This is a genomic window from Afipia sp. GW823-FHT06G09 (assembly GCF_058794875.1).
This window is the reverse complement of record NZ_JBXAHF010000002.1, coordinates 508,179-620,537: the sequence shown is the minus strand read 5'-3', so window position 1 is coordinate 620,537 and position 112,359 is coordinate 508,179. Positions and strand designations below refer to the sequence as shown.

The 112,359-nt window shown below is 62.9% G+C and carries 110 protein-coding genes and 1 pseudogene (2 of these 111 running past the window's edge); 40 read left to right on the top strand and 71 right to left on the bottom strand.

Translation table 11 applies throughout. The annotated features are described in order from the left end of the window. Positions 1-501, bottom strand: the 5' portion of a protein-coding gene (leuD, locus tag AC1Q67_RS10535; RefSeq protein ID WP_024575611.1) for a 3-isopropylmalate dehydratase small subunit. The gene continues 105 nt to the left of window position 1, outside the view; 501 of the gene's 606 nt are visible here — the first part of the coding sequence; its start codon is at positions 499-501; its stop codon lies off the left edge, out of view. Positions 502-587: 86 nt separating this feature from the next. Here leuD and AC1Q67_RS10530 point away from each other — a divergent pair, with 86 nt between their 5' ends. Next, a complete protein-coding gene (locus tag AC1Q67_RS10530) occupies positions 588-842 on the top strand; it encodes a hypothetical protein (protein WP_492234169.1) in 255 nt (84 codons plus the stop codon). On the opposite strand, the gene AC1Q67_RS10525 is transcribed toward AC1Q67_RS10530, so the two are convergent. After that, positions 835-1,233 carry a metallopeptidase family protein gene (locus AC1Q67_RS10525; RefSeq protein ID WP_492234170.1) on the bottom strand — a complete coding sequence of 133 codons (399 nt, stop codon included), beginning with the start codon at positions 1,231-1,233 and terminating at the stop codon, positions 835-837. The two genes, AC1Q67_RS10530 and AC1Q67_RS10525, sit on opposite strands and share 8 nt — an antisense overlap. Positions 1,234-1,379: 146 nt before the next feature. On the opposite strand from AC1Q67_RS10525, the gene AC1Q67_RS10520 reads away from it, so the two are divergent. Further along, positions 1,380-1,691 carry a hypothetical protein gene (locus AC1Q67_RS10520; RefSeq protein WP_492234171.1) on the top strand — a complete coding sequence of 104 codons (312 nt, stop codon included), beginning with the start codon at positions 1,380-1,382 and terminating at the stop codon, positions 1,689-1,691. Here the strand turns inward: AC1Q67_RS10520 and AC1Q67_RS10515 are convergent. After that, on the bottom strand, positions 1,676-1,912 hold the full coding sequence (locus tag AC1Q67_RS10515; protein ID WP_492234172.1) for a hypothetical protein: 237 nt from the start codon (positions 1,910-1,912) through the stop codon (positions 1,676-1,678). The genes AC1Q67_RS10520 and AC1Q67_RS10515 overlap by 16 nt on opposite strands. A 183-nt stretch (positions 1,913-2,095) precedes the next feature. Between AC1Q67_RS10515 and AC1Q67_RS10510 the strand changes: the two genes are divergently transcribed. Together AC1Q67_RS10510 and AC1Q67_RS10505 are read left to right on the top strand one after the other, a co-directional pair. After that, positions 2,096-2,368: a hypothetical protein gene (locus AC1Q67_RS10510; RefSeq protein WP_492234173.1), complete on the top strand. Its 273-nt coding sequence runs from the start codon at positions 2,096-2,098 to the stop codon at positions 2,366-2,368. 180 nt (positions 2,369-2,548) lie between these two features. Then, positions 2,549-2,983 (top strand): hypothetical protein, encoded by a 435-nt coding sequence (locus AC1Q67_RS10505; RefSeq protein WP_492234174.1) that lies wholly within the window; start codon positions 2,549-2,551, stop codon positions 2,981-2,983. 79 nt (positions 2,984-3,062) lie between these two features. On the opposite strand, the gene leuC is transcribed toward AC1Q67_RS10505, so the two are convergent. After that, positions 3,063-4,475 (bottom strand): 3-isopropylmalate dehydratase large subunit, encoded by a 1,413-nt coding sequence (gene leuC / locus AC1Q67_RS10500; RefSeq protein ID WP_492234175.1) that lies wholly within the window; start codon positions 4,473-4,475, stop codon positions 3,063-3,065. Between the two features lie 138 nt (positions 4,476-4,613). On the opposite strand from leuC, the gene AC1Q67_RS10495 reads away from it, so the two are divergent. After that, complete coding sequence (locus AC1Q67_RS10495; protein ID WP_024575618.1) at positions 4,614-5,027, top strand: VOC family protein; 414 nt, start codon at positions 4,614-4,616, stop codon at positions 5,025-5,027. Positions 5,028-5,102: 75 nt separating this feature from the next. Here the strand turns inward: AC1Q67_RS10495 and rplS are convergent, their stop codons facing one another. The 5 genes from rplS to ffh form a co-directional block, all read right to left on the bottom strand. Next, entirely contained in the window at positions 5,103-5,501 is a 399-nt protein-coding gene (gene rplS, locus AC1Q67_RS10490) for a 50S ribosomal protein L19 (protein ID WP_024575619.1), read from the bottom strand. Between the two features lie 102 nt (positions 5,502-5,603). Next, positions 5,604-6,344: a tRNA (guanosine(37)-N1)-methyltransferase TrmD gene (gene trmD, locus AC1Q67_RS10485; RefSeq protein WP_492234176.1), complete on the bottom strand. Its 741-nt coding sequence runs from the start codon at positions 6,342-6,344 to the stop codon at positions 5,604-5,606. 16 nt (positions 6,345-6,360) lie between these two features. Further along, entirely contained in the window at positions 6,361-6,894 is a 534-nt protein-coding gene (gene rimM, locus AC1Q67_RS10480; RefSeq protein WP_492234177.1) for a ribosome maturation factor RimM, read from the bottom strand. 170 nt (positions 6,895-7,064) lie between these two features. Beyond that, entirely contained in the window at positions 7,065-7,397 is a 333-nt protein-coding gene (gene rpsP, locus AC1Q67_RS10475; RefSeq protein WP_006023486.1) for a 30S ribosomal protein S16, read from the bottom strand. Between the two features lie 45 nt (positions 7,398-7,442). Further along, positions 7,443-8,957, bottom strand: a complete 1,515-nt coding sequence (gene ffh, locus AC1Q67_RS10470; RefSeq protein WP_492234178.1) for a signal recognition particle protein — start codon at positions 8,955-8,957, stop codon at positions 7,443-7,445. A 280-nt stretch (positions 8,958-9,237) separates the two neighbouring features. On the opposite strand from ffh, the gene AC1Q67_RS10465 reads away from it, so the two are divergent. Beyond that, on the top strand, positions 9,238-10,296 hold the full coding sequence (locus AC1Q67_RS10465; protein ID WP_492234179.1) for an MBL fold metallo-hydrolase: 1,059 nt from the start codon (positions 9,238-9,240) through the stop codon (positions 10,294-10,296). A gap of 140 nt (positions 10,297-10,436) precedes the next feature. On the opposite strand, the gene AC1Q67_RS10460 is transcribed toward AC1Q67_RS10465, so the two are convergent. Both AC1Q67_RS10460 and AC1Q67_RS10455 read right to left on the bottom strand, forming a co-directional pair. Next, positions 10,437-11,138, bottom strand: a complete 702-nt coding sequence (locus AC1Q67_RS10460) for an SIMPL domain-containing protein (RefSeq protein WP_024575624.1) — start codon at positions 11,136-11,138, stop codon at positions 10,437-10,439. Positions 11,139-11,172: 34 nt separating this feature from the next. Continuing rightward, positions 11,173-11,991, bottom strand: coding sequence for a GyrI-like domain-containing protein (locus AC1Q67_RS10455; protein WP_492234180.1), 819 nt, complete (start codon positions 11,989-11,991; stop codon positions 11,173-11,175). Between the two features lie 164 nt (positions 11,992-12,155). Between AC1Q67_RS10455 and dapF the strand changes: the two genes are divergently transcribed. The 11 genes from dapF to AC1Q67_RS10400 all read left to right on the top strand — a co-directional run bounded on the left by dapF (position 12,156) and on the right by AC1Q67_RS10400 (position 22,348). After that, entirely contained in the window at positions 12,156-13,028 is an 873-nt protein-coding gene (gene dapF, locus AC1Q67_RS10450; RefSeq protein WP_492234181.1) for a diaminopimelate epimerase, read from the top strand. A gap of 1 nt (position 13,029) precedes the next feature. Continuing rightward, complete coding sequence (gene mtaB, locus AC1Q67_RS10445) at positions 13,030-14,289, top strand: tRNA (N(6)-L-threonylcarbamoyladenosine(37)-C(2))-methylthiotransferase MtaB (RefSeq protein ID WP_492234182.1); 1,260 nt, start codon at positions 13,030-13,032, stop codon at positions 14,287-14,289. A gap of 155 nt (positions 14,290-14,444) precedes the next feature. Beyond that, on the top strand, positions 14,445-15,425 hold the full coding sequence (gene sppA, locus AC1Q67_RS10440) for a signal peptide peptidase SppA (protein WP_492234183.1): 981 nt from the start codon (positions 14,445-14,447) through the stop codon (positions 15,423-15,425). Positions 15,426-15,596: 171 nt separating this feature from the next. Then, entirely contained in the window at positions 15,597-15,905 is a 309-nt protein-coding gene (locus tag AC1Q67_RS10435) for an integration host factor subunit beta (RefSeq protein WP_024575629.1), read from the top strand. A 117-nt stretch (positions 15,906-16,022) separates the two neighbouring features. Then, the gene (locus AC1Q67_RS10430) at positions 16,023-16,433 is read left to right on the top strand and encodes a LapA family protein (protein WP_492234184.1); all 411 of its coding nucleotides are present in this window, start codon (positions 16,023-16,025) and stop codon (positions 16,431-16,433) included. A gap of 68 nt (positions 16,434-16,501) precedes the next feature. Beyond that, positions 16,502-17,182, top strand: a complete 681-nt coding sequence (locus AC1Q67_RS10425; RefSeq protein WP_492234185.1) for a phosphoribosylanthranilate isomerase — start codon at positions 16,502-16,504, stop codon at positions 17,180-17,182. Further along, a complete protein-coding gene (trpB, locus tag AC1Q67_RS10420) occupies positions 17,179-18,396 on the top strand; it encodes a tryptophan synthase subunit beta (protein ID WP_492234186.1) in 1,218 nt (405 codons plus the stop codon). Before AC1Q67_RS10425 ends, trpB begins: the two co-directional genes overlap by 4 nt. Continuing rightward, positions 18,393-19,229 (top strand): tryptophan synthase subunit alpha, encoded by an 837-nt coding sequence (gene trpA / locus AC1Q67_RS10415; RefSeq protein ID WP_492234187.1) that lies wholly within the window; start codon positions 18,393-18,395, stop codon positions 19,227-19,229. The genes trpB and trpA overlap by 4 nt, the downstream gene beginning before the upstream one ends. 91 nt (positions 19,230-19,320) lie before the next feature. Then, the gene (accD, locus tag AC1Q67_RS10410; RefSeq protein ID WP_492234188.1) at positions 19,321-20,238 is read left to right on the top strand and encodes an acetyl-CoA carboxylase, carboxyltransferase subunit beta; all 918 of its coding nucleotides are present in this window, start codon (positions 19,321-19,323) and stop codon (positions 20,236-20,238) included. Between the two features lie 98 nt (positions 20,239-20,336). Further along, a complete protein-coding gene (locus tag AC1Q67_RS10405) occupies positions 20,337-21,581 on the top strand; it encodes a bifunctional folylpolyglutamate synthase/dihydrofolate synthase (protein ID WP_492235669.1) in 1,245 nt (414 codons plus the stop codon). Positions 21,582-21,595: 14 nt separating this feature from the next. Continuing rightward, positions 21,596-22,348, top strand: coding sequence for a metallophosphoesterase family protein (locus AC1Q67_RS10400; protein ID WP_492235670.1), 753 nt, complete (start codon positions 21,596-21,598; stop codon positions 22,346-22,348). Between the two features lie 51 nt (positions 22,349-22,399). On the opposite strand, the gene trxA is transcribed toward AC1Q67_RS10400, so the two are convergent. The 11 genes from trxA to ubiE form a co-directional block, all read right to left on the bottom strand. After that, the gene (gene trxA, locus AC1Q67_RS10395) at positions 22,400-22,720 is read right to left on the bottom strand and encodes a thioredoxin (RefSeq protein WP_002714060.1); all 321 of its coding nucleotides are present in this window, start codon (positions 22,718-22,720) and stop codon (positions 22,400-22,402) included. Positions 22,721-22,929: 209 nt separating this feature from the next. Continuing rightward, entirely contained in the window at positions 22,930-26,445 is a 3,516-nt protein-coding gene (addA, locus tag AC1Q67_RS10390) for a double-strand break repair helicase AddA (protein WP_492234189.1), read from the bottom strand. Further along, positions 26,442-29,579 carry a double-strand break repair protein AddB gene (gene addB / locus AC1Q67_RS10385; RefSeq protein ID WP_492234190.1) on the bottom strand — a complete coding sequence of 1,046 codons (3,138 nt, stop codon included), beginning with the start codon at positions 29,577-29,579 and terminating at the stop codon, positions 26,442-26,444. Before addB ends, addA begins: the two co-directional genes overlap by 4 nt. Positions 29,580-29,648: 69 nt before the next feature. After that, entirely contained in the window at positions 29,649-30,371 is a 723-nt protein-coding gene (locus AC1Q67_RS10380) for a nucleotidyltransferase family protein (RefSeq protein ID WP_492234191.1), read from the bottom strand. A 170-nt stretch (positions 30,372-30,541) separates the two neighbouring features. Beyond that, positions 30,542-30,865 carry a hypothetical protein gene (locus tag AC1Q67_RS10375; protein WP_006023506.1) on the bottom strand — a complete coding sequence of 108 codons (324 nt, stop codon included), beginning with the start codon at positions 30,863-30,865 and terminating at the stop codon, positions 30,542-30,544. 138 nt (positions 30,866-31,003) lie between these two features. Continuing rightward, entirely contained in the window at positions 31,004-32,527 is a 1,524-nt protein-coding gene (gene tsaE / locus AC1Q67_RS10370) for a tRNA (adenosine(37)-N6)-threonylcarbamoyltransferase complex ATPase subunit type 1 TsaE (protein ID WP_492234192.1), read from the bottom strand. After that, positions 32,524-35,052 carry a PAS domain-containing sensor histidine kinase gene (locus tag AC1Q67_RS10365; RefSeq protein ID WP_492234193.1) on the bottom strand — a complete coding sequence of 843 codons (2,529 nt, stop codon included), beginning with the start codon at positions 35,050-35,052 and terminating at the stop codon, positions 32,524-32,526. Before AC1Q67_RS10365 ends, tsaE begins: the two co-directional genes overlap by 4 nt. 152 nt (positions 35,053-35,204) lie before the next feature. Continuing rightward, positions 35,205-35,663, bottom strand: coding sequence for a dUTP diphosphatase (gene dut, locus AC1Q67_RS10360; RefSeq protein WP_492234194.1), 459 nt, complete (start codon positions 35,661-35,663; stop codon positions 35,205-35,207). Further along, positions 35,660-37,081: a bifunctional phosphopantothenoylcysteine decarboxylase/phosphopantothenate--cysteine ligase CoaBC gene (gene coaBC, locus AC1Q67_RS10355; protein ID WP_492234195.1), complete on the bottom strand. Its 1,422-nt coding sequence runs from the start codon at positions 37,079-37,081 to the stop codon at positions 35,660-35,662. Before coaBC ends, dut begins: the two co-directional genes overlap by 4 nt. Before the next feature lie 76 nt (positions 37,082-37,157). Then, entirely contained in the window at positions 37,158-38,726 is a 1,569-nt protein-coding gene (gene ubiB / locus AC1Q67_RS10350; RefSeq protein ID WP_492234196.1) for a 2-polyprenylphenol 6-hydroxylase, read from the bottom strand. After that, on the bottom strand, positions 38,723-39,484 hold the full coding sequence (gene ubiE / locus AC1Q67_RS10345; RefSeq protein ID WP_492234197.1) for a bifunctional demethylmenaquinone methyltransferase/2-methoxy-6-polyprenyl-1,4-benzoquinol methylase UbiE: 762 nt from the start codon (positions 39,482-39,484) through the stop codon (positions 38,723-38,725). The genes ubiB and ubiE overlap by 4 nt, the downstream gene beginning before the upstream one ends. A gap of 138 nt (positions 39,485-39,622) precedes the next feature. Here ubiE and AC1Q67_RS10340 point away from each other — a divergent pair, with 138 nt between their 5' ends. Beyond that, a complete protein-coding gene (locus tag AC1Q67_RS10340; RefSeq protein WP_492234198.1) occupies positions 39,623-40,003 on the top strand; it encodes a glyoxalase superfamily protein in 381 nt (126 codons plus the stop codon). 9 nt (positions 40,004-40,012) lie between these two features. Continuing rightward, positions 40,013-40,894 carry a bifunctional DNA-formamidopyrimidine glycosylase/DNA-(apurinic or apyrimidinic site) lyase gene (mutM, locus tag AC1Q67_RS10335; RefSeq protein WP_492234199.1) on the top strand — a complete coding sequence of 294 codons (882 nt, stop codon included), beginning with the start codon at positions 40,013-40,015 and terminating at the stop codon, positions 40,892-40,894. A gap of 161 nt (positions 40,895-41,055) precedes the next feature. Here the strand turns inward: mutM and AC1Q67_RS10330 are convergent, their stop codons facing one another. Further along, a complete protein-coding gene (locus tag AC1Q67_RS10330) occupies positions 41,056-42,441 on the bottom strand; it encodes a peptidoglycan-binding domain-containing protein (RefSeq protein ID WP_492234200.1) in 1,386 nt (461 codons plus the stop codon). A 175-nt stretch (positions 42,442-42,616) separates the two neighbouring features. Here AC1Q67_RS10330 and AC1Q67_RS10325 point away from each other — a divergent pair, with 175 nt between their 5' ends. Then, positions 42,617-43,417, top strand: a complete 801-nt coding sequence (locus tag AC1Q67_RS10325; protein WP_492234201.1) for a HesA/MoeB/ThiF family protein — start codon at positions 42,617-42,619, stop codon at positions 43,415-43,417. A gap of 105 nt (positions 43,418-43,522) precedes the next feature. Here the strand turns inward: AC1Q67_RS10325 and AC1Q67_RS10320 are convergent, their stop codons facing one another. Beyond that, positions 43,523-44,527 carry a 2-hydroxyacid dehydrogenase gene (locus AC1Q67_RS10320; RefSeq protein ID WP_024575650.1) on the bottom strand — a complete coding sequence of 335 codons (1,005 nt, stop codon included), beginning with the start codon at positions 44,525-44,527 and terminating at the stop codon, positions 43,523-43,525. Positions 44,528-44,857: 330 nt separating this feature from the next. Here AC1Q67_RS10320 and AC1Q67_RS10315 point away from each other — a divergent pair, with 330 nt between their 5' ends. Then, positions 44,858-45,391: an SH3 domain-containing protein gene (locus tag AC1Q67_RS10315; protein ID WP_024575651.1), complete on the top strand. Its 534-nt coding sequence runs from the start codon at positions 44,858-44,860 to the stop codon at positions 45,389-45,391. A gap of 63 nt (positions 45,392-45,454) precedes the next feature. Here the strand turns inward: AC1Q67_RS10315 and irrA are convergent, their stop codons facing one another. Beyond that, on the bottom strand, positions 45,455-45,937 hold the full coding sequence (gene irrA / locus AC1Q67_RS10310) for an iron response transcriptional regulator IrrA (protein ID WP_024575652.1): 483 nt from the start codon (positions 45,935-45,937) through the stop codon (positions 45,455-45,457). Positions 45,938-46,170: 233 nt separating this feature from the next. Between irrA and fabA the strand changes: the two genes are divergently transcribed. The 3 genes from fabA to fabV all read left to right on the top strand — a co-directional run bounded on the left by fabA (position 46,171) and on the right by fabV (position 49,280). After that, a complete protein-coding gene (gene fabA / locus AC1Q67_RS10305) occupies positions 46,171-46,701 on the top strand; it encodes a 3-hydroxyacyl-[acyl-carrier-protein] dehydratase FabA (protein ID WP_024575653.1) in 531 nt (176 codons plus the stop codon). 111 nt (positions 46,702-46,812) lie between these two features. Further along, positions 46,813-48,036 (top strand): beta-ketoacyl-ACP synthase I, encoded by a 1,224-nt coding sequence (gene fabB, locus AC1Q67_RS10300; RefSeq protein ID WP_492234202.1) that lies wholly within the window; start codon positions 46,813-46,815, stop codon positions 48,034-48,036. A gap of 71 nt (positions 48,037-48,107) precedes the next feature. Then, positions 48,108-49,280 (top strand): enoyl-ACP reductase FabV, encoded by a 1,173-nt coding sequence (fabV, locus tag AC1Q67_RS10295; RefSeq protein ID WP_492234203.1) that lies wholly within the window; start codon positions 48,108-48,110, stop codon positions 49,278-49,280. Between the two features lie 22 nt (positions 49,281-49,302). On the opposite strand, the gene AC1Q67_RS10290 is transcribed toward fabV, so the two are convergent. The 11 genes from AC1Q67_RS10290 to rimP all read right to left on the bottom strand — a co-directional run bounded on the left by AC1Q67_RS10290 (position 49,303) and on the right by rimP (position 63,701). Further along, entirely contained in the window at positions 49,303-49,899 is a 597-nt protein-coding gene (locus AC1Q67_RS10290; protein WP_024575656.1) for a glutathione S-transferase family protein, read from the bottom strand. Between the two features lie 130 nt (positions 49,900-50,029). Then, positions 50,030-52,237 (bottom strand): catalase/peroxidase HPI, encoded by a 2,208-nt coding sequence (katG, locus tag AC1Q67_RS10285; RefSeq protein ID WP_492234204.1) that lies wholly within the window; start codon positions 52,235-52,237, stop codon positions 50,030-50,032. A gap of 331 nt (positions 52,238-52,568) precedes the next feature. Next, a complete protein-coding gene (locus AC1Q67_RS10280; RefSeq protein ID WP_492234205.1) occupies positions 52,569-53,324 on the bottom strand; it encodes a superoxide dismutase in 756 nt (251 codons plus the stop codon). Between the two features lie 160 nt (positions 53,325-53,484). Then, on the bottom strand, positions 53,485-55,629 hold the full coding sequence (pnp, locus tag AC1Q67_RS10275; RefSeq protein WP_492234206.1) for a polyribonucleotide nucleotidyltransferase: 2,145 nt from the start codon (positions 55,627-55,629) through the stop codon (positions 53,485-53,487). Between the two features lie 298 nt (positions 55,630-55,927). Beyond that, on the bottom strand, positions 55,928-56,197 hold the full coding sequence (rpsO, locus tag AC1Q67_RS10270; protein WP_024575660.1) for a 30S ribosomal protein S15: 270 nt from the start codon (positions 56,195-56,197) through the stop codon (positions 55,928-55,930). Positions 56,198-56,199: 2 nt separating this feature from the next. Beyond that, entirely contained in the window at positions 56,200-57,300 is a 1,101-nt protein-coding gene (gene truB / locus AC1Q67_RS10265; RefSeq protein ID WP_492234207.1) for a tRNA pseudouridine(55) synthase TruB, read from the bottom strand. Then, the gene (gene rbfA / locus AC1Q67_RS10260) at positions 57,300-57,722 is read right to left on the bottom strand and encodes a 30S ribosome-binding factor RbfA (protein ID WP_024575662.1); all 423 of its coding nucleotides are present in this window, start codon (positions 57,720-57,722) and stop codon (positions 57,300-57,302) included. Before rbfA ends, truB begins: the two co-directional genes overlap by 1 nt. Before the next feature lie 169 nt (positions 57,723-57,891). Further along, complete coding sequence (gene infB / locus AC1Q67_RS10255) at positions 57,892-60,492, bottom strand: translation initiation factor IF-2 (RefSeq protein WP_492234208.1); 2,601 nt, start codon at positions 60,490-60,492, stop codon at positions 57,892-57,894. Between the two features lie 53 nt (positions 60,493-60,545). Further along, complete coding sequence (locus AC1Q67_RS10250) at positions 60,546-61,229, bottom strand: RNA-binding protein (RefSeq protein WP_492234209.1); 684 nt, start codon at positions 61,227-61,229, stop codon at positions 60,546-60,548. A 72-nt stretch (positions 61,230-61,301) separates the two neighbouring features. Beyond that, entirely contained in the window at positions 61,302-62,906 is a 1,605-nt protein-coding gene (gene nusA / locus AC1Q67_RS10245; protein ID WP_492234210.1) for a transcription termination factor NusA, read from the bottom strand. Positions 62,907-62,909: 3 nt separating this feature from the next. Continuing rightward, complete coding sequence (gene rimP / locus AC1Q67_RS10240; protein WP_492234211.1) at positions 62,910-63,701, bottom strand: ribosome maturation factor RimP; 792 nt, start codon at positions 63,699-63,701, stop codon at positions 62,910-62,912. 411 nt (positions 63,702-64,112) lie between these two features. On the opposite strand from rimP, the gene AC1Q67_RS10235 reads away from it, so the two are divergent. Further along, complete coding sequence (locus tag AC1Q67_RS10235) at positions 64,113-65,204, top strand: DUF2336 domain-containing protein (RefSeq protein ID WP_024575667.1); 1,092 nt, start codon at positions 64,113-64,115, stop codon at positions 65,202-65,204. Here the strand turns inward: AC1Q67_RS10235 and AC1Q67_RS10230 are convergent. Both AC1Q67_RS10230 and AC1Q67_RS10225 read right to left on the bottom strand, forming a co-directional pair. Next, on the bottom strand, positions 65,201-65,929 hold the full coding sequence (locus AC1Q67_RS10230) for a tRNA (guanine(46)-N(7))-methyltransferase TrmB (protein ID WP_492234212.1): 729 nt from the start codon (positions 65,927-65,929) through the stop codon (positions 65,201-65,203). The genes AC1Q67_RS10235 and AC1Q67_RS10230 overlap by 4 nt on opposite strands. 112 nt (positions 65,930-66,041) lie before the next feature. After that, a complete protein-coding gene (locus tag AC1Q67_RS10225; protein WP_024575669.1) occupies positions 66,042-66,458 on the bottom strand; it encodes a helix-turn-helix domain-containing protein in 417 nt (138 codons plus the stop codon). Here AC1Q67_RS10225 and AC1Q67_RS10220 point away from each other — a divergent pair. Further along, complete coding sequence (locus tag AC1Q67_RS10220; RefSeq protein ID WP_275450905.1) at positions 66,448-66,573, top strand: hypothetical protein; 126 nt, start codon at positions 66,448-66,450, stop codon at positions 66,571-66,573. The two genes, AC1Q67_RS10225 and AC1Q67_RS10220, sit on opposite strands and share 11 nt — an antisense overlap. 115 nt (positions 66,574-66,688) lie before the next feature. On the opposite strand, the gene lnt is transcribed toward AC1Q67_RS10220, so the two are convergent. From lnt to murJ, 13 genes are all read right to left on the bottom strand, one after another. Further along, the gene (lnt, locus tag AC1Q67_RS10215; RefSeq protein ID WP_492234213.1) at positions 66,689-68,290 is read right to left on the bottom strand and encodes an apolipoprotein N-acyltransferase; all 1,602 of its coding nucleotides are present in this window, start codon (positions 68,288-68,290) and stop codon (positions 66,689-66,691) included. After that, a complete protein-coding gene (locus AC1Q67_RS10210; protein ID WP_024575671.1) occupies positions 68,287-69,420 on the bottom strand; it encodes a hemolysin family protein in 1,134 nt (377 codons plus the stop codon). The genes lnt and AC1Q67_RS10210 overlap by 4 nt, the downstream gene beginning before the upstream one ends. Then, a complete protein-coding gene (ybeY, locus tag AC1Q67_RS10205; RefSeq protein WP_492234214.1) occupies positions 69,421-69,924 on the bottom strand; it encodes an rRNA maturation RNase YbeY in 504 nt (167 codons plus the stop codon). A 44-nt stretch (positions 69,925-69,968) separates the two neighbouring features. Further along, entirely contained in the window at positions 69,969-71,024 is a 1,056-nt protein-coding gene (locus AC1Q67_RS10200) for a PhoH family protein (RefSeq protein WP_024575673.1), read from the bottom strand. A gap of 4 nt (positions 71,025-71,028) precedes the next feature. Beyond that, on the bottom strand, positions 71,029-72,432 hold the full coding sequence (gene miaB, locus AC1Q67_RS10195) for a tRNA (N6-isopentenyl adenosine(37)-C2)-methylthiotransferase MiaB (RefSeq protein ID WP_492234215.1): 1,404 nt from the start codon (positions 72,430-72,432) through the stop codon (positions 71,029-71,031). Between the two features lie 161 nt (positions 72,433-72,593). After that, positions 72,594-73,292: an HAD family hydrolase gene (locus tag AC1Q67_RS10190; RefSeq protein ID WP_492234216.1), complete on the bottom strand. Its 699-nt coding sequence runs from the start codon at positions 73,290-73,292 to the stop codon at positions 72,594-72,596. Further along, on the bottom strand, positions 73,289-73,753 hold the full coding sequence (locus AC1Q67_RS10185) for a Fur family transcriptional regulator (RefSeq protein WP_006023544.1): 465 nt from the start codon (positions 73,751-73,753) through the stop codon (positions 73,289-73,291). Before AC1Q67_RS10185 ends, AC1Q67_RS10190 begins: the two co-directional genes overlap by 4 nt. A 48-nt stretch (positions 73,754-73,801) precedes the next feature. Further along, positions 73,802-74,308 carry a ribosomal protein S18-alanine N-acetyltransferase gene (gene rimI / locus AC1Q67_RS10180; RefSeq protein ID WP_492234217.1) on the bottom strand — a complete coding sequence of 169 codons (507 nt, stop codon included), beginning with the start codon at positions 74,306-74,308 and terminating at the stop codon, positions 73,802-73,804. 2 nt (positions 74,309-74,310) lie between these two features. After that, positions 74,311-75,000, bottom strand: coding sequence for a tRNA (adenosine(37)-N6)-threonylcarbamoyltransferase complex dimerization subunit type 1 TsaB (tsaB, locus tag AC1Q67_RS10175; RefSeq protein ID WP_492234218.1), 690 nt, complete (start codon positions 74,998-75,000; stop codon positions 74,311-74,313). 107 nt (positions 75,001-75,107) lie between these two features. Continuing rightward, complete coding sequence (locus AC1Q67_RS10170) at positions 75,108-75,674, bottom strand: NifU family protein (RefSeq protein WP_024575679.1); 567 nt, start codon at positions 75,672-75,674, stop codon at positions 75,108-75,110. Between the two features lie 164 nt (positions 75,675-75,838). Continuing rightward, a complete protein-coding gene (locus tag AC1Q67_RS10165) occupies positions 75,839-76,333 on the bottom strand; it encodes a universal stress protein (protein ID WP_024575680.1) in 495 nt (164 codons plus the stop codon). 215 nt (positions 76,334-76,548) lie between these two features. Further along, the gene (trpS, locus tag AC1Q67_RS10160; RefSeq protein WP_024575681.1) at positions 76,549-77,586 is read right to left on the bottom strand and encodes a tryptophan--tRNA ligase; all 1,038 of its coding nucleotides are present in this window, start codon (positions 77,584-77,586) and stop codon (positions 76,549-76,551) included. A 65-nt stretch (positions 77,587-77,651) separates the two neighbouring features. Beyond that, positions 77,652-79,208, bottom strand: coding sequence for a murein biosynthesis integral membrane protein MurJ (gene murJ / locus AC1Q67_RS10155; protein WP_492234219.1), 1,557 nt, complete (start codon positions 79,206-79,208; stop codon positions 77,652-77,654). A 150-nt stretch (positions 79,209-79,358) separates the two neighbouring features. On the opposite strand from murJ, the gene AC1Q67_RS10150 reads away from it, so the two are divergent. Beyond that, complete coding sequence (locus tag AC1Q67_RS10150) at positions 79,359-80,360, top strand: adenosine kinase (RefSeq protein WP_492234220.1); 1,002 nt, start codon at positions 79,359-79,361, stop codon at positions 80,358-80,360. Positions 80,361-80,392: 32 nt separating this feature from the next. Here the strand turns inward: AC1Q67_RS10150 and AC1Q67_RS10145 are convergent, their stop codons facing one another. After that, complete coding sequence (locus AC1Q67_RS10145; RefSeq protein WP_492234221.1) at positions 80,393-80,554, bottom strand: hypothetical protein; 162 nt, start codon at positions 80,552-80,554, stop codon at positions 80,393-80,395. On the opposite strand from AC1Q67_RS10145, the gene AC1Q67_RS10140 reads away from it, so the two are divergent. Then, positions 80,553-80,882, top strand: coding sequence for a hypothetical protein (locus tag AC1Q67_RS10140; protein ID WP_492234222.1), 330 nt, complete (start codon positions 80,553-80,555; stop codon positions 80,880-80,882). The genes AC1Q67_RS10145 and AC1Q67_RS10140 overlap by 2 nt on opposite strands. Positions 80,883-80,885: 3 nt before the next feature. Here the strand turns inward: AC1Q67_RS10140 and AC1Q67_RS10135 are convergent, their stop codons facing one another. Together AC1Q67_RS10135 and AC1Q67_RS10130 are read right to left on the bottom strand one after the other, a co-directional pair. Next, the gene (locus AC1Q67_RS10135; RefSeq protein ID WP_492234223.1) at positions 80,886-83,096 is read right to left on the bottom strand and encodes an SLC26A/SulP transporter family protein; all 2,211 of its coding nucleotides are present in this window, start codon (positions 83,094-83,096) and stop codon (positions 80,886-80,888) included. Between the two features lie 186 nt (positions 83,097-83,282). Next, on the bottom strand, positions 83,283-84,074 hold the full coding sequence (locus tag AC1Q67_RS10130) for an enoyl-CoA hydratase/isomerase (RefSeq protein ID WP_024575686.1): 792 nt from the start codon (positions 84,072-84,074) through the stop codon (positions 83,283-83,285). A gap of 251 nt (positions 84,075-84,325) precedes the next feature. On the opposite strand from AC1Q67_RS10130, the gene AC1Q67_RS10125 reads away from it, so the two are divergent. Beyond that, the gene (locus AC1Q67_RS10125) at positions 84,326-85,105 is read left to right on the top strand and encodes an SDR family NAD(P)-dependent oxidoreductase (RefSeq protein ID WP_492234224.1); all 780 of its coding nucleotides are present in this window, start codon (positions 84,326-84,328) and stop codon (positions 85,103-85,105) included. Positions 85,106-85,108: 3 nt separating this feature from the next. Here the strand turns inward: AC1Q67_RS10125 and AC1Q67_RS10120 are convergent, their stop codons facing one another. The 3 genes from AC1Q67_RS10120 to AC1Q67_RS10110 all read right to left on the bottom strand — a co-directional run bounded on the left by AC1Q67_RS10120 (position 85,109) and on the right by AC1Q67_RS10110 (position 89,033). Beyond that, positions 85,109-86,026, bottom strand: a complete 918-nt coding sequence (locus AC1Q67_RS10120) for a pirin family protein (protein WP_024575689.1) — start codon at positions 86,024-86,026, stop codon at positions 85,109-85,111. Positions 86,027-86,161: 135 nt separating this feature from the next. Beyond that, the gene (locus AC1Q67_RS10115) at positions 86,162-87,538 is read right to left on the bottom strand and encodes a malonyl-CoA decarboxylase (RefSeq protein WP_492234225.1); all 1,377 of its coding nucleotides are present in this window, start codon (positions 87,536-87,538) and stop codon (positions 86,162-86,164) included. A 127-nt stretch (positions 87,539-87,665) separates the two neighbouring features. Beyond that, a complete protein-coding gene (locus AC1Q67_RS10110) occupies positions 87,666-89,033 on the bottom strand; it encodes an MmgE/PrpD family protein (RefSeq protein WP_024575691.1) in 1,368 nt (455 codons plus the stop codon). 160 nt (positions 89,034-89,193) lie between these two features. On the opposite strand from AC1Q67_RS10110, the gene AC1Q67_RS10105 reads away from it, so the two are divergent. After that, positions 89,194-89,949, top strand: a complete 756-nt coding sequence (locus tag AC1Q67_RS10105) for a bestrophin-like domain (protein WP_492234226.1) — start codon at positions 89,194-89,196, stop codon at positions 89,947-89,949. Positions 89,950-89,979: 30 nt separating this feature from the next. Here the strand turns inward: AC1Q67_RS10105 and AC1Q67_RS10100 are convergent, their stop codons facing one another. The 10 genes and pseudogenes from AC1Q67_RS10100 to rpsT form a co-directional block, all read right to left on the bottom strand. Next, a complete protein-coding gene (locus tag AC1Q67_RS10100) occupies positions 89,980-90,153 on the bottom strand; it encodes a hypothetical protein (protein ID WP_192817758.1) in 174 nt (57 codons plus the stop codon). A gap of 110 nt (positions 90,154-90,263) precedes the next feature. Continuing rightward, positions 90,264-90,746, bottom strand: a complete 483-nt coding sequence (locus AC1Q67_RS10095; protein ID WP_492234227.1) for a DUF2867 domain-containing protein — start codon at positions 90,744-90,746, stop codon at positions 90,264-90,266. Then, entirely contained in the window at positions 90,727-92,151 is a 1,425-nt protein-coding gene (locus tag AC1Q67_RS10090; RefSeq protein WP_492234228.1) for an MATE family efflux transporter, read from the bottom strand. The genes AC1Q67_RS10095 and AC1Q67_RS10090 overlap by 20 nt, the downstream gene beginning before the upstream one ends. Before the next feature lie 127 nt (positions 92,152-92,278). Continuing rightward, complete coding sequence (locus AC1Q67_RS10085; protein ID WP_492234229.1) at positions 92,279-93,028, bottom strand: LEM-3-like GIY-YIG domain-containing protein; 750 nt, start codon at positions 93,026-93,028, stop codon at positions 92,279-92,281. A gap of 8 nt (positions 93,029-93,036) precedes the next feature. Beyond that, on the bottom strand, positions 93,037-95,481 hold the full coding sequence (gene gyrB / locus AC1Q67_RS10080; protein WP_024575695.1) for a DNA topoisomerase (ATP-hydrolyzing) subunit B: 2,445 nt from the start codon (positions 95,479-95,481) through the stop codon (positions 93,037-93,039). A gap of 245 nt (positions 95,482-95,726) precedes the next feature. Continuing rightward, on the bottom strand, positions 95,727-96,872 hold the full coding sequence (gene recF / locus AC1Q67_RS10075) for a DNA replication/repair protein RecF (protein ID WP_492235671.1): 1,146 nt from the start codon (positions 96,870-96,872) through the stop codon (positions 95,727-95,729). 81 nt (positions 96,873-96,953) lie between these two features. Further along, positions 96,954-97,240 (bottom strand): annotated as a pseudogene (locus AC1Q67_RS10070) (GIY-YIG nuclease family protein). 121 nt (positions 97,241-97,361) lie between these two features. Then, positions 97,362-98,480 (bottom strand): DNA polymerase III subunit beta, encoded by a 1,119-nt coding sequence (gene dnaN / locus AC1Q67_RS10065; RefSeq protein WP_492234230.1) that lies wholly within the window; start codon positions 98,478-98,480, stop codon positions 97,362-97,364. Between the two features lie 226 nt (positions 98,481-98,706). After that, the gene (gene dnaA / locus AC1Q67_RS10060) at positions 98,707-100,143 is read right to left on the bottom strand and encodes a chromosomal replication initiator protein DnaA (RefSeq protein ID WP_024575698.1); all 1,437 of its coding nucleotides are present in this window, start codon (positions 100,141-100,143) and stop codon (positions 98,707-98,709) included. Between the two features lie 1,230 nt (positions 100,144-101,373). Next, a complete protein-coding gene (gene rpsT / locus AC1Q67_RS10055; protein WP_006023567.1) occupies positions 101,374-101,640 on the bottom strand; it encodes a 30S ribosomal protein S20 in 267 nt (88 codons plus the stop codon). 310 nt (positions 101,641-101,950) lie between these two features. On the opposite strand from rpsT, the gene AC1Q67_RS10050 reads away from it, so the two are divergent. The 3 genes from AC1Q67_RS10050 to AC1Q67_RS10040 all read left to right on the top strand — a co-directional run bounded on the left by AC1Q67_RS10050 (position 101,951) and on the right by AC1Q67_RS10040 (position 103,790). Then, entirely contained in the window at positions 101,951-102,268 is a 318-nt protein-coding gene (locus AC1Q67_RS10050; RefSeq protein ID WP_024575699.1) for a hypothetical protein, read from the top strand. A gap of 167 nt (positions 102,269-102,435) precedes the next feature. Beyond that, the gene (gene msrA, locus AC1Q67_RS10045) at positions 102,436-103,089 is read left to right on the top strand and encodes a peptide-methionine (S)-S-oxide reductase MsrA (protein WP_492234231.1); all 654 of its coding nucleotides are present in this window, start codon (positions 102,436-102,438) and stop codon (positions 103,087-103,089) included. 134 nt (positions 103,090-103,223) lie between these two features. Further along, a complete protein-coding gene (locus tag AC1Q67_RS10040) occupies positions 103,224-103,790 on the top strand; it encodes a polysaccharide biosynthesis/export family protein (RefSeq protein WP_024575701.1) in 567 nt (188 codons plus the stop codon). A 133-nt stretch (positions 103,791-103,923) separates the two neighbouring features. On the opposite strand, the gene AC1Q67_RS10035 is transcribed toward AC1Q67_RS10040, so the two are convergent. Then, on the bottom strand, positions 103,924-104,256 hold the full coding sequence (locus AC1Q67_RS10035) for a hypothetical protein (RefSeq protein ID WP_024575702.1): 333 nt from the start codon (positions 104,254-104,256) through the stop codon (positions 103,924-103,926). A 75-nt stretch (positions 104,257-104,331) separates the two neighbouring features. Here AC1Q67_RS10035 and AC1Q67_RS10030 point away from each other — a divergent pair, with 75 nt between their 5' ends. The 6 genes from AC1Q67_RS10030 (at position 104,332) to AC1Q67_RS10005 (ending at position 110,515) form a co-directional block, all read left to right on the top strand. Further along, complete coding sequence (locus AC1Q67_RS10030; protein WP_492235672.1) at positions 104,332-105,684, top strand: acyclic terpene utilization AtuA family protein; 1,353 nt, start codon at positions 104,332-104,334, stop codon at positions 105,682-105,684. 4 nt (positions 105,685-105,688) lie between these two features. Beyond that, positions 105,689-106,033 carry an AtuA-related protein gene (locus AC1Q67_RS10025; protein WP_024575704.1) on the top strand — a complete coding sequence of 115 codons (345 nt, stop codon included), beginning with the start codon at positions 105,689-105,691 and terminating at the stop codon, positions 106,031-106,033. 223 nt (positions 106,034-106,256) lie between these two features. Continuing rightward, entirely contained in the window at positions 106,257-107,174 is a 918-nt protein-coding gene (locus AC1Q67_RS10020; RefSeq protein ID WP_024575705.1) for a DMT family transporter, read from the top strand. Positions 107,175-107,375: 201 nt separating this feature from the next. Further along, on the top strand, positions 107,376-107,867 hold the full coding sequence (locus AC1Q67_RS10015; RefSeq protein ID WP_024575706.1) for a (2Fe-2S)-binding protein: 492 nt from the start codon (positions 107,376-107,378) through the stop codon (positions 107,865-107,867). After that, the gene (locus tag AC1Q67_RS10010; protein WP_492234232.1) at positions 107,864-110,149 is read left to right on the top strand and encodes a xanthine dehydrogenase family protein molybdopterin-binding subunit; all 2,286 of its coding nucleotides are present in this window, start codon (positions 107,864-107,866) and stop codon (positions 110,147-110,149) included. The genes AC1Q67_RS10015 and AC1Q67_RS10010 overlap by 4 nt, the downstream gene beginning before the upstream one ends. 132 nt (positions 110,150-110,281) lie before the next feature. Beyond that, positions 110,282-110,515 carry a hypothetical protein gene (locus AC1Q67_RS10005; RefSeq protein ID WP_024575708.1) on the top strand — a complete coding sequence of 78 codons (234 nt, stop codon included), beginning with the start codon at positions 110,282-110,284 and terminating at the stop codon, positions 110,513-110,515. 2 nt (positions 110,516-110,517) lie between these two features. Here the strand turns inward: AC1Q67_RS10005 and AC1Q67_RS10000 are convergent, their stop codons facing one another. From AC1Q67_RS10000 to AC1Q67_RS09990, 3 genes are all read right to left on the bottom strand, one after another. Then, on the bottom strand, positions 110,518-111,351 hold the full coding sequence (locus tag AC1Q67_RS10000) for an SDR family NAD(P)-dependent oxidoreductase (RefSeq protein ID WP_492234233.1): 834 nt from the start codon (positions 111,349-111,351) through the stop codon (positions 110,518-110,520). Positions 111,352-111,374: 23 nt separating this feature from the next. Next, positions 111,375-111,593 (bottom strand): hypothetical protein, encoded by a 219-nt coding sequence (locus AC1Q67_RS09995; RefSeq protein WP_024575710.1) that lies wholly within the window; start codon positions 111,591-111,593, stop codon positions 111,375-111,377. A gap of 72 nt (positions 111,594-111,665) precedes the next feature. Continuing rightward, entirely contained in the window at positions 111,666-112,151 is a 486-nt protein-coding gene (locus tag AC1Q67_RS09990; protein WP_492234234.1) for an anthrone oxygenase family protein, read from the bottom strand. 179 nt (positions 112,152-112,330) lie between these two features. Between AC1Q67_RS09990 and AC1Q67_RS09985 the strand changes: the two genes are divergently transcribed. Beyond that, on the top strand, positions 112,331-112,359 hold the 5' portion of the coding sequence (locus AC1Q67_RS09985; RefSeq protein ID WP_492234235.1) for a DUF3551 domain-containing protein. It continues 226 nt past the right edge of the window; only the first 29 of its 255 coding nucleotides appear in the window; its start codon is at positions 112,331-112,333; its stop codon lies off the right edge, out of view.

Here is a 112,359-nt window from a genome sequence, read left to right as displayed (position 1 = left end):
CTTGCGGAACGGATCGATCTCGAACTTGATCGTGCCGCCGTCGGGGCCGCGGATTTCCTGCTTCTCAAGATCGACCGTCAGCGTCGCATTGGAGCCGCGGTCGGCGTCGTCGAACAGCTTGTCGAGTTCGTCCTGCGAGACGCGGATCGGCAGAATGCCGTTCTTGAAGCAGTTGTTGTAGAAAATGTCGCCGAACGAGGTCGAGATGATGCAGCGGATGCCAAAATCGCCGAGCGCCCATGGCGCGTGCTCGCGGCTCGATCCGCAACCGAAGTTGTCTCCGGCCACGAGAATCTTGGCCTTGCGGTAGGACGGCTTGTTGAGCACGAAATCCGGGTTCTCGCTGCCGTCGTCCTTGTAGCGCTGCTCGGAAAACAGTCCCTTGCCGAGGCCGGTGCGCTTGATGGTCTTGAGATACTGCTTGGGAATGATCATGTCGGTATCGACATTGATGATCTTCAGCGGCGCGGCGACGCCCTCGAGGGTCGTAAACTTGTCCATGATGTTCCCGTAAACCGGCTACAGTTTGAGGTGTTCTAAATATATCATCAACGCCGTCAAGGCTATGCGCTGAGGGAGGACACATCATGAACGCCATGCGCCGATTGCTGTCCGCAGGGCTGGTTTTGGCCGTCGGCGCGGCCGTTCTGGCGATGCCGACCGCGGTCCGCGCCGAAATGTGGTGCATCCGCGATTTCGGCGCTGACCGGCCGGTGTGCGTGTTCGCCACGGCGCGGGACTGCACGTCGGCTGCTGTGATCCGGGGCGGCATCTGCGAACGCGAACGCTTGGGAAGTGCCGCCGCGGCTCAAGACCGGAAGCCTGCCTCGCACGTCAGGTAACGGTTGCCTCGATCGCTTCCATGTCGTCATCCGACAGTCCGAAATGGTGACCGATTTCGTGCACCAGAACATGCGTCACGACATGACCCAGGGTCTCGTCGTGCTCGGCCCAGTAATCGAGGATCGGACGGCGATAGAGCCAGATCATGTTCGGCATCGGAGCGATGTCGCCGCTTGACTGGAATGGCAGGCCGACGCCTTGGAACAGGCCGAGCAGATCGAATTCGCTCTCGGCCTTCATCTCCTCAAGAACGTCCTCCGACGGGAAGTCGTCGATCTGGATGATCAATCCCTCGCAGAGATCGCGAAAGTGTTTCGGCAACCGCGCGAAGGCGTCATGCGCGATGATTTCGATTTCGGCGAGGGTGGGGGATTTCGCGGTCGGCCACATCGATCCTGTTTAGAGAGCTTGGCTGCCGGGGCCAAGGGTTTCAGAGGGCGCAGAAACCTCCGATTTGCGTCTTTCATGGTGTTGACGTGTGCGCCTCAATCGGAGACGTTGCCGCTCATTGAACCGGGAATACGGGACGGCACTTCATGACGCGGGCAGGGACTTCGGCCATTTTGACCGGCCTCTTCGCAGGCCTGATTGTTCTGGCATTGCCCGGTGCGGTGCAGGCTCAATCTCAGTCGACGTCTGCTGCCGCTCACCATGGACTGACCGCCGAAGAATTTTCTGCGCAGAGCCGTGAGGTCATTCGCCGCACGCCGCGCCGTGTCCGGATTTATCGCGGCTCGAGCTATCCCGGCCCGAACTCCAAGCGCGTCTGCAATGCGCACTACGAGCAGGAATACCGTCCGAGCGGAACGGTCATCGTGCCGCGCATGAACTGCTACTGGAGCGGCTGACGTCCAGCAGGCGGCCAATTTCTCCTGAACGAGCCGATCACGCCAGCGGCGATGGTGATTGCGCATAATCCATAAACGACAATTGCCATCGCCATCTGAGTGAACGGGCTCGCCGTGCCGGGCAGTGTCCCCGGTCCCTGCGAGGCGTAAGCGTGACCGGCGGACAGCAGTGCGGCGGCACCCTGAGCGCACAGCACCCGCATCGACAAGACGTGCGACATGACGTCCTCCCTGCAAACGATTCCGTGAAAGATACGTGCTCGCCCGCTTTCGGGTTCAGGCGTTCATCAATGCGGCGCAGACATTCAGCACGCATTCACGTCACTCTTCCTAGCGTGATGCAAACGAACTTCGGACAGAAACACGCGCCGGAATTCGTTCAAGCTCACGAGGAGAGAGTGTTCATGAAGATGAATGTCAGAACGATTTTTGGTCTCGCAGCCGTCGCCGGGCTGCTCGCGGTTGCAGTACCCACGGGCGGCGCGCAGGCGTTGTCGCTGATGAATCCGGCTGCGAGTTCGTCCGCGAAACAGGCATCCGAGCCCATGGCAACGCAGGTTCACTGGCGCCGTCATCACCATCACCGCTGGCATCGCCACCATGGCTGGCGTCGCCATCACGGCTGGCATCATCAACAAGTTAAGCTTCGATCAACGATGCGGATCGACCAGAATTGATCAAATCCGCACGTCATGATCTTGCTGCAAACTCGACGTCATCCTTATTTTAGGCAGGGCCACCCGCTATGGCCCTGTCTGGTTCGCAGGGCCAACGCAGGCCATTGACGGACGGATGAACGTAAATCGGTGATGCGCGTTATCTTTAACGTGTCGAGCAACGATTGGAGGAGAACTGCAATGAGAAAGCTTGTGGGAGCCGCGGCGGTTGCTGCCGCTCTTTCAATTGCCGGCTGGATGTCGCTCGCGCCTGCGAGCGCCGCATCACCGGCCACGACGGCGTCGCGTGACGCGCGTCCGGCGGAAGCCCAGCCGACCGATGTCAGTGCGCGTCGCCGCTATTACCGGCGCTACGGTTACTACGGCCCGCGCTATTACAGGCCGTATTATCGGCCCTACTATCGCCCTTACTACCGACCGTATTACGGGTATGGCTATGGTTATCGTCCGTACTATCGCCCCTATTATTATCGGCCGGCCTATTACCGACCTTACGGTTACGGTTACGGCTACGGCTACGGCTACGGCTACGGCTATCCCTATGGTGGTTATGGTTACGGCTATGGCGGTCCCCGTTTCTATGGACCGGGCCTCAGCATCGGCTTCGGCTGGTAAGTCTGGCGCGAGCAAAACAAAACAGGCGCTCTTTCGAGCGCCTGTTTTTATTTGATCGGTCGATGTCGATGCGAATGGTTCAGGCCGAATGCCATTCGCGGATATCGACGAAGTGTCCGGCGATCGCTGCGGCTGCGGCCATCGCGGGCGACACCAGATGGGTGCGGCCCTTGAAGCCCTGACGGCCCTCGAAGTTGCGGTTCGACGTCGACGCGCAGCGTTCTTCCGGCGCCAGCTTGTCGGGATTCATCGCAAGGCACATCGAGCAGCCCGGCTCGCGCCACTCGAAGCCGGCCTTGATGAAGATCTTGTCGAGCCCTTCGGCTTCCGCCTGCTCTTTCACAAGGCCCGAACCCGGCACGATCATCGCGTTCACATTGCCATTGACGTGGTGACCGGCGACGACCTTCGCTGCCGCGCGCAGATCCTCGATGCGTCCGTTGGTGCATGAGCCGATGAAGATGCGATCAAGCTTGATGTCGGTGATCTTGGTGCCCGCCTTGAGGCCCATGTAAGCCAGCGCGCGCTCCTTCGACAGGCGCTTCGCCTCGTCTTCGATCTTCGCAGGATCAGGTACGGAGCCGGTGATGGAAATCACGTCCTCGGGCGAAGTGCCCCAGGTCACGATCGGCGGCAGCTTCGCGGCATCGAGACGAATCTCGTGATCGAAATGCGCACCCTCGTCGGTGCGCAGCGTGTTCCAGTAACGCAATCCGGCGTCCCATGCCGCGCCGGTCGGTGCCATCGGACGGCCCTTGAGGAATTCATAGGCCTTTTCATCCGGCGCAATGAGGCCGGCGCGGGCGCCGCCTTCGATCGACATGTTGCAGACCGTCATGCGGCCTTCCATCGATAGCGAACGGATCGCTTCGCCGGCGTATTCCAGCACGTAGCCTGTGCCGCCCGCGGTGCCGATCTCGCCGATGATGGCAAGGATGATATCCTTCGCGGTCACGCCGTCCGGCAATTTGCCGTCGACGGTGGCGCGCATGTTCTTGGCCTTCTTCTGGATCAGCGTCTGGGTGGCGAGCACATGCTCGACTTCCGACGTGCCGATGCCGTGCGCCAGCGCGCCGAACGCGCCGTGCGTCGAGGTGTGGCTGTCGCCGCAGACGATCGTCGTGCCGGGCAGCGTGAAGCCCTGCTCGGGACCGATCACGTGCACGATGCCCTGACGCTTGTCGTACTCGTTGAAATACTCCACGCCGAATTCGCGCGCGTTTTCGGCGAGCGTCGCGATCTGCTCGGCGCTTTCCGGATCGGGATTGGGCTTCGAGCGGTCGGTGGTCGGAACGTTGTGATCCACCACGGCCAGCGTCTTCTTCGGGGCGCGAACCTTACGGCCCGAGGTGCGCAATCCTTCAAAGGCCTGCGGCGAGGTGACTTCATGGACAAGATGGCGGTCGATGTAGAGCAGACAGGTGCCGTCGGGCTGCTCATCAACCAGATGGTCGTTCCAGATCTTGTCGTAGAGAGTGGTCGCTTTGGCCATGTTCGTCGTCCGATTTTACTGCCCGGATGGGTATTTAGGGGCCTTTGGGGCCGCCGGTAACATAGGCGGCCTTTTTACTCGCTTAACCTTCGAGGGGAAAGTATCCTGACCACATAATAGCTTACGCAGGATGGCACAATGTCTTCACGCCCGCCGGTTGCACCGTATCTGACTGTTTCACCTGCGGCCGGAGCGATCGCTTTTTACACCGCCGCCTTCGACGCCAAGCAGAAGGCGCTGATGCCGGCGATGGACGGCCTGCGCATCCTGCATTGCGAACTCGAAATCAACGGCGGCGCGCTGTTTCTGTCCGACGCGTTTCCCGAATTCGGCACTGCACGGATGCCGCTGCCGGGCGAGCCGGTGACCATGTCGGTCAGTCTCGAATTCGCAACCGCCGACGAAGTCGACGAAGTCTTCACGCGCGCCACCAAGCTCGGCGCGAAAGGCGAGGTGACACCGACCTATTCGTTCTGGGGCACGCGAACCGCGATCCTGCGCGATCCGTTCGGCCACCGCTGGATCATGAACGGTCCGCTGACGCAGAAGTAGGCGCGAGCGACCTGCCGAAAACAAAAAAGCGCGGTGAGGCACCGCGCTTTTCTTAAATCATCGAGTGTTGCGCGATTACTCGCCCGAAGCAGCCTTCAGCGATTCTTTTTCGCGGTTGTCCTGCTTCTCGACGATGCGCGCCGACTTGCCGCGCAGACCGCGCAGGTAATACAGCTTGGCGCGACGCACCTTGCCGCGGCGCACGAGCTTGATCGAGTCGATCATCGGCGAGTAGATCGGGAACACGCGCTCCACGCCTTCGCCGTAGGAAATCTTGCGGACGGTGAAGCTCTCATGGATGCCACCGCCGTTGCGGCCGATGCAGACGCCTTCATAGGCCTGCACGCGCGAACGCTCGCCTTCGACAACCTTGACGTTGACGACGACCGTGTCGCCCGGTCCGAAATCCGGAATCGTCTTTCCTGCGGAAAGCTTTTCCAGCTGCTCTTTGTCGAGCTCTTGAATGAGGTCCATCACAAAACTCCATCGGCGGCGCGCCCGGAAGGGGCTGCGCGGAAATTCGTATCCAGCATCTGCACGGATTGGCCGGTGCTATACGCCAAAGCCGTCCGGTTGTCACCCTTTTGTCGTGTCTTTTCGTATGCCGGGCGCGATGTTTTGAGTGGCCGTTTGAACGGTCTTGGCCGCCCAGAGGTCCGGGCGCCGGGCGCGGGTCAGGGCTTCGGCTTCCGCCCGCCGCCAGGCTTCGATCCGGGCATGGTCGCCCGAGACCAGCACATCCGGGATGGTTTGGCCCTCGAACTCCTGCGGGCGGGTGTATTGGGGGTACTCCAGTAGTCCATCCGAGAAACTCTCGTCCATTCCGGAGCTTAGCTTCCCCATGACGCCCGGCAGAAGCCGCACGCAGGCGTCTATCAGGGCCAGGGCTGCGATTTCGCCGCCCGAGAGCACGTAGTCCCCCAGGGAGATTTCCTCGAGCCCACGGGCCTCGATGACCCGCTGATCGATGCCTTCGAACCGCCCGCAGACGATCAAGGGGCCGGGGCTGGAGGCGAGTTCCATGACCCTTTTCTGGGTCAGAGGTATCCCGCGGGGGCTCATCAAGAGGCGCGGGCGCTCCGGGGCGATCTGTGCGGCGTCAATCGCAGTGGCCAGCACATCGGCGCGCAGCACCATGCCGGGCCCGCCCCCGGCCGGGGTATCATCTACGCTGCGATGCTTGTCTGTGGCGGCGTCGCGAATGTCGCGGGCCTCCAGTGCCCAGACGCCCGACGCAAGCGCCTTCCCCGCAAGGCTGACGCCGAGCGGGCCGGGAAACATCTCCGGAAACAGCGTGAGCACAGTGGCGCGCCACATGGTCGGGTATCTCGGTTCAGATGTCCGCGTCGGACGGAGAATCGCCTTCAATCTCTTGCGGCATCACGATCACCACATGGCCGCCGGCGAGATCCACCGTCGGCACCACTTCGTTGCTGAACGGCAGCAGCAATGTCGGCCCCTGCGGCGGCGCGATTTCGATGATGTCGCCTGCGCCAAAATTATGGATCGCGAGCACCTTACCGATCGCGGTGCCTGCCGGATCGAGCGCGCGCAGTCCGATCAGGTCGGCGTGATAGTATTCGCCTTCGTCCGTCTCGGGCAGCTTGTCGCGGGAAATATAAAGCTCAAGGCCATTGATGCGCTCGGCATCTTCGCGGGTCGTGATGCCCTTGAGCACCGCAACCAGATGATCCTTGGCAATCCGGGCGCGCACCACTTCAAACTGACGCAGGCCGTCTTTGGTCGAGAGCGGCCCGTAATCGATCACCGCCATCGGATCTTCGGTGAACGGCCACAGCCGCACCTCGCCGCGCACACCGTGCGCGGCGCCGATTCTCGCAACGCAGATTTGCGCTGCTTTTGTCATGCTAGTGTCCCGCATCCGAAGTTCGCCTCATGTGCGGCACCTTCCCCAGCGAACTTCGGATGCGAAAGGACACTAGCCAAATATAATTACAGTGTGGCTTTGGTTTACAAGTCCGCAAACGAAACGCGCTGCGCGAACGATGCGGACTTGTAAACTGCCACACTGTTTGCTTATGCCTTGGCGGCGGCTTCAGCGTTGGCCTTGCGCTCCTTGCGCGGGACGGCCTTCTCGGGGTTCTTGCGCGGCTCACGCTTCTTCACGCCGGCGGCGTCGAGGAAGCGCATCACGCGGTCTGACGGCTGCGCGCCCTTGGCAAGCCAGGCCTTGACCTTGTCCATGTCGAGCTTGAGGCGGGTCTCGTTGTCCTTCGGCAGCAGCGGGTTGAAGTGGCCGAGACGCTCGATGAAGCGGCCATCGCGCGGAAAGCGCGAGTCGGCGACGACGACGTGATAGACCGGACGCTTCTTGGTGCCTGCGCGGGCGAGGCGGATAACGACTGACATTTAGTTCTCCGTTGGTGTGTTTGAATGTTGTGAAAAATGTTTCGGCTATTTCTTCTTGCCGATCCCCGGAAATCCGCCGAGGCCCGGCAGTGTCGGTTTTCCAAGACCCGGCAGGCCCGGAAACTCTTTCGGCAGCGTCGGTGCGCCTTGCGGAATTCCTCCGGGCATCTTCGCTGCCAATTCCTTCATCGCGTCGGCTGACGGCATGCCGCCTCCGCCGAAGCCCATCGCCTGCGCCATGCCCGCGAGCGGGCCGCGCTTGCCCTGACCCATGGCCTTCATCATGTCGGCCATGTTCCGGTGCATCTTGAGCAGCTTGTTGACTTCCTCGACCTTGAGGCCCGCGCCGGCGGCAATGCGCTTCTTGCGGCTGGCTTTGAGGATCTCGGGATTTTTGCGCTCCTCGCGCGTCATGGAGTCGATCACCGCCATCTGGCGCTTCACGACCTTGTCGTCGAGGTTCGCGGCCGCGATCTGGTTCTTCATCTTGGCGATGCCGGGCATCATGCCCATCAGGCCGCCGAGACCGCCCATGGTCTGCATCTGCTGCAACTGATCGCGCAGGTCGGCAAGGTCGAACTTGCCCTTGCGCATCTTCTCGGCGACACGCGCGGCCTTCTCGGCGTCGATATGCGCCGCGGCTTTTTCAACGAGCGAGACGACGTCGCCCATGCCGAGAATGCGGCCCGCGATACGCGAGGGATGGAAATCTTCCAGCGCATCGGTTTTTTCGCCGGTACCGATCAGCTTGATCGGCTTGCCGGTGACGGCGCGCATGGAGAGCGCGGCGCCGCCGCGTCCGTCACCGTCCACGCGTGTCAGCACGATGCCGGTGAGGCCGACACGCTGATCGAACGCACGCGCGAGATTGACGGCGTCTTGGCCGGTCAGCGAGTCCGCGACCAGCAGCACTTCATGCGGCTTAGCGGCGGTTTTCACCTCCGCGGCTTCCGTCATCATCTCTTCGTCGAGGGTGGTGCGGCCCGCGGTATCGAGCAGCACGATGTCGTAGCCGCCGAGCTTGCCAGCCTGCAGCGCGCGCTGCGCGATCTGCACCGGCTTCTGACCAGTGACGATAGGAAGGGTTTCGACCGAGAGGTCGCGGCCCAGAACTGCAAGCTGTTCCTGCGCGGCCGGACGATAGACGTCGAGCGACGCCATCAGAACTTTTTTCTTGTCGCGCTGGGTCAGGCGGCGCGCCAGTTTCGCGGTGGTGGTGGTTTTGCCGGAGCCTTGCAGGCCGACCATCATGATGGCGACAGGCGCAGGCGCATTGAGATCGATCTGCTGGCCGTCGGAGCCGAGGGTCGCGACCAGTTCGTCGTGGACGATCTTCACGACCATCTGGCCGGGGGTGACCGACTTCACCACGGTGGCGCCGATCGCCTGCTCGCGCACCTTGTCGGTGAACGAGCGCACCACGTCGAGCGCGACGTCGGCCTCAAGCAGCGCGCGGCGCACTTCGCGCATGGCGGCGTCGACATCGGCCTCCGACAGCGCACCGCGCCGTGTCAGCCGATCGAGAATGCCTCCAAGCTTTTCCGACAAATTGTCGAACATCGCCGAACCGTATCCCGTTGCTCATGTCCCGTTGGGGACGTGAAATTCCAAACACGTTTACGCCCGAGGGCGCACAGCGCTGTCGGGCGTTGGCCTCCGGCATCCGGTGCCGGGCGGCGGGTCGAAAAGAACGTCTTTTCGAGAATTGCGGCGTTTAAACCGCTCAAAGCCCGAAAAGTCAAGAAAAGACCGGAAAATGCTGATTCTGGGGCATGTTGCGGATGGTCTGTGGGGAACCTAAGTGTTGCCCACACCGGCCATTTCAGGCCAATCGAGGCCCATGACCATTTCCCGCCGCCGCTTTTTTGGCCTGTTCGCAGGTGCCGCCCTCGCCGTGGGTCTGCCGTCCGTCTGGATATCCCGCATGAAAACCTATGCCGGCCCCCCGTCCGATCATTTCGACGGCACCTATTTTTTTGACCCCGATGGTTCTCCGCCGAAGAAGCTCTGGGAGGTTCTGCGCTGGCAGATCACCAAGCAGGCGGCAAAATGGCCCGAACGCGCGCCTTCGCCCTATGCCGACACGCCGCCGCAGCAGGTGACGGGCAACAAGGTGCGGTTCTCCTATGTCGGCCACGCAAGCTGGCTGATCCAGACCGCGGGCCTCAACATCCTGGTCGATCCGGTATGGTCGGAGCGCGCGTCGCCTGTGAGCTTCGCGGGACCGAAGCGCGTCAACGATCCCGGTATCGATTTCGACAAGCTGCCGACCATTGATGTGGTGCTGGTCTCGCACGGGCACTACGATCATCTCGATGCGCGAACCCTGTCGCGGCTTGCCGCGAAATTCTCACCGCGCGTCGTCACCCCGCTCGGCAACGATGTGACGATGGCGTCGAACGACCCGGCGATTCGTGCCGAAGCGTTTGACTGGAACGAGCGCGTCGAGATCGGCAACGGTGTCGCGGTCACCCTGGTGGCGACGCGTCACTGGACCGCGCGCGGGCTGTTCGATCGCAACAAGGCGCTGTGGGCGAGCTTTGTGCTGGAGACGCCGGCCGGAAAACTCTATCTCGTCGCCGATTCCGGCTATGGCACCGGCGCGCATTTCCGGCGTGTCCGCGACGCGCATGGCCCATTGCGCGCTGCGATCCTGCCGATCGGCGCCTATGAGCCGCGCTGGTTCATGCGCGAGATGCACATGAATCCTGAAGATGCAGTGAAGGCGCTGGCGGATTGCGGGGCCGAGATGGCGCTGGCGCATCATCACGGCACGTTTCAGCTGACCGACGAGGCAATCGACGCGCCGGTCAATGATCTTGCGACGGCGCTCGATACAGCAGGTGTTGCGCGCGACAGGTTTGTCGCGCTCAAGCCCGGTCAGGTGTTCGAGATATGAAGCCGGCCACTTCGCACATCTGTCATTGCCGGGCTTGACCCGGCAATCGATCTTTCAAGATTCGTTTTCAGATGGATGCCCGGGTCAAGCCCGGGCATGACAATCGTTGTCGGGGTGCGCTTCGCATTCATGCCCAGGAATTACTGCGCCTTTTGCTTGAGCTCGTAAGACACGCTCACCGAGACACGCAGCGTTTCCTGGCCCTGTGCCACCGGCGCGGATGCGGCCATGTCGGCGGCCATCTTGCGATACGGCACCGGGCCCGGCGCGGTTTCTTCAGAGATGCTGATCGGTGCGCCGAGCGAGATGTTCGCGGCCTTCGCATAGATCTCCGCCTTGCGCCGTGCATCGGCGACGGCCTCGGAGCGTGCGTCGTCCAGCAGCTTCGAGGCTTTCGACACCATGAAGCTGATGCCGCTGATCTCGTTGGCGCCGGAGCCCACCAGCACGTCGATGGTGTCGGCAACCTTGGTGATGTCGCGAATGGTGACGGTGACACGGTTGCTGGCGCGGTAACCGACGATCAGGAACGGCGCATTGGCATTGCGATTCGGCGCGCTCTGCGGCGACAGCGACAGGCGCGATGTCTGGATGTCTTTTTCGGCGATGCCGGCGGTTTTCAGCGCCTGCAGGACGACGCCCATCGCCTTGTTGTTGGCTTCGGAGGCCTCGCGCGCAGTCTTCGCTTCGGTGGTGACGCCGCTGTCGATCTGCGCCAGATCCGGCGGCACCGAGATCGAGGCTTCGCCGGTGACTGAGACGGTCGGCGGCAGGGACTGTCCGGACGCGGACGATGCCATGGTGGCGATGGCGATCGCGGCGAAAACGGTGCGGGCACGCATTTATTAAACTCCAGATTCGATTTGAGCGGCAGTTCTACTTCAGTGGGACGTAGACATTAATGATGAGGTTGTCTTCGGTCGTCGTCAGTGGATCAGTGATGTATTCTTCGATGAACGTATCCTTGGCCTCCAGCTTCTTGTCATCGAGGTGGTTGGTGATCGCCTCATAGGTGTTGTCCATGTTGTCGTATGAACCGCGATGGACGAACTTCAGTGTCGGGCCTTCGGGCGATGTGCCGATGCTCATGCCTTTGCCAAGATTCTTTGGGTCCTGTTCGACCGGAATTTCAGCCTGATAGGTGAAACCTGCGTCGTCGGTTGAGGTGTAGACGATCAGCGACGATCCGGCGGGCTTGATGCCCTGCTTGTCGAGAAAGCCCGCTAGCGTTTTCAGGGATCCGACCAGCGTTTCGAACGCGTTATCCCAGGTCGCGCTGCCTCTCAGCATCACGACCTTTTTGGCGGTCAGGCTCTGCTGCTCGCCAAACGGATCGGCGGTTTTCACACTTGGCGCGGCTGGCGTCGCGGGTGCCTCTGCCGCAGGAGCCGATGGAGTCGCGGGCGGTGTTGCCGGTGCCTGCGCGCTGGCCGGCGGGGTTTCCGCGGCCGGCGCAGACGGGGCCGCCGGGCTTGCTGTTGAAGCCGGAGGAGTGGGGGGCGTCGACGTGGCGGTCTCGGGCGCTGCGGGTGCGGCCGAAGGCGCCGGAGCCGGGGTTGCCGGGGGGGCCGCCGTGGCTGCCGTATTTGCCGGCGGCGACTGGACCGGTACCGGCCCCATCGGCAGCTTGATCCAGACCGCTGCCGCAACGACCAGCGCCAAGGCGACCAAAACGGCAACGCGGGTATTACTCATTCATGGTCTCCGAGGCGTCAGCGGGGGTAAATCTTGTCCGGCGGCGAAGCAGACACAGTTTACCACGAACCGCTCGGAACTGGCATGCGTTCCAAACTTGGCAATCGCGAGGCAGGCGCTCACTCTGGTCAAGTCGCTCTGCATTCGCCATATAGGTTGGGACAATGAGCACGCTCGCCAACCATAGCTTTGCCAAGATGAACGGCATCGGCAACGAAATCGTCGTTGTCGATCTGCGCGATTCTGCCGCAACCGTCACGCCGGATGAGGCTCGCGCGGTCGCGTCGCCCGCGGGCGTGCCCTATGATCAGCTGATGGTGCTGCATCCTCCGCGCGTTCAGGGAACCAGCGCCTTTATCCGCATTTACAACAATGACGGCTCGGAGGCCGCCGCCTGCGGCAACGGCATGCGCTGCGTCGCCCGGCAGGTGTTCGAGGAAACCGGCAAGAATGCGCTGACCTTTGAGACACGTGCGGGCCTTTTGAATTGCTGGCAGGGACCGTCGCCCGGCCTCTATACAGTCGACATGGGCGTACCGAAGTTCGGCTGGCAGGATATTCCGCTGGCCGAGGAATTCCGCGACACACGTTACATCGAATTGCAGATTGGGCCGATCGATGCGCCGATCCTGCATTCGCCGTCGGTCGTCAGCATGGGCAATCCGCACGCGATTTTCTGGGTCGACGACATCGAGGCTTACGATCTCGAACGGTTCGGCCCGCTGCTTGAAAATCACCCGATCTTTCCGGAGCGCGCCAACATCACGCTCGCCCATGTGGTCGACCGCGAGCATATCGTCATGCGCACCTGGGAGCGCGGCGCGGGTCTGACCCGGGCTTGCGGGTCGGCGGCGTGCGCAACCGCAGTGGCGGCGGCGCGGCTGAAGCGCACCGAACGTACTGTTCACATGACGCTGCCCGGCGGCGACCTCACCATCGAATGGCGTGCGCAGGACGATCATGTGCTGATGACCGGTCCCGCGGCCTTCGAGTTCGAGGGCCGCTTCGATCCGGCGCTGTTCGCCAACGTTGCATGATATGTCCGTCGATGTCGTCACTTTCGGCTGCCGGCTGAATACGTTCGAGTCGGACGTGATCCGGCGCGAAGCAGAGGCTGCGGGCCTTCAGAACACTGTCGTCGTCAACACCTGCGCCGTCACCAATGAAGCCGTCGCGCAGGCCCGCCAGACCATCCGCAAGCTGCACCGTGAACGGCCGGGGGTGCGCATCGTGGTCACGGGCTGCGCCGCTCAGACCCAGACCCAGATGTTCGCGCAGATGAGCGAAGTCGATCGCGTGCTGGGCAATGACGACAAGATGCGCAGCGCGGCATGGCGCGAGACCCGCTCGGCGTTCGAGGTGCCGGGGGACAAGATCGCCGTCTCGGACATCATGGCGGTGACCGAAATGGCGCCGCATCTCGCCGCCGGTTTCCAGAGCGGGCTGCCGCGCGTGTTTGTGCAGGTTCAGAACGGCTGCGATCATCGCTGCACCTTCTGCATTATTCCCTATGGCCGCGGCAATTCGCGCTCGGTCGCGATGGGCGCGGTGGTCGATCAGGTGCGCGCCCTGACCGAGGCGGGCCATGCCGAGATCGTGCTGACCGGCGTCGATCTCACGAGCTATGGCGCGGACCTGCCGGGTGCACCCAAACTCGGAACACTGACGAAGCAGATTCTCAAGCATGTGCCGGACTTGAAGCGGCTGCGCATCTCGTCAATCGATTCCATCGAAGCGGATCGCGATCTGCTCGACGTGATCGCAACCGACGACCGGCTGATGCCGCATCTGCATCTGTCATTGCAGGCCGGCGACGATCTCGTTCTCAAGCGCATGAAGCGGCGGCATACGCGCACCGACGCCATCGCGTTTTGCCAGCAGGTCAGGCGGTTGCGGCCGGACATCGCCTTCGGCGCGGATATCATTGCGGGTTTTCCCACCGAGACCGAGGAGATGTTCGCGCGTTCGCAGGAACTCGTCGACGAATGCGACCTGACATTCCTCCACGTGTTTCCTTATTCAAAGCGTCCCGGCACCCCGGCGGCGCGCATGCCGCAGGTCGAGGGTCGCGTGATCAAGGAGCGCGCCAAACGGTTGCGCACAACGGGTGAGGCCGCGCTGCGACGAAGGCTTGCGTCGGACGTCGGAACGACGCGCCATGTCCTGATCGAAAGCGCGACGCAGGGACGCACCGAACACTTTGTGCCGGTCGCAATCGCGGGCGGCGTGCAAGGTCATGTGACGGCGCTCAGGATCGCCGGCCATGACGGTGAGCGATTGCTTGCGCAGAATGCGTAGTTGACGTGCCGATTGTGTTGTCTTCAATTTGCGTCGCAATTGATGTAATGAAGTAACCATGCATCAAGGCTGCACTCGCAAAAGCGCGGGATAACTTTTCAGAGCAACGATCGTCACGCCCGTTGCAAAGTATCTGATGCTTGAGGAGAAAATCCATGTCGCTCGATTCCGATGTGATCGTTGATCGCCGCCGCATTCGCCGCAAGCTGACGTTCTGGCGTGTGGTGGCCGCACTTGGCGTCATTGCCGCCGTGGTTGCGGTGGCCGTGCTGGCGTCACCGGCGAGCCGCAGCGCGATAACCGGATCGGGCGCGATCGCACGTGTAAAGATCGATGGTCTGATCCGCAGCGATCAGGCGCGTGTCGAAGCGCTCGAACGGCTGGAGAAGTCATCCGCCGCCGCCGTCATCGTGCACATCAATTCGCCGGGCGGCACGACAGCCGGTTCCGAGCAGCTCTTCGATGCGCTGACGCGCCTGAAGGCAAAGAAGCCGCTGGTCGTGGTGGTGGAAGGTCTCGCGGCATCGGGTGGATACATCGCAGCCCTTGCGTCGGACCAGATCATCGCACAGCAGACGTCGCTGGTCGGCTCGATCGGCGTGCTGTTCCAGATTCCGAATGTCTCCGATCTGCTCAAGACCGTCGGCGTCAAGGTCGAAGAGGTGAAGTCGTCGCCGCTCAAGGCGGCTCCCAATGGTTATGAGCCGACCAGCCCGGAAGCGCGTGCGGCGCTCGATGCGCTGGTGAAGGATTCCTACGCCTGGTTCCGCGGTCTGGTAAAGGATCGCCGCAACATGGATGACGCAACATTGCAGACGGTGGCGGATGGCCGTGTGTTCACTGGCCGTCAGGCGGTGGGTCTCAAGCTGGTGGACCAGCTCGGCGACGAGAAGACCGCCGTTGCGTGGCTCGTTGCACAAAAGAAGGTCGGGCCGGACGTGCCGGTGAGGGACTTCAGGCTCGCCCCGCGCTTTGGCGACATGACTTTTTTGCGGGCAACCGCGTCGGTCGCTCTCGATGCAGTGGGCCTTGGAGCGATTTCACGGCGGCTTGAGCAGTCCGGCGTCACGCAGGCGGTCGATCGCTTCGGCCTCGACGGTATGCTGGCGCTTTGGCAGCCGTCATCGGCGAACTGACTGTCATGAATCCGCTTTCAGGTGTTTTTCGCCGCATTGCGGTTGCCGGTGCAACAACGAAACTGGACATTTGTCACGCGATTTAGCCATCCTCCGATTTGAATTAGCGACTTGACAGTTCAAGGCTTTTTCACGGAAATGTCTCACCGCACGTCACGGGCACAGCATTCAATGATCAAATCAGAACTCGTTCAGCGCATCGCCGAGCATAACCCGCATCTCTATCAGCGGGATGTCGAGAACATCGTGAACGCAATTCTCGACGAAATCGTTGCAGCGCTCGCACGCGGTGACCGCGTCGAACTGCGCGGTTTTGGGGCTTTTTCGGTCAAGCATCGCCCCGCGCGCGCGGGGCGCAATCCGCGCACCGGGGAGCATGTTCCTGTCGAGCAGAAGAGTGTGCCGTTCTTCAAGACCGGCAAGGAAATGCGCGAGCGGCTGAACCGCGAAGGCGGAGCGGATACGACCGCCGCGACCTGATCCGGCTCCCTGTAACTCTTCCAGGGAGTGGCCGCTGATATCTGCGGACCGGCTTTTGAAGCAGACAGCGCCCGAAGCCGTCGTCCTCAAAATGGAAACCTGTCGCGAGGACACACCATGCTCCGCAAGATTTTCAACGCTCTGGTGATCCTGCCGCTTGCGATCCTGTTCGTCGTGTTTGCGGTCGCGAACCGTCACATGGTCACGCTGTCGTTTGATCCGTTCAACTCCAGTGATCCGGCGCTGGGCGTCTCGCTGCCGCTGTTCGTCGTCATTATCGCTGTCGCCATGTTCGGGGTGATTGCCGGGGGCATCGCGACATGGTTCGGCCAGCACCGCTGGCGCCGGGCGGCCCGGCAGCATGAAGCGGATGCGCGCCATGCCCGCGCCGAACTGGCTGATTTGCGCGAACGGCTGCAGGTTGCGTCGCGCAGCGGCGAAAACCAGGTTCCGGCGCTCGGCTCCGCCCCGGGCCTGACCCCCTCTTATCTGGCCATCGGGCGAGACAAGCACGGCGCGGCGTTGTAGAACCCGCCCGGCTGTTCCGAAGCCTGTTGTCCGGCCGCCGATCTGCGGCCCAACCACGCCATGAGACCATGTCATTCGCGGTAAAGATTTGCGGCCTGTCCACGCGCGAGACCCTTGAGGTCGCGCTGGATGCTGGCGCGGATATGGTGGGCTTCGTGTTCTTCGAAGCATCGCCCCGCCACATCAGCCTGGGCACTGCACGCGAGCTTGGCCGGCTGGTCAGGGGCCGCGCCGTCAAGGCCGCGCTGACCGTAGATGCGGACGACGCGTCGCTCGAGAACTGCATCGAGGCCTTGCAGCCTGGATTGCTGCAGCTTCATGGCTCCGAGAGCATCGCGCGGGTGCGGGACATCAAGCAGAAGTTCGGATTGCCGGTGATGAAGGTGCTGCCGGTGGCGACGGCAGCCGACCTCGCGGAGCTCCCGGGCTATGCGGCGGTGGCCGACCGCATCCTGTTCGATGCCCGTGCGCCGAAGGATGCCACCCGTCCCGGCGGCCTTGGCGTACCGTTCGACTGGCATCTGCTTGAAAAAATCAAGCTGGCAATTCCGTTCATGGTCGGCGGCGGGCTCAATGCCGGCAATGTTGCCGAGGCTGTTCGTGTCACCCACGCGAATGGCGTCGATGTATCGTCCGGCGTCGAAAGCGCGCCGGGCATCAAGGACCCCGATATGATCCGTGCCTTCATCCGCGCGGCGCGTGAGGCGGAGCGTGCGATGACATCTTCCAGGATTGCGAGCAGCGTATGAGCGTTCAACTTCCCAATTCCTTCCGTTCCGGCCCCGACGAGCGCGGACACTTCGGCATTTTCGGCGGACGTTATGTTGCCGAAACGCTGATGCCGCTGATCCTCGATCTGGAAAAGGCCTATGCGGAGGCCAAGGCCGACCCGTCGTTTCAGAAGGAAATGGACGGCTACCTGAAGGACTATGTCGGACGGCCGTCGCCGCTGTATTTCGCACAGCGCCTGACCGAGCATCTCGGCGGCGCGAAGATCTACTTCAAGCGCGAAGAGCTGAATCACACCGGTTCGCACAAGGTTAACAACGTGCTCGGCCAGATCATGGTCGCGCGGCGCATGGGGAAGAAGCGCATCATTGCCGAGACCGGCGCGGGCCAGCACGGCGTCGCCACCGCGACGCTCTGCGCGCGCTTCGGACTTGAATGCATCGTCTATATGGGCGCGGTCGACGTCGAGCGGCAGCAGCCGAACGTGATCCGCATGGAAATGCTAGGCGCCAAGGTGGTGCCGGTGCAGTCCGGTTCGCGCACGCTGAAAGACGCGATGAACGATGCCTTGAGAGATTGGGTGACCAATGTCGCGGACACGTTCTATTGCATCGGCACGGTAGCGGGTCCGCATCCGTATCCAATGATGGTGCGTGACTTCCAGTCGATCATCGGCACCGAGACGCGGGCGCAGATGATGGAGGCCGAAGGCCGCCTGCCGGATTCGCTGGTCGCCTGCATCGGCGGCGGCTCCAATGCGATGGGGCTGTTTCATCCGTTCCTCGACGATCCTGGCATCGAGATTTTCGGCGTCGAGGCCGCGGGTCATGGCCTGACACAGCTTCATGCAGCATCGATCGCGGGCGGGCGTCCCGGTGTGCTGCACGGCAATCGCACCTACTTGCTGATGGACGACGACGGCCAGATTCAGGACGCGCATTCGATTTCGGCAGGTCTCGATTACCCCGGTATCGGCCCGGAGCATTCCTGGCTTCATGAGACCGGCCGCGTGACGTACCTGTCGGCGACCGACGATGAAGCGCTGGAGGCATTTCAGTTGCTGTCGCGGCTCGAGGGCATCATCCCGGCGCTGGAGCCGGCGCATGCCATCGCGAAAGTGATGGACCTCGCTCCGAAGCGGCCGAAGGATCATCTTATGGTGGTCAATATGTCGGGCCGCGGCGACAAGGACGTGCCGCAGGTCGGCGATATTCTGAAGGGCAAGAAGAAGTGACCACGCGCATCGACACACGTTTCGCCGAACTGAAGAAGGAAGGCCGCGCGGCGTTCGTCACCTTCGTGATGTGCGGCGACCCGGATCTGGCGACCTCGCTCGAGATCATCAAGGCACTGCCGAAGGCGGGCGCCGACATTATCGAGATCGGCATGCCATTCACCGATCCGATGGCCGATGGTCCCGCGATTCAGGCGGCAGGTTTGCGCGCGCTGAAGGCCGGTACCACGCTGAAGAAGACGCTGCAGGTGGTGCGCGATTTCCGTGCGGGCGATAACGCCACGCCGATCGTGCTGATGGGATACTACAACCCGATCTACATCTACGGCGTGGACAAGTTTCTGGCCGATGCGAAATCCGCGGGCGTCGACGGTCTCATCATCGTCGATCTCCCGCCTGAGGAAGACACCGAGCTTTGCATTCCCGCGATGCAGGCCGGGCTCAACTTCATCCGGCTTGCGACGCCGACCACGGACGACAAGCGTCTGCCCGCCGTGCTCGCGAACACCTCGGGCTTCGTTTATTACGTCTCGATCACCGGCATCACCGGCTCCGCCAGCGCGGACACTGCGCAGGTCTCGGCGGCCGTGGCGCGGATCAAGCGTCATACCCAGTTGCCGGTCTGTGTCGGCTTCGGTATCCGCACGCCGGACGCCGCGCGCGGCATCGCGGAGGCGGCGAATGGTGCCGTGGTAGGCTCGGCATTGATCGACGCCCTGCGTGCGACGCTGGATTCGGAGGGCCGCGCCACGGCAAAGACAGTTCCGGCGGTCGCCGATCTTGCAGCGGCGCTGGCGCAGGGCGTGCGCGGCGCAAAACAGGCGGCGGAATAGCGCGCTTGCTAAGAGCTATATTTGGGCAAAGCCGGGTTGCCCGGCTTCGCCCGGACGTCCATATATCCATTTCACCGAGGCGGAGCCCGTCATGAACTGGTTGACCAACGTTGTCCGGCCGAAGATTCGCAGCATCCTTAAGCGCGAAACGCCGGAGAATCTCTGGATCAAGTGCCCGGATTCCGGGCAGCTCGTGTTCTACAAGGATGTCGAACAGAACCAGTTCGTGATTCCGGGTTCGAATTATCACATGCGGATGGGCGCGACGGCGCGGCTGAAGTCGATCTTCGACAACGAAACCTGGTACGATGTCGCGCTTCCGGAAGTGACTGCCGATCCGCTGAAATTCCGCGACGAGCGGAAATATGTCGACCGCATCAAGGATGCGCGCGCCAAGACCGGCATGAACGACGCGGTGAAGGTCGGCTACGGCAAGCTGGAAGGCAATGCCGTCGTGGTTGCCGTGCAGGATTTCGATTTCATGGGCGGGTCGCTCGGCATGGCGGCGGGCGAAGCCGTCGTAAAGGGCCTCGAACTCGCGGTCGAGAAGAAGTCGCCCTTCATCATCTTTGCTGCTTCCGGCGGCGCACGCATGCAGGAAGGCATTCTCTCGCTGATGCAGATGCCGCGCACCACGGTCGCGATCCAGATGCTGCGTGAGATCGGTCAGCCCTACATCGTGGTTCTGACCAATCCGACCACCGGCGGCGTCACCGCCTCGTATGCAATGTTGGGCGACGTGCAGATCGCCGAGCCGGGCGCACTGATCGGCTTTGCCGGCGCGCGCGTGATCGAGCAGACCATCCGTGAAAAACTCCCCGAGGGCTTCCAGCGGGCCGAATATCTGAAAGAGCACGGCATGGTGGACATGGTGGTCCATCGCCATGATCTGCGCGCGACTCTGGGGCGGCTCTGCCGGCTGCTGACCAAGGCGCCTGCCGCCGAAGGCTTTGAATCGCGGACCGCGCCGCTCCCCGTCGATCTGCCTGCGGCTGCGTCGCCCGCGTGACGTCGCCTGCGGCCAGGGAACCATCGCGCTCCTACGACGACATTCTCGCGCGTCTGGCGTCGCTGCATCCCAAGCGCATCGATCTGACGCTGGACAGGATGTGGCGCATTCTTGAGCGCCTTGATCATCCCGAACGCCGCATTCCGCCTGTCATTCATGTCGCCGGCACCAACGGAAAGGGTTCGACGGTCGCGTTCCTGCGCGCCATTCTCGAAGCTGCGGGCCTGCGGGTTCACGCCTACACTTCGCCGCACCTTGTGCGGTTCAACGAACGCTTCCGCCTCGGCAGGGTCGGCGGCGGCACCCTTGTAACGGACGATCAGTTGCGCGCCGCGCTCGATCACTGCGAGCGTGTCAACGGCGGCGAGCCGATCACGATTTTCGAGATCGAGACCGCAGCGGCGTTTCATCTGTTCGCTGAGCATCCGGCTGATGTTGTGCTGCTCGAGGTCGGCCTCGGCGGGCGGCTCGATGCGACCAACGTGATCGATGCACCGCTCGCCAGTGTCATCACGCCGATCGGCATGGATCATGTCGAGTTTCTCGGTAACACACTGATCAAGATCGCCACCGAAAAGGCGGGCATCATCAAGAAGAACGTTCCGGTGATCTGCGCGGAACAGATTGCCGAAGCAACCGCCGCGATCGAGCAGACGGCGAAGCGCGCCCGTGCGCCGCTGCACGCTGCGACGCAGGACTGGCACGTCAATGTGGAGCGCGGCCGGCTGGTGTATTCCGACGAGCGCGGTCTGCTCGATCTGTCCGCCCCGCGCCTGTTCGGGCGGCATCAATTCGACAATGCCGGGCTCGCGATTGCGGCGCTGCGCGCCATCGAGTCCCTCAAGATTGAGCCGTCGGCATTTGAGCAAGGTATCGCGCGCGCCGAATGGCCGGCGCGGATGCAGCGTCTGACATCGGGCAAGCTGGTCGACGCCGGACCGAAGGACGCCGAGGTGTGGCTGGACGGCGGTCACAATCCCGACGGCGGGCGCGTGGCGGCTGCCGCACTCGGCGATCTTGAAGAGCGGGTGTCGCGTCCGCTCGTGGTGATCGCAGGCATGATGGGCAACAAGGACGCCGGCGGTTTTCTTGCTAATTTTGCCGGGCAGACCCGCCACATCATCGCGGTGAAGATTCCCGATCAGGATAATGCCATGCCGCCGGATGTGCTGGCCGACAGCGCACGGCAACTCGGCATGCGGGTTGAAACCGCTGCGAGCGTCAAGACGGCGCTGCGTGCCATTGCTAAGCTTGCCTATGATGTCCCGCCGCGCATCCTCATTACCGGCTCGCTCTATCTGGCCGGGCATGTGCTGGCGGAAAACGGAACGCTGCCGCAGTAGACGGAATTCTCATGATGCGCTTTGCCGCCATCGCGGATGTTCATGGCAACTATCTCGCGCTGGAAGCGGTGATCGCCGATATTCGCGCGCAGCGGATCGACAAGATTGTCAATCTCGGCGACATGGCGAGCGGCCCGCTCGACGGGCGGCGGACGATGGACATGCTGATGGCGCTCGATGCCGTCCATGTTCTCGGCAACCACGATCGCTATTTGATGGATCGCGCGCCGGAAGAGATGGGATCGTGGGATCGGCCTGTTCACGCGCAACTGGATGCGGGTCATCTCGCATGGCTGCGGAATATTCCGTCAACGCAGGTGGTCGAGGATGCGGTTTACCTTTGCCACGCGACGCCGTCGAACGATGAAACCTACTGGCTCGAAACTGTCCGGCCCGACGGGACGGTCTGCATGTCGGCCATCGCGGATATTGAGCGAGCTGCCGCAGGCATCCCGCAGTCGCTGATCCTGTGCGGGCATACGCATGTCGCGCGGGCAGTGCGCCTTGGCGATGGACGTATGATCGTCAATCCCGGCAGCGTGGGATCGCCCGGTTATCGCGACATCGTGCCGTTTCGCCATATGATGGAGGCAGGGTCGCCCGATGCGCGCTATGCGATCCTCGAACAGCGCAGAGGCCAATGGCATGTGACATTCCGCCATGTGCCGTATGACCATGAGGCGATGGCGGTATTGGCGCGGCAGAACGGTCATCCCGACCTGGCGAACGCGCTGGCGACCGGCTGGATCAGACAGGATGACGCATAAGAAAACGGCCTGCTTGCACAGGCCGTTTGTCAAACCTCAAAGAGAACCCGATCAGACCGCAGCTGTGATCCACTGCTGCAGCTTGGCCTTCGGCGCGGCGCCGACCTGACGCGAAGCCATCTCGCCGCCCTTAAAGATCATCAGGGTAGGGATCGACATCACGCCGTACTTCGAGGCCGTCTTCGGGCTCTCGTCGACATTGAGCTTCACGATCTTGACCTTGTCGCCCATGGCGCCGGCGATCTCATCGAGCGCGGGCGCGATCATGCGGCAGGGGCCGCACCATTCCGCCCAGAAATCGACCACGACCGGGCCGTTGGCGTTCAGCACTTCCTTGTCGAAATCGGCGTCAGAAACCTTACCCACACTCATGTTGTTCTGCCTCGTTGGATGAAAGGCGCGGGGCTTTCCTCAAGAGAATCGCGCGCCGGAAACGTGACATGAACCTATGAATGCACCCTCGTGCGGTCAAGGCTGGTCACCGGGACGTGTTCCATCGGCGGGGCGCGGGCGACTCCGGGAATGGGCCCCGATTCAAGGGGTTAGCCAAGACCCCGACCAACGTCGGACAGCGGTGCCTGTCAGGAAACAAGCGATTGCAGCTCTGCGTCCAGCGCGGAGGCCGGGATTTCCATGATCGCGGCCGTCTCTGTCCACAGCAATGCACAGCGCACCGGACGGCCGGGGTAGAGCCGCTGCAAAACGTCGCGATAAAGCGCGAGCTGCCGGACATAGGCCTGGGGTGCCTCGGCGGCGGCCTGCGGCGGAGCGTGGTTGGTCTTGTAGTCGACGATCAGCACTTCATCCGGCGTCACCACCAGACGGTCGATCTGCCCTGACACCAGCGCGGGCGGCCGTCCGCGCCTCGCCACGCGGCCCGCGATCGAGACTTCGGCGCGGCTGCCCTCGGCAAACAGCGGCGCGAATGCGGGCGTTGCGATCAGCGCCGTGACCTGCCGCGCCAGCGCGGTGCGCTCGTCGTCCGTGAACCATTGCTGCGCATTGCGCTGGAGAAAATCGCGCGCAGCTCCCTCGCGGCGCTCGGCGGCGATATCAGGCAGCGATTGCAGCAGCCGGTGGATGAGTGTTCCGCGCCTCAGCGCCCGCTCGCGCGCAAGACGCGACTCGTCGGTCACCGTGGCACGGCCTTCGGTATCGTTCTCTGCCGAATCGGACGGACGGAGCAGGATATCCGCAGGCGTTTCCCTCGGTGCGTCGGCCTTCAGCCAGCCAGGGAAGTGTTCCAGCGCCAACGCACCCTGAATCGGCGCGGCTGTGTCCGCCGGGAATTGCGCGTCCTCCGGTCGCGAATAGCGCTTCACCGGCCCGAAGCCGGTCTCGATGGTTTCGCATTTCAGGCTCAAATCCGGATGCGTCAGGCCCTTTTGAATAAGGTCGTACCAGGACAACGGGCGCACCGCATTGCGGCCTCCGGGCAGCACGCCGCCGACAATCAGGCGATCCGCCGCGCGGGTCATCGCGACATAGAGCAGCCGCCGGTATTCGTCTTCGGTGTCTTTCTTCATGGCTGTGCGCGCGGCGGCCACCACGGGAAGATCGTTCGCCTTCTTGCCGGCCCAGAGCACGACCGCCGGCGCGTTCGGCGCGGCGTTGCCTTGCGGCAGGCGAATGAGATTCATGCGCTGGGTGTCTGCCGGTGAAGTGGTGGTGTCGACGAGGAACACCACGGGGGCTTCGAGTCCCTTCGCGCCATGGACGGTCATCACGCGAATCTCGTCGCGGGCAATTTCCATGTCGCGTTTGACTTCAGTATCTGCGGCACGCAGCCACGCCATAAAGCCCTGCAATGAGGCGGGTGCCTTGCGCTCATAGGTCAGCGCCAGTTCAAGAAACTCGTCGAGTGCGTCGTCGGCCTCCGGTCCCATCCGTGCGAGGATGCGCGCACGGCCGCGATCGCCGCCGAGCAGCCACGCATAGAACGTAAACGGCGTTTCACGGGCGAAACGCCGCTCGCAATCCTCCAGCCGCCTCATTGCCGCCGACAGCCTGTCGCTGGTCTTGGCGTGCTCGGTCAACGCGTCGCGCAACGTGCCCTTGCGATGGGGCGCGAGGATCTGAAGGTCGTTGTCATCGAGGCCGAACAACGGACTCTTGAGTGCGGTCGCCAAAGCCAGGTCGTCGCGCGGAAGCAGCAGCGCATCGGCCAGGTTCATCAGATCGATGACCGCGATATGCTCGGTGAGCTTCAACCTGTCGGCGCCGGCGACGGGAAGGCCGGCATGCTTGAGCGCCTGAATGATAGCGTCGAAGGCCCTGCCGCGCCGCCGCACCAGCACCAGCATGTCGCCATAGCGCAGCGGCCGGCGTTTGCCATGCGGACCGGTCATGGTGCGGTTCGCGATCAGCGATTTGATCTCGGCCTGGATGCGCCGCGCCAGCCGCACTTCCGGGCTTGTTTCGGAAATATGATCGAGTGCGGCTCCCCAGCCCTCGACATCTTCCCGATCGTCGGGCGTTTCAATATCCCACAGGTCGACCAGCGCCGGTGCGGCATCGCTGAGCGCATCATGGATGGGGTGCGCGTTCTCCAGTGCATGAATGCTCTCGTAGATCGCCGGATCGCGGAACACGAAGTCGACGGACTGAAGAATCGTCCAGCCGGACCGGAACGAATGTTTGAACGAGACCGGCTCGAAGGCGAGCCCGGCGCCCCTGAACCGCCTTTCGATGTCACGCCTGCGGCTGTCGAATTCACGCGGCGCTGCGCCCTGAAACGAGAAGATCGACTGCTTCTCGTCGCCGACCGCGAAGATCGTGCGCTTGATGCCGTCGCGTGCGCCTGCGCCCGAGGTGAATTCCGAGGTGAGCCGCTCGATGATGTCCCATTGCCGCGGGCTGGTGTCCTGCGCCTCGTCGATCAGGACATGATCGATGCCGCGGTCGAGTTTGAAATGAACCCAGCCGGACGAGACGCTGGTGAGCATCTCGTAAGTCTTGTCGATCAGGTCGTTGTAGTCGAGCAGGCCTCGCTCGCGCTTTTCGCGACGGTAATTCGCGGCCACGGCGCTGGCGATGACAAGAAGCGCATAGGCGCGGTCGCGCTGCATGACCGCGCGGCGCTTTTCATCCAGAGCGACGATTCTCGTCTGTTCTGCATCGAGCCGTGCTGCGAAGACAGACTGCAGCTTGGCGAGCGGTTTCGTCATTAACGTCTTGCGCGGGCCGATCACGCCTTTGTTCTCGGTCAGGAAAACATCAAGATAGGCTTCGACCTGCGCGCGGTCGGTCAGGCCGTCGGCAATCCGGAAGCGCTCGGCCTGGGAGATATCGGCGGCGCTGCCGCCATCGAATGCCGCTGCTATCGCCGGCCAGTCGCGGCGGGGCAGATTTGGCCCGTCGACGATCTCGCGCTCGATATCCTCGATGCGCTCGCTGGCGCCGACCCCGAGCGCAGCCGTGATCTGCGCCATCGCCGCCTCAGGGCTGCCTGCGCTGTCGGACCATTCCATGAAGTGGTCGCGGCTCAGACAGGCCTCGCGCACCACATCCTTGAACGTGACGTCGGCGGCGGCGGACATCGCGATATTGAGAGCGCGGCCTGTCTCGCTGTCCGGGGCGCGGGCGGCTTCAAGCAGCACCGCAAGATTGGCGCGCTCCATCATGTCGTTCTGGTCGCGGTCGTCGAGCACCGAAAAACGTGCCGGCACATTGGCCTCGAACGGAAACTGCTGAAGCAGTCGGGTGCAGAGCGCGTGAATCGTCTGCACCTTCAGGCCGCCCGGAGTTTCCAGCGCACTGGCGAACAGCTTGCGTGCCCGCAGGCGTGTGTTGGCGCTGATCGGCGCGCCCACATTGCGGATTGCTTCATCGAGTTGCCGGTCGGGCAGCGAAACCCAGCGGCCGAGCGTCTCGAACACACGCTGCGCCATGTTGGCGGCCGCAGCCTTGGTGAAGGTGATGCAGAGAATCTTTTCGGGCGGTACGCCGTTGAGCAACAGGCGGATGACGCGGTTGACCAGCACATGGGTCTTGCCCGACCCGGCATTGGCCGCCACGAAGGCGGACGCTTCCGGATTGGAGGCGCGCGCCTGTGCGTCGCGCACGGCATCGGGAATGTTGGGGCGCGGTGAACTCATTCCTCGTCCTCCCCGTTGCCGCCGGCGGACCACTCCTTGATGCGTGCGAGATCGTCGTAGTTGCCGTAACGGTTTTCCCACATCGGCAGCACCACAGAGCGATAGGGCGTGTCCTTGTCCTCGAACATGCGGATCAGGCCTTCGAGCTTTTGCAGGGCTTCGTCTGCGGCTTCATCGGGTTGCTGCGGTGTGTCGCCCTTGTTGACCTTAAGCTCCAGAACGGTCGCCTTGCCGGGCGGATTGTTGCCGCTCAGCCTGACATAGACCAGTTCGCTGACGGAGGAGCCCGCAGCAATGGTTTCGAATCCACCTTTGCGCAGGATCGCGCCTTCCAGCGTCAACTGCGGCGAGAGGCCGAGGCGCACCTGCTTGGCGCTTGGCGGCTGGCCGGTCTTGTAGTCGAGAATGGCGTAGGTGCGATCGGAGCGATGCTCGATACGATCGGCGCGGGCTGAGAGAACGAAGGCGCGGCCGTTGCCGAGCTGAATGGAAATCTCGCCGCGTGTTTCGGCATCGACCCGCAACACATCGAGCCGCCGCCGCGCCTCCCAGCCGGCGAACCAGTCGGCGATGCGCAGGAATCGCGGCCACCACAGCGCACGCGCTTCCGGGCGCTCCATCAGGGGCGCGAAGTGCTTGTCGCCGATCTTCCGCAAGGCGTCGGCAATATCGTCCGGGAGTTCGGCTGCGAACCGCGTGGTGAATTCGCCCAGCGCTTCGTGGATCGCGGAGCCGCGATCCGCCGCCGTCAGCGGCATGTCCACGGGGTCGAGCGGGGTCAGCCTGAGAATGCGTTTTGCATAGATCGTATAAGGATCGCGCAGCCAATCCTCGATCTCGGTGACCGACATCCTGAGCGGGCGCAGCGCGACATCCGGCTTTGGCTCCGGTCGCGGCGCTGGCATGACATGTTGGGGCCGGTCCAGCTCATTGGCGTAGCGGACATAGGTCGCGCCCTTGTCCGTAGCGTTCTTCCACGAATCCGCTCCGGCCACAGCTTCGAGCCGGTGCAGGAAGCGCGACGCCACCGCCGGCGCGCCGCCGACCTTCGCGGCACGCGACAGGATCACCTCACGCGTGCCAAGGAGTTGCGCGAAATCGTGCGCCGACAGTCCGATGCGCCGCTCCGGCAGATCGAGCCCAAGTTGATGCCGCATCGGGCGACTCAGCCACGGATCGATGCGCGGCGCCGGCGGCCAGACGCCCTCGACAAGTCCGCCGAGAATGACACGGTCACATTCGGTGAGGCGGGCTTCGAGCGGGCCATAGATGCGAAGACGCGATGCCGCCAGTTGCGGCCGCCGCACGATGCGGTCGCCGAATGCCGTCTGAAAGACGTCCGGATACTCGCTGAGGTCGAGAACGAGCCCGCTCGGCAACGGCTTGTCACTGTCCGCGGGTGCGCTCGCCTGAAACAGATCATCGAACGCCTTCGACAGCCCATTGCCGTCGGGGCCATCGAACGCAACGAGCATGCCGGTGTCGTCGGCCGAGAGGCGCTTGATGACGTCGTAGTGGCATGCAGCGAAGTCGGTGAGATCATGCGGCCTGCCGCGCCGGATGGCTTCAAGTGGCGACAGTGCGGCTGACAGTTGTCCGATCAGGGTGTCGACCGCATCGAGATCGGCATCGGTCAGTTTCCGCCGCGGGTCGGAATGATGCAGATTGGTGATGCTGTTGCGAAACGCGGCAAGATCCTGCTTCAGCCCGGCGCTCCCCGGCGCAGGCCGTGTACCGCGCAGCAGGGCCAGTTCAAGGTCGCCGATTGTCTTTGCAAAAGCGCCTTGCGCCTGGCCGAGGCGGAACAGCGGATGTTTCAGCAGCGCCAGCAATGCGGGAGGTGCCAGTTCCTCTGCAACTGTTTGTGCTGCAAGCCGCGCGAAAATGCCGGCCGGCGTGTCCATCAGGGAATCGCCGCCGGAGTCGTCGTATTCGAGTTTCCAGCGATCGAGCGACGCCATCACGCGGCGCGCCAGCGCGCGGTCCGGCGTCACCAACGCGGCGGTAAAATTTTGTTCGCGCGCCTCGCGCATCGCCACTGCGATCGCCAGCGCCTCCATCTCGGGATTGGCGGCCTCGATCAGCGTCACGCCTTCCATGCTGGAGGCAATCCGCTGCGCGACAGCCTTGTCGCCAAGCCTTGCGTGCCATTGCTCGCTCGATGTGGCAGGACGCACCGCTTCGGATGCAAGCACCTCGCGGCCATGGGGAGCAGGTGCTGCGAGCGGCTCGACGTCGCGCCGCTTGATGCCGAACCGCGCAAGCAAGCCGTGCAGCGCCACTTGGGGATGGCTCCAGGCCGCGGGTGTCGCAATGAGATCGCCGTCTGCAACAGCGCCGCCGATCGAGTCCCACGCAGCGTCATCGAGATCGGTGTCGAGGCCGGGCAATACCACCGCACCTTGCGGGAGCTGTGCAATGGCGTGCAGGAATTTAGCCGTTGCCGGCATCGAGCCTGTCGAGCCCGCGGCGATCACCGGCCCCTTTTGCTTTGCCCTGAGGCGTTTCGCTTCCGCTGCGATCAGCATGTCGCGGCGTGCGGCAGGCTCGATCCGGTCAATGGCCTTCAGATAATCCGGCCAGGTTTCCTTCGCGATCTTGAGAAACTTCAGCGTGTGCTGCCAGTAGATATCGAGGTCGTCGGGCACGATGCCGTCAAGGGCGTCCCAGCCGACGCCGCGCGTCACCATGTCGTCCATCAACCGCGCCAGATCGCCCGCCAGCGCCAGTGTCGAAGCGGGGCTCCCGACAACAAGCGACGATGGTTGAAGCTTGGCCCAGGCTGCCACCAGTTTCGCCAGGGTCAGCCTGCGTTCGAGATCGTCCAGTTTCGGCGGAAGCACGAATGCATCCGGGCCGCTAAGCTGCCAATCGTCAGAAAACTCCAGTTCGTCCTCGTCGACGCTGCCGAGCGCGACGATGCGTGGCAGCACCACGGCGTCGGTTTGCAGCACGTCGAGAAATACCTCGCGCGCCATGCGGCCCGCGCGGCGGGTCGGCAGATACAGCGTGACATCGGCCAGCCGTTCGGGAGCCGTGCGCGCGTCAAATCCTTCGACGAGCCGGCCGTCGACTAGCGCTGCGATGACCGTGTGGAGAAACGGCGCAGACGGGGGAACGTTGAAAATGCGCATGAACTATCCGATTCGCGATCGGCGGTATCATGGCATGCGGAGGGTAGAGGAGGGGAGTCTTGACCCGGCTTAAGCGACGCTGGCGAGCAGTGCTTCTTCGGCGGCCTGCACGGCGTCGGGCGTTCCGACATGCATCCACAGGCCATCGAGCCGCAATCCGAACAAGCGTTCCTGGTCGTTGGCGGCGTCAAATATCTTCGTCAGCGAGAATTCGCCGGCCGGCGCATTCTTGAAGACCGCAGGTGACATGATCGCGGCGCCGGCATAGACGAACGGCACGACCTGATGCTCCTTACGCTTGCGCAGCGCGCCATCGGTCAGCATGGCGTAGTCGCCGCAGCCGGAATAGCCAATGCTGTGCGAGGTCGGCGCCATCAGCAGCAGGATGTCCATCCGCGCGGGATCGAACGCCTCCGCGAGGCGCGCCAGGTTTGACTGCACGCCATCGATCCACATCGTGTCCGAGTTCAGATGGTAGAACGGCGCGTCGCCCAGCAGGGGCAGCGCCTTCACAACGCCGCCGCCGGTGCCGAGCACCACGTCGCGCTCGTCGGAGATGATGACGCGCGGAACCGTGCGGCCTTTGACATGCTGGATAATCTGATCGGGGAGATAGTGGACGTTGACCACGGCGGTGGTCACGTTCACCTCCGCGAGCCGGTCGAGCACATGATCGAGCAGTGGCTTTCCGGCGACCGAAACGAGAGGCTTTGGCATTTTTTCCGTCAGCGGCCGCATCCGAACGCCGAGACCGGCGGCAAGAACCATGGCAGAGACGGGTTTGGTGGGCATCGGCGCGTTATCTCAATTGGTCCGCAGCAGCCCAAGGCCGGCCGCGAAGTCTGGCGGATGCCGAGCATAGCATCCGAATCGGCGCCGCGCGCCGGCGGCTCAGGCTGTAGTCGCACTTTGTGACATCGGTGCGACTCACGGGGGGCGGCGGTTCCGGCCGCCCGGCGCAATCAGACTTCCACAATCTGCGAGCCGGCGGAGCGGCGTGCAGGCTTTTTCTTGGCATCCGGCTTCAGGAAGCCCGCGCCAATCTGTTCACCATTGACCCATGCCAGTTCGCAGCGGCGGTAGGCCAAGCCGGTCGAGGACAGCAGCAAAAAGAATTCCTTGAGGTTCAGGCCTTCGACCGAGCCTTCGACGGTCAGCTTCGCACCGGTCTCGGAAATATCCTCGACCAGACAGTTGCGCCGCCATGTTCCGTCAATGCCCATCAGGTGAGCTGCAAAACCGCGCTCGAAAACCACGCGGTCGCCCACGCGTCGTTCCGTTGCCATCAATTGTTACTCCGCTCGCTGCTTTCGATGTCGTGCGGTGCATCGCCGGGGCTGAGCGCCGCACAGTCGTCGGAACCCAAATTACGAGAGGGCTGGCTAACAACCGGTAAAGGCAATGGTCTCAAGTGGCGGCTTTGCCTAGGCCGCCGGCGGCGGGACATGGGCCATGCACCATTCCCGATAGGTCTCAAGCGAGGGATGGGCGAGGGCCCGGTTGAGATACGTCCAGATTCTCGGCTGATGTCGCAGATACTGCGGCTTGCCGTCGCGGCGGTTTAGCCGCGCGAAGGTTCCCAGCAGCCGTGTGTTCCGCTGCGCCGACATGATGGCATATTGCTGCACAAAGGCGGCTGGATCGAAGGTGTCGTCCGCAGCCCGCCGTGCACCGGCGTAGCGGGTCAGCATCGCGATTTCGATTTTCTCGGGGATGTCGATCCGGGCGTCCTGCAACAGCGAGACCAGATCATAGGCCGCCGGACCGATCACGGTGTCCTGAAAATCGAGGATGCCGACGCGGCCGATGTCCTTGCGGTGTTCGAGCCAGATCAGATTGGGCGAATGGAAATCGCGCAGCATCCAGGTTCTCGGGGTGCCGGCGAGCTTCGCCAGCAGGTCACGCCAGATCAGCAGGAAATCGGCCTGCACGTTGCTCGACAGCGTCACGCCCTTGTCGGGCAGATACCATTCCAGCATCAGGCCGACTTCGATCATCATCGCCTCGTCATCGAACGGCGGGATGACGTAGTCGAGGTGCGGTGCCAGAGGAAGCACCTCGGGTAATTGAGTCCGATGGAACGCCGCCAGCATATCGACCGCGGCCTGGTAGCGTTCGGCGATCGGCTTCGGCGGATCGCCTTCGATGAAGGTGACGCGGCCAAAGTCTTCGGTGATGAGAAAGCCTTCATCCAGATCGGCATGATGGATCGCAGGCGCCGAGTAGCCCCGCTCGCGCAGCCCGTTGGCGATGGCGACGAACGGCTTGACGTCTTCGGCCAGATGGACGGCCTCGCTGTAAGACTTGCCGTCATACAGCGACGGCCCGTCAGGGCGGCGCGGCGAATTCATCAGGATGGTGGATTGCTCGCCCTTGATCAGCCGCGCGTAGGAGCGCGTTGAAGCGTCGCCCGGCATGCGCTGCCGCCTCGCGTCAAGGCTGCCCGAGAGTTCGAGAAAATGCCGAAGCGCGGCCAGGCGCTCGACCTTCGCAGCCAGCCTGCCGAATCCTGTGATCTCGGCCGCGCGTGCGCTGGTGCCGAGCGACGGCCGATGGCTGAATGCAATGTCGATCCGGTCAGGCGGCAGCATGTCCGGCGCCCGCTCCGGCCATTCGATCAAGGCCACGGTGCCGTCGGGCAGCGGCGACAATCCGATCTCTTCGAGCTCATCAGGATCGTTGACGCGATAGAGATCGGCATGCAGCAGTGGAAACGATGGAAGGTCGTAAGTCTGTGCCAGCGTAAAGGTCGGACTCGGAACCTCAAGTTCGTCGTCCTGCGCGAGATAGCGGATCAGTGCGCGGGCGGCAGCGGTTTTTCCGGCGCCAAGGTCTCCGGACAACGTGATGACATCGCCTGCGCTCATCAGCAGCGCGAGGTCCGCCATCAAATGGCCGGTTGCGGCCTCATTCGCCAGCGCGACATGGAATGTCGAGAGATCGCTCATTCAGCGGCATTGCGATAGGTCTGATCGACGGGAAACTCGCAGATCACCGTCGTGCCCTTGCCGACAACCGAGTCGACATGGACCTTGCCGCCGTGCAGTTCGACGAACGAGCGGACCAGCGACAGGCCGAGCCCGGCGCCGCGATGGCGCGAGCCATTGGCATGGCTTTCGAACCAGTCGAACACCTTGTCCCTGACCTCTTCGGGAATGCCGGGGCCAGAGTCGGAGACAGAGAAAACCACGCTTGAATCGTTGCGGCGGGCACGCAGCATCACGGTGCTGTTCTGGGGCGAGAAGCCGACGGCGTTGGCAAGGAGATTGTAAAGCACCTGGACGATGCGGCGTTCGTCGGCAACGAAGTCACCGATCGCAGGATCAATCTCGACATCGAGGCGGATCTGTTCGCGCGCAAGCCTGTCCTGGATGCCGGCGGTCGCGTCCGAGACGGTCTTTTGCACGTCTACCGGCCCGAGATTGAGCGTCATTGCGCCAGCATCGATGGTGGCGAGATCGAGAATGTTGTTGATGATCGCGAGCAGCGCATTGGTCGATGTCGTGATGTAGCTGAGATATTCGCTCTGCTTCAGCGTCATCGGCCCGGTCGACGGATCGCTGAGGAAATGCGCGAAGCCGATGATGGTGGTGAGCGGCGACCGCAATTCATAAGATACGTGGTGGACGAAATCGACCTTCATCTGGTCGGCGGCTTCCAGCGCTTCATTGCGCTCGCGCAGGGCGCGCTCGACATTCACGGTGTCGGTGACATCCTGGAACGTCAGCATGGTCGCGCCGTCGGGCAGCGGCATCGTGGTGCAGTCGATCACGCTGCCGTCCTTGCGCTCGAGCTTGAGCGGAACGGAAATCCGGTCGTCGATGCCGGTAATGGCGGCGCGAAGGATTTGCCATGTCGCGTTGTCGTCGAACAGCGGCCGGCAGAGCTTTTCGATGGTTTCGATATGCGGCTGCTGCGCCAAAGCTTCGGGAGACAGCTTCCACATGCGCGCGAACGGCGGATTGAACAGTTGCGCGCGGCCGTTGCTGCCGAACACCGCGACGGCCTCCGACAGGTTGTCCAGCGTTTCACGCTGGACCCGGATCAGGCCGTCGTTCTGCCGCGCCAGCTTCAGGCTTTCGGTGACGTCGTCGAACAGATAGGTGACGCCGCCTTCCGGATTGGGCGTGGTGACAACGCTGAGGGCGCGTCCGTCCGGCAGATACCAAGTGTCTTTCGCAGGTTCGATGGCGCGGTAGGCTTCGAACAGCTTGTTCTTCCAGGCACGGAAGTCCGGCTGTTCGGGAATCTTGCGCGCGACGCGCAGCCGGTCGATGACGCTCGAATCGTCGGGATTGTCGTCGAGGAATGCGCGGTCGAAGTCCCAGAGCCGGCGGTATGAGTCGTTGTAGAAGGTCAGCCGCCGGGACGCGTCGAACACCGCGACGCCGGACGAGAGCTGATCGAGCATGCGGCGATGGGCTTCCGCCATCCGCTCAAGCGATGCGCGCAGATTGGCGGCTTCCGTTGCGTCGACAGCGATCCCGGCACTGCCGCCTGCAACGGTCAGCGCATGAATATCGAGGATACGGCGCTGACCGCCGGTCACGACCGGAACGCGCGCCTCGAACATGTTCTTCTCCGCGAGCGCACGCGCCATGGTGGCGCGGTCGTCATGGTCGAGGAGTTCGAGGCTGCGTTCGATGGCGTCAGAGACCGAAGCTGCATCGGTTGCCTGCGCATAGGCCACGTTGGCGAAGCTGAGCGTGCCATTGCTCCGGCGCGCCCATACCGGCAGCGGAACAGCCGCAGCGAAGGCCCGAAGCGCCCCGGTTTCTTCCAGCAATTGATTGTGCCGGATGTTGACCTCGGCGAGTTCCATCCTCACGCCGGACAGTTCGCGAATCCGGACGATGGCCTGCCCGCCGATGGCGCGTCCCATCGCTTCGATGGTGCGGCCGGTTGCGGTGGTGAGATTGAGCTGGAAGCCTTCACCTGCCTCACGCAACTTGTCGACGGCATGATCCATCGTCAGCGCCTGCTCGGGCAGCAGCCAGCTTCCGAATGCAAGGATTCGCTGCGGACTGAAATGGTCCGCACCGTGCGGCATCAGCAGCGCGACATCGCCGCTGATGTCCGGACGATCTTCGCCCGCAGCCCACGAGATCAGAACCTGCGGCTCGGCGAACAGCAGCGCGCGAAAGCGATCCGCCTCAAGCTGGAGCGCCTGGTTGTCCGACAGAAGACGGGATTCGATCCGCGCAGCGCGAAGGCGGGTGCGCATCAGCAGGATTGCCGAGACCACCGAAAATCCCAGCACCGCCGCTGCGACACTGAGCGCCGCAATTTCCTGCCGGTCGAGGGCCGGGAAGAGGGACAGTGCGCTGTCAATGAATCCGTCGCGCGCGAATGCAGGCGCAGCCCCGAATAGGGCCGTCGCGCCAAGACACGCGCCAAGGCCAATCGCCCCTCCGCGCACAATCGAAGTGCACGACAGCAAGGTCCGCCGCATCCCCTCGATCACGCCTGACATGATCTATCCCAACCGCCGCACACGAATCGAACGACAATATCCTCAAGAGGAGTCGCCGGGTAAGAGTCCAGACCGTGAACGTGAATCGCGCTGCAAAATAATGGCTAGTTCAGCGATTGTGCGGTGCGATTCGCCTCTAACAAGGGATCGATTTACCGTCCGGTGGAACCAAACCCGCCGCTGCCCCGATCGGTGGACGACAGCGATGCGACAACCACCAGATTTGCCTGTGTCACCGCGGCGATGACAAGCTGGGCGACGCGTTCTCCGCGCCGGATCGTGAATGGCGCGTCGCCATGATTGATCAAAAGCACTGAAACTTCGCCGCGATAGTCGGCGTCGACGGTTCCCGGCGAATTGAGGACGGTCACGCCATGCTTGAAGGCGAGGCCGGAGCGGGGCCGCACCTGCGCCTCATGGCCCGGCGGAACCGCGATCATGAGTCCCGTCGGCACCAGAGCGCGCTGTCCCGGCTGCATTGTCAGCGGGGTGTCTTCAGGAACCGCCGCGAGCAGGTCGAGGCCGGCGGCATGCGCGCTCTGATAGGCCGGCAATGCGAGGCCCTCGGCATGAGGCAGGCGTTGAACCTCGACAGTGATGGCAGATGTCATTTGGATGATTGTCCAAGAGTGTCGGCGATTTTTGCCACAAGGGCGTCGGCGACTTCCTCTTTCGTCATCACCGGCCAGGAATCAACAGCAACATTCGCTTTGTCCAAGGTCAGAACGTGGACGGTGTTGCGGTCCCCGCCCATCACGCCGGAGGCGGGCGACACATCGTTGGCGACGATCCAGTCGCACCCCTTGCGCTTCAGCTTAGAGGTCGCGTTCTCGATCAGGTTTTGCGTCTCGGCCGCGAAGCCGATCACGAGGCTTGGCCGGTTTTGCTTGAGCTTCGAGATGGTTGCCAGAATGTCCGGATTTTCGACCAGTTGCAGCGGCGGCATGCCCGCCGAGGTCTTCTTGATCTTCTGCGCGCCGGCGTTGGCAACACGCCAGTCGGCCACGGCGGCGGCGAAAATCGCGATATCCGCCGGCAGCGCACGCTCCACTTCCGCCAGCATATCGCGCGCGGTTTCCACGCGAATGACGCGCACGCCGGCGGGATCGTCGAGATCGACCGGGCCCGAAATGAGTGTCACCTCCGCGCCGGCCTCGGCGGCGGATGCGGCAATGGCAAAGCCCTGCTTGCCGGAGGAGCGGTTGGCGATATAGCGCACCGGATCGATCGGCTCGTGGGTCGGGCCTGCGGTGATGAGAATCTTTTTCCCCGCGAGCGGTCCCGTGGCCGGCGGGCGCAGCATCGCATCTGCCGCGATGGCAATTTCGGTCGGCTCGGACATGCGGCCGACGCCGGCCTCATTAGCCTCGGCCATCTCGCCGGAATTCGGGCCGATGAAGGCGACGCCGTCGCGCGCAAGCTGCGCCACGTTGCGTTTGGTCGCGGCGTTGGCCCACATCAGCGGGTTCATCGCGGGCGCGACCAGAACCTGCCGGTTGGTCGCCAGCAGGATCGCGGTGGCGAGATCGTCGGCCTGGCCCTGGGCCATCTTGGCCATCAGGTCGGCAGTGGCGGGTGCGACGATAATCAGATCGGTATCGCGGGCGAGACGAATATGCCCGGCATCGAATTCGCTCTGGGCATCGAACAAATCTGTGTAGCAGCGCTCGTCCGCCAGCGCGCCGGCAGTCAGCGGAGTGACAAACTGCTGCGCGGCGCGGGTCATCACGCAGCGGACATGGATGCCGCGTTCCTTGAGGCGGCGGATCAGGTCGAGCGCTTTGTAGGCGGCAATGCCGCCGCCGATGATGAGGGTAACGCGAGGAAGGCCTTTGACCTCCGGCGCCCGGCTGCGATGGGGCTGTTGGGTGCTGTGTACAGGACTTACGGCGGCCGCGACCGTGCCTTCTGTCGCCTCCCGCAAGATCATCCGCACCTCGTCCTCGACCGAGCGCCCGGCCTTTGCCGCGCGCAGCCGGAGGCTGGCCTTGAGGTCTTCATCGAGCTTGCGGACAGTCAGACTGGCCATGGCGGGTGTCCCTTGAGGCTGGGTGATCCTACCAAATGCTATCAATGCAATCAAATCATGACTGCAATGCAATCATTTAGCGAATGGACCAGAGTATCCCGATAAAGGTCAGGGCAATCACCCACAGGGCCGCCGTCTGCCAGCGGTTGCGTTTGGCTTCGGCCTTGCCGATAGCGGCGACCGTTTCGGGGGACAGCACGAGCCCGTCACGGGTCATCTGGTCGAACTGGTTCAGGACGGCGATCGACCGCGCGGCAATCGCCGGCAGCCCGGCCAGCACCTTGCCGAGATCGCCGGCGCCGTGCACCGCGCCTTCGATCTGGCCGATCGGTCCGAGATTGCGCGCGATCCATTCGCGCACCACGGGATCGGCGGTGGTCCAGATGTCGAGCTTGGGGTCGAAGCCCCGTGCGACGCCTTCCACCACCACCATGGTCTTCTGCAGCATGATCAGTTCGGGGCGCGTGCGCATATCGAACAGGCCGGTGACCTCGAGCAGCAGCGACAGCAGCTTTGCCATCGAGATTTCGTCAGCGGCGCGGTTGTGGATCGGCTCGCCGATGGCGCGGATGGCCTGCGCGAAATTCTCCACCGAATGATGCGCAGGCACATAGCCCGCCTCAAAATGCACCTCGGCGACACGGCGATAGTCGCGCGTGATGAAGCCGAGCAGAATTTCCGCAAGGAAGCGGCGCTCCTTCAGGCCGAGCCGTCCCATGATGCCGAAATCGACCGCGACCAGCCGTCCGGTGTCGTCGACGAACAGGTTGCCCGGATGCATGTCGGCGTGGAAGAAACCATCGCGCAGCGCGTGGCGCAGGAAATTCTGGATCACCTTGCGGCCGAGATCGGGAAGATCGATCTGCGCGGCTTCGAGCCTGGCACGATCGTTCAGCGCGATGCCGTCGATCCATTCCATCGTCAACACGTGATGGCTGGTGCGGTCCCAGTCCACCGAGGGCACGCGGAAATCAGGATCGTCGCGGGTGTTCTCCGCCATCTCGGAAAGCGCGGCGGCTTCCAGCCGCAGATCCATTTCCATCGCCACGGAGCGCGACAGCGTATCGACGATCTCGATCGGGCGCAGCCGCCGTGCTTCCGCCGATACGGCCTCCATGTTCCGCGCCGCGAACATGAAATCGCTGAGGTCGTGGCGGAAACGGCCGCCGACATTGGGCCGCAGCACCTTCACCGCGACCGTCTTGCGGACGCCGTCCTTCTCCACCTCGGCGCGATGCACCTGCGCGATGGACGCTGCGGCGACCGATTCACCGAAGCTCGCAAACACCTGTGCCACAGGTTTCTCGAAGGCATCGGCAACCACGGCCTCGGCCTGCGCTTGCGGAAACGGCGGCAGACGATCCTGCAGATTCTCAAGATCGCGCGCCATCGTGACGCCGACGACGTCGGGACGAGTGGCGAGAAACTGGCCGAGCTTGACGTAAGTCGGACCGAGCCGTGTCAGTGCGCGGGACAGCCGCCCGCTGGTGGCAGCGCCGCGGCGCTCGATCAAGCGCGCCATGCGGACCGCGAACTGCGCCTGCGGCGGCATGGTGGATGGATCAGCGAAGCCGAACACACCTTCGCGCGCGAACACATAACCCGCGCGGGCCAGCCTCAGGGTATGAGTGATGGCAGAAATCACAAACGCCAGCCTGAATGGAGCGCGACGATGCCGCCGGACATGATGTCGTATTTGACGCGGGAAAAACCTGCGGCGCGGATCATGTCGGCGAAGGTGTTCGGTTTCGGAAACTGTCGGATCGATTCGACCAGATAGCGATAGGATTCAGCGTCGCCGGTGACAGCGCGGCCGAGCTGCGGGATCACGTTGAACGAAAACAGGTCGTAGATCCGGTCGAGGCCGGGCACATCGACCGACGAGAATTCCAGACACAGGAATCGCGAGCCGGGCTTGAGCACGCGATACGCTTCGCCCAGCGCCGTCGGAATGCGCGGCACATTCCGGATGCCGAATGCGATGGTGTACGCATCAAAGCTCCTGTCGGGAAACGCGAGCGCTTCAGCATTGCCTTCGACAAACGAGACCTGATGATCGAGATGCTGGGCCGCCGCGCGCTCGCGGCCGACGGCAAGCATCTCGCCGTTGATGTCGCAGACGGTGGCCTGAAATCCATGACCCGCAGCCTTGGCGGCGCGGAAGGAAATGTCACCGGTGCCGCCGGCGACATCGAGCAGCGCGAACGGCGCATCGGAGCGCGGCGGGTTGAGCGCGGTAATCATCGCCTCTTTCCAGAGCCGGTGCATGCCGCCTGACATCAGGTCGTTCATCAGGTCATAGCGTTTCGCCACGCTGTGAAACACCTCGTTCACCAGCGTCTGCTTCTCGCCAAGCTCCACATCCCGGAAGCCGAAATGCGTCGTTCCGTCAGGCCGTTCCATACTCTTCCAATCCAGGCGGCTTTTCGCGGCGGGACCATAGCCTGCCGCGCGGCAGTAAGCTACATACCATGCGCATGCACGCGCGGACCGAAAGCCGCTGACTCAGGGTTAACACGCAGGCCGTCGAGGAAGGTGCCGATGCCGATCGAGTTCAACCGCGTCATTCCGTCCTTAAGGATATTCGACGTCCGCAAGGCGCGCGAATTCTATCTCGACTATCTCAGCTTTCAGGTCGATTTCGAGCATCGCTTCGAGCCGGACCTGCCGTTGTTCATGGCCATCTCGCGCGGCGCGATCCAGCTCTATCTGACCGAACATCATGGCGGCGGTTCGCCGGGAGTTCATATCACCATCGAGACGGTAGGCCTTGCCGACTATCACGCCGAACTGGCCGCCAAAGGCTACAACTACATGCGCCCGGGCCTCGAGAAGCAGCCTTGGGGCGCTACCACCATGACGGTGTACGATCCGTTCTCCAATCACATCATCTTCAGCGAAGAAGACAAGGCCTTGGCATGAGAGCAGCCGATGCCTGAATTACCCGAGGTTGAAACCGTCCGGCGCGGCTTGCAGCCGGTGATGGAGGGGCAGCGGATCGCGCGTGTCGAGACGCGCCGTGATGGCCTGCGCTTTCCGTTCCAGAAGGATTTTGCTGCGCGCCTCGAAGGTAAGGTGGTCAGCGGCCTCGGCCGGCGTGCGAAATACCTGATGGCCGACATGGACAGCGGCGACGTGCTGCTGATGCATCTCGGCATGTCGGGGTCGTTTCGCGTGATGCTTCCCGAAGGCGAGAGCACGCCGGGCGACTTTCACTATCCGCGCAGCGAGAACCGGACGCACGATCATGTGGTGTTTCACATGGCGTCAGGTGCGACGATCTCGTTCAACGATCCGCGCCGCTTCGGCTACATGAAAATCGTGCCGCGCACGGACATGGAGGCCGAGCCGCTGCTGCGCGGTCTTGGGCCCGAACCGCTCGGCAACGAATTCGACGCGGCCATGCTGGCGCGGTCCTGCGCCGGCAAGAAGACGTCACTGAAAGCTGCGCTGCTGGATCAGCGCGTGGTCGCCGGACTTGGCAACATCTATGTCTGCGAGGCGCTGTTTCGTTCGCACCTGTCACCGAAGCGGCAGGCTTCTACCTTGGCGGATCGCAGGGGCGGCCCCACCGATCATGCCAGGCGTCTTGTGAATTCAATCCACACGGTGCTGAACGCGGCCATCAAGGCAGGCGGTTCGTCGCTGCGCGATCACCGCCAGACCGACGGCGAACTTGGCTATTTCCAGCATTCGTTTCTGGTCTACGACCGCGAGGGCGAACCCTGCAAGACTCCGAAATGCAAGGGCACGGTGAAGCGGTTCACGCAGAACGGACGCTCGACGTTCTGGTGTCCAACCTGTCAGAAGTGATGCCGCCGCGACCATGAATCGATTTCGGAATCGCCGCGCGGACGAAATGTCAAAACGGTGACGAACTTCGGCGCATAAGGCGAGGCTGTGACGCAGTCGCGCATGGCCCGGTTTGAGCCGAGACCCAGTGATGTATTGCAATCGCAGGGTCGGTAACCGGATTACTTCCGCACACACACCAGCCGCAGCACCGAGGCCTTGGCATCGGATGCGCCTGATGCAATGGCGACGCCTTTCGCCTTCAGAAACTCGCGCACCGAATCGGCGGAGACCAGCAGCGCCTGCGACGGCAGCGGCGTGCCCGCTGGTCCGGCCACGGCTGCGGGCTTGAGCCGCGCGATGCCGGCGAACTTGCCGCCACTGTCGATGGCCGCCGCGCCAGAGAAACCAACGGCGGGCTCGGGCGACAGCGTCACGTCGGGGCCCATGGGCGCGGCAACGGCGGCGGCGCTGGTCACGGCATTGCGTCCGCCCTGGTTTTGCGGATCGGAGATGCCGGTAAGGCTGACGTTGGGGTTCGTTGCGCCATTGCCTGCCATCGCCAGCGGTTTCAAACCGGTCGCTCCGTAGATGCGCAGCAGCGCCAGTTCGCGCGCCTCGTCGTCGGCGATGCGGGTGGCGTTGCCGTAACCCGGCACCGCGATGGTCATGCAGCCGTCGGTCGCCTGACGATCGGCAACGATGGCGCCATCCGCGCTGGCGATGATGCCGGTGGAGTATTCGACCTTCTTGCGTGGCGGCGGACTGATCTGCGCGATGGCGTTGCCGGGGAACGGATTGTAGGCGCTCGACATCGCCACCGTGACCGGGATCATGGTGCCTTCGGTCGCCTGATCGTAGAGGATGGTGAGAACGCGGACTTCATCGCCCCGCGTCTGGCCGCGGATATAGAACTTCTTCAGGCCCTGCGATCCGGACAAGACAAAAAAATCCGGCTTCACCACGCTGTAGTCCGCCTTGCGTGCGTTCAGCTTCTTCTCGCTGGCGGCAACCGTCGCGGTGGTCGCGCCGGCTTCCTTGCGGCGTGCGTATTCGATCTGGATGGTGCCGGTGGCGGACGACCATTTGGTGCCGCTCACGTCGCTGACGATCAGCGGCACCAGCTTCGACGGCAGGCCGATGCGCGCGCCGCTGGTCGCATCGCTGACGATCTTCCAGCCGACATTGTCCTGCAATTTTTTCGCGGCGGCGCTGAGTGCACTGCGCTCCTGTGCGTTCAGCACACCGGTTTCCTTGGCGCCGTGATCCTTCTGGAAGGCCTTGATGGCGGCGACCATCCGGTCGCTGGCCTCGCCGTTGATGACGCCGTTGTAGAGGCTGACCCAGGCCAGATCCGACTGGATCGCGAGGCGCTCGGCTTGCTCCATGGCCTTGGCGGTATCGACCGGGGTCTGTACCGCCGGGCGGATCGGCACCGTCGTCACCGGCTTCGGCTTGATCTGCGTAGGCGCCTGCTTGGCCTGCGGCTGCTGTTTGGCCGGGGCCTGCGCGACGGCGGAGCCGGGCAGGGCCGCCAATATCGCGGCAATGACGAGCGGCAATTTCATGATTGGTCTCGCAACTGGTAATAAGCCCCCTCAAGCATAGAGCATGATCCCGAAAAGTGGACACCGGTTTTCGGATCATGCTCCAGTATAATGATCTTTGTCCGCGACAGCGCCGCCGCGGTTCGATCTGTCTGGCTAAAATATCTGGGAAGCAGCGGCTGACGTGGATACCGGAATGCTGACATCTGAAGAACTGGAACGCTACGCGCGTCACATCGTGTTGCGTGAGGTCGGCGGTCCCGGCCAGGCCGCGCTGAAAGCCGCCCGGGTGCTGGTGATCGGTGCGGGCGGGCTCGGAGCCCCGGCGCTGATGTATCTGGCCGCGGCGGGCATCGGCACCCTCGGGGTGGTCGATGATGATGCGGTGTCGCTGTCCAATCTGCAGCGGCAGATCATTCATGCGACGCCGGATGTGGGACGTCCGAAGGTCGAGAGCGCGGCGGACAGGATTCGCGCGCTCAATCCGCACGTCGCGCTGCGCACCCATGCAGTGCGCCTCAATGCGGCCAATGCTCTCGACATTCTCGGTGACTACGATGTGGTGGTCGACGGCTCCGACAATTTTTCCACGCGCTATCTGGTGTCGGATGCATGTTATCTGGCGAAGAAGACGCTGGTCGCCGGCGCGCTCGGTGTGTTCGATGCCTCGCTGACCACCATCCGCGCGCATGGAACGGATGCGAACGGCAATCTCAATCCAACCTATCGCTGCCTGTTTCCGGAAGCGCCGCCGCCCGGCACCACGCCGACCTGCGAGGAAGCCGGCGTGCTTGGCGCGCTGGCCGGTGTGCTCGGGTCGATGATGGCGCTGGAGGCGATCCGCGAGATCGTCGGTTTCGGCGAGAGTCTCGTCGGGCGCCTGGTGATGATCGATGCGCGCGCGATGCGGTTCGAGACGCTGCGTTATGCGCGCGATCCGTCAAACCCGCTCAATGGCGATAAGCCGACCATCGTGGATTTGAGCGGGCATAAGTAGCTTCTGCGTTTCAGACACGAGGTCCGCGTTTCAAGCACCATGTCGTCCCCGCCTTCGCGGGACGACGAGAGATAAAACCCGATCGGTCGCAAACCGGACGGGTAACTACGCCACCCCCGGCAGCACGCGGTCCGGCGGCTTGTGGCCGTCGAGGAAGGTGCGGATGTTGATCATCACCTTCTCGCCCATCTCGACGCGGCCCTCGAGGGTGGCCGAGCCCATATGCGGCAGCAGCACGACCTTGCCCGCCTTGGCCAGACGCACGAGTTTCGGATTCACCGCCGGCTCGTTCTCGAACACATCGAGCGCGGCACCCGCGATCTCGCCGTCCTCGATCAGCTTGGTCAGCGTCGCCTCGTCGATCACCTCGCCGCGCGCGGTGTTGATGACGTAGGCATCCTTGCGGATCAGTTTGAGCCGCCGCGCCGACAACAGGTGGAACGTCGCCGGCGTGTGCGGGCAGTTCACCGAGATGAAATCCATGCGCGCCAGCATCTGATCGAGGCTGTCCCAGTAGGTCGCGCCCAATTCTTCCTCGATCTGCGGCGCCACCGGGCGGCGATTGTGATAGTGAATCTGCAGCCCGAAGGCGTGGGCGCGGCGCGCCAGCGCCTGACCGATGCGGCCCATGCCGATGATGCCGAGCCGTTTGCCGCCGATGCGGTGGCCGAGCATCCAGGTCGGCGACCAGCCCGGCCAGTCCTTGCCTTCGGTCAGGACCGATGCGCCCTCGATCAGACGGCGCGGCACGGCGAGCAGCAGCGCCATGGTCATGTCGGCGGTGTCTTCGGTCAGAACCTTCGGCGTGTTGGTCACCATGATGCCGCGCGCAATCGCCGCAGCCACATCGATGTTGTCGACGCCATTGCCGAAGTTCGCAATCAGCTTGAGGCGAATGTCCGGCTGGCTGAGAAGCTCGGCGGTGATCTCGTCGGACACCGTCGGCACCAGGATATCGGCGGTGCGGATGGCTTCGGCGAGTTGCTCCGTCGTCATCGGGGTATCGTCGAGATTGAGACGGGTGTCGAAAAGCTCGCGCATGCGCGTTTCGGTGCTGTCAGGCAGCTTGCGCGTGACCACCACCAGAGGCTTTTTCTTACCCGCAACCATTCTTCCAGAGGCCCTTCGATATTGAGCGGAGTCACCGTTTCCGGACAGTTTGGTCCGGCCGTTCAGTTCACATTAACCGGCCTGTTCGAAGGTAGAAATTCGTTGTCGGTCCGGTGAGCTTTTCGCAGCTTTTCAGGCGCTTGGCCCGTGGTCCCTCTCTAGCAGAAGACCGCGCCAAGACAAGAACCCCAGGGGGCGCGTGGCGGGTCTTCAAGGCTCCCCGCAGACCCTTCAGAGGTTCCTGAAAGTGCGTTCGCGGTGCTCGGGGATGCCGCTGGCGCGACGGACGGCGGGGACGCGGCATTGGGGGCCGCACGAAGGAACGTTGCTATGGGATTTGCTCGGAATTTTGCGTTGCTTGCGGGGATTTGTGCGCTCTGGCTCGCGTCGTCCGCGACCGGTTTCGCGGCGAAGGACAAGGATGCCGTGGCGACCGCCAGCGGTCTGCCGGTGCCGCGCTATGTCAGCCTCAAGTCAGACCACGTCAATGTCCGTGCCGGACCGACCAAGGACCAGGATGTGACCTGGATCTACACGCGCTCCGGCCTGCCGGTGGAGATCACCGCCGAGTTCGAGAACTGGCGGCGCGTCCGCGATTCGGAAGGCGCGGAAGGCTGGGTCTATCACTCGCTGCTGTCGGGCAAGCGCACCGCAGTCGTCACCATGAAGAAGAAGGACGATCTGGCGCCGATCTATGACAGCGCGGATGCCAGCAGCGCCGTCGCGGCGAAGCTTCAGGCCGGCGTGGTCGTGACCGTCAAGCGCTGCAACAACGGCTGGTGCCGCGTTGCCGGCAGCGGTTTCGACGGCTGGATCGAACAGCAGCGGCTGTGGGGCGTCTATGCCGACGAGAAGGTGAACTGACGTCCAAAAGCAGATCGCCGGGCGGGGCCCGGCGATTTTGTATTCAAGACAATGAAGAGCGGCTCAGCGCTTCTTGCGCAGGCGCACGACCATGTCGATACGGCTGATCTCGTAGCCTTCCGGCACGTCCGGCATCTTCTGCAGCACGAGGTTCGGGTCGGGAATATCGACCAGCTCGTGGTTGCCTTCCATGTAGAAGTGATGATGCGCGCTGGTGTTGGTGTCGAAATAGGTCTTGGTGCCGTCGACACTGACCTGACGCAGCAGACCGGCTTCGGTGAGCTGGTTGAGCGTGTTGTAGACGGTGGCCAGCGACACCGGCACCTTGGCGTGGGTCGCTTCCTCGTAGAGCATTTCGGCGGTCAGGTGGCGCCCGCCCTTGCCGAACAGCAGCCAGCCCAGCGCCATGCGCTGACGGGTCGGACGCAGCCCGACCGATTGCAACATTTCGTTGACGTCATGCCACGGACATCCGGTGAGCGCCGGCGCATGCCCATGGTGGGCGCGCTCGTCGTGCTTGGTCTCGTTGGTTACAACGTCATCCATCAGAACACTCGTACGCATTGGAGCAGCCGGTGACCGCCCGCTGAAAAGGCTTGTTGCCCTTAGTTATAGGAAAGGATGCAGTTACATGCAAGTTTTTCGCAACTGGCGGAGGGCGTTTTAGGTTAAAAACGGCCTCGAATCGGGCTGTTCCAGCCACTTTGACCCTCGGTGGGCCTATGTTAGAGGTCCCGCGGAGTTGCCGCAGAACCGGCATGTCAAAATAAGGGATCCAGATGAAAGACCGCCGGAACAGCTACGCCTATGAAGAGCTCCTGGCCTGTGGCCGGGGCGAGCTGTTCGGAGCGGGCAATGCCCAGCTCCCGCTGCCGCCGATGCTGATGTTCGACCGGATCACGGAGATCACCGATACCGGCGGTGAGTACGGCAAGGGTCTCGTTCGCGCCGAACTCGATGTGAAATCAGACCTGTGGTTCTTCGGATGCCATTTCAAGGGAGACCCGGTGATGCCGGGCTGCCTCGGGCTCGATGCACTGTGGCAAATGGTCGGCTTTTTTCTCGGCTGGTCCGGCGGGCCGGGGCGAGGCCGCGCGCTGGGACTGAGCGAACTCAAGTTCACCGGTCAGGTTCTGCCGGGCGTCACCAAGGTCGTGTACACTATCGATGTGAAACGCGTGATGCGCTCCAAGCTCTGGCTGGGCATTGCCGACGGCACGCTGTCGGCCGATGGCGAGATCATCTATCGCGCCAAGGATTTGAAAGTTGGCCTGCTGCCGCGTGATGCCGCATTGCAGCCGGGAACATAATGCAGGATCGATAGGCTCACGCAAATTGAGCTTCGGAATTGCCGGTTATAGAACCGGCGCGGGCAATAGAAGGCGCAAGTTTCAAGGCGCAGCAACTAAAGGCGAGGAATCATGAGGCGAGTTGTGGTCACGGGGATGGGCATTGTCTCTTCCATCGGAAACAACACTCAGGAAGTGCTTGCGAGCCTCTACGAAGCCAAGCCAGGCATCACCCATTCGGAAGACTATGCCAAGCTCGGCTTCCGGTCGCAGGTGTTCGGCAAGCCGACGCTGAACCCAGCGGATGTTGTCGATCGCCGTGCGATGCGTTTTCTCGGCGAGGGCGCTGCGTGGAATCACGTCGCCATGGAGCAGGCGATCCGCGACTCAGGCCTGGAAGAAACCGACATCGTCAATCCGCGCACCGGCATCATCATGGGCTCGGGCGGACCGTCCGCGCGCGCCATCGTCGATGCCGCCGACATCACCCGCACCAAGGGACCGAAGCGTGTCGGTCCGTTCGCGGTGCCGAAAGCGATGTCGTCGACCGCGTCCGCGACATTGGCCACCTGGTTCAAGATCAAGGGCGTCAACTATTCGATCTCGTCGGCCTGCGCCACGTCCAACCATTGCATCGGCAATGCCTATGAGACGATCCAGGTCGGCAAGCAGGACATCATCTTCGCCGGCGGCTGCGAGGATCTCGACTGGACCATGTCCGTGCTGTTCGATGCGATGGGCGCGATGTCGTCAAAATACAACGACACGCCGGCCACCGCATCGCGCGCCTATGACGTCAGCCGCGATGGCTTCGTCATCGCGGGCGGCGCGGGCGTCCTCGTGCTTGAGGAGCTTGAACATGCCAAGGCGCGGGGCGCGCGGATTTACGGCGAGATCGTCGGCTACGGCGCGACCTCGGACGGCTACGACATGGTTGCGCCATCGGGCGAGGGCGCCGAACGCTGCATGAAAATGGCGATGTCGACCGTGAACGTCCCGATCGATTACATCAATCCGCATGCGACTTCGACGCCGGCCGGCGACCCGCCGGAAATCAATGCAATCCGCGCGGTGTTCGGCACCGGCGACAAGTGCCCGCCGATCGCGGCAACCAAATCGCTGACCGGCCATTCGCTGGGCGCGACCGGCGTACAGGAGGCGATCTACTCGCTCCTGATGATGAACAACGGTTTCATCTGTGAGAGCGCCAACATCACCGAACTCGACCCGGCGTTCGCCGACATGCCGATCGTGCGCAAGCGCATCGACAACGCCAAGATCGGCGCGGTGCTGTCGAACTCGTTCGGCTTTGGCGGCACCAATGCGACGCTCGTGTTCAAGCGGCTGGATGCGTAATATCATTTTGCCTCTCCGCGCGTGATGGAGAGGCCGGCAGAACAATTGCAACGATTTGAAATGGGGTGGGCATGATTATCGAACCGCGCGTGCGAGGCTTCATCTGCACGACGGCACATCCCGAAGGTTGCGCCAGAAATGTTCGCGAGCAAATCGACTACGTTCTCAAGCAGGGCGCACTTGCTCAGAGTCCCAAGCGCGTTGCCGTGCTGGGCTGCTCGACGGGTTACGGCCTTGCGAGCCGCATCGTCGCGACCTTCGCCGGCGGCGCGGACACCATCGGCGTGTCGCTGGAGCGGGAGCCTACGGCGACCAGGACGGGCAGCGCCGGGTGGTACAACAATCGTGCGTTTGAAATCGAAGCTAAAAGAATTGGCCGAGATCCTGTCACGCTGGAAGGCGATGCCTTCTCCAACGAATTGAAGGATGCCTTCATCGCGCACGTGCGCGAAAAATTCGGACAGCTCGACCTCCTGGTCTACAGCATGGCGGCGCCGGTGCGGACCGATCCCGACACCGGCATCACGTATCGCTCGGCGATCAAGCCGCTCGGCGCCCCTGTCGAGATCAAGACCCTCAACACGGAAAGCGGCGAGGTTTACGAGACCGTCATTGCGCCTGCCACGGAAGATGAGGCGACGGCGACGGTCGCGGTGATGGGCGGCGATGACTGGAAGCGCTGGATCGACCGGCTCGCGGATGCAGGCGTTCTGGCGCCCGGCTTCCGCACGCTCAATTACACCTATATCGGCAGCGAACTGACCTGGCCGATCTACTGGAAGGGCACACTGGGCCGCGCCAAGGTCGATCTCGACCGCAAGGCGGACGACATCCGCAGCCGGCTCGGGCGCGACGCAGCGCGCGTGGTGGCGCTGAAGGCCGTGGTCACACAGGCAAGTTCGGCCATTCCGGTGGTGCCGCTTTATGGGACGGTGCTGTTCAAGGTCATGAAGCAGCTCGGACTTCATGAAGGATGTATCGAACAGATCGATCGCCTGTTCCGGACCAGCCTCGGCCCCGATGCCAAGGTCGATGACGCGCTGCGTCTTCGGCTCGACGACTGGGAGCTCTCGGACGATGTTCAGAAAGAGGTGCTGCGCCGCTGGCCGCTGCTGACCACCGAAACCCTCGGCGAACTGGCGGACCTGCCGGAATACAAGAGTCAGTTCCTGCGCCTGTTCGGGTTTGGCCTCGACGGCGTTGACTATGCCAAGGACGTCGATCCGCGCGTTGTGCCCGGCTAGTCGGTCTGAAGTCTTCTGGACCTCACCCCGCGGCAAGTTCCTGCGCACGCTGGAACGCGGGACGTTCGGCGCAGCGATCGAGATAGCGATCAAACGCCGGACGCGCCGGCACCATCTTGAACGAACGCACGGCGAAGTTCAGGCCCGAGCCGATGGCGATATCGGCGGCGGAGAAATTCTCGCCGAGAATCCACGGACCTTCCTCCAGCGCAGCTTCCAGCACGTCGAATACGCGCTGCGCATCGCCCCATCCGGCGGCGACCGGATTCAATTCCATCTTGGTGGCGATCTGGGCGATGGCGGGTTCGATGCAGCCCGGCGCGAAAAACAGCCAATACAGATATTTCGCGCGATGCGAGTCGCCGAGGTCCGGCGCGAGCTTCGCCTGCGGATAACGTTCGGCGACATACGCGCAGATCGCAGCGGCTTCCGCCAGCGTCGCATCGCCATCCGCAAGAGCCGGAACCTTGCCCATCGGATTGACGGCAAGAAACTCGAGCGTGCGCTGCGAGCCCTTGTGAATGTCGATCAGAACACGCTCATACGGAACGCCGGTCTCCTCCATCAGCCACAGCGTGGTGAACGACCGCGTGCGCGGTGACCAGTAGAGTTTCATCATGGTCATGCCTCCCGGAGGAATATTTTTCCCCTTTGTGCGGGGATTCGAGGCATGGCGCAAGCGGGCGAGATCAAAGGAAAACCCCGCGACATTGTCGCGGGGTTTTTTGTTTTCGCAATGCGGCCTTTGCTTATTCCGCAGCCTGCAGAGCGGGCTTCGATGCAAGATCGAAGCGGTCGGCGTTCATCACCTTGGTCCACGCCTTCACGAAGTCCTTGACGAACTTCTCCTTCGCATCCGTGCTGGCATAGACCTCGACCAGCGCACGCAACACCGAGTTTGAGCCGAACACGAGATCGACGCGGGTGCCGGTCCACTTGACGTCGCCGGTCTTGCGGTCGCGTCCTTCGAACAGGCTCTGATCGTCGGAGATCGACTTCCACTGGGTGCTCATGTCGAGCAGGTTGGCGAAGAAGTCGTTGGTCAGGGCACCCGGCTTGTCGGTGAGGACGCCGTGCTTGACGCCGCCCGTGTTGATGTTGATGGCGCGCAGGCCGCCGATCAGCACGGTCATTTCCGGCGCGGTCAGTGTCAGCAACTGCGCCTTGTCGATCAGGGCAACTTCACCGAGAGCGGCTCCCGCCTTGTGGTAGTTGCGGAAGCCGTCCGCGAGAGGCTCCATGACGGAGAATGCATGAACATCCGTCTGGTCCTGCGTGGCGTCGGTACGGCCGGGCGTGAACGGCACCGCCACGCTGTGACCGGCCGCCTTCGCCGCCTGTTCGACACCGACATTGCCGGCGAGCACGATCAGGTCCGCAAGCGAGACCTGCTTGCCGCCGTAGTTCGCGACGTTGAACTCCTTCTGGACCGCTTCGAGAGCGGCGATGACCTTGGCAAGCTGCACCGGGTCATTGACCTCCCAGTCCTTCTGCGGGCTGAGGCGAACGCGCGCGCCGTTGGCGCCGCCACGCTTGTCTCCGCCGCGGAAGGTCGAGGCCGAAGCCCACGCCGTGCCGACCAGTTCGGACACCGAGAGGCCAGAAGCTGCGATCTTGCTCTTCAGCGCCGCGACATCGGCGTCGTCGATCAACGGGTGGTTCACGGCCGGCACCGGGTCCTGCCAGACCAGCACTTCCTTCGGCACTTCGGGGCCGAGATAGCGCGAGCGCGGGCCAAGGTCCCGATGAGTCAGCTTGAACCATGCGCGCGCGAAGGCTTCCGCGAAGGCTTGGGGATTTTCCAGGAAGCGGCGCGAGATCTTTTCGTAGATCGGATCGACGCGCAGCGACAGGTCGGTGGTCAGCATGGTCGGCTTGCGCTTCTTCGACGGATCGTGCGCGTCCGGGATGACGGCTTCGGCGTCCTTGGCTTCCCACTGGATTGCGCCGCCGGGGCTGCGGGTCTGCACCCATTCGTACTTGAACAGGTTTTCGAAGAAGAAGTTGCTCCACTGGGCCGGCGTCTGGGTCCAGGTGACTTCGATGCCGCTGCCGACAGCGTCCGCGCCGAAGCCGGTGCCGAAGTTGCTGGTCCAGCCGAGGCCCTGCTCTTCGAGGCCCGCGGCTTCCGGATTCGGTCCCTTGTGGGATTCGGGTGCAGCGCCGTGAGTCTTGCCGAAGGTGTGGCCGCCGGCGATCAGCGCAACGGTTTCCTCGTCGTTCATGGCCATGCGGGCAAAGGTCTCGCGGATGAACGCAGCGGCCGACAGCGGATCGCCGTTGGCGCCCGGACCTTCCGGATTGACGTAGATCAGGCCCATTTCAGTGGCGCCGAGCGGCGCCGGAAACTTGTCGAGAGTCCGGTGCTTCAGCCACTCGGTTTCAGCGCCCCAGTTCACGTCGAGATCCGGCTCCCAGACATCCTCGCGACCTGCGGCAAAACCGAAGGTGCGGAAACCCATGGTCTCAAGTGCGACGTTGCCGGTGAGAATCAGCAGATCCGCCCATGAAATCTTCTGGCCGTACTTCTGCTTGATCGGCCACAGCAGGCGGCGCGACTTGTCGATGTTGACGTTATCGGGCCACGAGTTGAGCGGGGCGAAGCGCTGCTGGCCACGGCCACCGCCGCCACGGCCATCGGCCAGCCGGTAGGTGCCGGCTGCGTGCCACGACATGCGGACGAACTGCGGGCCATAGTGGCCGAAGTCGGCGGGCCACCAGCTCTGCGAGTCGGTCATCAGCTTGCGCAGGTCGTTCTTGAGCGCCTCGTAGTCGAGCTTGCCGAACTCTTCGCGATAGCTGAAGGCCTGTCCCAGCGGATCGGACTTTGACGAATGCTGGTTCAGGAGATCGACGCGCAACTGATTGGGCCACCAGGCACTGCTCTGGGTGCCACCGCCTGCGCCATGGTTGACCGGGCACTTGCCCAGGCCTTTGTCGTCAGTCTTTGCGTCCATGTTCTTCTCCGATCGTTCTTTGATTTTTCGTTCGCCGGTGTGATCCGATGTGCCGCCCAGGACCCGATTGCTCTCAGGTCTCTGAAATGCGCTCGCTGTTGCTGGGGCGTTTCGCCATGGGCGACGGTACAATCAGAACCGTTCCGGCAGGACATTGGAAGAATTCCAGCATCAGGTCCAGTCGGTTTTTCTTTCCCCTCAGATAAGTAATTCTGATCGATAGCGCCTGCAGGATACGAGGTGCCGCAACCTACGGTCTTTCCATGATGGGCGCATGAATCGAAAAAGGGCGGCTAAAAAGCCGCCCTTTTGTCTTTTCCCGATACAGACGTCAGATGGTCAGCGTTCCGGCCTTCGCCGCCGCATAGCGCTCGGAAACCTTCGCCCAGTTCACCGTGTTCCACCACGCCTTGAGATAATCGGGGCGGCGGTTCTGGTAGTTCAGATAATAGGCGTGCTCCCAGACGTCGTTGCCCATCAGCACGCGCTTGCCGTCCATGATGGGCGAGTCCTGATTGGGACGCGTCTCGATGGCGAGCTTGCCGTCCTTGGTAACGGTGACGAACACCCATCCCGAGCCGAACTGGCGTCCACCGGCCGCATTGAAATCGGTCTGGAATTTTTCGAGACCGCCGAGGTCCTTGTCGATCGCGGCGAGCACCTCGCCCTCCGGCTTGCCGCCGTTCGGGCCCATGATGCTCCAGAACATGGTGTGGTTGGCGTGGCCGCCGAGGTTGTTGCGCACGGTGAACTTGATCGAGTCATCCAGCGCGTTGAGGTTGCCGAGGATGTTCTCGATCGGCATCGTCCCGAGTTGCGGATTGATCTTGGCGACGTTGTTCATGTTGGCGACGTAGGCTGCATGGTGCCTGTCGTGGTGGATTTCCATCGTCTTGGCATCGATATGCGGCTCGAGCGCGTTGGCAGCGTAAGTCAGTGGCGGCAGCGTGAAGGGGCCGGTGGCGGGCGCGGCGGCTGGAGCAGCGGGAGCCGGCGCAGCCTGTGCGAACACGAAACGCGGCGCGGCGGCTGAGACCGCGACCCCGGCGGCAGCGGTGACGAGATGGCGTCGGGATATCGATGTCATGGTGGTCTCCCTGATGTGGCAGCGTGATGCGATCCGGTGCGAATGCAGCCGAGCCATGACAGGGCTACGCTGCGGGCACAAAACGAGTTTCGCATGAGGCAAACAAAAAGGGGCGGCAAAATGCCGCCCCTTCGGGTCGTCACACGAGGTTGTGAGACAATTACTCGGCGGCGGAAACGCCCTCGGCCTTCTGCTTGGCCTCGAGGTCTTCGCCGGTTTCCTGATCGACCACCTTCATCGACAGGCGCACCTTGCCGCGATCGTCCAGCCCGAGCAGCTTGACCTTGACCTTGTCGCCTTCCTTGACGACGTCGGAGGTCTTCTGCACGCGGTTGGCGGCGAGCTGGCTGATGTGAACCAGACCGTCCTTCGGTCCGAAGAAGTTCACGAACGCGCCGAACTCCATCACCTTGACCACGGTGCCGTCGTAGATCTGGCCGACTTCCGGATCGGACGCGATCGACTTGATCCACTTGATCGCCGCGCGGATCGATTCGCCGTTGGCGGATGCGACCTTCACGGTGCCGTCGTCCTCGATGTTGACCTTGGCGCCGGTCTTTTCGACGATCTCGCGGATCACCTTGCCGCCGGTGCCGATCACTTCGCGGATCTTGTCGGTCGGGATCTGCAGCACCTCGATGCGCGGCGCATGTTCGCCGAGCTCGGCGCGGGCGTTGGTGAGCGCCTTGGCCATTTCGCCGAGGATGTGGATACGGCCGTCCTTCGCCTGCGCGAGGGCCTGCTTCATGATCGCTTCGGTGATGCCGGCGATCTTGATGTCCATCTGCAGCGAGGTGATGCCGTTTTCAGTGCCGGCCACCTTGAAGTCCATGTCGCCGAGATGATCCTCGTCGCCGAGAATGTCGGACAGCACGGCAAAACGGTCGCCCTCGAGAATGAGGCCCATCGCGATACCCGCGGTCGGCCGCTTCAGGGGAACGCCTGCGTCCATCAGCGCCAGCGAAGCGCCGCAGACCGAGGCCATCGAGGATGAGCCGTTCGACTCGGTGATCTCCGAGACGACGCGCAGCGTGTACGGGAATTCATGGTGAGCCGGGAGCACCGGATGGATCGCGCGCCAGGCGAGCTTGCCGTGGCCGATTTCGCGGCGCTTGGTGCCGCCGAGACGGCCGGTCTCGCCGACCGAGTAGGGAGGGAAGTTGTAATGGAGCAGGAAGCGCTCCTTGTACGTTCCCGACAGCGAGTCGATGTACTGCTCGTCTTCGCCGGTGCCGAGCGTGGTGACAACCATCGCCTGGGTTTCACCGCGGGTGAACAGCGCCGAGCCGTGAGCGCGGGGCAGCACGCCGACTTCGGCGACGATCGGACGAACCGTCTTCACGTCGCGGCCGTCGATGCGCTTGCCGGTGTCGAGGATGTTGTTGCGAACGACGTCCGCTTCCAGCTCCTTGAACACGCCGGCGACGCGCAGCTTGTCGTACTTCGGCTCCTGGCCTTCCGGGAAGAAGTGGTCCATGACCTTCTTCTTCACTTCGCCGACGGCCGCGTAACGATCCTGCTTGACCGCGATGGCATAGGCCTTGCGCAGTTCGGCCTCGCCGACGCTGCGCATGTCCTTCTCGATGGCGCTGTTGTCCACGGAGGAAACCTCGCGCGGCTCCTTCGCGGCTTTCTCGGCCAGTTCGATAATCGCCTTGATCACCGGCTGGAAATGCCGATGACCGAACATCACGGCGCCGAGCATGACCTCTTCGTTCAGTTCCTTGGCTTCCGATTCCACCATCAGAACGGCGTCGGCAGTGCCGGCGACGACCAGATCGAGATTGGTGTCGGTCATTTCGTCGAGGGTCGGGTTGAGAACGTATTCGTCGTTGATGAAGCCGACGCGGGCTGCGCCGATCGGGCCCTGGAACGGTGCGCCGGAGAGGGTCAGCGCAGCGGAGGAAGCCACCAGCGCGAGAATGTCCGGATCGTTTTCCATGTCGTGCGACAGAACCGTCACGATGACCTGGGTTTCGTTGCGCCAGCCGTCAACGAACAGCGGACGGATCGGACGGTCGATCAGGCGGGAAACCAGCGTTTCCTTTTCGGTGGGCCGGCCTTCGCGCTTGAAGTAGCCGCCGGGAATGCGGCCGGCCGCGTAGGTCTTTTCCTGATAGTCCACAGTGAGCGGCAGGAAGTCGACGCCTTCACGCGGCGCCTTGGCGGCGACGACGGTGGCAAGCACGATGGTCTCGCCATAGGTGGCGACAACGGCGCCGTCGGCCTGACGCGCGATCTTGCCGGTTTCGAGTTTGAGTGGACGTCCACCCCAGTCGATCTCGACTGAATGAGCATTAAACATTGTCTTCGTCTTTCATGGGTTCACGAAAGAACGGACGCCTGAAACACAAAAACCATGCGCAAGATTGCGGGACGCTGATTGCGCGAATGCGCGTCAGCGTCCGGCGATCCTGCCATGGTCTTTGAATTTCGAATGGCGTCCATCCTTTCGATGGTACGGGCATGTCACCCGTTATCGCCCAGCCGCCGGATTGCTGCTGGACACGCCGCGTGGACATTTCAGAGGTCCACGCGTTGGAAATGCGTGGCGTATTCCCACGCCACACAAAAACGCGCGCAAACCTGCGCGCGTGTATTTCTTAGCGGCGAATGTTGTGCTTCTCGAGCAGCGCCTTGTAACGCGCCTCGTCCTTCTTCTTGACGTAGTCCAGAAGGGAACGGCGCGTGGAGACGAGCTTCAAAAGGCCGCGGCGGGAATGGTTGTCCTTGCCGTGGGTCTTGAAATGCTCGGTGAGGTTGGCGATGCGTTCCGACAGGATCGCGACCTGGACCTCAGGCGAACCGGTATCACCGGCCTTGGTTGCATTCGTCTTGATGACTTCCGCTTTGCGTTCTGCGGCAATCGACATCGTCAAACACCTTCTTTGCGGCCGGGATGAGCTGTCAGCCCGGTCAGGTTGAACACACGCTTGGGGATGAGTTCGCCATTGCCAATCTCGGCGAGGGCCAGAAGCCTTCCTCCGACGGTGGCATAGACTGTGCCGTTTGAAATTGGCGCATCCCGTCCGCGCAACAAAACCGCCTGGCCCCGGTGGAGCCTTGCGGCATCCGCCCGTGTGACGGCCAGTGCCGGGATGTCGTCCAGCGCGGTCTCAACGGGCAAAAGCGCGTCGGCGAGGCTGCCCTCGCCAGACGCGGCTCTATCGCACAAAGCCTCCAGATCTGCCAGCGGAATCATGTCCTCTTCGGTAAAAGGCCCGCAAATCGTGCGCCGGAGCGCGCAAATATGGCCAAAACACCCCAGAATCCGGCCCATATCGCGGGCCAGCGCCCGGACATAGGTCCCTTTGCCGCATTCGGCCTCGAACACCGAGCGGTCGCCATCTAGTTGTTCGACAAGGATTAACTCGTGAATCTCGATCGGCCGGGGCTGCAGGGGAACCACCTCGCCATCGCGGGCCATGTCATAGGCCCGTTCGCCCTGGATCTTGATCGCCGAATACTGCGGCGGGATCTGCTCGATGGTCCCGGTGAACTGCGGCAGCAAGGCCCGGATCGCCTCGACGGAAGGCCGGGCCGGGCTGGTCTGGGTGGCGCGGCCCTCGGTGTCGTCGGTGTCACGCTCCTCGCCCCACTGGACCGTGAAGCGGTAGCGCTTGCGGCCGTCCATCACGAACGGAACGGTCTTGGTGGCTTCGCCGAGCGCAATCGGCAGTCCGCCGGAGGCGAGCGGATCGAGGGTGCCGGCGTGGCCCGCGCGCTTGGCATTGAACAGGCGCTTGAGCACGGCGACGGCGTGGGTCGATGTCATGCCGATCGGCTTGTCGAGAATCACCCATCCATGAACGTCGCGGCGGTCGCGCTTCTGCTGGCCGCCCTGCTGACGTTGCTTTCCGCCTTGCTGGCGCGGATCGTTATGCCGCGTGCGGGCATCAGAAAATTTATTTTCGGCAGGCGCGTTCGAATCGGCGGTTTGCTGTTCGATCACGCGGTCTGGGGTCGTCACATTCATCAGTCTTGGTCCGAATCTGTCTTGAGGTCTTTTTGAACCGCGGGTGTTCTCAGTAATTTCTCGATCCGTTCTGCTTCGTCGAATCGTTCGTCAACGCGGAAGCGAAGATCAGGCGCAAATTTTAGGTTAACGCGATGCGCGACTTCGCCGCGGAGAAACTTCTTGTTGCGGTCGAGCGCTGCGATCACGTCCTCGATGCCGCGTCCGCCGAGCGGCATCACATAGATCGTTGCCAGCTTGAGATCGGGGGACATCCGCACTTCGGGCACGGTGATGATGTGACCCTCGAGCGCAGGATCGTGCACGCTCCCCTGTGAAAGGAGATCGGAGATGGCGTGGCGCACAAGCTCGCCGACTCGCAACTGCCGCTGCGATGCGCCGGACGATGAGCCTTGTGACTTGCCGCGTTGTTGGCGGGGCATGAAACAGTCCTGAAAAATTCAGACGACATGGCCGGGCCTGGCCCGCCATGGACATCCTTGCTGTGAACTTAATGAAGACGTGGATGCCCGCGAGATCCCCGGTCACGCCGGGGACAGGCTCGCGGGCATGACGTCCCGTCTTAATTCAACGCGCCCTGAAGACTTGGACTTACAGGGAGCGCTGAATGGTCTCTATGCGATAGCACTCGATAACGTCGCCGACACGCATATCCTGGTAGTTCTCGAAGGCCATGCCGCATTCCTGGCCGGACTGGACTTCCTTCACTTCGTCCTTGAAGCGCTTCAGTGTCGACAGCTTGCCCTCGTGCACGACGACGTTGTCGCGGATCAGGCGCACATTGGCGCCGCGTTCCACGCTGCCGTCAGTGACGCGGCAACCTGCGATCTTGCCGACCTTCGAGATGTTGAACACTTCGAGGATCTGCGCATTGCCGAGCATGGTTTCGCGCAAGGTCGGCGCCAGCAGGCCGGACATCGCCTTTTTCACGTCATCCACGAGATCGTAGATGATGTTGTAGTAGCGGATTTCGATGCCGTTGCGCTTGGCGAGAGCGGCCGCTTCCTTGTTGGCGCGGACGCTGAAGCCGATGATCGCAGCGTTGAAACCCTCCGCCAGCGTCACGTCGGATTCCGAGATGCCGCCGACACCCGCATGGAGGATGCGCGCAGCAACTTCGTCGGTGCCGAGCTTCTCGAGAGAGCCGAGAATGGCTTCCAGCGAGCCCTGCACGTCAGCCTTGATGACCAGCGGGAAGTCCTTGCGGCCCGTGGTCTTGAGCTGCGACATCATCTGCTCGAGCGAACCGCGCATGCCGGCGCTGCTGGCCGCTGATTTCTCGCGCTTCTGGTGTGCACGATAATCGGTGACCTGACGGGCGCGGGCTTCGTTCTCGACGACAGCAAGGCGGTCGCCGGCTTCCGGCGGACCATTGAAGCCGAGAACCTCAACCGGAACCGACGGGCCTGCTTCCTGTACGGTCTCGCCCTGATCGTTGATCAGTGCGCGGACGCGGCCCATTTCGGCACCGGCCACGATAATGTCGCCGACCCGCAGGGTGCCGCGCTGAACCAGCACGGTCGCCACCGGACCGCGGCCGCGATCGAGCTTGGCTTCGATCACGGTGCCTTCGGCCGGACGATCCGGATTGGTCTTCAGGTCGAGCAGTTCGGCCTGCAGCGCGATCATTTCGAGCAGTTTGTCGAGATTGGTCTTGTTCTTGGCGGACACTTCGACGTCGACGACGTCGCCGCCGAAGGATTCGACCTGCACTTCATACTGTAGCAGTTCGGTGCGCACGCGCTCGGCCTTGGCGTCCGGCTTGTCGATCTTGTTGATCGCAACGATCATCGGAACCTTCGCCGCCTTGGCGTGGTTGATCGCCTCGATTGTCTGCGGCATGACGCCGTCGTCGGCGGCCACGACAAGGATCACGATGTCGGTGACCTTGGCGCCGCGCGCGCGCATCGCGGTGAACGCGGCGTGGCCGGGGGTGTCGATGAAGGTGATCTTCTTGCCGCTTTCCGGCGAAGTCACCTGATAGGCGCCGATGTGCTGGGTGATGCCGCCGGCTTCACCGCTGACCACATTGGCGTGGCGCAGGGCGTCGAGCAGCGAGGTCTTGCCGTGATCGACGTGGCCCATGACGGTCACGACCGGCGGACGCGGTGTGGTGTCCGAGGCATGATCTTCTGCGACGTCGAACAGGCCTTCTTCCACGTCCGACGCGGCGACGCGCTTGACGGTGTGGCCCATTTCCTCGGCGATCAGCTGCGCGGTGTCGGCGTCGATCACGTCGGTGATCTTGTGCATCGCGCCCTGCTTCATCAGCAGGCGGATGATATCGACGGCACGCTCGGCCATGCGGTTGGCGAGTTCCTGAATCGTGATGGCTTCGGGAATCGTGACTTCGCGGATCAGCTTTTCCTTCGGCTCGTTGGATGCATGGCCCTTGAGGCGCTGGGTGCGGCGGCGGAACGAGGCGATCGAACGCTCGCGCACATCGTCGGCGTTCAGCGCAGTCGCAATGGTCAGACGGCCGCGCTGCTTCGCAGGACCGGGCTTCGCGGCAGGCTTCGCCGCGACGACCGGACGTGCCGGTCCGCCGCCGGGACGGCGCACCATGCGCGGTGCTTCATCATCGTCTGAGCCGTCGGCGGCCACGGGCGCCGGACGGGCCGGAGCGGCCGGGGCCTTCGCTGCGGCAGCGGCGGCCTTTGCGGCAGCTTCGGTGCGCTTGTTGGCTTCACGCTCGGCGCGGGCCTTGGCTTCTTCCTCGGCGCGATGGCGTTCTTCCTCAGCCTTCTTGCGGGCTTCGGCTGCTTCACGCTCCTGCTGTTCCTTGAATTCCTTGGTGTTGCGGCGTGCAGCCTCGGCTTCCGCCGCGCGGCGCTCTTCTTCTTCGCGAACACGCGCATCGGCCAGCGCGGTTGCGCGTGCGCTCTGCTCGTCTTCGGTCAGGGTGCGCAGCACGACGCCGGAGGGGCGTGAAGCCGGACGCGGCGCGGGCGCCTGCGTGCGCGGCGCAGGTGCAGCAACAGGTGCCGGAGCAGGCGCGGCGGGCGCAGCTTCAGGCGCCGGCGCGGGATCGCCGGCGAGGCGGCGCTTGGTTTTCTTCTCGACCACCACCTGCTTGGTGCGGCCGTGACTGAAACTCTGGCGCACGACGCCGGTCTCTGTGCGCGGTTTCAGCGACAGAGTTTTAGAACCGACGCTCAGCGTCTTATCGCCAGGATTTTTCGTATCAGCCATTCAACAGTCCCAATCTCGTTCGTTGCTCGCATGCCGTATCAGACGGCCATGCCCTAGTTATTCTGATCAATCCCGCCATCGTGACCGCCACCCGTCCCCCGAAATCGGGAGAGCGTCTGGCAACGTGCGAGGAAGGTCTTGCTTGCCGGGCCCGCGAGCAGGGCAGCATGTACCACATTTGCCCGCCCGAGTGCCAAATCCAATTCATCGGTGGTCAGGACGCCGATAACGGGGAAATCCGCTGATTTCGCACCGTTTTCCCGCATTACGGCGGCAAGTCTGGCATTCAGCTTGCGGATTCCGTCCGGAGCGCCGTCCGTGGCGTGGATCAGGGCTACCGCCTGCCGCCCCTCGATGGCGCCTTCAACCTTGGAAAAACCCGACACCACCTGGCCGGCCTTCGCGGCCATGGCGAGGGCTTCGGAGGCCCCCCGGACCATCATGCGGTCGACGTCGTCGGCCAGGGTCTTCGACACCTGGACGTTGCGCTTGAAGCTGCGTGCAAACACGTTGCGCTTCGCGGCTTCCGTCACGGCGGCATGCGACAGCGAAACCCATAGCCCGCGTCCCGGCAGCTTGCGCTTCAGGTCGGGAACGGTTTCGCCGGTCGGGGAGAGGACGAAGCGGATCAGGTCATCGATCGGCGCGACTTGCCGCGTGACCGCGCACATCCGCTCGGTCCCGGATTTTGTCCGGGGTCCGTTGTCGAGATCTGCGTGATCAGCGATGGCAAGCATGCGCGGGTCATTTCCTTCAACTCTTGCGGAACATGATGTTGTCCGTACCTCGCTTCATCGGCTTCGTTCTGCTTACGCCGGGTTTTCTTCGGAAGCCGCGGCTTCCTCGGACTGCTTGGCGAGATCGGCTTCGGTGATCCAGCCGGCGACAACGCGCGCCTGCATGATCAGGGCTTCGGCGTCTTCGCGCGAAATCTCGTTGGCGTCGAGAATGCCTGCGTGCTTGGTGGTCTCGCCGTCCTTGCGCTCCACCCAGCCGACCAGATCGTCGGTGGCGCAGCCGGCCAGATCCTCGACGGTCTTGATGTCATTCTCGCCGAATTTCACAAGCATCTTGGCGGTTACGCCCGGCACAGTCGTCAAAGCGTCTTCCACGCCCAGTTCCTTTCGCTTCGCTTCGAGTTCTGCCTCGAGCTGTTCAAGATATTCGCGGGCACGGCTTTGCAGCTCGTTGGCGGTTTCCTCGTCGAAGCCCTCGATGCTGGTGAGTTCCCGTGGGTCCACCAGCGCCAGATCCTCGACCGAACCGAACCCTTCGGACGCCAGCAACTGGCCGACGACTTCGTCGACATTGAGGGCTTCCATGAAGACGCGGGTCGAATTCTCGAAGTCGGCCTGACGGCGCTCCGATTCTTCCTGTTCGGTCAGAATGTCGATGTCCCAGCCGGTGAGCTGCGAGGCAAGACGCACGTTCTGCCCGCGGCGGCCGATCGCAAGAGATAGCTGGGTATCGGGCACCACGACTTCAATGCGCTCGCGGTCTTCATCGATCACGACTTTCGCGACTTCGGCAGGCGCCAGCGCGTTGACCACGAAGGTGGCGATATCCGGCGACCACGGAATGATGTCGATCTTTTCGCCCTGCAGTTCGTTCACCACGGCCTGCACGCGCGAGCCGCGCATGCCGACGCAGGCGCCGACCGGATCGACCGAGGAATCCCGCGAGATCACGCCGATCTTCGCGCGCGAGCCCGGATCGCGGGCCACCGCCTTGATCTCGACGATGCCGTCATAGATTTCGGGAACTTCCTGCGCGAACAGCTTCGCCATGAACTGCGGATGGGTGCGCGACAGGAAAATCTGCGGCCCGCGGGTTTCGCGGCGCACATCGAAGATATAGGAGCGGACGCGGTCGCCGTTGCGGAACACTTCGCGCGGCAGCATTTCGTCGCGCCGCACGATGGCTTCGCCGCGGCCGAGATCGACGATCACGCTGCCGTATTCGACGCGCTTGACGACGCCGTTGACGATCTCGCCGATGCGATCCTTGAATTCCTGATATTGCCGGTCACGCTCGGCCTCGCGCACCTTCTGCACGATCACCTGCTTGGCGCTCTGTGCGGCGATGCGGCCGTATTCCAGCGGCGGCAGCGTGTCGGCGATGGTGTCGCCGATCTGGGCGCCGGGGTTGGCGCGCTGCGCGTCCTTCAGCGAAATCTGGTTCGAGGAATTCTCGACCTGCTCGACAACGAGCATGTGGCGCGACAGCCGCAATTCGCCCTTCTTGGCGTCGATCTCGGCATGCACGTCGGTCTCGGAGCCGTAGCGGGCGCGGGCCGCCTTGGCGATGGCGTCCTCCATTGCGGCGATCACGATCGAGCGGTCGATCGACTTTTCGCGTGCGACGGCGTCGGCGATCTGCAGCAATTCGAGTTTATTGGCGCTGACAGCGGCCATGGCTCAGTCTCCTTCGTGGTGGTCCGGTTTGCCTGCGCGCTTTTTCGCTTCGGCGGCGAGGCGGTGAGCTTTCGTATTCTTCGGAGGCGCTTTGGCCGAAGCTTTCGGCTTCGGCTTGTTGCTTTTGGTCAGGTCGCGCTTTTCACGCGCGCGGCGGGCATGTTCCGGGGGCTGCGGCAGTGCGCCGGATTGCTCGAGCTGCTCGCGCTCGACGTCGCGGCCGCGGCGCATCGATTCCGCGATCAGGGCGTTTGTCAGAACGAGATTTGCTCCGGCAATATCCTCGATCGGAAGCAGCACGTCCTGTTCCTGCGCGCCCTTGTGATCCGGCTTGGCGTCTTCGCGCACGATGCGGACAGCGTTGCCTTCGAGGCCCTGGATCAAGCCACGGAAACGTTTGCGTCCATCATGCGGATTGGCCATCTCTATTTTGACGAGATGGCCGATGTAACGCTCGAAGTCGGAACGCCGCACCAGCGGCCGGTCGATGCCGGGAGACGAAATCTCAAGGCGGTAGGCGCGCTGGATCGGATCGGCGATATCCATCACCGGCGACAGCGCCTTCGAGATCGCTTCGCAATCCTCGATCTGCATGGTGCCGTCAGGCCGCTCCGCCATGATCTGGACGGTGCATCCGGCTTCGCCCGAAACCTTGATCCGGACCAGCCGGTAGCCCATGCCCTGCAGGACCGGCGCCGCGACAGTCGCCACGCGCGCGCCGACGCCCGGCTCGACCACGAGGCGCGGTTCGGCAAGCAGTTCGGCGTCAATGGCAACGTCGGCAGGATCGCTCATGTCCAGGGTCAAAAGTGCTCTTATGGTTATCGGTCCGCCGCTGCATGCGGCACGGGCCATCAAGTAATAAAAAAGAGCGGGTCCCGGGGGGCCCACTCTCCTACGTGTGCGTATGAGAATTTATCAGTTGCCGCGGATATAGACGTTTTTGGCCTGTGCGGCAAGGGCTTCCCGCGCGAGCGGACCGCTTGCGGAACCCGTTTTAAGGCCGCCAGGGTGCCGATTTGCCGAACGGGCGTAGGGTCTTGGGTCAAACTCCCGGCATCCGGACGCCAGCGCGGCCGCATTTCAGGCATCTGTCCTCAAAGTGACCTTTCCGGCTAACCGTTCATTCATCTGGCGTGACCTACAGTCCCGAACGCTTCGAGGCCTGCGGTAAAACCGCGGTGCCAGCGGCGACCAGAGACGCTTATGGCAGCTGCCCTTTCCCTGATTCCCGAACTCGATGACATCGTCAAGAACGGCACCGCTGAAAGGCGGGCGGCGGCGATCGAGCGGATTTCCGATCTTTTTCTTCAGGGCGCCGCGCACTTCGAGACCCGGCATGTCGCGCTGTTCGACGACATTCTGGTCGGGCTTGTGCCGGCAACCGAAATCGAGACACGCGTGGAACTGGCGGAGCGGCTGTCCAAGCTGGACAACGCCCCGCCGACGCTGGTCAAGCAACTGGCGCACGAAAACGAAATCAAGATTGCCGGTCCGATCCTGAGCCGGTCGCCGCTGCTTGACGATCCGACACTCATCGAAATCGCGCGCGCCAAGGGTCAGGAACACCTGGCGGCGATCTCAGGGCGCCCGGCACTGTCTCCGTCCGTGACCGATGTGATCGTCCGCCGCGGCGACCGCGATGTGGTGCGCCATGTCGCGGCCAATACCGGTGCGGAATTTTCCGAGTACGGCTATTCGGGGCTGGTCAAGCGCGCCATCGACGACGGCATGCTGGCGCTCACCGTCGGCCAGCGCGAGGATCTCCCCGCAGCGTCGTTGAAGCAGCTGTTGGCAAAGTCCGTCGATCTTGTCCGCCGCCGGATGTTCGATACGGCGAAGCCGAAGCAGAAGGCGGCGATCAATCAGGCGATGATCGAGATTTCCGGCGCGCCGAAGACGCAGCCACAGGTGCGCGATTTCGAGCCGGCCCAGCGCGCCATCCTGGCGCTGCATCAGGCGGGAGAACTCAACGAGGCAGCCTTGCTTGGTTTCGCCAAGCCGCACAAGTACGAGGAATCGATCGCGGCGCTCGCAGCGCTGACAGGCATGCGGCTGTCGGTGGTGCACCAGTTGATGCTCGGCGATCGCTACGATCCCATTCTGCTGCTCGGAAAATCGATCGGGCTGGAATGGGCGACGGTGAGGGCCCTGGTGGTGCTGCGGCTGGGACCGGGACGCGTGCCTGCCGGCCCGGACATCGAAGAAGCCCGCATCAACTATGAGCGTTTGTCGCCCGCGACGGCGCTGCGGGTGCTGACGTTCTGGCGCCTGCGCGACAAGGGTTTGCCGGCCTAAGAACGCGTATGCCGGAAGATGAGATAGGCGGCCTTGCGTCCTTCGCGGTCAGCCTTTCTGCCATAACGCGTCATGGTGTAGTTCGGCCATGGCAGCCGCCAGTCGTCGGCGCGCTCCGCTGTCCAGATGAAATCCGCAGAGCGCTGCATGTGCATCAAGGTCCATGCACAGTAATCGTCGATGTCGCAGACAAAGCGAAATTCGCCGTTCTGTTTGAGGATGCGCGACATCCCGGCGATGGTGGCGTCCTGAACGAAGCGCCGCTTCCAGTGCCGCCGCTTCGGCCACGGATCGGGATGAATGAGGTCGATGCGTGCAAAGCTCGACGGCTGCGCCCACGCGAGCAATTCGGCGGCGTCGCCCGCGAACAGACGGATGTTGGCGATGTTGTGCGCTTCGATCTGCGCGAGAATTTTCGCCATGCCGTTGACGTAAGGCTCGCAGCCGATGAATCCGGTTCGCGGAAATGCGAGTGCTTCTGCGATCAGGTGTTCACCACCGCCGAATCCGATCTCAAGGCGCATCTCGTCGACGGGCGCCTGGAACAGCGCGCCCGGATCGGAGGCGTCCGCGCGATCGAGGTCGAGCGCGAGATGCGGCAGCAGATTTTCGATCAGGTCGGCCTGATGATTGCGGAGCTTGTGTCCCTTGCGCCTGCCGAAAAACGAGCCCTGCCCGTGCTCGGCATTCTGCCGGTGTGAAGAAGTTGGGTCGTTCGCGGTCATCGTAATTACCGGCTGGGGCGATCCATCGCTCACGCGGAACGATCTGGGTGAAATCGATCATGGGCACGTCCGGCGATCCTGCCAGATCCGCACGCCCGTCGGTGCGTTCAGGTTATGAAGGGTCGGACTGTTCGCGCGCCGCCATCTGCTCGACGAGTTCCACAATGCTGCGGCGGAGCTTGGCATCCGTAATCCGTGTAAAGGCCCGCGTCAGCGCGAGTCCTTCGGAGGTCGCGAGAAAATCTGAAACATAGGCGGGGGACTGCGCCTCGCTCAATCCCGCCAGCGCGTTCGGACCGGCCGGGCCGCCTTCGAACAGAAACGAGACGGGAACCTGAAGAATGTCCGAGATCTGCTGCAGCCGGCTTGCACCGATGCGGTTGGTGCCCTTCTCGTATTTCTGCACCTGCTGAAATGTCAGGCCGAGCGCTTCGCCGAGTTTTTCCTGGCTCATGCCAAGCATGATCCGGCGCATGCGCACGCGGCTGCCAACATATTTGTCAACAGGATTGGGCGCCTTGGTCGTCATCTACAAGCTCCGCGTCATCGGCAAAAAATGGAAAACGATGGTGAACCTGTTGGCGATGACCAGTCCGGAATACGCTTCTTGCGCCAGCATCGTCAAATCCTTGTCGCGTCCGTGATGAAGAATTTAGGTTAAACCCTGTGACCGCATTGAGGCCGATTGAACCCTCGAATAGCGATGGACGGTCTGGACACATGTCCAGAATACCGCGCGTCAGAAGAGTTACGGCGATGTCAGAGCTTTTGTTTCGCGCGGCGTCGAATAACGATAACTGTCGACAATGCTACCGCCAGCGCCACCGGCATATCGCGAACGCGCGAGAACAGCGTCGGAGAGGCTGGCTTGGGCAAGGCTGAATCGAGCACGCCCTCGGTGCCAAGCCCCAATCGCGCAATGATGCGACCGAACGGATCGATCACCGCAGAGATGCCTGTGTTCGCAGAGCGGACGATGGGCAGGCCCTCTTCAACAGCGCGCAGGCGAGCCTGTTGCAGATGCTGATAGGGGCCGGTCGAAATGCCGAACCATCCGTCGTTGGTCAGGTTCACGATCCAGCCGGGACGGTCATCGCCGGGCACGACGTCGCCCGGAAAGATCGCCTCGTAGCAGATCAATGGCAGCATGCGCGGGGCGTTCGGCACCGTCATCGTCCGGCGCCGGTCGCCCGGAATGAAACCGCCGCGTACCTTGGTGATCTGCACGAAGCCGAGTTTTTCCATTGCAGACTGAAACGGCAGGTATTCACCGAATGGAACCAGATGCAGCTTGTCGTATATCGACAGGATGGTTCCATCGTGATCGATGACATAAATCGAATTGTAGGCGCGGGTGATCTGCGTTCCGGCAGGCTGATCCGGCGGGCGAATCGCCCCCGTCACCAGCACCGTTCCCGGTGGCAGCAGGTTCGCGATCTGCGCCATCGCGTCGGCTTCGCGCGTCAGGAAAAATGGAAACGCGGATTCCGGCCAGATCAGGATGGTGGAGTCGCGCACGCCACTCGATTGCGGGCCGGTCGCGCGATCCGACAGCGACAGATACTTGTCCATCACCATCTGCTTTGCGGCGTAGTTGAACTTCACATCCTGCTGCAGGTTCGGCTGCATCAGCCGCAGCTTGACCTTGTCGGCGAATTGAGTCGGCTGCCGCGCAAGCCTGCTTGCGCCATAGCCGCCCATCACCGCAAGCACGAGAAGAGAGGCGACAAGCGGAATCCATGGACGGGGCGTGACGTGCCGGTCGTCGATCAGCACGGCGGGAGATGCAAATACGGCGACTGCGATAAACGTCAAACCCCACAGGCCGATGAGCGAGGCGCTCTGCGCGAGCGCCAGGGGTTCGGTCAGGGCGTAGCCGAACGCATTCCAGGGGAAACCGGTCAGGATATGTCCGCGCAGCCATTCGCTGACGGTGAGCGCACAGGCGAGGCTCAGTATGCGAAACGAATCCGGCGTCCAGATCAGCCGCGCAAGCGCGAAGCCGAAAGCCATAAACAGCGCGAGGCCTGCCGGCAGGCCCATGACCGCGAACGGGAGCAGCCACGCAAAAGTCTGGGCGTCGACGAGGAAGGCGTAGCCCACCCAATAAAGTCCCGCGACGAAATAGCCGAAGCCGAACCACCAGCCGCTGAGCGCAGCTGCGGGAATGCCGCCGAGGCGTCCCGCGCCGGCGCCATCGATCAGCCAGACCGCGACCGGTACCGTCAGAAAGAGAATCGGCCACGCGTTGAATGGCGCCATCGCCAGCGCCGACAGTGCGCCCGCGGTGAGCGCGATCATTGCGCGCTTCCATCCCCATGACAGGATGATGCCGGAGATGAGCGCGCGGAAGGATTTCATCGATTGCCGGCGCCGTCGCTGGATGAAGCCGGATTGGTGTTGTCGTTGGCCTGGGCCTGCGCGGCATCGTTCGCGGCTTCCCTGCGGCGCAACTCGCGATGACGCAGATTGGAGCGGTCCTTCTGCGTTCCAATGCGCACACGTTTGACGCGGCGAGGATCGGCGTCGAGCACTTCGATCTCGAACTCCCCCGGTCCGGAAATGATTTCACCGCGCACCGGCAGGCGGCCGACCTGCGTAACGAGATAGCCGCCGAGCGTATCGACATCCTCGCCAGCTTCGCCGGTGTCGAACTCCTCTCCGACCACGGATTGCACGTCTTCCAGGCTGGCGCGCGCATCGGCGATGAACGACCCATCGGATTGCCGGACCACGGACGGTGTCTCGTCGCTGTCGTGCTCGTCGTCGATCTCGCCGACCACCTGCTCGACAATGTCCTCGATCGACACCAGACCGTCGGTGCCGCCGTACTCGTCGACCACCAGCGCCAGATGGATGCGCGTCGCCTGCATCTGCGCGAGCAGATCGATGGCCGGCATCGACGGCGGAACATAGATCAGCTTGCGCATGATGCTGGCGTCGGACAGCTTCATGCGCAGATCGACCGAACGCAGATCGAGTCCCGCTGGAAACGGCTTCTTGCGCTTGGCGTTGACCTCGTCCGCAACCTTCGCCTTCGCTGTGATGAACGCGAGCAGGTCGCGGATATGAACGAAGCCTTCCGGATCGTCGAGGGTGTCGTTGTAGACCACGAGGCGCGAATGAGCGGCGCTCTCGAACAGGCTCATCAATTCGCCGAGCGAAATATCCCGCTTGACCGCGACGATGTCGCCGCGCGGCACCATGACGTCGGCGATCCGCCGCTCATGCAGCCCCAGGATGTTGCGCAGCATGGTGCGTTCGATCGTGGTGAAGCTGGTTTCGTCCGGCGCGGTAGCATCAAGCACGACCTGGAGGTCGGCGCGGGCGGATCCCGCCTTCCATCCGAACAGCGTGCGCAGCGCGCGCATCAGCCAAAGTTCCGACGATGGCCGGAGCACCTCGACCTGCTGAACCGGCACCGGCAGATTGCCCGGTCCCGCCGTTTCGGAAGGATCGCTGTCGGACTTGTCGGCGAGAGAGCTGGGCACTTAGTTCACCTGGTCGTCGTGCGCGTAAGGATCGGGAATTCCGAGCTGCGCAAGAATATCACGCTCGAGACCTTCCATGATCTCGGCGTCGTTATCGTTTTCGTGATCGTAGCCGATCAGATGGAGAAAACCATGCACCGCCAGATGGCTGAGATGGTGCTCGAACGGCTTGTGCTCGGCATCGGCCTCGGAACGTGTGGTTTCATAGGCAATTGCAATATCGCCAAGCATGCGCGGGGCGTCGTCGTCGGCGCGCTCCGATTGCTGCGCGGGAAACGACAGCACGTTGGTCGGCTTGTCGATGCCGCGCCAGTTCTTGTTGAGCGTGCGGATGCCTGCATCGTCGGTCAGCATGATCGCCAGTTCGGCATCGGCGGTGTCGGCGTCGACCATGGCGGCGGCCGCTTCGATGGCGCGATGAATCGTCGTCTCCGCATCGCTCTCGCTGTTCCAGCAGTCGGCGGTGACGAGGACTTCGGTCGCGGGTATGTCGGCGGACGTCATGTCAAAGATCTTGGTTGCAACTGGCGCTCTGTTTCATCGATGCATCAAGGGGTGCCTGCGCCGGGCTGCTTCGGCACGCCTTCATATGCGGCAACGATCCGCGCCACCAGTTCATGGCGGATCACGTCCTGCGCCTGGAATCTCACCTGGGCGATGCCTTCGACGCCGTCGAGCAGCTTGGCGGCTTCCGCCAGCCCCGACGGCTGGCCATTGGGCAGGTCGACCTGGCTCGGATCGCCGGTGATGATCATGCGGCTGTTCTCGCCGAGACGCGTCAGGAACATCTTCATCTGCATCGATGTGGTGTTCTGCGCTTCATCCAGAATGATCGCTGCGTTGGTCAGGGTGCGGCCGCGCATGAAGGCCAGCGGTGCGATTTCGATTTCGCCGCTCTGCAGGCCGCGCTCGACGATGCGCGAGTCCATCAGGTCATACAGCGCGTCGTAGATCGGCCTCAGATACGGATCGACCTTCTCGCGCATATCGCCGGGCAGGAATCCAAGCCGCTCGCCCGCTTCAACGGCGGGGCGTGAGAGGATGATGCGGTCGACTTCCTTGCGCTCGAACAACTGACAGGCCTGCGCCACCGCGAGCCATGTCTTGCCGGTGCCGGCGGGGCCGATGCCGAACACCAGCTCGTGCCGCTTCAACGCGCGAATGTATGAATCCTGCGCGGCGGTGCGCGCCCGCACCGGGCGCTTGCGCAGATTGATTTCCTCGAACTGCGATTTCGCGGCTTTCGGATCGAATTCAAACAGCGAGCCCTGCGCGATCACGGCGCGGATCGCGCCTTCGACATCGCCCTGGGCAATGTCCTGGCTGCGCACAGCCTGCTCATAGAGCATTTCAAGTACGCGCCGCGCGGCATCGCAGCCGTCGCGCGAGCCGGCGACGGTGATGTGATTGCCCCGCGAGTCGGCGACAACGCCAAGGCGGCGCTCGATCAAGGCGAGGTTTTGTCCGTAGGGACCGACCAGTGCGGAGGCTGCGCCGTTGTCATCGAAGGCGACGACGATTTGGGCTTCGTGCGGTGTTGGAACGTCTCGGTCGTTTTTGCGGCCAGGGGCGAGTGTCGGCGAATCCGATGCGCTTTTTGGCAAGGGTTCAGGCTCCGGTGGTCATGGCGGACTGGGAAAGTGACGAGACGGGAGAAGCGGCTGGACCTGCGAGTACGCCGATCAGGCTGTAGCGCTCGAGGCTGTCGACGGCGACGGGCAGCACCTGGCCGATGATGTCGGGCGGCGCCATGACGTGAGCAGGTTGCAGGTAAGCAGTGCGGCCGACGACCTGACCGGGATTGCGCGCGGCGCGCTCGAACAGCACATCGACCGTCTTGCCGATCACTGCCGCGTTGAAGGCAGCCTGCTGGCTGTCGATCAACTCCTGGAGCCGCGCCAATCGCTCGTCCATCACAGTGGCCGTAACCGTCTCCCGCATGTCCGCGGCCGGTGTCCCGGGCCGGGGCGAATACTTGAACGAATAGGCGCCAGCGTAGCCGATTTGGCGAACCAGCGCGAGTGTTGCGGAAAAATCTTCCTCGGTTTCACCCGGAAAACCGACAATAAAATCCGATGAAAAGGCAATGTCTTCGCGCACCTTGCGGAACCGCTCCACGGTTCTCGCATAGTCGGCGGCGGTATGTTTGCGGTTCATCGCCTCCAGGATCCGGTCGGAGCCGGACTGCACCGGCAGATGCACGAACGGCATCACGGCCGGAATGTCCCGGTGGGCTTCGATCAGTGCCTCATCGACGTCGCGGGGATGGCTGGTCGAGTAACGCAGGCGAGCGATGCCCGGAATGTCCGCGAGCCGATACAGAAGCTGACCGAGCGACCATGGCTTGCCGTCGCTGCCCTCGCCATGAAACGCGTTGACGTTCTGGCCGATCAGCGTGATCTCGCGCACGCCGTTATCGGCGAGGCGCTTCACATCGTCAATGATGCGCGCCACCGGACGCGACACTTCCATGCCGCGCGTGTAAGGCACCACACAGAAGGTGCAGAACTTGTCGCAGCCTTCCTGCACCGTGACGAAAGACGAGATGCCGCGCGCGCGGATCATCGCCGGTTTCGGATCGGGCAGCGACGCGAACTTGTCCTCGACCGGAAACTCGGTCTCGATCGCACGTCCGCCGGTCTGTGCCTTTGCCAGCAGTTGCGGCAGATGATGATAGCTCTGCGGCCCGACCACGACGTCAACGACGGGCGCGCGGCGAATGATCTCGCTGCCTTCGGCCTGCGCGACGCAGCCTGCCACGGCGATCTTCATCTCGCGTCCGTTACGGGCCGCTTCGTCCTTGGCGGTGCGCAGGCGTCCAAGTTCCGAATAAACTTTCTCGGACGCCTTCTCGCGGATGTGACAGGTGTTGAGGATCACAAGATCGGCGTCGTCGGCGTTTGCCGTTTCGACGAATCCCTCAGGCGCGAGCGTGTCCACCATGCGCTGCGCATCGTAGACATTCATCTGACAGCCGTATGACTTGATGTGCAGCTTCCGCGGCGCGGTCATCGAAACCTTGGGTCTGGCGGCGCTCCGGGCCGCTCTCTCTGGCGCTTCAAATATAGATAAAGGGCGGCGAAATCCAGCGACCGGATGATATTCAGAGCGCTCCAAGCAGGGTCTATCTATTTGTCCTGGTGGAGTTTTCAGGGGCGAATCTAATCGCGTCCCTAAATGGCGCTTATTTCAGCGTGGTCGAGGCTGGGTTCGATCAGGCCGGGCAATGCGCGCATATCGCCGATGACAATGTTCGCGCCGGCCGCCCGCAGCCGGTCGGCATCGCCGGGCCGGCAGTGGCTGCCGCCGGTAAATCCGATCACGGTCATTCCGGCGGCATGCGCGGCGGTGACGCCGGGCACGCTGTCCTCGACAACGACGCATCGCCTTGGCGGCGTATCCATCTGTGCGGCGGCAAACAGAAACAAATCCGGCGCAGGCTTGCCGCGTTCGACCTGCATCGCAGAGAACAGATGCGGGTCGAAGCGATTGAGAAGCCCGGTGGTGCCGAGGCTGCTGCGAATGCGCGTCGGGGTGCCGGACGACGCCACACAGATGCGCCGGGACAATCGATCCAGCGCCTCGAAGATGTGCGGAACGGGCTGCAACTGCGCGCCGAACACGCGGTCAATCGTCGCTCGCAACTGCGCGGTGTAGGTGTCGGGAAAGGCGCGGCCAAGTTCGCTCTCGACCTCAAGCCGTGCCTCGCGTGCGGAGCGTCCAAGGAAGCGCTCATGCACCTGCTCGGCGGAGATCGCGTAACCATATTCCGTCAGCACGTCGGCATGAACGACGCAGGCCAGCGCTTCGCTGTCGACGAGCACGCCGTCGCAATCGAAGATGACGAGGTCGAAAGGGGGCGAAGTGCTCAAGACTTGTCGTCGTCCCGAGTCTTTTCGTCCAACGGCACGCAATAAAGCTCCAGCCGGTGGTCGACCAGCTTGTAACCAAGCTTGCGCGCGATTTCGGTCTGGAGCTTTTCGATTTCCTCGGAGGTGAATTCGATCACCTTGCCGTCGCGCAGATTGATGAGATGGTCGTGATGACTCTCCGGCACCTGCTCGTAGCGGGCGCGGCCCTCGCGGAAATCGTGGCGTTCGATGATGCCGGCGTCCTCGAACAGCTTGACGGTGCGGTAGACGGTCGAAATCGAAATCTTGTCGTCGACTGCGACACAGCGCCGGTAAAGTTCCTCGACGTCGGGATGGTCCATGGCTTCGGCGAGCACGCGCGCAATGACGCGGCGCTGCTCGGTCATGCGCATGCCGGCTGCGGCGCAGCGCTTCTCGATATCCGTATGCTTGCCTGTGGGCACGGGCTTCAAGGACGACATCTTGCGAGGTTCCGGTGGATAGAGCGGTGTTTTGCCACCGGGGGCAGCTTACGACAAGTCTCGTTGCATCACCACGGCGTTCAATTGTTCGCCGCTGGCGTCCTTGTAGTACCGTTCGCGGCGTCCGACGACGCGGAAACCGGCGCGTTCATACAAGGCGCGGGCAGGGCGGTTGTTTTCCTCGACTTCCAGGAAAACGGTTTTCAGGCCATGTCCCGCGAGATGTCCGAGATGGGTGCGCAGCAGGTCGCGCGAGAAGCCGCGCCCGCGATGCTTCTGTGCAACCGCAACGGAGAGGATCTCGGCCTCGTCGGCGGCGGTTCGGGACACGATAAATCCGATGGTTGATCCGCCGAGCCGCAGCCGGTGCGCGAGCGTGTTGCGCTCGATCAGGATCTGCTCGAATTCCTCCGTGCCCCAGCCGCGATGAAACGACGCGCGATGGAGTTGCGAGAGACGCGGCGCATCGCGAAGGTTCGCCGGCTCGACCGTGGCATCGACGCGTCCGAACAGTTTCGGGAACAGATTGGAAAGAAATGCCGGAGCGCGCGCCATGGTTATGTCCGCGTGTCCGGAAGCGCGTAACCGGCCTTCGGCTTGGCGTCGGGCGCGCGCAGATAAAACGGTTTCGCCGGCGCTGCACTCGGGTCGGTCGCCGCTCCGATCCATGCGACCCAGGTAATATCGGGGCCGGGTTTCGGGTCGACCAGCAGCGGTGCAGCGACGTTTCGCGGCCAGCGGTCCGCCAGCAATTTTGCGGCGTTACCGACCATGCGCAACGCGCCAAACCGCGACGCCGCGAACGTCTCCTCGATCGGCATGACCGCCGGACGCATCAGCACCGATCCGTTGCCGGCGACGACCTGGAAATAAACATGATCATGCCGGGCATCGATCGCAGCGATGATCGGATTCTCCTGCTTCTCGGCGACCAACGGCGCGGCATAGGCCGCAAGGGTGGTGAGGCCGATCACCGGCTTGTCGGCGGCGAGGCCGATGCCGCGCGCGGCGGAGATGCCGACGCGCAGACCGGTAAAGCTGCCGGGGCCAGTGGTGACGGCGATACGGTCGAGTTCGAGATAGCTCAGGCCTGATGCGGTCATGACGCGCGCGATCAGCGGCATCAGCGCCTCGGCATGGCCGCGCTTCATCTCCAGCGTTTCCTGCGCGATCACAGCTTTGGTGGTCGCATCCAGCACGGCGGCGGAGCAGTAATCCAGCGCGGTATCGATGGCGAGAACGATCATTCAGGGACCGGTAAGATGGCAAAGGTGGCGGCAACGTGCCGCCGAAAAAGCAAAGGGGCAAGCGGTTCGGCGCTTGCCCCAAGGCCTTTTTGAAGAATTTAGGTAATTTACATCGGCCGGACTTCGACCACATCCGGGATGAAGTGCTTCAACAGGTTCTGAATGCCGTGCTTCAGCGTCGCCGTCGACGACGGGCAGCCGGCGCAGGAGCCCTTCATGTCGAGATAGACGATGCCGTCCTTGAAGCCGCGGAAGGTGATGTCGCCGCCGTCGCTGGCGACAGCCGGGCGAATCCGGGTCTCGAGCAGATCCTTGATGACCGCGACCGTCTCGGTGTCGGCCTCGCTGAAGAACTCCTCGGCATGCGGCGCATCGCCGTCCGGCTGCTGGCCGTCGGCGAGCAGCGGCGCGCCGGACATGTAGTGTTCCATGATGACACCGAGGATCGCCGGCTTGAGGTGCTGCCAGTCGCTGTCGTCCTTGGTGACGGTCACGAAGTCCGAGCCGTAGAACACGCCGGTGACGCCCGGCACGCTGAACAGCCGTTCGGCGAGCGGGGAGCGGGTGGCGCTGTCGCGGTCGGTGAATTCCATGGTGCCGCTGTCGAGCACGGCGCGGCCGGGAATGAACTTCAGGGTCGCGGGATTGGGGGTCGCTTCGGTCTGGATAAACATTTGATTCTCCGGCGCATCGCCGGTTCAAGGCCGGCGCGAACGGGTTAGGTGAGCGGTTCCTATAGCACAGATGGCGCCTGAAACAGCCCGATCAAGGGTGCATGGCGGGTGTTCCGGGAAGCCTCCCGGCCGCCGCAGGACGCCGTTTTGAGGGGAAAATCCGTCTATGACAGCGCGTCGATATCGAGGTCGCTGAGATTGCCCGGCACGATCGTAATCGGGATCGGAAATGTGCCGGCGGTTTTCGCCAGCATGGTGATGATCGGACCGGGGCCTTCCGCACCGGCGCTGGCCGCAAGCACCAGCATGGCAATGTCGACATCGTTATCGATGACGTCGAGGATCTGCTCGCCGGGATCGCCCTCGCGGATGACACGCTCCGGCGTGATGGCTGCGATGCCGTTGGCGCGGCCCGAGGCGCGGTCGAGCGCCGCGTTCGCGATCTCCTCGGCTTCCGCGCGCATGATATCTGCGACACCGAGCCATTGCTGGTTGCGGTCTTCCGTCTCGATGACACGCAGCATCACCACGCCGCCGCCGACGCGAACCGCCCAGCGGCTTGCGTAGTACACCGCGCGGTCGCCTTCTGCGGTGTCGTCAACGATGACGAGGCATTTCGGCTTGTGGCCCTGTTCGTAGCTTCGTCGCTGGTTGCTCATGCATGTCCCTCGCGCGTATTCCGCAAAAGTGGGCACGGTTTTGCGAGCAGAATACGCGCAATTTATTGATGGGAGCATTTTCTTGCGGCTAACCGGCTTCCACTTAGCCGGAAAATGCTCCATTGACGAACTGGCATCATGCTGCCACGCGCGAGGCCGCGCCGACAAGGCGAGAAGAGGCTTGACGGAACTTGATTCGCGCGTTCGTGACGCGGCTACTTCTTGCGGATAAAGCCGACGATGTCCTTCACCGCATTCATGGTTTCGGCGGCGATGACGCGCGCGCGATCGGCGCCGTCGGCCAGAACCGAATCCACATAGGCTGCGTCCTGCGTCAGCTTCTTCATCTCGGCGCCGATCGGCCCGAGCTTTGAGACCGCAAGGTCGACCAGCGTCGCCTTGAAGCCGGAGAACTGCCCGCCGCCGAATTCACGCAGCACGTCTGGCCGCGACTGGCCTGACAGCGCCGCGTAGATGCCGACCAGATTGTCGGCTTCGGGACGGTTCTTCAGGCCTTCTTCCTCGCTCGGCAGCGGCTCCGGATCGGTCTTCGCCTTGCGGATCTTCTGCGCGATCCCATCGGCATCGTCGGTGAGATTGATGCGCGAATAATCGGAAGGGTCCGACTTCGACATCTTCTTGGTGCCGTCGCGCAGCGACATCACCCGCGTCGCTGGGCCAGTAATCAGCGGCTCCGGCTGCGGGAAGAATTTCTCGCCGAAATTGTGCGCGCGGATGGAATCCGAAAAGTCGTTGTTGAACTTCTGTGCGATGTCGCGCGCCAGTTCGAGATGCTGCTTCTGGTCCTCGCCGACCGGAACGTGGGTCGCGCGATAGACCAGAATGTCAGCCGCCATCAGATTCGGATAGGCGTACAGACCCACCGACGCGTTCTCGCGATCCTTGCCGGCCTTCTCCTTGAACTGGGTCATGCGGTTCAGCCAGCCGAGGCGCGCAACGCAGTTGAACACCCAGGCGAGTTCGGCGTGCTCGGACACCTGGCTCTGGTTGAAGACGATATGCTTCTTCGGATCGATGCCTGCGGCGATGAACGCCGCCGTCACCTCGCGGATGTTGCGGGTCAGCTCGGCAGGGTCCTGCCAGACGGTAATGGCATGCAGATCCACCACGCAGTAGATGCAGTTGTGGGTGTTCTGGAGTTTCACGAAGTTGACGATGGCGCCGAGATAATTGCCGAGGTGCAGATTGCCCGTCGGCTGGACGCCCGAAAAAACCAGTTCTTTTGCAGCCATCTTGTTGTTCCTGTGCCGCCGTCCGGCAGCCGATCCGTGTACGCGCGTCTTTAGCCATGCAGGCGCTACTCGCGCAAGCGGCCATCGCGCAAATTGCTGATCGCCTCGCCCCAGTTGACGACGCGGAGCAGGTCCAGCAGCAGGCCGTAGAACGAAACGCCCGCCGCGACCAGCCCGCCGAGGATGGTGATCCTGGCCGCGAAGCCGGCCGCTTCCATGACAGGCGCCACGAAGGACTCGGCGAGAAACAGCATCGCGCCCATCACGGCGGCGCAGATCGCGATCCGCGGCAGCCGGCGCTGCGCAATGGCGTCGATGGAGAATCCGAATGTCGTCGCGCCTCGCCAGCCCAGCACCGCGGCGCAGAACCACGCGCCGAGGGAGATGCTGGCGGCGACGCCGCTGGCGCCGTAGGCGTGCCCGAAGACCAGTCCGCAGACCACGGCGACCACGATGCCGGACAGCGTTGCCGCCAGCGGCGTCTTGGTGTCCTCGCGAGCGAAGAAAGCCGGAGCCAGCACTTTCACCAGAACATGCGCGGGCAGGCCGAGCGCGAGGATCGCCAGCGCCTGCGCGGTGGCGATGGTATCCGCCGCGGTGAATGCACCGTGCTCGAACAGCACGCGGATGATCGGCTGGCTCAGGACGATCAGGCCGATGGTTGCCGGGATGACCAGTGCGGTCGCAAGTTCGAGTCCGCGGGATTCGGCCTGCATCAGCGCGTCCTTGTCGTTGGCGCGGATCGCGCGGGTCATCTCCGGCACGAGAACCGTGCCCATCGCCACGCCGACCATGCCGAGCGGCAGTTCGATCAGGCGGTTGGCGAAATAGAGCCACGACACAGCGGCCGGTGAGTTCGACGCAATGATCGCGCCGCCGACAATCAGGAATTGCGGCCCGGCATTGGCGACCATGCCGGGAATTCCCTGGCGCAGAAACCCCCGGATCTGCGGGTCGAATGAAATCCGTATCGGGGTGGCGATGCCGTCGCGCCAGGGCCTGCGCTGTATCAGGATCAGCATTTGCAGACACCCGGCGACACCGACCGCGCCCGCGATCACGGTGGCCGAGAACAGCGGATCGTGCCGCCACACCAGCAGCACGACCAGCACGACGATCATGGTGATGTTGAACAGCACCGGCGAGAACGCGGTCAGCATGAAGCGATGCTCGGCGTTCAGCACGCCGATCATCACGATGGACGGTCCGACGAACGCAAAGTACGGCATCATCAGCCGGGCGTTGTCGACGGCGAGTTGCAGTGTCTCTCGGCCGACGAAGCCGGGTGCAAGCACTGCGATGACGAGGGGCATCAGCAATGTCAGAACAAGCGCGATGCCGATCAGGATCAGGCTGACGCTGCCGAGCAGGCGCCCGGCGAAGGCCGCGGCGGCGACTGTGCCTTCGGTTTCCCGGACGCGCAGATAATGCGGGATCAGGGCTGCGTTCAGCGCGCCTTCCGCGAAGGACCGGCGTGTCACGTTGATGAACTGGAATGCCACCAGGAACGCGTCTGCGACCGATCCGGCGCCCAGCAGCGCGGCCACCAGGGCATCGCGGATGAAGCCCAGCGTTCGCGACGCCAGCGTTCCGGTCGAGATGGTCAGGATATGACGGATCATCGAGCTATTCTGCGGATCACATGCTTGCTGGCGGGCGCGTTGTCGTGATAGGTCGCCGGTTGCTTCCAAGACCCTGGAACCGGCCTTCCAGTCCCTCCCTGAAATAACAGCTTTTGCCGGTTTGGCTTTCTCCCATCAGGAATATCATTAATGACCGCAGCGACATACGACGTTCTCGGGATCGGGAATGCCATCTTCGATATTCTGGTGCGCACCGACGATGCCTTTCTCGCCCAGCACGGCATGGCCAAGGGATCGATGGCGCTGATCGACGAGGCGCGCGCCGCTGCAGTTTACCAAGCCATGGGCCCGGCGACCGAGATGTCCGGCGGTTCCGCGGCGAATACAATTTTCGGCGTGGCAGGCTTCGGCGCCAAGGCGGCGTATGTCGGCAAGGTCAAGGACGACCAGATCGGCCGCATGTACACCCACGACATTCGCGCGGCGCATGTGGCGTTCACCACCGCGGCTGCGACCGACGGTCCCGCGACCGGATGCTCCTACATTCTGGTGACGCCGGACGGTGAGCGCACCATGAACACGTATCTCGGCGCGGCGCAGGATCTCTCTCCCGCCGATATCGATCCCGCCCAGATCGCGGCGTCCTCGATCGTTTATCTAGAAGGCTATCTGTGGGATCCGGCCAATGCGAAGGAAGCATTCCTGAAGGCCTCGAAGATCGCGCACGACAACGGGCGCAGCGTCGCGCTGACTCTCTCGGATGCATTCTGCGTCGGCCGTTATCGCGATGAATTTCTCGATCTGATCCGGACGGGGACGGTGGATCTGGTGTTTGCCAATGAAGCGGAACTGGCATCGCTCTACCAGACCGAGGATTTCGACAAGGCGCTGGCGCAACTGCGCGGCGACGCGCAACTCGCTGTTGTCACGCGCAGCGAAAAGGGCTGCGTGGTCGTTGCGAAGGACAAGGTGACGCCGGTTCCCGCGTCTCCGGTGAAAGAGGTGGTGGATACCACGGGTGCGGGCGATCTGTTCGCTGCGGGCTTCCTGTTCGGTCTGGTGCGCGGTCTTGGCCATGAACAGTGCGGACAGCTCGGGGCGCTCGCCGCCGCCGAGGTGATCCAGCATATCGGCGCGCGTCCGCAGACTTCGTTGAAGGCGCTGGCCCAGGCCGCCGGGTTGCCGGTCTAGCGGTTAACTATTCACGATCGAGTGACTTCCGGTTAACCGCGTTTGTCCTTGAAGGGCTTGCCGCCTGCATCCATATGACGAAAGACGATTTTCGGCGGGAACCATTGCCTGTTGCGTTCGTTGGAACTTTTCCCGCTATGCGGGCAGACATGTTTTGTAAGAGTAACGCGCAGGGCGCGGCGGAAGGTCACCATGATTTCAACCTGGAGCGAGTGGAAACGTTATCCGAAGGCGGCGCGCGGCGAAAAACTCGAAGCGCCGATCGGGCCGGGGATTTTCGAAGTCAGGCACACCTCGTCCGGCGCTTTGTTCGCCTTCGACTCTGCCGACAACCTCGCTCTCGCGCTGTCGTCGATTACATCTGGGTCGAAATCATTCGCATCCTGGTTCGGCAAGCGCGACCCCGTGACGTCGCTCGATCTCGAATATCGCACTTACGCGACCTCGACGCGCGAAGACGCAAAGGTCGCCGCGGAGCGCATGATCGGCCGCCGCGAAGCCTTCATGAGTCACGTTGCCTGACGCCTAGCGGCGGAGCACGCCGATCATGCGGCTGGCGAAGGTGAGCCGTTCGGCCAGGACGGACATGAAGTAGGTCAGGAGTTTCTGGCCGAGCGCCGGATTGCTGGCGGTGATTGCGTCGAACGCTTCGGCGCGCAGCACGTAGAGGACGCTGTCAGCCTCCGCGCGAATCGTGGCGCTGCGTGGCTGGCGCGCCACAAGCCCCATTTCTCCAACCGTTGTATGACGGCCGAGGCTGCGGACCCGTGTGGTGTGGCCCCCGCCCGCGTCCACGATGACGCCGACCCGGCCGTTGAGAATAAAGAGCATCGAATCTGCCGGTTCGCCCGCGCGCGCGATGGTCTCGAAAGCACGGACTTCAAGGCGTTCGCAGTGCCGCGCCAGTTCGGTGGCGTCATGGTCGCTGCCGAGAATGCCCGCGAACCAGCCGTGCAGGTCGCCTTCCTCCTGCTCCAGCCCGCGGTGCCGCGCGATAAGTTCGTTCTCGCACCACTCCAGTGCGTGATCGAGGTCCGGCATGACCAGGATGTCGCCGGACAGGAATTCTCCCGACCGCAGCATCTTTTCTGTTTTGCGCGGCAGGTTGACGAGAACGAGCTTCACGTCGTTTTCGATCGCCGCCCGCCTGATCTGGGCGAAGCTGTAGGCGGCCGATGAATCGATGCCGGTCACCAGCTTGAAATCGAAAACCAGATAGCGGCACTCGGGATGATGGTCGAGCAGTGTCTTCACATGCTGATAGAGACGATTGGCCGAACCGAAGAACAGGTAGCTTTGCAGGTTGAGCCCGTGGATTTCCTTGCCATGGGCGGCGAGCAGCGCCAGATCCTGCCGCGAGCGATCGAGCGAACTGCGATACTCCGCGCCGTTGAAGCCGAATTTGATCGAACTGATCCGCGACACGCTCAGGGCGAATGTCGCGCAGCCGATGACGGTTCCGATCAGGACGCCGGCGATAAAGCCCCACTTCACGATGATGAAAATGATCGCAAGCAGCGACAGGTATTCGATGGTGGACAGCCGTCGCCGCGATTCGACGATCCAGCGGTTGAGCTGATCGACGCCGAGATAGATCAGCAGGCCGCCGAGAATGAACTTCGGCATATAGCTGAGCAGCGCCGGATCGGCCACCAGCATCAGCACCGCAATGAAGGCGACCGCCAGCCCGGAAAGACGTCCGGTGGCTCCGCCGTTGCTGTTGAGCAGCGAGCGGCTCAGCGAGATACAGCCCGCGTAGCCGCCGAAAAGTCCCGACAGGATGTTGGCCGCTCCCGCGACATTGAGCTCGCGCTCGAGATTCGCTTCGCGGCTGGTCGCCACCTCAAGGCCCGTGGTGTTGAACAGCGTGCTGATCGCGGTCACGAAGATCACCGCAATCAGGTTGCCGATCAGTCCCGGCGCGGCCCGCCACGGGTAGTTTTCGATATCGCCGAGATGCCACGGCATCGAAATCGTCGCGCGCGGCAGCGACTGAAATGTCCAGCCGAGAGCCTGGGCCTGCTCCACCGAAATGCCCGCGAAGTTGAAAACGATGTGGGTCGCCACCACGCCGGCGATCAGCAGCGCCGGCAGCGCCAGCGGATTGCGCGAGCGATGCCATGTCAGATAGATCGTGAATGCGAGCGCGACGCCGGCGAGCAATTCGTACATCGTCATGGGGTTCGCGAACGCGGCGAGGTTATCGAACCTCGGAGACTCGTTCGTGATGACCCGGACGCCGCCGAGCGCAATCAGCAGCGCGGTCGCGCCGAGAAATCCGCCGATCACTGGATAGGGCACGTAGCGGATGGCGCGGCCAATCCGGGTCAGGCCCAGACTGCACAATGCGAGGCCGGTGATGATGGTTGCGGCAGACAGTGTCAGCAGCACGGGGCCAAGCAGGTGTGCAGACGAATCGGTTGCCGTGATGTGCTCGACCACCGACGTCGCCAGAATGGCGGTGACCGCCGCCGTGGATGTCTCGGGGCCTCCGACCGCGGTGGGAAAGGTGCTGCCCAGCGCAACGACCACTGCGATGATGGCGGTGGCCGTGAAGGTCGCCGCGATTCCATAAGGCAGATATTGGGCCAGCGGACCGGAGAAGATCAGAACCGAATAGGACAGTCCGAAGGACACCGTCAGGACCGCGGGCGCCGCGCTGGCAAAGATGTCATTCAGCCAGGCGCGAAGTTTCACACTCGGGCTTTGAACTGGGCTGACGGAAGGGAAGGCCACGCAGGACGTCCATCGATGGAGGCCCGCCAGTCCTAGACGACGGCAACGCGAACGTAAAAGAGATTTTTGTGACAGTTACTGTCGCTTTGCGCGAAATGAGATATGCCGCCCCGGTGTGCATCGATGATCGCAAAAAGGGCTGCACCGTTTCCGGCGCAGCCCTTCGTACAATTCTTTGACTGCGGATCAGCGGCCCTTGAATTTCGCGGGGCGCTTTTCGAGGAACGCGCCGACGCCTTCCTTGAAATCTTCACTGCGCCCGGCGATGCGCTGCGAGCTTTGTTCCAGATCGAGCTGTTCCTCGAATGAATTGTTCTCGCTCTCCCAGTAAAGTTTGCGGATCAGCGACAGCGCCACGGTCGGGCCGTTGGCGAGATCATGGGCAAGCTTTTTGGTTTCCTCGGCCAGTGCCGCATCGTCCACCACGCGGTTGACGAGGCCCCATTCCAGCGCCTTCTCGGCTGGCAGCCGTTCGCCCAGCAGCGACAGTTCGACGGAGCGGGCCTTGCCGATCAGGCGCGGGAGAATCCAGGTCGATCCGCAGTCCGGCACGAGGCCGATCCGCCGGAAGGCCTGCAGGAAGTAAGATGAGCGCGCGCACACGATGATGTCGCCCATCAGCGCGAAGCTCATGCCCGCTCCGGCCGCCGGTCCGTTGACCGAAGTGACGATCGGGCAGTGCAGGTCGCGCAGACGGCGCAGGAACGGATGAAACGCCGTTTCCAGTGTGGTCCCCGCGCTCTGGCGCTTGCCGCTCTGGTTGTTGCGGCCCTGAAGATTGGCGCCGGTGCAGAACGCCTTGCCCGCGCCGGTGATGACGAGACAGCGGACTTCCGCGCGCTTCTCCTCGAGAGTCTCCATCGCTTCCGAGAGACCCGCGAGCATGTCGACGGAGACCGCGTTCATGACCTCCTGATGATCGAGCACAAGGGTTGCGACCGGTCCGTCGAATTCCAGCCGGCAATGATTGAACTGCATGTCTTCCTCGCTTGATGGGTTTGACTGATCGTCACGTCCGGCCAGCCGCCGCGTGCGTTTCAGCGCGACTATTCCGGAAACCGAATCGGCTGTAAACGGCGCGATTCGGCACACGAGGTCTGACCTGCCATGCGTTGCGAACTTTAATTTCGCATGGCGAAAGAGCGCAGCGTGACCGTTCGCCGTTTGATTTTGCGTGGCCGATTGGCCAATGTCGCCGCCAAACAAGATCAGCGGGAGATCAAGCGATCATGAGCATTTTCGATCTGAGCGGCCGCGTCGCGGTGGTCACTGGCGGCAACGGCGGCATCGGCCTCGGTATCGCGCAGGCACTGGCGGAAGCGGGCGCAACGGTTTCGATCTGGGGCCGCAACGCCGAGAAGAATGCACAGGCGGTTGCTGCGATCACCGGCAAGGGCGGCAAGGCCGAGGCGCGCGTTTGCGACGTCACCGACGCGGCGTCCGTGAAGGCTGCGATGCAGGGCACGCTCGACACATTCGGCCGGGTCGATGGCTGCTTCGCCAATGCAGGCATTGGCGGCGGCGGACGGCAGTCCTTCATCGATCGTACCGAGGAAGACTGGCGCAAGATGTTCGCCACCAATCTCGACGGTGTGTTCCATGTCTTCCAGGCCGCGGCACGGCACATGACGGAACGTGCGGCAAAGGGCGATGCGTTCGGGCGGCTGGTGGCGACGTCCAGCATGGCGTCGCTGTTCGGCACCGCGCGCAACGAGCACTATGCGGCGACCAAGGCTGCGATCAATGCGCTGATCCGCGCGCTCGCGGTCGAGCAGGCGCGCTACGGCATCACGGCCAACGCGATCCTGCCGGGCTGGATCAAGAGCGACATGACGCAGGGGCTGATGGCGAACGACAAATTCGTCGACAACGTGATGCCGCGGATTCCGATGCGGCGGTTCGGCGAACCGTCGGACTTCGGCGGCATCGCGGTCTACCTGATGAGCAAGGCCTCGTCGTATCACACCGCCGACATGATCGTGATTGACGGCGGCTACACGGTGTTCTGAGGATCACTCCGGCAGCGGAATGAATTCGTGCTCGTTGGGCACATGAGCGAAGCGGCCAGCCTTCCAGTCGGCCTTCGCCTCTTCGATGCGCTCCTTGCTCGACGAGACGAAATTCCACCAGACGTGGCGCGGCCCTTCCAGCGCGGTGCCGCCGAGGAACATCATCCGCGTCGGGCGCACGGCCTTCACGGTGATGCGGTCGCCCGGGCGGAAGATCAGCAGCTTCGGACCTTCATACTTTTCGTTCGTGATTTCGATCTCGCCGTCGACGATATAGATCGCGCGCTCCTCATGATCGGCATCGAGCGGCACGCGCATGCCCTCGTCCAGTGCCACCTCGGTGTAGAACCACTCCGAGACCATATCGACGGGCGATTTCTTGCCGAACGACGAGCCGGCGATAATGCGTGCCTTGAATCCGGTGTCCTGCACCGTCGGCAGGACGTCGGCGCCGAAATGCTGGAACGACGGCGCGATCTCCTCCTTGCCGGCCGGCAGCGCGATCCAGCTTTGCAGGCCGAGCATCTTCTGGCCGTTGGCGCGCTGCACGTCCGGCGTGCGCTCGGAATGCGCGATGCCGCGGCCGGCGGTCATCAGGTTCATGGCGCCGGGCTGGATTTCCTGGATGTTGCCCTCGCTGTCACGGTGCATGATGCTGCCGTCGAAGAGGTAGGTGACGGTGGCGAGCCCGATATGCGGATGCGGGCGCACGTCCATGCCCTTGCCGGCGACGAACTGCACCGGGCCGAAGTGATCGAAGAAGATGAAGGGGCCGACCATCTGCCGCTTGCCGTGCGGCAGCGCGCGGCGGACGGCGAAGCCGTCGCCGAGATCGCGGGTGCGCGGCACGATGATGAGATCGAGCGCGTCACAGGTTTGCGGATCGCCGAGGATCGGATCGTTCGAGGGCATCCAGCTCATGATGTCGCTCCTTTTTTAGCAATGTCTCCGCCGGACCTGATCCGGCAAATCCATCTTTCAGGAAATTTGATTCTCGATGGATACGCGGGTCAAGCCCGCGTATGGACAGTTGAGATTGTTGCGCCTTCGGCGACTCTACGCGCTCGCCGATGTTTCCGCGAGCGCGCGTGCTGGCAGCATCTTGCGAACGGCGGACGACGATGCAATCTGGCCCTTTTCGGCGAACGCCTCGTGGTTCGCCTCGATCTGGTCGAGCGCATAGAGATAGTTGACCATCAGCCCGTGCGACTGCTGCATGCCCTTCTCGGAGCGGTCGCCGAGGAAGTTCAGCCGCTCGAGCCGTGCGCCGTTGCCGAGATGGAAGCGAGCGACGGGATCGAGCGGATGCCCGCGTGTGCCCTTGGCCTCGATGAAGTAGTACGCCGCCAGCGGCAGCAGTTCGGCCTTGACCTGCTCGGCGGTGTCGGGATCGTCGGCCCAGTTCGGCGTATCGAGGGCATTGAGGGTGGCGCGCGAGGCCGCATCGAGCCGCGGCGAGGTTTCGGAGGCGCGTTCGCGCGCGAGCCAAGCGGCGAAGCCGGGCACGGGCGAGAGCGTCACGAAGGTCTGCACGTTCGGCAATTCGCGCTTGATCTCCTCGACCACCTGCTTGATCAGGAAGTTGCCGAAGGAAATGCCGCCGAGCCCGCGCTGCGTGTTCGAGATCGAGTAGAACACCGCCGTTGTGGCATCGGTGGCCGCGATCGGTGCGCGCGTGAGATCGAGCAGGGGCGCGATGGCCGCCGGACTTTCGCGCGTCAGCGCCACCTCGACGAAGATCAGCGGCTCGTCCACGAGCTGCGGATGGAAGAAGCCGTAGCAGCGGCGATCCGACGGCGCGAGACGGCTGCGCAAATCATCCCAGTTGGAGATGGCGTGCACCTGCTCGTAGCGGATGATCTTTTCCAGAATGTTCGCGGGCGTGGTCCAGTCGATCCGTTGCAGCACGAGAAAACCCCTGTTGAACCACGACGCGAACAGATGAACGAAATCGCTGTCGACATGCTTGAGCGCGGGATGATCCTTGATATGGGTCAGCAGCGCTTCGCGCATGCGCACAAGTGATGCAGTGCCACCGGGTGCAAGATTAAGGCGCCGGATCAGTTCCTGGCGGCGCGGCTCGGCGGCCTTCAGAAGTTTGCTGATAGCATCGGGCGTCGTGCCTTTATCGCGCACCACGGCCAGCGCGGCGTTCAGTTCGTCCATGTCCGGACCGAACAGATCGGCCAGCGCATTGAGGAAGGCCAGTTGGTCGGCCTCGCTTGCGGCGGAGTAACCCGCGAGCAGGGTGTTGGCGAGCGCGACGCCGGTGGCTTCGCCGCGCCGCGACAGCAGGGTTTCGCCCAGCCCGATCAGTTCGGCCTGCGACATTGCGCGGGCGCCGTTCGACAGGCCAAGCAGGCTGCGTCCCCGCGCGGTCAGCGTGGTGAGCAGGTTGCTCAAGGAGGCCCGATCAAGTCCCAGCGTCGCCATTCGTCAGCTTGCTCCTTCGCAGTCGAACATCATCCGCGGATGATAGACAGCGAATGCGACCGATTCCAGACGGTCAGGCCCCGACTTTCGTTTGGGAATGCCCGATCCGCAGGCCGCCTGATGCGACTCAAAGCCGCGCGAGCGACGTGACGCGGTCGATGCGGTCGAACTTGTCGAGCGACAGGATCGCGTCCGCGAAGCGGTCGGCGCGCTCGTTGAGCACCGGACGCGCGAGTTGCAGGAATTTCTGCTGCATCGCCGCTGCATCCGGAAACGACGATGGCTCGCCCGACGGGTCAGGGATCAGCCGTTCCAGCGTGCCTTCGCCGCTTTCGATACTGACGCGCGCGCCAAACGGATGGCTCTTGCCTTCGAGCCGTGCGTCCTGCACGACCTCGATCCTGTCGGCGAGCGCCTCGATCGCAGGATCGCCGAGCCGCTTGTAATCGTCCCAGCCGAACGAGCCCTGATCGAGCGCCAGCGCGCCGGTGAAGAACATCGAGAACTGTCCGCCGACCACACTGCGGGCATGGCGCTTGGTTGCGGCATCGCCGGTGAGCGTGATGCCGTTGCGGTGCAGGCCGATCTCGACGCTCTTGATGTTTTCCGGCGTGAGATTGTGCTCGCGGCGCATGGCGATCAGGGCGTCGATGGCGGCGTGGGTGTAGCGGCAACTCGGATAGGGCTTTACGCCGATCTTCATGGTCTCGTAGATTTTGCCGAGCCCGGCGGTCGCCTTGTCCGGATGCGCGTCGTCGCTGTACCCGACCAAGAGGCCGTGCTTGCCTTCAACCGATTCCGTCGCGCCGATGAATCCCTCGCGCGCCAGCGAGGCGGCAACGACGCCGTTCATCGCGGCGGCGCCGACCTGATAGCGCTTGTTCCACGCGCCGTTGACCAGAAACTGCAGCGAGCCGGCGGCCTGGCTTCCCGAAACTCCGAACGCGGCGACAATCTGCTCGGCGTTGAGCTTGTACAGTTTCGCGGCCGCGGCCGCCGCGCCGTAGGTTCCGGCAGTGGCGGTTGGATGGAAGCCCTTGGCATAGTGCGATGTCGGATCGAGCGCGTTGCCGAGACGGCAGCAGACCTCATAGCCCGCGACAATGGCTGTCAGCACGTCGCGGCCGCTGGCCTCCACGATCTCGCCGACGGCGAAGGCGGCGGGCACCACCGGCGCACTCGGATGCAGCGATGAATCCGCGTGGGTGTCGTCGAAGTCGAGCGAGTGGCCGAGCGCGCCGTTGAGCAGCGCGGCGATGGCGGGCGTATAGGTTTTGGCGTCGCCGCACACGGTCGCATCGCCCTTATTGTCGAGGCCGAGGGTCGCCAGCATCGCCAGCAGCGACGGCGTCGATTCCGCCTCGCTGCGCGCCCGCACGGCGCTGCCCAGAAAATCGAGGGTCAGCGCCTTGGCGCGCTCCAGCACCTCTGGTGGAATGTCTTCATATCTGAGGTTTGCGACGTAAGCGGCCAGCGTTGCGGTTTCATTCGCCATTGTTGTTTTCCCGTTCGTTGGGCGGCAGACTAGGCATCCCGTGACGGATGTTCAACCCGGCGGCGTTCAACCCGCCTTGCGCGAGCCCGTCTTGACATCGGCCGGCTTGCGGGACGACCTTTGAGCCCGGTTCAGGTCCATTTTCACCAGTTGATGGGTCATGTTTACCGGCGCCGGTTTGATCGCGTTCATCTGTATCTTCGGCGCAGCCATGCTGGGCTTTGTGCTCAGCCGTTTTCTCCCGGATCATCACCTGACCGATCAGACCGGCAAGGCCATTCACAACGTGATGGGGGTGGTCGCGCTGCTGGCAGCGCTTGTGCTGGGACTTCTGGTTGCCAACACCAAGGCGAGTTTCGATCTGCGAAGTCAGGAAACCCAGCAATTCAGCGCCAATCTGACGCTGCTCGATCGCGAGCTGATGCATTTGGGTCCCGATGCAGCAAGAATGCGCGAGATGTTGCGCACATTTACAGCACGCAAGATCGCGCAGTTATGGACCGATCGCGACCTGGACATCGAGAATGATACGATGGAATCGGTTCGCCTGCTCGATCAGATCGAGGGTGATCTGCGAGGCCTGCTGCCGCAGAATGCAACCCAGACCGAAGGGCGCAAGAATGCGCTCGACATTATCCGGGAGCTGAAGCGCACCAGCCGCCTTCTGTCCGTCCAGCAAATCAATACGACGCCGCGTCCGTTTCTGATCGCCGGTATTTTCTGGGTCAGTGTGCTGTTCCTGTGGCGGGGGGTATTTGCCCCGTGCAACGGAAGCGTGATCGCCGCATTTTTCCTTGCCGCACTGTCAGTTTCGGTGGCGATCAATCTGATCTTCGATATGGACCGGCCGTTTACGGGCTTCATCAAGGTCTCGCCCGTGCCGATGCATCAGGCGCTGGACCGGATGACGGGTTAAGCCGAGCGCACTGTCTGGCCAAATATCGGATCAGGTCTTGGACTTCCGGATGTAGGGCCAGAACGCGAAAACGGCGACAATGATGGTCGCGATCACAGTGGCCATCAAGGTCTGGATGATGTCGAAGTGCTGGCTATCGCGGGCGACAAACAGCGCGGTGATCGGAGCCGCCAGCGTGAGCAGCAAACGCACAAATAAGGACATGACCGGACTCCCTTGCACATGCCGCCCTTTGCGGGTGCCAGAAGTCCGATAGCGCGCCGGGGTTCATTTGCCTTTGATCCGTGTCAAGGGGCGGCCAGGTTCGATGCGCGTCAGACCTGCCGCAGCATGGCCGGAACGATGATCCGGTGAAACGGCATGATGGTCGCAAGATAGACTCGGCCGAGCAGGTTATGGGTCATCACCAGCGTGGTCGCGGTGACCTGACAGCGGGGCGGGTTGTCGGCAACATCAACGATCACACGGAAATCGAGATGCCTGTCGTCGAAGCCCGCCACCAGCCGCTGCGGCGTTTCGCTGATGACGGGAAACGGCCCGATCGAGTTCGCGGCGATGGCCTTCGTATGCGTGGGCGTCTTGAGGCCAAGAGGCGCCACGACAAGATTCCGCAATCTCATCAGGGTGTCGATCCAGCGCGGCAGACGGAGAAACATCCGCTCCGCCGCCTGCCGGGCGGTGAGGGTGTCGTCACTTACCGCAATCCGAAATGCATCGGCGAACTGCGCGCCGGGAAGCAAACCTTGCATCCCGGCATCGGTGTTGAGTTCCTGAACGCTAAGAGCCTGACCGGTCATGTTGCAACCTCAGCCGCTGCGTCAGGGTGCGGAAGCGCAGCACGAGCAGGATGGCATATATACCGGTTCCGATCGACAGGCCGATCCAGACACCGATTGCGCCCAAATCAGTCCAGAATGCGAGCCCGCAGGCCGCGGTGAAGCCGACCAGCCAGTAGCTGATGGCCGCAAGCAGCAGCGGAATGCGCGTATCGCTGAGACCGCGCAGCGCACCGGCGGCCACGGTCTGGATGCCGTCGGCGATGAAGAATGTCGCGCCGACCAGCATCAGGGTCGCGGCCAGTTCAATCGCGGCCAGACCTTGCCGCGTATCACCGAAGAAAAATCCGGCCAGATCAAATCGCACGACGATCACGGCAAGGGTCATCGTCGTCATGAAGACGATGCCGAGCACAATCGCGGCGACGCCGGCGCGGCGGATCGCCAGCGTGTCGCCCCGCCCCAGCGCCTGTCCGACGCGCACGGTGGCCGCCATGCCGATGCCGAACGGCACCATGAACAGGATAGCCGCGATTTGCAGCGCGATCTGATGCGCCGCCAGCGCCGTCGTGCTGATCAGGCCCATCAGCAGACCGGCGGCGGAGAACAGTCCGTATTCCAGCAGGAACGACACCGCGATCGGCGCGCCGATGATGACGAGCTGGCGCATCAACGGCCAGTCGCTCCGCCAGAAATGTCCGAGCACGTGAAATTTCCTGAACGGGCGCTGGCTATAGGTGAACCACAGCGCAGCGGCACACATGCCGAAGTTCACGGTGGTCGTCGCAACGCCTGCGCCCAGCAGTTCCAGTTTCGGCATGCCCCAGTGGCCATGGATCAGCGCATAGCCGAGCACCGCATTGGCGGGGATCGCGGCCAGGGTGATCCAGAGACCGGGCTCGGGACGGTTGACCGCGCCCATGAAATTGCGGATGGCCATGAAGCACAGCGCGGGCGCCATGCCGGGCGCGAGACCGAGCAGGTAACGCTGCGCGAGGCGGGCGTTCTCCGGCGCCTGGCCGAGCATCAGGAGAATCTTCTCGCCGAACAGCGGCAGCAGCATCATCGGCACGCACAGCAGCAGCGCCGCCCACAGCCCGACACGCAGGGCGCGGCGGACGATGCGCGGCTGGCGCGCGCCCAGCGCCTGTGCGGCCAGCGGCGCCACGGCGGACACCAGCCCCATGCCGATCACGAAGGCGACGAAGAACACGGTATGCGCCAGCGAGGCGGCGGCAACCGCAGTGTCGCCGAGACGTCCGATCAGCGCGAGATCGGTGGTCATCATGGCAATCTGCCCCAGTTGCGTCAGCGCAATGGGCAGGGCGAGCCTGATGGTTTCGATGAATTCAATCGCGACCGCGCCGCGCGCGGCACTGTTCAGGCTGGCTACGCCGCCGTCTTCAGCCTTGTCGAAGGATGTCATGATGCGGTTCTAGCACAAAGCGCTCGGCCAAATGATGACCCGCGCAATGTCGCAGGGCGACCACGGAAGTAGAGGTGGCGCCATTATAGGTATACGTGGCTTCTCGAATACGTCTAAACAGGCGGGTTCACTTCAGGTCGAGCAGGTATCTCACGGGATTAGCCGCGCCCTTCTTGCGCATTGTATCTGGCAAGCGCTTCCGTAAATACAAGCTTGCAATCGTTGCAGGTGCCTCGCGGCCAATAAATCCCCATCTGCCGGGGCGGTCTGCTGCGGTCCCTGGAAAATTCTGTGTCGTCGCTTCGAGCCATTTTTCAGCAACAAAAACACCAACAATCAAACCTTGGCGGACGGCGAGAACGAACTCTGCCTTGGCGGCTTTCTTGGGATCTATCTTCCAAGCATAATGAACTGCCGAGTAAATACTCTGTCTTTCTTCAGCGGACCGGTTGATCGTAATTAGAACTACCTTGTGATCGAAAACAGCTTCGGGCGCTTCATATCGCTCAATAATCTGCTTAGCATGCATCAGACCGCGTTCGTCCGATGCTCTCCCTCCAACCTGGTTGGTGGTTTGCGGATATGCGTCAATCAGCGCTGCTTCAACTTCGAATGCCTGATCTTCAGTTAACCCATGGCGGTGAATGACATGTGCCACTGCAAATCCGCTCAATCGAATCTGGCGAATTCGCTGAATCTTTTCTGAAAGCGAATCGTCGTCGGCATCCAATTCACCCCTTACATGGGCGAAGACTCGATTCTTTAGACCTTTGCCGACGTAGAATGTTTCTCCGTTTCTCGGATCAATAAGCCGATAAACGTAATAACTTAGCTTGTCAGCAACGTGGTTCGAAAACGTATCATTCTTGCTGGCCATTAAGTGCCTTACACGTCCACGTTGGCGTCGAGCGAGTTGTCCTGGATGAACTCGCGGCGCGGTTCGACCACATCACCCATCAGCTTGGTGAAGATGTCGTCGGCGGCGTCGACTTCCTTGACCTTGACCTGCAGCAGCGAACGGGCATTGACGTCGAGCGTCGTCTCCCACAATTGCTGCGGGTTCATTTCGCCGAGGCCTTTGTAGCGCTGATAGGTCACGCCCTTGCGTCCGGCATCGGTGACGGCCTCGAACAGGCTGACCGGTCCGTGGATCGGCGTTTCGGCGTCCTTGCGGCGGAGCACGGCGCTGCGCGGATAAGCCTCCTGCAGCCGTCCCGCATACTCATCGAGCTTGCGCGCCTCGGCGGAGCCGAGCAGCGCGTCGTCGATGATGGCGACATCCTTGACGCCGCGCACGGTGCGCTCGAAGAAATAGCCTTCGCCCTCGGTGAAGCGTCCGACCCAGCCGCGTTCGACCTCGTCGGCCAGCGCATCGAGGCGCTTGGCGATGTAGTCGGCGGCCTGGTTGGCGGTCTCGATGTTGCCGATCACATGAGGGCTGAGCACGCCGGCGATCGCGGCCTGCTCAATCACGGTGCGATTGTAACGGCTATGCAGGCTGTTCAGGATGCCCCGGATGACGCGTGCGTCCTCCAGCAAGGCCTGAAGATCGCGGCCCTTGCGATCCTCGCCGGACGACAGCTTGAGAACGCAGTCATCAAGGCCGGTCTCGATCAGATAGTCCTCCATCGCCCGCTCGTCCTTGAGGTACTGCTCGGACTTGCCGCGCGTCACCTTGAAGAGCGGCGGCTGGGCGATATAGAGGTAGCCGCCTTCGATCAGTGCAGGCATCTGGCGGAAGAAGAACGTCAGCAGCAGCGTGCGGATATGCGCGCCGTCGACGTCGGCGTCGGTCATGATGATGATCTTGTGGTAGCGCAGCTTCGAGATGTCGAAGTCATCGCGGCCGATGCCGGTGCCGAGAGCGGTGATCAGCGTGCCGACCTGCTCCGATGACAGCATCTTGTCGAAGCGTGCGCGTTCGACGTTGAGAATCTTGCCGCGCAACGGAAGAACCGCCTGGAACTCGCGGTTGCGGCCCTGCTTGGCGGAGCCGCCTGCGGAGTCACCCTCGACGATGAACAGTTCGGACTTCGCCGGGTCGCGCTCCTGGCAGTCGGCGAGCTTGCCGGGGAGCGACGCGATATCCAGTGCGCCCTTGCGGCGGGTCAGTTCGCGCGCCTTGCGCGCGGCTTCACGTGCGGCCGCGGCTTCCACCACCTTGCCGACAATGGTCTTGGCCTCGGAGGGATGCTCCTCGAACCACGCGGCGAGTGCTTCGTTGAGCACGTTCTCGACCACGGGGCGCACTTCCGAGGACACCAGCTTGTCCTTGGTCTGCGACGAGAACTTCGGGTCCGGCACTTTCACCGACAGAACGGCCGTGAGGCCTTCGCGGCAGTCGTCGCCGGTCAGCGCGATCTTTTCCTTTTTGGCCATGGCATCGGCATAGCCGGTGACCTGACGCGTCAGCGCGCCGCGGAAGCCCGCCAGATGGGTGCCGCCGTCGCGCTGGGGAATGTTGTTGGTGAAGCAGAGCACGTTCTCGTGGTAGCTGTCGTTCCACCACATCGCGACTTCGACGCTGATGCCGTTCTGCTCCGCGCGCATCACGATGGGCGTCGGCACCACGGGCTTCTTGTTGCGATCGAGATATTTGACGAATTCCTCGACGCCGCCCTCATAGAACAGCTCCTCACGCTTCTCGACAGCGTGGCGCATGTCGGACAGCGTGATGTTGACACCCGAATTCAGGAACGCGAGTTCGCGCAGGCGATGCTCCAGCGTGGCGAAATCGTATTCGATGTTCTTGAAGGTGTCGCTGGAGGCGAGGAACGTCACTTCGGTGCCGCGCTTGCCCTCGGCGGCGTCGCCGACAACCTTCAGCGGCGCAACGGCATCGCCGTGCGCGAAGGCGATGTAATGCTCCTTGCCGCCGCGCCAGATGCGCAGTTCGAGCTTGCTGGAGAGCGCGTTGACGACGGAGACGCCGACACCGTGCAGACCGCCGGAGACCTTGTAGGAGTTCTGGTCGAATTTTCCGCCGGCATGGAGCTGGGTCATGATGACTTCAGCTGCGGAGATGCCCTCCCCCTTGTGAATGTCGGTCGGAATGCCGCGGCCGTCATCGCGCACGGTGACCGAGTTGTCGGGATTGAGGATCACTTCGACGCGCGTGGCGTGACCGGCGAGTGCTTCGTCGATTGCGTTGTCGACGACCTCGTACACCATGTGATGCAGACCGGAGCCGTCATCGGTGTCGCCGATATACATGCCCGGACGCTTGCGAACGGCGTCGAGACCTTTCAGCACGCGGATCGATTCAGCGCCGTATTCCGCACCCGGATTGGAGACAGGTTCGGCGCTGGTTTGCCGGGCTGGTTCGGTCATGAGTGGCCTTCGAAAGTGGTTCGGCAGAAAGATCGAATCGGGCCGCGAAAAATGCGCCTTCGATTGTCGATTTGTGCCATGAAAACAGACAAGCTCCTAGGACAAAGTGACGTCCCGCAAGCTATTGAATAGATGGGGTTTTCAGGCTGTTTTTCAAGGCTCCGAAACGGCATTTTCGGGGCTGTGGAAAAGCCTGATTCGGACCGCCCGAAAGAGGGTCTCCGGCAGCGGGATTGCCGCCTGATTCAATCGCGCGGGCGGCGCTTTACTGTCCCCGCATCGACCTCGAAGACATCCGCGCGCGCACCGATATCCGCGAACGCCGCCGGATCGGCGCCAGTCATCCAGACCTGCGCACCCAGCGCCGCGAGTTCGTCGAACAACGCGGCGCGGCGATTGGGATCGAGATGGGCGACGATTTCATCGAGCAGCAGGAGTGGCGTGATGCCGGTCATCTCGGCCACAAGCGTGGCATGGGCCAGCACCAGCCCGATCAGGAGTGCTTTCTGTTCGCCGGTGGAGGCGTCGCGTGCCGGCATGTTCTTCGGTGCGTAGATGACCTGCAAATCGGTCAGGTGCGGCCCGTTCAGCGTACGGCCTGCGGCTGCATCCTTCGCACGGCTCTCGCGCAGTATTTCGCGATAGCGATCCTCGACGGCGATGGCCGTGTCGGCAAGCAGCGCGTTCTCCATCCAGCCATCCAGTGCGATCAGGGCGGATGGAAATGCCGACGCCGAACCGCGCGCGGCCAGCATCGAACTCAATCGCTGCAATGTCTGGCCGCGCTGGGCGGCGACCGCGACCGCAAGTTCCGCGGTTTCGCGCTCGATGGCGTCGCACCAGTGCGCATCGAAGTTGCGGTCTTCCAGCAGGCGGTTGCGCGACCGCAGCGCGCGGTCCAGCGCCGAGACGCGGCTGGAATGTTCGCTGTCGATCGCCAGCACCAGACGGTCGAAGAAACGCCGGCGCTCCGATGCGGCGCCCATGAACAGGCCGTCCATCGCCGGCGTCAGCCAGACCATGCGCAGATGATCGCCAAAGGCCGCCGCGGAGGTAACCGGCTCGCGGTCGATGCGCACGCGGCGGGGCGAGGATGCGCCGTCGGCGCGCGGGGCATCGATGCCGGTGCCGAGCGTCGCAAGGCCGAGTTCGCCTTCCACCTCGGCGGAGACCGCCCACGAGCCATCGCCCTGGATATCCGCGACGTCATCGAGCGTGGCGCGGCGCAGGCCGCGGCCGGGCGCGAGAAACGAAATCGCCTCCAGGCAATTGGTCTTGCCCGCCCCATTGGCGCCGACCAGCACCACGACATCGCCGCGCACGTCCATGCTTGCCGCGCGGTAGTTGCGGAAGTGCGTGAGACTGAGGCGCAGAATGCGGGAGACGGTCATGGTGGTGATATAGCCCAATGCGCCCGCTCTGAAACCCCGAACCGTCATTGCCGGGCTTGACCCGGCAATCCATCGTCCGCGTTAGCGGACAATCTCACTATAAAGATCGTTCCAATCAGGATTCTGTGCGACGATTAGATCGATCTTCCACTCGCGCGACCGGTGTTTGATGTTTTTTCGCGCTGGAGTGCGGCAGCGATAGTGTCATGCTGCTCGAAATAGACGAGCGCTTTAACGTCATAACGTTTGCTGAAACGCTCAGCGAGTCCTTCACGGTGTTCATAGATGCGCCGTACCAGATCGTTGGTAACACCCACATACAGGGTGCCGCCCGGCCTGCTGGCAAGGATGTAAACCCAGTAGCTCATTCGAAGATGATGGATTGCCGGGTCAAGCCCGGCAATGACGATCTTCAGTTTTGCGAGATCGCACCTCAGGTCTCCTCTCCCACAAGGAGAGGGGAAAGCGCAGCAGTCTGTTCTGGGCGTACTACACCCGCATCGGCATCAGGACGTAAAGCGCGCCCTTGGAGTCCTTGTCCTGCACCAGCGTCGGCGAGCCTGGATCGGCAAGGCGCAGCACCGCGACCTCGCCTTCGATCTGCGCCGCGATGTCGAGCAGGTAGCGCGAATTGAAGCCGATATCGAGCGGGTCGGCGGCGTATTCGACTTCGAGTTCTTCCGTCGCGCTTCCTGAATCGGGATTGGTCACCGACAGCACCAGTTTGCCGGCGGACAGCGCGAGTTTCACGGCGCGGCCACGCTCCGAGGAAATCGTCGAAACGCGGTCCACCGCCGCCTCGAAATCCTTCTTGTCGACGATCAGTTCCTTGTCGTTGTTCTGCGGAATGACGCGGCCGTAGTCGGGGAATGTGCCGTCGATCAGTTTCGAGGTCAGCACAACATCGCCGATGGTGAAACGGATCTTGCCTTGCGACAGTTCGATCTTCAGTTCGGCCTCGTTGTCCTCGATCAGGCGCTGCACTTCGCCGACGGTCTTGCGCGGTACGATGACGCCAGGCATGCCCTCGGCGCTCTTCGGCAGCGGCAAATCGACCTGCGCGAGGCGATGACCGTCGGTCGCGACCGCCCGCAGCGTGGCAGCCTTGGCGGCGCCTGCCGCGTGCAGATAAATGCCGTTGAGGTAGTAGCGGGTTTCTTCGGTCGAGATCGCAAACTGGGTGCGGTCGATCAGCCGCTTCATGTCCGCGGCGGCCAGCGTGAACGAGTGGGTCATGTCGCCGGCGGCGAGATCGGGGAAATCGCTTTCCGGCAGGGTCTGCAGCGTGAAGCGCGAGCGCCCCGCGCGGATCGCCAGCACGGAGCGATCGCCGTCGCCTTCCAGCACGATCTGCGAGCCGTCCGGCAGCTTGCGCACGATGTCGTAGAACATGTGGGCCGGAACGGTGGTCGATCCGCCGGTCGCGGTTTCAGCCGCCAGCGTTTCGGTCACTTCAAGGTCGAGGTCGGTGGCCTTCAGGCTGAGGCGCGACTTGTCGGCGCGGATCAGCACGTTGCCCAATATCGGAATTGTGTTGCGGCGTTCGACCACGCGATGGACGTGGCTCAGCGATTTCAGGAGTTGCGCCCGCTCGACCGTAACCTTCATGACAATTCCGCCCGATCCCAAGTCCATAGCGTGATTGGAGGTGCCGGGCGACTGGACAGCGCGCCGCGGCGACTGAACCCTGCGAACCGGCAAAATGGGAGTTTCGCCGGGGCCGCAGGGGACCGTAAGGTGGCGCGGTTGAACGCGAAGCGCAAGGGCGAGAGCCGCCGGAAGGCGGCTTTCCCCCTTTGTTATCTCAGGTTTTTCCAACCCGGGCGGGGCTGGATCACTCCTGAAGCTGGCGCTTCAGCAGTTCGACCTCGTCGGACAGCGACACATCCTTGGCGACCAGTGCCTCGATCTTGCGCACCGCATGCAGGACCGTGGTGTGATCGCGGCCGCCGAACCGGCGCCCGATTTCGGGCAGGGAGCGCAGCGTCAGTGTCTTGGCCAGATACATCGCGACCTGACGCGGGCGGACCACATTGGCGGTCCGGCGCGAGGAGAGCAGGTCGGAACGGCTGACATTGTACTGTCGGGCGACCACGCGCTGGATGTCCTCGATCTTGACCCGCTTCGGCTCCATCGGCCGGACCAGATCGCGCACTTCGCGCTCGGCCATTTCCAGCGTCACGGCGGTGGCATTGAGCTTGCTGTGAGCGAGGAGGCGGTTGATCGCGCCTTCGAGGTCACGGCCGTTATGGGTGATGGTCTTGGCGAGATATTCCAGCACCGGCATCGGCACATCGAAGGTGGCGTGATGTGCCTTCGCGGCCGACACGCGCGACTTCAGGATTTCGAGCCGCAGTTCTTCGCCAAGCGAACCCATCTCGACGACGAGACCGCCAGCGAGGCGCGAGCGCACGCGGTCGTCGAGGCTTTCCAGATCGGACGGCGGACGATCGGCCGCGATCACGACCTGACGGCCGGCGTCGATCAGCGCGTTCAGCGTGTGACAGAACTCGGACTGGGTCGACTTGCCCTGCAGGAACTGAAGATCGTCGATCACCAGCACGTCGATGCCGCGCAGCGCTTCCTTGAAGGCGAGCGCCGTCTGGGATTTCAGCGCGGCGACGAAGCCGTACATGAATTTCTCGGCGGTCAGGTACAGCACCTTGCGCTCGGGATTTGAATTCCCGGCCCAGGTCACGGCCTGCAGCAGGTGGGTCTTGCCGAGGCCGACGCCGGCATGAATGTAGAGCGGGTTGAACATCACGCTGTCGCCGCGACGGCCTTCCGCGACCTGACGCGCGGCGGCATGCGCCAGCGTGTTCGAGCGGCCCATCACGAAGGTCGCGAAGGTCAGGCGTGGATCGAGCGGCGATCCGCCGAGCGCGTCATGGCTTGCGGACACCGGCGCGGTGGCGGTGTTGCGCAATTCGGGGGCAGGGCGGCTTGCGCCAGTGCCGAGTTCCGGCCGGCGCAGGTCCTGCGGCGCCTTGGCGTCCTTCACCGGCACGGCGCAGCGCATCGCGGTGCGCACGGTCAGTTCAATTCGCTTCACGCTCGGCGCTTCCGACTGCCAGCAGGCGAGAACCCGGTCGGCGTAGTGCGCCTGGATCCAGCTCTTCAGGAACTTGGTCGGGACCGTCATGTGAACGCAGTCATCATGAATGCGCTCGAGGTCCATGCGGGCAAACCAGCTCGTGTAAAAATCCTCGCCGACGTTGGTCCGCAGCCGTCCTTTGAAGCGCGCCCACTGATCGCGCTCGATGTCTGCCAGTTCGATGCCTGCCGGGATTGATTCTGCCGAGATTGTCATTTGCGTTCTGATCTTTTGATTGAGTTGTGGTTCGGCCATTGCCGTGGTGGTGCTCCCCGCTGACATGCGCTTCTTCCGTCACTTGCAGACGCTCCGCCGTTCGGCGCTGACCGCCGCGGGCATCGCTCAGCTTTGGGAAGGAAACGCGTGTCGCGTTAGCGCGTACTGGAATGAGGTGGCGGACCGCAGGGCGCGGCTGGAGTGCTCGCTGAAATGAATTCGCTGGAAATGATTGCTGTAAAGTCGATGTGCCTGCTCTGACTGCTGGACATAGAAATTCCCCCTCCTGCCACGGGAAAACCATGGCAAGTTGTTATCGCCTTGATCTGTTCTAGTCTTTTGTTTCGCCCGACCAGTTGACTGATCAGGCTTCAGCCGCCGCTTCGTTTTGCCCGTCCAAACCTATCCCCTGCCTTCAAGCCGGTGGGTTTTTCCTCTGCGGGGTTTCTCGCTTTGTTACGCGGAGCCCGGAATGATCCGGTCGCCGCGGCGGAGAAATTTTTCGAACAGAAGACCGCTCTCACAACTCACGTGAGCTCAGGCCCGACCATCGCTAGGAAAGCGTCGCTAACTTGCAGACCAACTGACTTGCATGCCCGCCCAAGAGTCTCAAACCGCGCTGATCAAGAGAGCCGTGGGCGACGCGACGTAATAAGAAATACACGAGGCGCTGCGGCTCGCAACGAAATTGATTTCGCATCGCGCGCTCAAAGCGCGACTTGCCGCTGATGCGAAACACCGAGCGGTTCATGACAAAACAGCAAGGTTTTGAATCTGTGCGCAGATTCGAAAAGTCGGACAACTGTCACAAATGGAGCAATCGGCAAAACTTCCTTCATAAATAATTTATGATTCCTCAGGCGACGCATGCGTTTTCCAACTGCTGTCCGCCGCTATGCCGATAAGGCCTTCGCCAAGCGTGTTTTTTTGTGATCGGCAGAACAGGGTAACCCCAGCGCGCGCTTCAAGGCCGGCGCATCAACGCGCTTGCATTTTCAAAATGTCGAAGGCGCGGTGCGTGCCGTTGGCTTGCGCATTTTGAATGGTGTTCGCGTGCCGCTCGCGTTGTCACATGCCGGAGATTGTTTGCGCGTGATGGTGCACGTGCAAAAGAAAAAGCCCGGCGCTGGCCGGGCTTTTGCAGACGATCTTTTTGAAGATCAGTTTTTCGAGACGCGTGCGCCGCGGAACTTACTTGGCGAGCTTGGCGATCTGATGCGTCAGGCGCGACACCTTACGGCTCGCGTTGTTCTTGTGAATGATGTTGCGCTGCGCAGCCTGCATCAGATCCGGCTCGGCCTTCTTCATCGCTTCGAGAGCGGCGGCGCGATCGCCCTTCTTGATGGCTTCTTCGACGTTGCGAACCGAACCGCGCATCTGGGTGCGGCGCGATTTGTTGATCAGGGTGCGGCGAGCAATCTTGCGAGTCGCCTTCTTGGCGGAGGTGGTATTGGCCATGGTCTCTCGGTTTCTCTCGGTCCGTCAGACCGCGGCAGTCGTTGTGAGCCGCCGGGCTGATCGCTATCGACCGTTCGGCCGATGATGGGTGAAAATCGGTGGTCCTGAAAATGTTCTTCGCAAAGAGCCTGTCCAAACAACACACTCTTAAAGAACATCGGCGGCAGGATTGCGCCCGCCGCCAGTTGCGGGTTCTTATAGGGATACTGGCCTGCACCGTCAACGATTTCCGGGCCCATTTTGGGGTTTCCGGGGCCGGGTGGGGCGCCCGCCGGGACCGGCGAAGTGATTGAAATAAATGGGGTGAATGATGATCCGTGGGTTTTTTCGTCTGATTGGGCTGTTTCTGCTGGTCATCGGCTTCCTGTCGCTGGTTTACGACGGAGCCCGGACCATTGCCGACCAGACCCTGCGGATTACGCGGCTCGGAGAGCTCTGGAACGACATCAACCAGGCCAGCCAGCAGTCGTTTCAGGCCATGGTCGAGGGCGTTTCGCCGTTGCTCTGGAGCAGCGTGATGAAGCTTCTGCTCAACCAGCCGGCCTGGGCGGTTCTGGGCATTCTCGGTATCGTGCTGATGCTGCTGTTCCGGCCCTCGAAGCCGTTGATCGGTTATTCCCGAAACTGAGCGGCGGCCTGCCGCAAGGGAATTCGCCTGGCGGGCGGACGGCAAAACCGGATCGCGGATATTTCAAGGGGCGATGCCGGACATATGATGAGCCGTCCGTCCGTAACGCTCTGACAATTGCCGCGTAGAGGCCATATAGAGAGACGCGAACCCGTAAGGAGCACGCCATGTTCTTCTCCCGCAAACCCCTCGATCTGCCGAGCGTCGCCGATGCCCTGCCGGGCCGCGCGACCGCGTTGCCGACGGCGAGAACCCATTTCGTCAACGGGCACGCGCTGAAGGGGCCTTATCCGGAAGGCCTTGAGACTGCGGTTTTCGGTCTCGGCTGTTTCTGGGGCGCCGAACGCAAGTTCTGGGAAATGGACGGTGTCTATGTGACCGCGGTCGGCTATGCCGGCGGGGTGACGCCGAACCCGACATATGAAGAGACCTGCTCGGGCCGCACCGGCCACACCGAAGCGGTGCTGGTGGTGTTCGATCCGAAGAAGGTGTCGTACGACGCGCTGCTGAAGACGTTCTGGGAAAGTCACGATCCGACCCAGGGCATGCGTCAGGGCAACGACATCGGCACGCAGTATCGCTCGGCGATCTACACCACCAGCGACGCGCAGATGACGGCGGCGCTGGCGTCGAAGGACGCCTATAACAAGGCGCTCAACGCCAAGCGGTATGGCTCGATCACCACCGAGATCAAACCGGCTGGCGAGTTCTATTTTGCCGAGGACTATCATCAGCAATATCTGGCGAAGAATCCCGCCGGCTACTGCGGTCTCGGTGGAACCGGTGTGTCGTGCCCGATCGGAGTGGGCGTGAGCGCGTAACGCATGATCCGGAAAAGTGGGAACCGGTTTTCCGATCAGATCATGCGCAACTAACCCCGCGCTTACCCTTTATTAACCATAAATGCTGCAAACCGGGCCTGTCTCTCATTCAGAGGACAGGTCCGGAGCGTTTCATGCGTGCGTCGCGGTTGTCGCTGATCGCTGTCGTTGTTACTGCGCTCGCGCTGACGGGCTGCATGCAGACGTCTGCGTCTGTGACGACCGGCTATGCTCCGGTTGATGAGCCGTATCGGCTCGACGCCGGAGACCGGCTTCGCATTGTTGTTTACGGCCAGGAAGGTCTCACCAACACCTATGCGGTCGGCGCCAGCGGGTCGATCACCATGCCGCTGATCGGCTCGGTCCCCGCACGCGGTCTGACGCCGGCCGAGCTTGCAGCTGCGGTGACGGCGCGCCTGAAGCGAGGCTATCTGCGCGAGCCGTATGTCGCGGCGGAAGTCGAGAGCTACCGTCCGTTCTTCATCCTCGGCGAAGTGACTGCGCCGGGCCAGTATCCCTATGTGCCCAACATGACGGTCGAGAGCGCGGTGGCGATCGCCGGCGGTTTCACCCCGCGCGCGGAGCGCAAGGCCATCCGGCTGACCCGCGTCGGTGAAGGGGGCGCGGCGCAGGCCGTTGTGCCCCCCGGCACGTTCCTCAAGCCGGGCGATACCATCTCGGTTGCAGAACGCTGGTTTTAAGGGACTGTCATTGCCGGGCTTGACCCGGCAATCCATCTTTTCAACGCGCGAACGATGCGCGGGTTAAGCCCGCGCATGACTTGCGGACGTCCTTCCATCAGATGTCGGGGATACCAGAGAGAAGGATGCGGACTTATCGCCACATCCAGTTGCGGCTCCAGTCGGCCTTCCAGCCGGTGAGGCGGCCGCCGCGGAATTGCAGATAGAGCGGATCGTCGCGGAACGACCACCGAGCGCCGACATTGCGGATCACGACAAAAATTTCGTTGCCGGGCTGCCCGCTGACATAGCTCAGCGGTTGCCCGAGCGCGTCGGTTGCGTCCTCCACGCTCATGCCGAACACCAGCGGGGTGTGGTTGGATAGCGTCGTGGTGAAGGGGGAGGGCGGCAGCCGCTCCGCGCGCGCAGCCGCCGGGGTATGCGCAAGAGCGATGGCGACAAGCGAGGCGAAGGCAACTAGTTTCATGCCCAAAGTGTTCATCGGTTTTGCCGGTCAAGGCAAGCCGAAAGACAAATGAAAATTCCGGGGAAGGATCAATTTTTGTCGGGTTTACGGATAGGTGCGGGATCGGCGTGGTGGGGTGACCGCATCGAGCCAGCGAAGCTCAACGCCGAGCAGGGCGATCTCGATTATCTCTGTTTCGAGACCATGGCGGAGGCGACCGTCTCCGCCGCGCAGGTGCGCAAACGGCGCGATCCCTCGTTCCCCGGATATGACACTTATCTCGACGACCGCATGAAGGCGGTGCTGCCCGGTTGTTTGAAACGCGGCACGAAGATCATCAGCAATCAGGGCTGGATCAATCCGGACGGCGCGGCCCAGCGCATCGTTGAATTGCTGCGCGCGCACGGCGCAGCGGGGAAGAAAGTCGCCGCGGTTTCCGGCAGCCTGATCACCGACCGGATCGCGAAACTTGGCGGCACCATTCTGGAAAGCGGCGCGGCGGTGAGTTCGATCGCGCCGGAGATCATTTCCGCCGAAGCCTATCTCGGCGCGGAGCCCATCGTTGAAGCCCTGCGGCAGGGCGCGGACATCGTGATCACCGGGCGTGTTGCCGATCCCTCATTATTTCTCGCGCCGATGATGCATGAATTCGGCTGGCGCGCCGATGACTACACAAAGCTCGGCGCGGGTAGCGGCCTCGGGCATCTGCTGGAATGCGGCGCGCAGGTCACCGGCGGCTATTTCGCCGATCCGGGCTTCAAGGATGTGCCCAACCCGTGGGATCTGGCGTTTCCCATCGCGGAGGTCGAGAGCGACGGCTCTGCGGTGATCGCGAAGGTCGCGGGCACCGGCGGCGTCATCAACGCCATGACGGTGAAGGAGCAGATGCTCTACGAGGTGCATGATCCGGCGAATTACATCACGCCGGATGTGGTGGTGGACTTCACCACGGCTGCGCTTGAACAGGTGGGGCCGGACCGCATGCGTGTCAGTGCCATCAGCGGCAAGCCGCGCACGCCGACTTTGAAAGTCTCGATGGGCTGCATGGAAGGCTTCATCGGCGAGGACATGTTCTTTTATGCCGGTCCCGGTGCGCTGCGCCGCGCGCAGCTCGCCAAAAAGATTCTGGAAGAGCGGTTCCGCATCGTGAATCTCAAGGCCGACGACCTGCGGATCGATTTCCTCGGTCTCAACGCGATCCACGGTGAAGCGACTCCAAACGATGCACCAGAGCCTTATGAGGTCGCGATACGTGTCGCAGCGCGTTGCAAGACGCGCGAGGAAGCTCTGAAAGTCGGCCGCGAGATCGACGGCATGGCGGTCTCCGGTGTCGGCATGACCGGCAAGCGGGTGCCGCATCAGGACCGCGCCCGCGAGATCATCGGCGTGTGGTCCACGCTGGTGCCGCGCGAGGCGGTCCCGCCCGTCATCACCTGGTATGAGAGCTGACGCCATGCTGATCAAACTTGAGCAGGTGGCGCATGTGCGGTCCGGCGACAAGGGCAACACCTCGAACATCGCAGTGATCGCCTATCGCGATGAATTCTATCCGCTGCTGAAGGCGCAATTGACTGCGGCAAAGTTCAAGGAATTCTATCGCGGGGCGATCAAAGGTCGCGTCACGCGTTATGAAGCCGACAATCTGGCGGCGCTGAACTTCGTCGCGGAAGGCGCGCTCGGCGGCGGCGTGTCGCGCAGCCTCAGTCTCGATAACTACGGCAAGGCGCTATCGGCGGCGATCCTCGGCTTTCCGATCGAGGTGCCGGAGAAGTACGCCAACCTGCTGCGCGGCGGATAAACTTCGATCCGCATCGAAACAACAATTGTCTGATATGAGCAAGTATCTGGCTACGAACGAAAAGTGCTCCCTCCCTGGCGGGGAGAGGGTTGGGGTGAGGGGATCTCAATCTATCGAGAGATTCTACGCCCTCACCCGGCGCGCTTTGCGTGCCGACCTCTCCCCACGGGAGAGGTGAATCATTGCTAACCGATACTTCTGGAAAAGAACGTTATAGGCCGACATGACTCTCGCCATCGAGACGCCTCCCGCGCGCACCGCGGTCAACCTTGCCCTGCTGGTGCTGCTGGCGACGCTGTGGGGCGCGGCCTACACACTGGTCAAGATCGGCGTGGAAACCATCCCGCCGCTGACTTTTATTTCCGGGCGTACGCTCATCGCAGGCGGCATCCTGCTGGCGATCATGGCCCTGCGCGGCATCGCCCTGCCGCGCGATCCGGCGGTGTGGAAGCGTTTCATGATTCAGGCCTGTCTCAACAGTGTGGTGCCCTTCACGCTGATCGCCTATGCGGAAACCCATGTCGGTGCCGGCCTCGCGACCATCCTGGGTTCGAATGCGCCGATCTTCGCATTTCTGCTGGCGCTGCTGTTCGTGCGTCACGAACGTCCGACCCTGCGCCAGTCGTTTGGCGTGGCGGCGGGTCTGGCCGGAATCTGTCTGGTCGTGGGCGTCGACGCGTTGAACGGCTTGGGGCAGGACGTTCTCGCGCAGCTGGCGCTGGTCCTCTCCGCCGTGATGTTCGGTGCAGCGGCGCTGTTCGGGCGTAATTTCAACGGGCTCGATCCGATGGTGCCGGCCGCCGGATCCATGATCTGCGGGGCGGTGATGCTGACGCCGCTCAGTCTCATCATCGACCGGCCGTGGACTCTGACGCCGTCGGTGACGTCCATCGCGGCCCTGATCGCACTCGCGGTGTTCTCGACCGCGCTCGCCTTCGTGATTTACTTTCGGCTGATCCAGACGCTTGGATCTGTGGGCACGACCGCGCAGGCATATCTGCGCGTGCCGCTTGGCGTCGGCCTTGGTGTGGTGGTTCTGGGCGAAACGCTCTCGCCAACGGTCTGGATCGGTCTGGTGTGCGTGGTCGTGGGGATCGCTGCGATGACAATTCCCAAGCGCGCGGTCGCACCCATCAGCTAGCCCTTTATCGGCTTGTCGCATCGCACAACTGCAGCGCTGCGTTGCCGCGCATCATTTTGACCGATTCTAATTCTGTTGCCAGCAGTTGCAAACGCGACCATGCTCCGGTGGCTCGTTACCGACCGGTGCGTGACGGGCGGACGACCTCGATGTGAGTCATCGCCGTAAGCGATGTCGTGCACCGGCGGGGAAACGCAAAAGATGCCAACGATAAGCATTAACGGACGGAATGTGTCCGTCGACGCGGCGAACGACACGCCGCTGCTCTGGGTTATCCGCGAACAACTTCAAATGACAGGGACGAAATTTGGCTGCGGCGCAGGTCTTTGCGGCGCATGCACCGTGCACGTCAACGGCGAAGCGGTGCGCTCCTGCCAGACCGCACTGAGCGACGTCGCCGGCAAGAAGATCACCACCATCGAAGGGCTGAGCGCCAAGGGCGATCATCCGCTGCAGAAGGCATGGATCCTCGAGCAGGTGCCGCAATGCGGTTACTGCCAGTCCGGCCAGATCATGCAGGCGGCCTCGCTGCTCGCCAAGAACACCAATCCGACGAAGGATGAAGTGGTTGCGCATATGGACGGCAATCTGTGCCGCTGCATGACCTATTCGCGCATTCAGAAGGCGATCATGCGCGCTGCCAATGACATGCGCACCGCGTCGAATGCGCCGACCAATCGGAGCGCAACATGAACAAGCACATCAAGGCCGATTCATCGACAGACCTCACCCGCCGCTCGTTCATTGTCGGCACATCCGCAGCAGGCCTCGCGCTTGGCTTCGCCTCCGTTCCGGGATCATCGGCGCTCGCCGCCCCGGCCACGCCCGCGGCGTTCGATCCGAGCGTGTGGTACTCGATCGCGCCGGACGGGCTTGTCACCGTGACCTGCGGCAAGGCCGACATGGGCCAGCACATTGCGTCCACCATGGCGCAGCTTGTGGCCGAAGAACTCGGCGCGAGCTGGAAGGACATGCGGGTTCAGCTCGCGTCCAACGATCCGAAGTACAACGATCCGGTTCTCGGCGCGCAGATCACGGGTGGCTCCTGGAGCACCATGATGAACTTCGACGCCATGAGCCGCGCGGGCGCTGCCGGCCGCATTGCGTTGACCGAGGCTGCTGCCGGTATCATGGGTGTCCCGGCCAGCGAACTCGTGGTGCGTGATTCCAGAATCTCGCATGCGAAGTCGAAGAAGTCGCTGAGCTTCGCGGAGATTGTCAAGAGCGGCAAGGCCACCAAGAAGTTCTCTGCCGATGAGCTAAAGGCACTCAAGCTCAAGACGCCGGATCAGTACACCTTGGTCGGTCAGTCGATTCCGCAGATCGACATTCCGTCGAAGACCAACGGCACGGCGAAGTACGGCATCGATACGTTCCTGCCGGGCATGGTCTACGGCAAGATCGTGATGCCGCCGGTGCGCTATGGCGCAACGGTGAAGTCGGTCGATGACAGCGCAGCAAAGAAGGTGCCGGGCTTCATCAAGGCGGTGACGCTGGAGGACAAGACCGGCACCACCACGGGCTGGGTGGTGGCGGTGGCCAACACCTATGCCAACGCCAAGAAGGCGGCGGACGCGCTCAAGGTCACCTACGACAACGGGCCTAATGCCAAGGTCTCCAGCGAATCCCTGCTGGCGGAAGCCAAGCGTTTGCAGGCCGACAACGCGTCGGGGCTGTTCTTTGTCAAGAACGGCGACACGGCGGAAGCGCTTGGCAAGGCATCGAAGGTGATGGAGGCGGAATACACCACCAACATCAACATCCATGCGCCGATGGAGCCGATGAATGCCACGGCCGAGCTGAAGGGCGACATCTGGCATGTCTACACCGGCAACCAGTTCGCCACCCGCTCGGGCGCGATCGCGGCCGGTGCGCTTGGTGTCGATCCGAAGTTCATTGTCATGCATCAGGCTTGGCTGGGCGGCGGCTTCGGCCGGCGTCTCGACGGCGACATGCTGATTCCGGCGGTGCTTGCGGCGAAGGCCGTCGGCAAGCCGGTGAAGGTCATCTACTCGCGCGAGGACGACACCACCATGGACTTCTCGCGGCCGTTGACCTTCCAGAAGATCAAGGCCGGTCTCGACGACAGCGGCAAGCTGGTGGCGTTCAATCATGACGTTGTCAGCGCCTGGCCGACCAAGCGATGGGGCATCCCGGCGTTCCTGTCGCCGGATGTCGAGAAGAAGGGCGCGCTCGATGCCTTCACGGTGAACGGCGCGGACTTCTTTTATACGGTGCCCAACCACAATGTCCGCGCCATCATCAACGAGCTGGCGCAGTCGGCGACGCCATCGGGCCAGTTGCGCTCGGTGGCTCCCGGCTGGACCTTCTGGGCGGTGGAAAGCATGCTCGACGAACTTGCGGTGGCGGCGGGGAAAGACCCGGCGCAATTCCGCATCGACATGCTCGACGGCGCGGGCGCCAATGCCGGCGGCGCGCAGCGGCTGCGCAACACGCTGCTCGCGGCGATGGGCCTTGCCGGTTACGGCACCAAGAAGCTGCCCAAGGGCGAAGGCATGGGCGTTGCCTGCGTGTCGTCGCAGGAACGCGCTACCGCGAGCTGGACGGCGTGTGTCGCCCATGTCGCGGTGGACGACAGCGGCGAGGTCAAGGTGAAGAAACTCACCGTGGCCACCGATGTCGGCACGCAGGTCAACCCGGACGGCATCCGCGCCCAGGTCGAGGGCGCGGCGCTGTGGGGCATGTCGCTGGCGCTGTTCGAGAAGGCCACCATGAAGGATGGTGCGATTGAGCAGACCAATTTCGACACCTACACGCCAATGCGGATGAGCCAGATTCCGGAGGTGGCGCTTGCCGTCATCGCCAATGGCGAACCTGCCACCGGTGTGGGCGAACCCGCGGTGACCGTGGTCGCTCCGGCGCTGGCCAATGCGATCTACAACGCGGTCGGCGCGCGGGTGCGCTCGTTGCCGATCACGGCGGAAGCGGTGAAGGCCGGCATGAAGAAGGCCTGATCACCCGACTGGTCAAACGAAAGCCGGAGCATCAACGATGCTCCGGCTTTCTGTTGGGATGCGATCCGGAAAATAGCCCTCATATGGAAGCTGTGCAATTGACCACGATTGCGCCGCGCGCGATCATGACAAATGACTGGAAAATTCCAGAACAAGCTTCCGGAGTGGCGAGGCAGTCTTGAACGGGCCTTGCTGCCGATCCTGATTTTCGCACCGTCGGTCACCGTGCTGTGCTGGGTGGCGGCCTGGATCTTCCGCGACGAATTTGTCTTCAAGGCCGTGCTGATCGGGCTTGGCTGTTTCGCCATCGTGCTCGGAGCCGTGGCCTGTCTGCTGGTGCTTTTGAAGCGGATCGACCGCGAGTGAGGTCAGTCCTTTTTCACCGGCACCCTTCGCCGGGTCATCGCATCGACCACGCGGTCCGGTGTCAGCGCACGACCAATCGGACCAAGATGCGCGATCACGCCGACGCTGTAACGCGTTCGCGGCCGCTTCACCGTCGCAGCCTTGAACACCGCACGGGCGACTGTTTCGGCGCTCATCACCCCGAACCCGCGCGGATCGAGAAAATCGTGCATATAGGCCGCGAGCCGCTGCTTGAAAAAGGCATAGGGGCTGTCCGGCCCGGTATCCGGAATCTGTTTCAGCAGTGTCGCCTCGAAGTGCGTGGCGATGGGCCCCGGCAGCACGTTGACCACGTCGATCCCGAACGGTTCGACCTCGGGACGCAGCGCATCGGTCAATGCTTCAATGGCGAATTTCGTGGCGTGATACGCGCCGCCGCCGATTGAACTGACACGGCCGGCGACTGAGCTGACATTGACGATCCGCCCATGCCCGGTGCGGCGCATCGCCGGCAGCACCAGCTGCGTCAGCCGCAGGCCGCCAAAAACATTGGTTTCGAACTGCCGCCGTAGCGCGTCGAGCGTAATTTCCTCGAGCGGGCCGTACTGGCCATAACCCGCGTTGTTGACCAGTATCTTCACTGCGCCGAATTCGTGCTCAATGGCCTCCACCGCTGCGCGCCGCGCTGCTTCATCGGTGACATCGAGTGCGAGCGTGCGGCAGCCCAGCGTGCGCAGCTCCTCGAGTGTGGAAATGTCGCGCGCCGTTGCGAACGTCTCGTAGCCCGCGGCGCGGAAGAGTCTTGCCGCTGCCCGGCCGACGCCGCTTGAGCATCCGGTTATGAGCACAGGGCCCATCGCATTCCTGCTGAGGACTTCCGTCATTTGCGGCGAGCGGTTGTCTTCTTGCGCTTGGCGCGGGGAGCGGAGGCTTTTGCGCTTCTGCGCAATGCCTCCCGCAGGTCCTTCGGCACGCCGTGCTTTTTCAGGAGATCGGCGAAGGATTCATCGGCCAGTTCCTGAAGCGTCGCCATCCGGTCACGGCCGAGCTGCACCAGGGCCTGATAGGTTGTCTCGTCGAATTCGATGACCTTGCGCATGCCAACCCCTCATATGACCGGGCATTCAGGCTGTCATCATACAAGGGATTCCATCGCCTCCGGTCAACGCTTTCAGCGTGCGACAAGTGCGACCACGAACAATGCGCTGGCAGCGGCCGAGGCAACCGTCCGCACATGATTCCAGAAGGTCCAGTCCTTCAGGTAACGCGCCCACACCGCCGCGGCGTCGGCACTGGCCGGATCGACGGCGTCGAGGGCGTTGTTGAGCGGCACGTTGAAGATCACCGTGCAGACGAACATGCCGACCACATACAGAAGACCTGCCGCAAGCGTGGCTGTCGCGGCGATCTCTCCGAGGCGAAACAGCGCCAGTCCCGCGAGCAGCAGGGCCGCCAGTGTCGTTCCCCAGAACAACGGCATGAACAGCGATTGCAGGATCGTGGTGTTGATCGACTGCATCGCGGAAATGCCATGCGCCTGCGGAATTCGGCCAAGCGCGGTCATGATGAAGGTGGAAAAGGCAAAATACAGCCCGGCCATCATGCCGCAGCCGAGCGCCGAGAACCACAGCAGTACTGTAGAAACGGACTGGTCCATGTCTCATGCCCTCCATGCGCCGGTTGCGGCTGCCCTGCAGACATAGTGGCGGCGTTTTCGAGCGGGAGCTACGGGAGTGCCCGCCCCACGCGCATGGTCACATATTCGTTTCTTGACGGATCGGGAAAGCCGGAGGAACGCTTCAAGGCGGGCCCGTTCCGCTCGGGAGATTGCCAACGATGAATGGACAGAAGATTATTGTGGCCGC

Coding starts and splice junctions, on each gene's coding strand:
- AC1Q67_RS10530 (WP_492234169.1), top strand. CDS start 588: ATGAACGCCATGCGCCGATTGCTGTCCGCAGGGCTGGTTTTGGCCGTC.
- AC1Q67_RS10525 (WP_492234170.1), bottom strand. CDS start 1,233: ATGTGGCCGACCGCGAAATCCCCCACCCTCGCCGAAATCGAAATCATC.
- AC1Q67_RS10520 (WP_492234171.1), top strand. CDS start 1,380: ATGACGCGGGCAGGGACTTCGGCCATTTTGACCGGCCTCTTCGCAGGC.
- AC1Q67_RS10515 (WP_492234172.1), bottom strand. CDS start 1,912: ATGTCGCACGTCTTGTCGATGCGGGTGCTGTGCGCTCAGGGTGCCGCC.
- AC1Q67_RS10510 (WP_492234173.1), top strand. CDS start 2,096: ATGAAGATGAATGTCAGAACGATTTTTGGTCTCGCAGCCGTCGCCGGG.
- AC1Q67_RS10505 (WP_492234174.1), top strand. CDS start 2,549: ATGAGAAAGCTTGTGGGAGCCGCGGCGGTTGCTGCCGCTCTTTCAATT.
- leuC (WP_492234175.1), bottom strand. CDS start 4,475: ATGGCCAAAGCGACCACTCTCTACGACAAGATCTGGAACGACCATCTG.
- AC1Q67_RS10495 (WP_024575618.1), top strand. CDS start 4,614: ATGTCTTCACGCCCGCCGGTTGCACCGTATCTGACTGTTTCACCTGCG.
- rplS (WP_024575619.1), bottom strand. CDS start 5,501: ATGGACCTCATTCAAGAGCTCGACAAAGAGCAGCTGGAAAAGCTTTCC.
- trmD (WP_492234176.1), bottom strand. CDS start 6,344: ATGTGGCGCGCCACTGTGCTCACGCTGTTTCCGGAGATGTTTCCCGGC.
- rimM (WP_492234177.1), bottom strand. CDS start 6,894: ATGACAAAAGCAGCGCAAATCTGCGTTGCGAGAATCGGCGCCGCGCAC.
- rpsP (WP_006023486.1), bottom strand. CDS start 7,397: ATGTCAGTCGTTATCCGCCTCGCCCGCGCAGGCACCAAGAAGCGTCCG.
- ffh (WP_492234178.1), bottom strand. CDS start 8,957: ATGTTCGACAATTTGTCGGAAAAGCTTGGAGGCATTCTCGATCGGCTG.
- AC1Q67_RS10465 (WP_492234179.1), top strand. CDS start 9,238: ATGACCATTTCCCGCCGCCGCTTTTTTGGCCTGTTCGCAGGTGCCGCC.
- AC1Q67_RS10460 (WP_024575624.1), bottom strand. CDS start 11,138: ATGCGTGCCCGCACCGTTTTCGCCGCGATCGCCATCGCCACCATGGCA.
- AC1Q67_RS10455 (WP_492234180.1), bottom strand. CDS start 11,991: ATGAGTAATACCCGCGTTGCCGTTTTGGTCGCCTTGGCGCTGGTCGTT.
- dapF (WP_492234181.1), top strand. CDS start 12,156: ATGAGCACGCTCGCCAACCATAGCTTTGCCAAGATGAACGGCATCGGC.
- mtaB (WP_492234182.1), top strand. CDS start 13,030: ATGTCCGTCGATGTCGTCACTTTCGGCTGCCGGCTGAATACGTTCGAG.
- sppA (WP_492234183.1), top strand. CDS start 14,445: ATGTCGCTCGATTCCGATGTGATCGTTGATCGCCGCCGCATTCGCCGC.
- AC1Q67_RS10435 (WP_024575629.1), top strand. CDS start 15,597: ATGATCAAATCAGAACTCGTTCAGCGCATCGCCGAGCATAACCCGCAT.
- AC1Q67_RS10430 (WP_492234184.1), top strand. CDS start 16,023: ATGCTCCGCAAGATTTTCAACGCTCTGGTGATCCTGCCGCTTGCGATC.
- AC1Q67_RS10425 (WP_492234185.1), top strand. CDS start 16,502: ATGTCATTCGCGGTAAAGATTTGCGGCCTGTCCACGCGCGAGACCCTT.
- trpB (WP_492234186.1), top strand. CDS start 17,179: ATGAGCGTTCAACTTCCCAATTCCTTCCGTTCCGGCCCCGACGAGCGC.
- accD (WP_492234188.1), top strand. CDS start 19,321: ATGAACTGGTTGACCAACGTTGTCCGGCCGAAGATTCGCAGCATCCTT.
- AC1Q67_RS10405 (WP_492235669.1), top strand. CDS start 20,337: ATGTGGCGCATTCTTGAGCGCCTTGATCATCCCGAACGCCGCATTCCG.
- AC1Q67_RS10400 (WP_492235670.1), top strand. CDS start 21,596: ATGCGCTTTGCCGCCATCGCGGATGTTCATGGCAACTATCTCGCGCTG.
- trxA (WP_002714060.1), bottom strand. CDS start 22,720: ATGAGTGTGGGTAAGGTTTCTGACGCCGATTTCGACAAGGAAGTGCTG.
- addA (WP_492234189.1), bottom strand. CDS start 26,445: ATGAGTTCACCGCGCCCCAACATTCCCGATGCCGTGCGCGACGCACAG.
- addB (WP_492234190.1), bottom strand. CDS start 29,579: ATGCGCATTTTCAACGTTCCCCCGTCTGCGCCGTTTCTCCACACGGTC.
- AC1Q67_RS10380 (WP_492234191.1), bottom strand. CDS start 30,371: ATGCCCACCAAACCCGTCTCTGCCATGGTTCTTGCCGCCGGTCTCGGC.
- AC1Q67_RS10375 (WP_006023506.1), bottom strand. CDS start 30,865: ATGGCAACGGAACGACGCGTGGGCGACCGCGTGGTTTTCGAGCGCGGT.
- tsaE (WP_492234192.1), bottom strand. CDS start 32,527: ATGAGCGATCTCTCGACATTCCATGTCGCGCTGGCGAATGAGGCCGCA.
- AC1Q67_RS10365 (WP_492234193.1), bottom strand. CDS start 35,052: ATGTCAGGCGTGATCGAGGGGATGCGGCGGACCTTGCTGTCGTGCACT.
- dut (WP_492234194.1), bottom strand. CDS start 35,663: ATGACATCTGCCATCACTGTCGAGGTTCAACGCCTGCCTCATGCCGAG.
- coaBC (WP_492234195.1), bottom strand. CDS start 37,081: ATGGCCAGTCTGACTGTCCGCAAGCTCGATGAAGACCTCAAGGCCAGC.
- ubiE (WP_492234197.1), bottom strand. CDS start 39,484: ATGGAACGGCCTGACGGAACGACGCATTTCGGCTTCCGGGATGTGGAG.
- AC1Q67_RS10340 (WP_492234198.1), top strand. CDS start 39,623: ATGCCGATCGAGTTCAACCGCGTCATTCCGTCCTTAAGGATATTCGAC.
- mutM (WP_492234199.1), top strand. CDS start 40,013: ATGCCTGAATTACCCGAGGTTGAAACCGTCCGGCGCGGCTTGCAGCCG.
- AC1Q67_RS10330 (WP_492234200.1), bottom strand. CDS start 42,441: ATGAAATTGCCGCTCGTCATTGCCGCGATATTGGCGGCCCTGCCCGGC.
- AC1Q67_RS10325 (WP_492234201.1), top strand. CDS start 42,617: ATGCTGACATCTGAAGAACTGGAACGCTACGCGCGTCACATCGTGTTG.
- AC1Q67_RS10320 (WP_024575650.1), bottom strand. CDS start 44,527: ATGGTTGCGGGTAAGAAAAAGCCTCTGGTGGTGGTCACGCGCAAGCTG.
- AC1Q67_RS10315 (WP_024575651.1), top strand. CDS start 44,858: ATGGGATTTGCTCGGAATTTTGCGTTGCTTGCGGGGATTTGTGCGCTC.
- irrA (WP_024575652.1), bottom strand. CDS start 45,937: ATGGATGACGTTGTAACCAACGAGACCAAGCACGACGAGCGCGCCCAC.
- fabA (WP_024575653.1), top strand. CDS start 46,171: ATGAAAGACCGCCGGAACAGCTACGCCTATGAAGAGCTCCTGGCCTGT.
- fabB (WP_492234202.1), top strand. CDS start 46,813: ATGAGGCGAGTTGTGGTCACGGGGATGGGCATTGTCTCTTCCATCGGA.
- fabV (WP_492234203.1), top strand. CDS start 48,108: ATGATTATCGAACCGCGCGTGCGAGGCTTCATCTGCACGACGGCACAT.
- AC1Q67_RS10290 (WP_024575656.1), bottom strand. CDS start 49,899: ATGATGAAACTCTACTGGTCACCGCGCACGCGGTCGTTCACCACGCTG.
- katG (WP_492234204.1), bottom strand. CDS start 52,237: ATGGACGCAAAGACTGACGACAAAGGCCTGGGCAAGTGCCCGGTCAAC.
- AC1Q67_RS10280 (WP_492234205.1), bottom strand. CDS start 53,324: ATGACATCGATATCCCGACGCCATCTCGTCACCGCTGCCGCCGGGGTC.
- pnp (WP_492234206.1), bottom strand. CDS start 55,629: ATGTTTAATGCTCATTCAGTCGAGATCGACTGGGGTGGACGTCCACTC.
- rpsO (WP_024575660.1), bottom strand. CDS start 56,197: ATGTCGATTGCCGCAGAACGCAAAGCGGAAGTCATCAAGACGAATGCA.
- truB (WP_492234207.1), bottom strand. CDS start 57,300: ATGAATGTGACGACCCCAGACCGCGTGATCGAACAGCAAACCGCCGAT.
- rbfA (WP_024575662.1), bottom strand. CDS start 57,722: ATGCCCCGCCAACAACGCGGCAAGTCACAAGGCTCATCGTCCGGCGCA.
- infB (WP_492234208.1), bottom strand. CDS start 60,492: ATGGCTGATACGAAAAATCCTGGCGATAAGACGCTGAGCGTCGGTTCT.
- AC1Q67_RS10250 (WP_492234209.1), bottom strand. CDS start 61,229: ATGCTTGCCATCGCTGATCACGCAGATCTCGACAACGGACCCCGGACA.
- nusA (WP_492234210.1), bottom strand. CDS start 62,906: ATGGCCGCTGTCAGCGCCAATAAACTCGAATTGCTGCAGATCGCCGAC.
- rimP (WP_492234211.1), bottom strand. CDS start 63,701: ATGAGCGATCCTGCCGACGTTGCCATTGACGCCGAACTGCTTGCCGAA.
- AC1Q67_RS10235 (WP_024575667.1), top strand. CDS start 64,113: ATGGCAGCTGCCCTTTCCCTGATTCCCGAACTCGATGACATCGTCAAG.
- AC1Q67_RS10230 (WP_492234212.1), bottom strand. CDS start 65,929: ATGACCGCGAACGACCCAACTTCTTCACACCGGCAGAATGCCGAGCAC.
- AC1Q67_RS10225 (WP_024575669.1), bottom strand. CDS start 66,458: ATGACGACCAAGGCGCCCAATCCTGTTGACAAATATGTTGGCAGCCGC.
- lnt (WP_492234213.1), bottom strand. CDS start 68,290: ATGAAATCCTTCCGCGCGCTCATCTCCGGCATCATCCTGTCATGGGGA.
- ybeY (WP_492234214.1), bottom strand. CDS start 69,924: ATGACGTCCGCCGACATACCCGCGACCGAAGTCCTCGTCACCGCCGAC.
- miaB (WP_492234215.1), bottom strand. CDS start 72,432: ATGACCGCGCCGCGGAAGCTGCACATCAAGTCATACGGCTGTCAGATG.
- AC1Q67_RS10185 (WP_006023544.1), bottom strand. CDS start 73,753: ATGTCGTCCTTGAAGCCCGTGCCCACAGGCAAGCATACGGATATCGAG.
- rimI (WP_492234217.1), bottom strand. CDS start 74,308: ATGGCGCGCGCTCCGGCATTTCTTTCCAATCTGTTCCCGAAACTGTTC.
- tsaB (WP_492234218.1), bottom strand. CDS start 75,000: ATGATCGTTCTCGCCATCGATACCGCGCTGGATTACTGCTCCGCCGCC.
- AC1Q67_RS10170 (WP_024575679.1), bottom strand. CDS start 75,674: ATGTTTATCCAGACCGAAGCGACCCCCAATCCCGCGACCCTGAAGTTC.
- AC1Q67_RS10165 (WP_024575680.1), bottom strand. CDS start 76,333: ATGAGCAACCAGCGACGAAGCTACGAACAGGGCCACAAGCCGAAATGC.
- trpS (WP_024575681.1), bottom strand. CDS start 77,586: ATGGCTGCAAAAGAACTGGTTTTTTCGGGCGTCCAGCCGACGGGCAAT.
- murJ (WP_492234219.1), bottom strand. CDS start 79,208: ATGATCCGTCATATCCTGACCATCTCGACCGGAACGCTGGCGTCGCGA.
- AC1Q67_RS10150 (WP_492234220.1), top strand. CDS start 79,359: ATGACCGCAGCGACATACGACGTTCTCGGGATCGGGAATGCCATCTTC.
- AC1Q67_RS10140 (WP_492234222.1), top strand. CDS start 80,553: ATGATTTCAACCTGGAGCGAGTGGAAACGTTATCCGAAGGCGGCGCGC.
- AC1Q67_RS10145 (WP_492234221.1), bottom strand. CDS start 80,554: ATGGTGACCTTCCGCCGCGCCCTGCGCGTTACTCTTACAAAACATGTC.
- AC1Q67_RS10130 (WP_024575686.1), bottom strand. CDS start 84,074: ATGCAGTTCAATCATTGCCGGCTGGAATTCGACGGACCGGTCGCAACC.
- AC1Q67_RS10125 (WP_492234224.1), top strand. CDS start 84,326: ATGAGCATTTTCGATCTGAGCGGCCGCGTCGCGGTGGTCACTGGCGGC.
- AC1Q67_RS10120 (WP_024575689.1), bottom strand. CDS start 86,026: ATGAGCTGGATGCCCTCGAACGATCCGATCCTCGGCGATCCGCAAACC.
- AC1Q67_RS10115 (WP_492234225.1), bottom strand. CDS start 87,538: ATGGCGACGCTGGGACTTGATCGGGCCTCCTTGAGCAACCTGCTCACC.
- AC1Q67_RS10110 (WP_024575691.1), bottom strand. CDS start 89,033: ATGGCGAATGAAACCGCAACGCTGGCCGCTTACGTCGCAAACCTCAGA.
- AC1Q67_RS10105 (WP_492234226.1), top strand. CDS start 89,194: ATGTTTACCGGCGCCGGTTTGATCGCGTTCATCTGTATCTTCGGCGCA.
- AC1Q67_RS10100 (WP_192817758.1), bottom strand. CDS start 90,153: ATGTCCTTATTTGTGCGTTTGCTGCTCACGCTGGCGGCTCCGATCACC.
- AC1Q67_RS10095 (WP_492234227.1), bottom strand. CDS start 90,746: ATGACCGGTCAGGCTCTTAGCGTTCAGGAACTCAACACCGATGCCGGG.
- AC1Q67_RS10090 (WP_492234228.1), bottom strand. CDS start 92,151: ATGACATCCTTCGACAAGGCTGAAGACGGCGGCGTAGCCAGCCTGAAC.
- AC1Q67_RS10085 (WP_492234229.1), bottom strand. CDS start 93,028: ATGGCCAGCAAGAATGATACGTTTTCGAACCACGTTGCTGACAAGCTA.
- gyrB (WP_024575695.1), bottom strand. CDS start 95,481: ATGACCGAACCAGCCCGGCAAACCAGCGCCGAACCTGTCTCCAATCCG.
- recF (WP_492235671.1), bottom strand. CDS start 96,872: ATGACCGTCTCCCGCATTCTGCGCCTCAGTCTCACGCACTTCCGCAAC.
- dnaN (WP_492234230.1), bottom strand. CDS start 98,480: ATGAAGGTTACGGTCGAGCGGGCGCAACTCCTGAAATCGCTGAGCCAC.
- rpsT (WP_006023567.1), bottom strand. CDS start 101,640: ATGGCCAATACCACCTCCGCCAAGAAGGCGACTCGCAAGATTGCTCGC.
- AC1Q67_RS10050 (WP_024575699.1), top strand. CDS start 101,951: ATGATCCGTGGGTTTTTTCGTCTGATTGGGCTGTTTCTGCTGGTCATC.
- msrA (WP_492234231.1), top strand. CDS start 102,436: ATGTTCTTCTCCCGCAAACCCCTCGATCTGCCGAGCGTCGCCGATGCC.
- AC1Q67_RS10040 (WP_024575701.1), top strand. CDS start 103,224: ATGCGTGCGTCGCGGTTGTCGCTGATCGCTGTCGTTGTTACTGCGCTC.
- AC1Q67_RS10035 (WP_024575702.1), bottom strand. CDS start 104,256: ATGAAACTAGTTGCCTTCGCCTCGCTTGTCGCCATCGCTCTTGCGCAT.
- AC1Q67_RS10025 (WP_024575704.1), top strand. CDS start 105,689: ATGCTGATCAAACTTGAGCAGGTGGCGCATGTGCGGTCCGGCGACAAG.
- AC1Q67_RS10020 (WP_024575705.1), top strand. CDS start 106,257: ATGACTCTCGCCATCGAGACGCCTCCCGCGCGCACCGCGGTCAACCTT.
- AC1Q67_RS10015 (WP_024575706.1), top strand. CDS start 107,376: ATGCCAACGATAAGCATTAACGGACGGAATGTGTCCGTCGACGCGGCG.
- AC1Q67_RS10010 (WP_492234232.1), top strand. CDS start 107,864: ATGAACAAGCACATCAAGGCCGATTCATCGACAGACCTCACCCGCCGC.
- AC1Q67_RS10005 (WP_024575708.1), top strand. CDS start 110,282: ATGACTGGAAAATTCCAGAACAAGCTTCCGGAGTGGCGAGGCAGTCTT.
- AC1Q67_RS10000 (WP_492234233.1), bottom strand. CDS start 111,351: ATGGGCCCTGTGCTCATAACCGGATGCTCAAGCGGCGTCGGCCGGGCA.
- AC1Q67_RS09995 (WP_024575710.1), bottom strand. CDS start 111,593: ATGCGCAAGGTCATCGAATTCGACGAGACAACCTATCAGGCCCTGGTG.
- AC1Q67_RS09990 (WP_492234234.1), bottom strand. CDS start 112,151: ATGGACCAGTCCGTTTCTACAGTACTGCTGTGGTTCTCGGCGCTCGGC.